Annotated in this window: 78 protein-coding genes and 2 pseudogenes; 45 read left to right on the top strand and 35 right to left on the bottom strand. The window is 37.2% G+C overall.

Going from position 1 to position 112,069, the window contains the following annotated elements; all coding sequences use genetic code 11:
- Positions 1 to 353 precede the first annotated feature (353 nt).
- The 4 genes from BC008_RS24040 (at position 354) to BC008_RS24025 (ending at position 5,156) form a co-directional block, all read left to right on the top strand.
- Positions 354 to 1,898 carry a PAS domain S-box protein gene (locus tag BC008_RS24040; protein WP_058183934.1) on the top strand — a complete coding sequence of 515 codons (1,545 nt, stop codon included), beginning with the start codon at positions 354 to 356 and terminating at the stop codon, positions 1,896 to 1,898.
- A 227-nt stretch (positions 1,899 to 2,125) separates the two neighbouring features.
- Positions 2,126 to 2,545: a response regulator gene (locus BC008_RS24035; RefSeq protein WP_235595924.1), complete on the top strand. Its 420-nt coding sequence runs from the start codon at positions 2,126 to 2,128 to the stop codon at positions 2,543 to 2,545.
- Between the two features lie 165 nt (positions 2,546 to 2,710).
- Entirely contained in the window at positions 2,711 to 3,916 is a 1,206-nt protein-coding gene (locus tag BC008_RS24030) for an ATP-binding response regulator (RefSeq protein WP_036265770.1), read from the top strand.
- Positions 3,917 to 4,055: 139 nt separating this feature from the next.
- Positions 4,056 to 5,156: a sensor histidine kinase gene (locus BC008_RS24025; protein WP_036265772.1), complete on the top strand. Its 1,101-nt coding sequence runs from the start codon at positions 4,056 to 4,058 to the stop codon at positions 5,154 to 5,156.
- Positions 5,157 to 5,641: 485 nt separating this feature from the next.
- On the opposite strand, the gene BC008_RS24020 is transcribed toward BC008_RS24025, so the two are convergent.
- On the bottom strand, positions 5,642 to 6,592 hold the full coding sequence (locus BC008_RS24020) for an S-layer homology domain-containing protein (protein ID WP_058183933.1): 951 nt from the start codon (positions 6,590 to 6,592) through the stop codon (positions 5,642 to 5,644).
- Positions 6,593 to 6,773: 181 nt separating this feature from the next.
- Positions 6,774 to 7,748 carry a DUF2382 domain-containing protein gene (locus BC008_RS24015; protein ID WP_027843851.1) on the bottom strand — a complete coding sequence of 325 codons (975 nt, stop codon included), beginning with the start codon at positions 7,746 to 7,748 and terminating at the stop codon, positions 6,774 to 6,776.
- A gap of 356 nt (positions 7,749 to 8,104) precedes the next feature.
- Here BC008_RS24015 and BC008_RS24010 point away from each other — a divergent pair, with 356 nt between their 5' ends.
- The 14 genes from BC008_RS24010 to BC008_RS23945 all read left to right on the top strand — a co-directional run bounded on the left by BC008_RS24010 (position 8,105) and on the right by BC008_RS23945 (position 27,651).
- Positions 8,105 to 8,713, top strand: coding sequence for a hypothetical protein (locus BC008_RS24010; RefSeq protein ID WP_027843852.1), 609 nt, complete (start codon positions 8,105 to 8,107; stop codon positions 8,711 to 8,713).
- 735 nt (positions 8,714 to 9,448) lie between these two features.
- Positions 9,449 to 10,273, top strand: coding sequence for a DUF2382 domain-containing protein (locus BC008_RS24005; protein ID WP_027843853.1), 825 nt, complete (start codon positions 9,449 to 9,451; stop codon positions 10,271 to 10,273).
- 219 nt (positions 10,274 to 10,492) lie between these two features.
- A complete protein-coding gene (locus tag BC008_RS24000; protein ID WP_027843854.1) occupies positions 10,493 to 11,314 on the top strand; it encodes a DUF2382 domain-containing protein in 822 nt (273 codons plus the stop codon).
- Between the two features lie 952 nt (positions 11,315 to 12,266).
- Positions 12,267 to 13,394, top strand: coding sequence for a mechanosensitive ion channel family protein (locus tag BC008_RS23995; protein ID WP_036265776.1), 1,128 nt, complete (start codon positions 12,267 to 12,269; stop codon positions 13,392 to 13,394).
- A gap of 38 nt (positions 13,395 to 13,432) precedes the next feature.
- Positions 13,433 to 14,560: a mechanosensitive ion channel domain-containing protein gene (locus BC008_RS23990; RefSeq protein WP_027843856.1), complete on the top strand. Its 1,128-nt coding sequence runs from the start codon at positions 13,433 to 13,435 to the stop codon at positions 14,558 to 14,560.
- A 500-nt stretch (positions 14,561 to 15,060) separates the two neighbouring features.
- Positions 15,061 to 15,543 carry a DUF2267 domain-containing protein gene (locus BC008_RS23985; RefSeq protein WP_027843857.1) on the top strand — a complete coding sequence of 161 codons (483 nt, stop codon included), beginning with the start codon at positions 15,061 to 15,063 and terminating at the stop codon, positions 15,541 to 15,543.
- Positions 15,544 to 15,664: 121 nt separating this feature from the next.
- Positions 15,665 to 17,104, top strand: a complete 1,440-nt coding sequence (locus tag BC008_RS23980) for a hypothetical protein (RefSeq protein WP_063800809.1) — start codon at positions 15,665 to 15,667, stop codon at positions 17,102 to 17,104.
- Positions 17,105 to 17,220: 116 nt separating this feature from the next.
- Complete coding sequence (locus BC008_RS23975) at positions 17,221 to 19,056, top strand: glycoside hydrolase family 15 protein (protein WP_027843859.1); 1,836 nt, start codon at positions 17,221 to 17,223, stop codon at positions 19,054 to 19,056.
- A gap of 199 nt (positions 19,057 to 19,255) precedes the next feature.
- Positions 19,256 to 19,735, top strand: a complete 480-nt coding sequence (locus BC008_RS23970; protein WP_058183939.1) for a phosphate-starvation-inducible PsiE family protein — start codon at positions 19,256 to 19,258, stop codon at positions 19,733 to 19,735.
- 307 nt (positions 19,736 to 20,042) lie between these two features.
- The gene (locus BC008_RS23965) at positions 20,043 to 20,771 is read left to right on the top strand and encodes a CAP domain-containing protein (protein ID WP_027846668.1); all 729 of its coding nucleotides are present in this window, start codon (positions 20,043 to 20,045) and stop codon (positions 20,769 to 20,771) included.
- Between the two features lie 165 nt (positions 20,772 to 20,936).
- On the top strand, positions 20,937 to 21,452 hold the full coding sequence (locus tag BC008_RS23960; RefSeq protein WP_036268750.1) for an AAA family ATPase: 516 nt from the start codon (positions 20,937 to 20,939) through the stop codon (positions 21,450 to 21,452).
- Positions 21,453 to 21,659: 207 nt separating this feature from the next.
- Positions 21,660 to 23,384 carry an NACHT domain-containing protein gene (locus BC008_RS51505; RefSeq protein ID WP_235595923.1) on the top strand — a complete coding sequence of 575 codons (1,725 nt, stop codon included), beginning with the start codon at positions 21,660 to 21,662 and terminating at the stop codon, positions 23,382 to 23,384.
- Entirely contained in the window at positions 23,381 to 26,512 is a 3,132-nt protein-coding gene (locus BC008_RS23950; protein ID WP_063800808.1) for a WD40 repeat domain-containing protein, read from the top strand. Before BC008_RS51505 ends, BC008_RS23950 begins: the two co-directional genes overlap by 4 nt.
- Positions 26,513 to 26,514: 2 nt before the next feature.
- A complete protein-coding gene (locus BC008_RS23945) occupies positions 26,515 to 27,651 on the top strand; it encodes an ATP-binding protein (RefSeq protein WP_027847030.1) in 1,137 nt (378 codons plus the stop codon).
- A gap of 333 nt (positions 27,652 to 27,984) precedes the next feature.
- Here the strand turns inward: BC008_RS23945 and BC008_RS23940 are convergent, their stop codons facing one another.
- Positions 27,985 to 28,869: a calcium-binding protein gene (locus BC008_RS23940; protein ID WP_058183932.1), complete on the bottom strand. Its 885-nt coding sequence runs from the start codon at positions 28,867 to 28,869 to the stop codon at positions 27,985 to 27,987.
- A gap of 123 nt (positions 28,870 to 28,992) precedes the next feature.
- On the opposite strand from BC008_RS23940, the gene BC008_RS23935 reads away from it, so the two are divergent.
- Positions 28,993 to 29,511, top strand: a complete 519-nt coding sequence (locus tag BC008_RS23935) for a P-loop NTPase family protein (protein WP_058183931.1) — start codon at positions 28,993 to 28,995, stop codon at positions 29,509 to 29,511.
- Positions 29,512 to 29,571: 60 nt separating this feature from the next.
- On the opposite strand, the gene BC008_RS23930 is transcribed toward BC008_RS23935, so the two are convergent.
- From BC008_RS23930 to BC008_RS23905, 6 genes are all read right to left on the bottom strand, one after another.
- Complete coding sequence (locus BC008_RS23930; RefSeq protein WP_027844990.1) at positions 29,572 to 30,549, bottom strand: 2-dehydropantoate 2-reductase; 978 nt, start codon at positions 30,547 to 30,549, stop codon at positions 29,572 to 29,574.
- 252 nt (positions 30,550 to 30,801) lie between these two features.
- A complete protein-coding gene (locus tag BC008_RS23925) occupies positions 30,802 to 32,328 on the bottom strand; it encodes an acyl--CoA ligase (protein ID WP_027844989.1) in 1,527 nt (508 codons plus the stop codon).
- Between the two features lie 197 nt (positions 32,329 to 32,525).
- Positions 32,526 to 33,098, bottom strand: a complete 573-nt coding sequence (locus BC008_RS23920; protein ID WP_027844988.1) for a sugar O-acetyltransferase — start codon at positions 33,096 to 33,098, stop codon at positions 32,526 to 32,528.
- Between the two features lie 65 nt (positions 33,099 to 33,163).
- Positions 33,164 to 33,910: an SDR family oxidoreductase gene (locus tag BC008_RS23915; protein WP_027844987.1), complete on the bottom strand. Its 747-nt coding sequence runs from the start codon at positions 33,908 to 33,910 to the stop codon at positions 33,164 to 33,166.
- A 65-nt stretch (positions 33,911 to 33,975) separates the two neighbouring features.
- Complete coding sequence (locus tag BC008_RS23910) at positions 33,976 to 35,157, bottom strand: FAD binding domain-containing protein (RefSeq protein WP_235595922.1); 1,182 nt, start codon at positions 35,155 to 35,157, stop codon at positions 33,976 to 33,978.
- Positions 35,157 to 35,801, bottom strand: a complete 645-nt coding sequence (locus tag BC008_RS23905; protein ID WP_027844985.1) for a DsbA family oxidoreductase — start codon at positions 35,799 to 35,801, stop codon at positions 35,157 to 35,159. Before BC008_RS23905 ends, BC008_RS23910 begins: the two co-directional genes overlap by 1 nt.
- A 106-nt stretch (positions 35,802 to 35,907) precedes the next feature.
- On the opposite strand from BC008_RS23905, the gene BC008_RS23900 reads away from it, so the two are divergent.
- Positions 35,908 to 36,816 carry a LysR family transcriptional regulator gene (locus tag BC008_RS23900; RefSeq protein WP_027844984.1) on the top strand — a complete coding sequence of 303 codons (909 nt, stop codon included), beginning with the start codon at positions 35,908 to 35,910 and terminating at the stop codon, positions 36,814 to 36,816.
- Positions 36,817 to 37,148: 332 nt separating this feature from the next.
- On the opposite strand, the gene BC008_RS23895 is transcribed toward BC008_RS23900, so the two are convergent.
- Positions 37,149 to 38,033, bottom strand: coding sequence for a dienelactone hydrolase family protein (locus BC008_RS23895; protein ID WP_036266838.1), 885 nt, complete (start codon positions 38,031 to 38,033; stop codon positions 37,149 to 37,151).
- Between the two features lie 221 nt (positions 38,034 to 38,254).
- Between BC008_RS23895 and BC008_RS23890 the strand changes: the two genes are divergently transcribed.
- Positions 38,255 to 39,541 carry an ATP-binding protein gene (locus tag BC008_RS23890; protein WP_027844982.1) on the top strand — a complete coding sequence of 429 codons (1,287 nt, stop codon included), beginning with the start codon at positions 38,255 to 38,257 and terminating at the stop codon, positions 39,539 to 39,541.
- A gap of 133 nt (positions 39,542 to 39,674) precedes the next feature.
- Positions 39,675 to 41,594 (top strand): tetratricopeptide repeat protein, encoded by a 1,920-nt coding sequence (locus BC008_RS23885; RefSeq protein WP_063800807.1) that lies wholly within the window; start codon positions 39,675 to 39,677, stop codon positions 41,592 to 41,594.
- A 165-nt stretch (positions 41,595 to 41,759) separates the two neighbouring features.
- On the opposite strand, the gene BC008_RS23880 is transcribed toward BC008_RS23885, so the two are convergent.
- Positions 41,760 to 43,280 (bottom strand): phenylacetate--CoA ligase family protein, encoded by a 1,521-nt coding sequence (locus BC008_RS23880; RefSeq protein ID WP_027844820.1) that lies wholly within the window; start codon positions 43,278 to 43,280, stop codon positions 41,760 to 41,762.
- A 214-nt stretch (positions 43,281 to 43,494) separates the two neighbouring features.
- On the opposite strand from BC008_RS23880, the gene BC008_RS23875 reads away from it, so the two are divergent.
- Positions 43,495 to 45,201 carry a serine/threonine-protein kinase gene (locus tag BC008_RS23875; RefSeq protein ID WP_027844821.1) on the top strand — a complete coding sequence of 569 codons (1,707 nt, stop codon included), beginning with the start codon at positions 43,495 to 43,497 and terminating at the stop codon, positions 45,199 to 45,201.
- A gap of 193 nt (positions 45,202 to 45,394) precedes the next feature.
- On the top strand, positions 45,395 to 47,641 hold the full coding sequence (locus tag BC008_RS23870) for a serine/threonine-protein kinase (RefSeq protein WP_027844822.1): 2,247 nt from the start codon (positions 45,395 to 45,397) through the stop codon (positions 47,639 to 47,641).
- Positions 47,642 to 47,672: 31 nt separating this feature from the next.
- On the opposite strand, the gene BC008_RS23865 is transcribed toward BC008_RS23870, so the two are convergent.
- The 4 genes from BC008_RS23865 to BC008_RS23855 all read right to left on the bottom strand — a co-directional run bounded on the left by BC008_RS23865 (position 47,673) and on the right by BC008_RS23855 (position 58,444).
- The gene (locus BC008_RS23865) at positions 47,673 to 50,156 is read right to left on the bottom strand and encodes a GAF domain-containing sensor histidine kinase (protein ID WP_036266655.1); all 2,484 of its coding nucleotides are present in this window, start codon (positions 50,154 to 50,156) and stop codon (positions 47,673 to 47,675) included.
- A 942-nt stretch (positions 50,157 to 51,098) separates the two neighbouring features.
- Positions 51,099 to 51,260, bottom strand: a complete 162-nt coding sequence (locus BC008_RS49665; RefSeq protein WP_161938152.1) for a hypothetical protein — start codon at positions 51,258 to 51,260, stop codon at positions 51,099 to 51,101.
- A 428-nt stretch (positions 51,261 to 51,688) separates the two neighbouring features.
- Positions 51,689 to 54,511, bottom strand: coding sequence for a GAF domain-containing sensor histidine kinase (locus BC008_RS23860; RefSeq protein WP_027844823.1), 2,823 nt, complete (start codon positions 54,509 to 54,511; stop codon positions 51,689 to 51,691).
- Between the two features lie 909 nt (positions 54,512 to 55,420).
- Positions 55,421 to 58,444, bottom strand: coding sequence for a GAF domain-containing sensor histidine kinase (locus BC008_RS23855; protein WP_027844381.1), 3,024 nt, complete (start codon positions 58,442 to 58,444; stop codon positions 55,421 to 55,423).
- A 1,365-nt stretch (positions 58,445 to 59,809) separates the two neighbouring features.
- Here BC008_RS23855 and speD point away from each other — a divergent pair.
- A complete protein-coding gene (gene speD, locus BC008_RS23850; protein WP_027844382.1) occupies positions 59,810 to 60,244 on the top strand; it encodes an adenosylmethionine decarboxylase in 435 nt (144 codons plus the stop codon).
- A gap of 209 nt (positions 60,245 to 60,453) precedes the next feature.
- A complete protein-coding gene (gene gloA2, locus BC008_RS23845; protein ID WP_027844383.1) occupies positions 60,454 to 60,840 on the top strand; it encodes an SMU1112c/YaeR family gloxylase I-like metalloprotein in 387 nt (128 codons plus the stop codon).
- Between the two features lie 220 nt (positions 60,841 to 61,060).
- Here gloA2 and BC008_RS23840 read toward each other — a convergent pair whose 3' ends face one another.
- Entirely contained in the window at positions 61,061 to 62,137 is a 1,077-nt protein-coding gene (locus BC008_RS23840) for a PIN/TRAM domain-containing protein (protein ID WP_027844384.1), read from the bottom strand.
- Positions 62,138 to 62,403: 266 nt separating this feature from the next.
- On the opposite strand from BC008_RS23840, the gene hemW reads away from it, so the two are divergent.
- Positions 62,404 to 63,585: a radical SAM family heme chaperone HemW gene (hemW, locus tag BC008_RS23835; protein ID WP_027844385.1), complete on the top strand. Its 1,182-nt coding sequence runs from the start codon at positions 62,404 to 62,406 to the stop codon at positions 63,583 to 63,585.
- Positions 63,586 to 63,741: 156 nt separating this feature from the next.
- Here hemW and BC008_RS23830 read toward each other — a convergent pair whose 3' ends face one another.
- The gene (locus BC008_RS23830) at positions 63,742 to 65,460 is read right to left on the bottom strand and encodes an alpha/beta hydrolase (protein WP_082650615.1); all 1,719 of its coding nucleotides are present in this window, start codon (positions 65,458 to 65,460) and stop codon (positions 63,742 to 63,744) included.
- 755 nt (positions 65,461 to 66,215) lie between these two features.
- Between BC008_RS23830 and BC008_RS51500 the strand changes: the two are divergent.
- A pseudogene (locus BC008_RS51500) lies at positions 66,216 to 66,335 on the top strand (YihY/virulence factor BrkB family protein); the annotation flags it as partial.
- Between the two features lie 57 nt (positions 66,336 to 66,392).
- Here the strand turns inward: BC008_RS51500 and BC008_RS23825 are convergent.
- Complete coding sequence (locus BC008_RS23825; protein ID WP_058183930.1) at positions 66,393 to 66,881, bottom strand: hypothetical protein; 489 nt, start codon at positions 66,879 to 66,881, stop codon at positions 66,393 to 66,395.
- Positions 66,882 to 67,217: 336 nt separating this feature from the next.
- Between BC008_RS23825 and BC008_RS23820 the strand changes: the two genes are divergently transcribed.
- From BC008_RS23820 to BC008_RS23805, 5 genes are all read left to right on the top strand, one after another.
- A complete protein-coding gene (locus BC008_RS23820; RefSeq protein WP_027844386.1) occupies positions 67,218 to 69,140 on the top strand; it encodes an alpha-amylase family glycosyl hydrolase in 1,923 nt (640 codons plus the stop codon).
- 116 nt (positions 69,141 to 69,256) lie between these two features.
- Entirely contained in the window at positions 69,257 to 72,295 is a 3,039-nt protein-coding gene (locus BC008_RS23815) for a tetratricopeptide repeat protein (RefSeq protein ID WP_072207760.1), read from the top strand.
- Positions 72,296 to 72,481: 186 nt separating this feature from the next.
- Positions 72,482 to 72,745 carry an element excision factor XisH family protein gene (locus BC008_RS23810; protein WP_082650614.1) on the top strand — a complete coding sequence of 88 codons (264 nt, stop codon included), beginning with the start codon at positions 72,482 to 72,484 and terminating at the stop codon, positions 72,743 to 72,745.
- A 98-nt stretch (positions 72,746 to 72,843) separates the two neighbouring features.
- Positions 72,844 to 73,059: an element excision factor XisH family protein gene (locus BC008_RS52795; RefSeq protein ID WP_407657076.1), complete on the top strand. Its 216-nt coding sequence runs from the start codon at positions 72,844 to 72,846 to the stop codon at positions 73,057 to 73,059.
- Complete coding sequence (locus tag BC008_RS23805) at positions 73,035 to 73,382, top strand: XisI protein (RefSeq protein ID WP_027846160.1); 348 nt, start codon at positions 73,035 to 73,037, stop codon at positions 73,380 to 73,382. Before BC008_RS52795 ends, BC008_RS23805 begins: the two co-directional genes overlap by 25 nt.
- A 46-nt stretch (positions 73,383 to 73,428) precedes the next feature.
- Here the strand turns inward: BC008_RS23805 and BC008_RS50725 are convergent, their stop codons facing one another.
- Positions 73,429 to 73,617 carry a hypothetical protein gene (locus tag BC008_RS50725; RefSeq protein WP_058183929.1) on the bottom strand — a complete coding sequence of 63 codons (189 nt, stop codon included), beginning with the start codon at positions 73,615 to 73,617 and terminating at the stop codon, positions 73,429 to 73,431.
- A gap of 4 nt (positions 73,618 to 73,621) precedes the next feature.
- On the opposite strand from BC008_RS50725, the gene BC008_RS23795 reads away from it, so the two are divergent.
- Both BC008_RS23795 and BC008_RS23790 read left to right on the top strand, forming a co-directional pair.
- Positions 73,622 to 74,038 (top strand): XisH family protein, encoded by a 417-nt coding sequence (locus BC008_RS23795; RefSeq protein WP_027846161.1) that lies wholly within the window; start codon positions 73,622 to 73,624, stop codon positions 74,036 to 74,038.
- Positions 74,026 to 74,367: a XisI protein gene (locus BC008_RS23790; protein WP_027846162.1), complete on the top strand. Its 342-nt coding sequence runs from the start codon at positions 74,026 to 74,028 to the stop codon at positions 74,365 to 74,367. The genes BC008_RS23795 and BC008_RS23790 overlap by 13 nt, the downstream gene beginning before the upstream one ends.
- Before the next feature lie 67 nt (positions 74,368 to 74,434).
- Here BC008_RS23790 and BC008_RS23785 read toward each other — a convergent pair whose 3' ends face one another.
- The 3 genes from BC008_RS23785 to acsF all read right to left on the bottom strand — a co-directional run bounded on the left by BC008_RS23785 (position 74,435) and on the right by acsF (position 77,170).
- The gene (locus BC008_RS23785) at positions 74,435 to 75,154 is read right to left on the bottom strand and encodes a hypothetical protein (protein WP_058183928.1); all 720 of its coding nucleotides are present in this window, start codon (positions 75,152 to 75,154) and stop codon (positions 74,435 to 74,437) included.
- Positions 75,155 to 75,377: 223 nt separating this feature from the next.
- Positions 75,378 to 75,653: a hypothetical protein gene (locus tag BC008_RS23780; RefSeq protein ID WP_153009653.1), complete on the bottom strand. Its 276-nt coding sequence runs from the start codon at positions 75,651 to 75,653 to the stop codon at positions 75,378 to 75,380.
- Between the two features lie 440 nt (positions 75,654 to 76,093).
- The gene (gene acsF / locus BC008_RS23775) at positions 76,094 to 77,170 is read right to left on the bottom strand and encodes a magnesium-protoporphyrin IX monomethyl ester (oxidative) cyclase (protein WP_027846164.1); all 1,077 of its coding nucleotides are present in this window, start codon (positions 77,168 to 77,170) and stop codon (positions 76,094 to 76,096) included.
- Positions 77,171 to 78,014: 844 nt separating this feature from the next.
- Between acsF and BC008_RS23770 the strand changes: the two genes are divergently transcribed.
- A complete protein-coding gene (locus BC008_RS23770) occupies positions 78,015 to 78,548 on the top strand; it encodes a TM2 domain-containing protein (RefSeq protein WP_027846165.1) in 534 nt (177 codons plus the stop codon).
- Positions 78,549 to 78,553: 5 nt separating this feature from the next.
- Here BC008_RS23770 and BC008_RS23765 read toward each other — a convergent pair whose 3' ends face one another.
- Positions 78,554 to 79,090, bottom strand: coding sequence for a DUF2996 domain-containing protein (locus tag BC008_RS23765; protein ID WP_027846166.1), 537 nt, complete (start codon positions 79,088 to 79,090; stop codon positions 78,554 to 78,556).
- Positions 79,091 to 79,241: 151 nt separating this feature from the next.
- Between BC008_RS23765 and BC008_RS50720 the strand changes: the two genes are divergently transcribed.
- The 4 genes from BC008_RS50720 (at position 79,242) to BC008_RS23750 (ending at position 83,352) form a co-directional block, all read left to right on the top strand.
- A complete protein-coding gene (locus BC008_RS50720; protein WP_201026166.1) occupies positions 79,242 to 79,382 on the top strand; it encodes an alpha/beta hydrolase in 141 nt (46 codons plus the stop codon).
- A 54-nt stretch (positions 79,383 to 79,436) separates the two neighbouring features.
- Positions 79,437 to 81,692 carry an S-layer homology domain-containing protein gene (locus BC008_RS23760; protein WP_235595921.1) on the top strand — a complete coding sequence of 752 codons (2,256 nt, stop codon included), beginning with the start codon at positions 79,437 to 79,439 and terminating at the stop codon, positions 81,690 to 81,692.
- A gap of 255 nt (positions 81,693 to 81,947) precedes the next feature.
- On the top strand, positions 81,948 to 82,589 hold the full coding sequence (locus BC008_RS23755) for a hypothetical protein (RefSeq protein WP_027846925.1): 642 nt from the start codon (positions 81,948 to 81,950) through the stop codon (positions 82,587 to 82,589).
- A gap of 10 nt (positions 82,590 to 82,599) precedes the next feature.
- Complete coding sequence (locus tag BC008_RS23750) at positions 82,600 to 83,352, top strand: pentapeptide repeat-containing protein (protein ID WP_058183926.1); 753 nt, start codon at positions 82,600 to 82,602, stop codon at positions 83,350 to 83,352.
- Positions 83,353 to 83,648: 296 nt separating this feature from the next.
- Here the strand turns inward: BC008_RS23750 and BC008_RS23745 are convergent, their stop codons facing one another.
- Both BC008_RS23745 and selD read right to left on the bottom strand, forming a co-directional pair.
- The gene (locus tag BC008_RS23745) at positions 83,649 to 84,446 is read right to left on the bottom strand and encodes a prohibitin family protein (protein ID WP_268768244.1); all 798 of its coding nucleotides are present in this window, start codon (positions 84,444 to 84,446) and stop codon (positions 83,649 to 83,651) included.
- Positions 84,447 to 85,004: 558 nt separating this feature from the next.
- Complete coding sequence (selD, locus tag BC008_RS23740; RefSeq protein ID WP_027845247.1) at positions 85,005 to 87,443, bottom strand: selenide, water dikinase SelD; 2,439 nt, start codon at positions 87,441 to 87,443, stop codon at positions 85,005 to 85,007.
- Between the two features lie 1,201 nt (positions 87,444 to 88,644).
- Between selD and BC008_RS23735 the strand changes: the two genes are divergently transcribed.
- On the top strand, positions 88,645 to 89,982 hold the full coding sequence (locus tag BC008_RS23735; protein WP_036267121.1) for a pentapeptide repeat-containing protein: 1,338 nt from the start codon (positions 88,645 to 88,647) through the stop codon (positions 89,980 to 89,982).
- 314 nt (positions 89,983 to 90,296) lie between these two features.
- Here the strand turns inward: BC008_RS23735 and BC008_RS23730 are convergent, their stop codons facing one another.
- Positions 90,297 to 91,700, bottom strand: coding sequence for an NCS2 family permease (locus BC008_RS23730; protein ID WP_058183924.1), 1,404 nt, complete (start codon positions 91,698 to 91,700; stop codon positions 90,297 to 90,299).
- Positions 91,701 to 92,277: 577 nt separating this feature from the next.
- Positions 92,278 to 94,023, bottom strand: a complete 1,746-nt coding sequence (locus BC008_RS23725) for a choline/carnitine O-acyltransferase (RefSeq protein WP_027845245.1) — start codon at positions 94,021 to 94,023, stop codon at positions 92,278 to 92,280.
- Between the two features lie 182 nt (positions 94,024 to 94,205).
- On the opposite strand from BC008_RS23725, the gene BC008_RS23720 reads away from it, so the two are divergent.
- Entirely contained in the window at positions 94,206 to 95,048 is an 843-nt protein-coding gene (locus BC008_RS23720) for a HalD/BesD family halogenase (protein WP_058183935.1), read from the top strand.
- Positions 95,049 to 95,388: 340 nt separating this feature from the next.
- Complete coding sequence (locus tag BC008_RS23715; protein ID WP_036267114.1) at positions 95,389 to 96,666, top strand: DJ-1/PfpI family protein; 1,278 nt, start codon at positions 95,389 to 95,391, stop codon at positions 96,664 to 96,666.
- Between the two features lie 321 nt (positions 96,667 to 96,987).
- Here the strand turns inward: BC008_RS23715 and BC008_RS23710 are convergent, their stop codons facing one another.
- The gene (locus tag BC008_RS23710) at positions 96,988 to 98,259 is read right to left on the bottom strand and encodes an aspartate aminotransferase family protein (protein ID WP_027846845.1); all 1,272 of its coding nucleotides are present in this window, start codon (positions 98,257 to 98,259) and stop codon (positions 96,988 to 96,990) included.
- A gap of 150 nt (positions 98,260 to 98,409) precedes the next feature.
- Between BC008_RS23710 and BC008_RS23705 the strand changes: the two genes are divergently transcribed.
- On the top strand, positions 98,410 to 99,480 hold the full coding sequence (locus tag BC008_RS23705; RefSeq protein WP_027846844.1) for a potassium channel family protein: 1,071 nt from the start codon (positions 98,410 to 98,412) through the stop codon (positions 99,478 to 99,480).
- Positions 99,481 to 99,718: 238 nt separating this feature from the next.
- Here the strand turns inward: BC008_RS23705 and BC008_RS23700 are convergent, their stop codons facing one another.
- The 4 genes from BC008_RS23700 to BC008_RS23685 all read right to left on the bottom strand — a co-directional run bounded on the left by BC008_RS23700 (position 99,719) and on the right by BC008_RS23685 (position 106,333).
- A complete protein-coding gene (locus tag BC008_RS23700) occupies positions 99,719 to 100,270 on the bottom strand; it encodes a methylmalonic aciduria and homocystinuria type D protein (protein ID WP_027846901.1) in 552 nt (183 codons plus the stop codon).
- 882 nt (positions 100,271 to 101,152) lie between these two features.
- Positions 101,153 to 101,356, bottom strand: a complete 204-nt coding sequence (locus BC008_RS23695) for a hypothetical protein (RefSeq protein WP_027846900.1) — start codon at positions 101,354 to 101,356, stop codon at positions 101,153 to 101,155.
- 209 nt (positions 101,357 to 101,565) lie between these two features.
- Entirely contained in the window at positions 101,566 to 101,970 is a 405-nt protein-coding gene (locus BC008_RS23690; RefSeq protein WP_027846899.1) for an ExbD/TolR family protein, read from the bottom strand.
- Positions 101,971 to 102,217: 247 nt separating this feature from the next.
- Positions 102,218 to 106,333: a chemotaxis protein CheB gene (locus BC008_RS23685; RefSeq protein WP_201026165.1), complete on the bottom strand. Its 4,116-nt coding sequence runs from the start codon at positions 106,331 to 106,333 to the stop codon at positions 102,218 to 102,220.
- A 439-nt stretch (positions 106,334 to 106,772) separates the two neighbouring features.
- Between BC008_RS23685 and BC008_RS23680 the strand changes: the two genes are divergently transcribed.
- Positions 106,773 to 106,979: a hypothetical protein gene (locus tag BC008_RS23680; protein ID WP_058183922.1), complete on the top strand. Its 207-nt coding sequence runs from the start codon at positions 106,773 to 106,775 to the stop codon at positions 106,977 to 106,979.
- Positions 106,980 to 107,014: 35 nt separating this feature from the next.
- Here the strand turns inward: BC008_RS23680 and BC008_RS47595 are convergent.
- The 3 genes and pseudogenes from BC008_RS47595 to BC008_RS23660 form a co-directional block, all read right to left on the bottom strand.
- A pseudogene (locus tag BC008_RS47595) lies at positions 107,015 to 108,527 on the bottom strand (tetratricopeptide repeat protein).
- The gene (locus tag BC008_RS23665; protein WP_235595920.1) at positions 108,512 to 110,503 is read right to left on the bottom strand and encodes an Hsp70 family protein; all 1,992 of its coding nucleotides are present in this window, start codon (positions 110,501 to 110,503) and stop codon (positions 108,512 to 108,514) included. The pseudogene BC008_RS47595 and the gene BC008_RS23665 overlap by 16 nt, the downstream one beginning before the upstream one ends.
- 41 nt (positions 110,504 to 110,544) lie before the next feature.
- The gene (locus BC008_RS23660; RefSeq protein WP_027846695.1) at positions 110,545 to 111,603 is read right to left on the bottom strand and encodes a hypothetical protein; all 1,059 of its coding nucleotides are present in this window, start codon (positions 111,601 to 111,603) and stop codon (positions 110,545 to 110,547) included.
- Between the last annotated feature and the right edge of the window lie 466 nt (positions 111,604 to 112,069).

Genomic DNA, 112,069 nt, shown 5'->3' with positions numbered 1-112,069 from the left:
ATAGACATTTTTAATCAAAATGGTAGAGTACTAATTTTCCTTTCTACCATTTTTTTGTACCTATATTAATATTTTGGACGGGTCTAATATATAGAAATTTTAATTTATGACTGCAGAATCTCATACAGATAAAGTTATGCAGATAAAATGATGCAGATAAACCTACCAGTGGTTCACCGCAGAGATTTTGACAGGTAATTTCTCAATCTATAGTTGGGATTTAGCCATATTTTATATATGTTTCAACTATAAACCTATCAAAATCAATATGATGAAGTACTAGGTGAAACTTAACATTTAAGCTAGCTAATACCAGTAATCCACAGGAAAACTCATAGAGTCATAAATCGCAAATGACAAACTTAGATTATACAGCTTTCAATTTAGTTTCTCATCTTATTTGCGTTGTAGATGTAGATGGCTCAATTAAACATGTGAATCGATGCTGGTTAGAAATCACCAGATTAAAATATCAAGAAATACTAGGGAATAAATTGTTCGATTTAGTTTCTTCCGAAGAACGGGAAAATTTTTCTCTAATTTGGCAAGAATCTGTAGCCAAATCCCAACTTTTTGAAACTAAGTTACATATCCACCTTTTACCTAATGAAAATCCTATCTGGTTTTTAGTCTCCGGTCAACCTCATTTTAATACCCAGGGGGAAGTATTTGAATGGGTAGTAACTTACACAAACATTCAGAAATATAAACAAGCAGAAGCAAAGGTTACTAGATTAAATACGGAATTAGAAGCAAGGGTTAAGCAACGAACTCAAGAATTACTAGAAGGTGAAGAAAAATTTCGTGCAACTTTTGAACAAGTAGCTGTAGGATTTGCTCATGTTGCATTGGATGGAAGATGGCTACTGGTCAATCAAAAATTATGTGAAATTGTTGGTTATTCCTATGAAGAAATTATCAATTTAACTTTTCAAGACATTACCCATCCTGATGATTTAGAAACAGATTTAAACTATGTTCGTCAATTACTTGTGGGGAAAATTGAATATTATTCTATGGAGAAACGTTATATCCGTAAAGATGGTTCGATAGTATGGGTAGAAATAACTCCAAGCTTAATACGAAATTCCAGTAATAATGAACCAATGTATTTTATTGCAGTAGTCGAAGAAATTGAAGACCGCAAACAACGACAATTGCAACTGAAACAGAAAATAGAAGAACTGGCGCAAACTAACATAATTTTGACAAAAACTACAGCAGAGTTACACAAGCGCAATCAAGAATTGGACCAATTTGCTTATTTCGCATCTCATGACCTTAAAGCACCGTTACGGGCGATCGCGAACCTTTCCCAGTGGTTAGAAGATGATTTATCCGGAAATCTACCCCCGGAAAACCAACGTCAACTGGAATTATTGCGGGGACGGGTTAATCGCATGGAAAACTTAATTAATGGATTATTGGAATATTCGCGAGTTGGTAGGGTCGAAGCAGGAATATCAACTGTCAATGTTGACATTTTACTCAAAGAAATTGTTGATTCCCTTGCTCCACCATCTGAATTTACAATCGAAATCGAATCCGGAATGCCAATTTTCCGTACTAAAAAAGTACCCCTACAGCAAGTATTCGCTAACTTAATTAGCAATGCAATCGAACATCATCCTGCTAAAGATGGACAGGTCAATATTTCAGTTGATGAAATCGAAAATTTTTATAAATTTACTGTCTGTGATGATGGTACTGGAATTCCTCCAGAATTTCATCAAAAAATCTTTACTATTTTTCAAACCCTAGAAGCTCGCGATACAAAGGAAAGTACTGGTGTTGGCTTGGCAATTGTCAGGAAAATTATAGATAGTGTAGGAGGTGCAATTGCAGTAGAATCTCAGTTAAAGGAAGGAGCTAAATTTATTTTCACGTGGCCGAAATAAATTAACTTAAATAAATATAAAAAAAACATAAAAAAAATATATAGAATTTGTCTATTCCCCAAGGATTATATGATGTGGTAAGAATTAACTACTAACGATGATGTTAATTATAAAAATAGCAATTTACAATGATGTCTATAATCAAATCAGCAGTAATTTTTATTTGTCTGGTGAATTATTTTAACTGATTTCAAGTATTAAAGATGGTAAATAAAAATAATCGTCCAATGAATATTTTATTAGTAGAAGACGATGAAGTGGATATTATGAATGTTCGACGTGCGTTCAAAAAAGGTAATATCCTTAATCCCTTATTCATTGCCAGGAATGGTTTAGAAGCCTTGAATATGCTAAGAGCTACAGAGGAAGAATCAGCGGTTGTTCCTCATGAAAGGCGGTTAATTTTACTTGACCTGAATATGCCTAAAATGGGAGGAATTGAATTTCTACAGCATTTGCGTCGTGACGAGAGTCTAAAATCAATTCCAGTAGTTGTGTTAACTACATCTAATCAAGACCGAGATTTAGTGGAGGCTTACAACTTGAATGTTGCTGGTTATTTAGTAAAGCCAGTTAAATTTGCCGATTTCGTAGACTTGATGAAAACTTTAAATAAGTATTGGTCATTTTCAGAAATACCTAACTAACTTTACTAAGAAATAGTAAAAAATTAAATATATTTCAAACTTTAATATCAAAATTATAGTCAAATTTGAATCTAGTTATTGGCGACAGTTTAAATGCTAGATAACAGCATTTATTTGAATTCAAAGGAGTGATTTTTAGTTATTACTTTTTAATTCAAGAACCTAATGAAAAAAGAATTAAGTATTTTGGTGATAGATGATGATGAAGTTGATAGAATATCAGTTTGTCGTGCTCTGAACAAGATAGAATTTGCTGTCAAAATATCAGAGGCTTCTAACTATAATGAAGCAGTTAAGTATTTAGAAAGAAATAAATTTGATTGTATATTCCTTGACTATGCTTTACCTGGGAAAGATGGTTTAGCCGTAGTTAGAGAATTACGTGATTCTGGGAATAAAATACCTTTAGTTATCTTAACCGGACAAGGAGACGAACAAATTGCTGTAGAAATTATGAAAGCTGGAGCATCTGATTATATTGGTAAATCCAGAATCAGTCCTCAATTACTGGGTAAAACTTTGCAGCATGTAGTGCGAATTCATGAAGCAGAAAGACAAATTGAGTTATTTCATCAACAACTATTTGAAAGTAACGAGCAACTTAAACGTAAAAATCAGGAACTGGAGGAAAAGCAGCAGCAAATTCATCAACAAAATCTTAAGTTACTAGAAGCAGCAGAATTAAAGTCGCGTTTTTTAGCAACGATGTCCCATGAGTTACGAACTCCTCTCAACGCAATAATGGTTTTTTCACAAATGGTTTTGCGAAAAACCAAGGGAAAGCTATCTGATTCAGAAGCAGATATGGTAGAGCGGATTTTGAATAACGGGAAAAATTTATTAGAACTAATTAATGATATTCTTGACTTATCAAAAATTGAAGCTGGTGGATTGCGGCTAGCTCCAGAAGAATTTGATATTGCTGGACTAATCCAAATTTCTGTGGATGAATTGCGTATCTTAGCAGAACGTAAAAGCTTAACTATAAATACTTGTATAAACTTACAAAATCCAGTAGTCTTCAATGATCGCACTAGAGTTAGACAGGTAATAGTTAACTTACTTTCTAATGCGATCAAGTTCACCGATACCGGTTATGTAGATGTGACTGTGAACGAAATTTCTGAGCAATGGTTGATAGTTTCTGTTTGCGATACAGGGATTGGAATCGAATCAGAAAAGTTAAAACACATATTTGAACCATTTAGACAAGGAAATCAAACTAACTCAAGACGATATCAAGGGACGGGACTAGGTTTAGCCATCACAGATTCGTTAATGAAAATGATGAAAGGTACCATCGGGGTAGAAAGTGAGTTAGGGAAAGGTTCAAAATTTAGTTTAAAATTACCACGTTGCTTAAGCCAGTAAATAAGTCAGTAAGAAAAGTAATTTATATATACAAGTCATTTATATATTTGCCATTGATTTCTATTAATATTTCCTTATTAATAATTCCTTACTCCCCTCCCCAACAAAATGTGAAATTAAATTCGCCTGAGTACTTATTATGATTTCTAATGTAGCAAATAAACAAGATAAAATTCTGGTTGTTGATGACGTATACGACAATTTACTTGTAGTTGAAGCTATTTTAGAAGAAGAAGGATATGAAATTATCTTAGAAGAAGATAGTACAAAAGCTTTAACTTTAGTAGAAGAATCTCTGCCAGATTTACTATTATTAGATGTGATGATGCCAGAAGTTGATGGCTACGAGTTAACTCGACAAATTCGCAATCACTCTACATTACCATTTATTCCCATCCTACTTGTAACAGCCCATGATGAGTCAAATGTAGTTGAAGGACTTGACGCTGGTGCGGATGATTTTATTCGCAAACCAGTTAACCCTGACGAACTACAAGCACGGGTACGTTCTTTACTACGACTAAAGCATAGTATTGACGAACGAGATCGCATGGCGAAATTGAGGGAAGATTTTGTTTCGCGGTTTGCTCACGATTTAAAAATTCCCCTAGCTGCATCGAATCGAATTTTGCAGTTAATGCTTAAGGGACAATTTTTTCCTGTTACGCCCGATTTGTATTCAATCGTCAATGATATGATTGGTAGCAATAGAGACTTACTAGCAATGGTACAGAATATGCTAGAAGTTTATAAGTTTGAGGCTGGATGTAAAAATTTTAATTTTATTAGTTGCGATCTAAACGATCTTATAGGGAGTGTGGTAAGGGAATTAACTCCGTTAGTTGAGGAGAAAGGAATATCCTTAAAACTGGGACTAGCTGAAGAAAAACCTGTAAAGGTGTGGGGCGATCGCATAGAATTAAAGCGAGTTTTAACTAATATTATTGGTAACGGGATTAAGTTTACTGATGCAGGTTCGATTCTGGTACATTTAAAACTAGCTGATGGTGATGTGTTAATTGAAATAGAAGATACTGGTCCAGGAATTTCCCAAGAAGAACAAGCGCGATTATTTGAAAGATTTCGTCAAGGTAAAAACAAGCGCTCTAATAGTGGTTTGGGTCTATATTTATCCCGGTGTATCATTGAATCACATCAAGGAAGTATAGGTGTTTCGTCTGAGTTGGGTAAAGGTAGTTTATTCACAATTAGGTTGCCAGTTCATGGCGTTGCTTCTTAAACGATGCTTATAAAGTCAAACTCTTTACTAAGATATCTTGGATTCCCCTAAATCCACCTTGGGAAGGGGACCTTTACCTCATTTGAAATGGGGTTGGAGTAATATTACGTCCGGCTAAACAGTTATTGGGGGCGAAGTAATAAGTAATAAGTAATAAGTAATAAGTAATAAGTGACAAGTAATGAGTGACAAGTAATGAGGAATAGGGTTATTAGGTAATAAATGCCATCTTTTCAATAGAGTTATATAGTAAATAATTAAGCGGAATTGATATAAATCATAGTTGTAAATTTTGTAGTCAAAGATAACATCGACGGTTATAAATTCTTAAATTTGAATATAAAGCTTAGAGACGTTCCAGAACTTACTTTGGTTTTGCTTCTGGAATGTCTCTACAAAACTATTTTTTGTGAATAACTATTTTTGTGAATAATATGACGTCCGGCTAAACGCTTTTCCTCAAGAAACACGTAACGCTATAGTTATTACTTTTGATTCTTCACGGAAGGATTTTTGATAATATATTTTGCACTTCCAACATCAGAATCAAGTGGTTGCAACTTACCGCGATATACTAAAGCTTGATGAATCAAAGCAGTAGCTGCGCCACGGGTTATTGGTTGATTTGGTCTGAGTAATGTTTGTTGGGGATAGTTAACTACTATATTTGCTTTAGTAGCTGCTGCAATATTATCTATAGCTTCTGGAGGGATTTTTTCTGCGTCTTGATAATAAGAATTAACTAGTTCCCTCGCGCTGGGACCGACAACTACATTTTTTCCGGTAGCTGTGTTTGTTGTCCCGGGAGCAGAAGCAACGTTAGCAGGTTGATTTTGATTCAGCAAATTCATTTGGTAAAAAGGCTGCATCAATGTAGTAGCTGCCAGGGGGAATAACAAACGATTTTTTGACTGACCTCTTTTAGCTTGTTTCCTTGCTGGTGACGGAGTAACCGCTTGATTAGTGCTTTTTGAAGGCTGATAGCTCAAATCTAAACCTCTAGTAAGTGCAACCAATGCATCAGTCCTAGAGAAATCTTTTTTGGGATGAAACCTATTATTGGGATAAGCCTTCATAAAATCAGATTCGTAGGCTTCTTCAATTGGCGTCGAAGCCCAATAATTTTTAGGAACATCTTTGAAGACGCTACCACTCTCGATATTTCTGACTTTTTCTTCATCAAAAGCTTGACGCACCATTGCTGCAAATTCATCGCGGTCTAAATTTTTCTTTGGTCTGAAAGTACCATCTGGGTAGCCGGTGACAATATCTTTTGAAGCTAAAGCTCGAATAAATGGACTAGCCCAATAGTTACGGTCGACATCAGGAAAATTCTCTTCAGCAACGCTGACTTCAATTGAAGCGACCGCTAAACCAGCAGCACTGAATACTCCCAGCATTCCTAGCATGAGAAAATCTATCGATTCGCGCTTCACTTTTTATAACCTCCTATTTTAATTAAAAAAGAACAGGGAACAGAAAAATCTTCTTATACCAATTTTCTAAACTAAAGCTACAGATAATGCATCAAGCAAAAATCATATTGTTGAATTAAATTTCATCAGTGCAGCCCAACTACATGAAATTGGTATTAAAGTTGCGGTAAATCCTAACTCCTTATTGCTCGACTACGGGGTTACCTTCAACATTCACATCTAACTCTTGACGACGAAGGGTTTCCTGAGCTTCTACGGTATCTTTTTCTACTTCTTTACGGATGCTAACTTCCTCACGGACGAAAGCTTGTTTTTTAATATCAGCAGTTTCCTCGTATACTTTCATCCGGGCTATTTCTCCCTCTTGGAAATCAGTATTCGTAGGATTAACTATTCTGGAACTAGTAGGCGTTTTACGCTCAATTACGATTCGTTCTCTCTCTACCGGTACGGAAGCTGTTGCAACTTCTGTTTCTAAGCGTTTTCCTACAGTAACTTCCCCAGTCATTTGACGGTTTTTACGAGCAACTAGCTTCTCCTCATAAAGCTTTAACTTTTGATGCTCTCGTTCATCCATCTGGTACATTTCAGGTTCTCGATCATATGTATAAGTGCTGCGATCGTACTTAGGAGCCCCTGGAGAAGCGGAATCGGGAGTAGGAGTAATAATAGGTTCTGGAGTTGGAGCAGAATTGGATAACTCAGTAGACGTATATAATCTATCGGATACAGCAGACACTCCAGATGCTCCGACGGGAGGTGTCATTTCTACAGGAGCAGAGTTTTCAACGCTGGGAGTGCGGTAAATATTGCGAACTCTTTCTTCATACTCGTAATCTACCGTCATAGCTTCACTATATTCGGGTAGTTCTTCTGCCTGATCTTTACTGAATAGATTTTTAGCGTAAATTCGTTCTTTATTTGGATCTACATAGCAACGACCCACTGGTAATAGAACTTTTTTTCCAAAAATCCAAAAACCTGTATCCAATACCAAATAACGAAAACGTCCAGTTTCGTCAACTAAAATGTCATCAATAGAACCAATCTTGTCATTTGTCCTAGCAGAGTAAACATCAAGACCTTTGACATCATCACCATCAAAAGCCTCTTCTCGGTAGTTAGGATTAAAATCTGCAATTTTAAATAAAGCCATTTTAGATTTACCTTTTTTGAACAAACTTAATTTTTGTTGTAAATATACTTACCTATACTTTATATATAAGTGGAGCAAATTTCTTCCAACTAAGGTCTCATAGTCCCTCACTGACAAAATATTTATTTTTGCGTCTCCAGATAATCGAATGTTATGCCTACTGGAAGAATAAATAGTAATTTGTTTCGCTTTACTATGTTTACAACAGGACTATCTAATTATTTGCAAAAGTATTTTTGCGAGAATGCAGAGATTATCTGAGTGGCATGATTCGAGATAAAAATCAAAATAAAAAAATTTGCAACAGATAATTAGTAATTTTGGGGAGGAACATCGAAGTGTCTTATTCAGAACCAATGGGTGTAGAACCGATAGGCGATCGGGTAATTGAGAGAGCAGTTGTCAATCCAGTAGTTGATTATCATGACCGCGTGCGCTGGGGTCCAATTATTGCAGGGATTGTAATTTCGATTGCCGCCCAGTTATTGTTAAGTGCTCTTGGCGCTGCAATTGGCTTAACAGCAGGTGCGACAGGAGCAGAAGCAGGAACTGTTGGTATTGGTGTGGGTATTTGGGCGATTATTAGCTTATTTATTTCCTTGTTCCTAGGTGGTTGGATTTGCGCTAATAGTTGCGGTCCAATGAACAAAAACACAGCATTACTACATGGATTAATTCTTTGGGCTACTACTATTGCTGTTAGTTCTTGGTTGCTTGCTAGTGGTGTATCAGGTACTTTCGGAGTTGTAGCTGCTAATGCAGGTGAAGTGGTAAATCAAGCTCAGCAATCAGGAGGAGTATCTTTACCAAATCAAGTTCCTAACGTTAGTCCTACTGATGCTCAAAATATCGCAGAAAATTCTGCCAAAATAGCTTGGTCGTTTCTCTTTGGTTCTCTCTTAGGCTTGGTTGCGTCAATGGTTGGAGCTTCTGTTGGAGCAAGAAAACCTCGGGTTCGAGTCTAAACTTGAGACGTCATTAATAATTAAATAATTAAATTCAAATAATTATATTCAATACTTACACGAGCTTGCTTTTAATAAGACTTTAGGTGACGATAAGAAGAATCATTTACAGTCTTAATATTTAGTTTAGTTTGCGTAAGTATATATTTATTGTGGAGATAACTGAAAAGTCTAATATAAATAATAAGACTTAGGAAAATCTATTTACATCCAACTAATTAATTTATAAGTTATCTGATTTAATTTATGCATATATTTACTCAATTTAATAAATAGATTTTTATATAAATAGATATAATTTATATGATGAAGAATGGCTTATTTCAGAGACTGAAATAAACAATTTACTAACTGCAATTGCTACCAGTAATATTTAAACTAATCCTGTCGATATATAGATTATAAAACAATCTGAATAGAATATTATCTCTAGAGAAATAAGACGAAAGGTTTATAGATTTATATTTTTTTCGCTTCCATCTACTTCATAAGTGAGATTTCTTATGGATTAAAATAGCTTACATTAGTACTGGATGAGCTAATCAAGTTAAATAAATTGATATTCTTTTTTTAAGACTTACGTAAAAATGGCGTTGTAGAAAATTTATATGCCGTATAGATCTCCAAGTGAAACAGGTTTACGCAAGTTTTAATTAATTTAAATACTTCGATCGATTTATTTTGAGGAATCTTGAATAGCTATTTTTGTACAGATATAAATAAGGAGAAATTTCAATGGCTTTATACAAAATTGCAGATTTATACCCCAACTACAAAGAAGATATTTTCGCAGGTAGCGATATTAAAGATTTTTCTGTTTACAGCGAGACTGATGAAAAAGTCGGTTCTGTCCATGATGTAATAGTTGATGGAACAGGACGTTTTCGTTACTTCATTATCGATACCGGTTTCTGGATTTTTGGTAAGAAAGTCTTGCTACCAGTAGGTAGAGCAACAATTGATTACTCCGACAAAAGAGTATATGCTGTGGGTCTGAAAAAAGATGCAGCTGATCGACTACCAGAATATAACGACGATATGGTTATAGATTTTGACTACGAAGAAAGAGTCAGATCAGCTTATAGAGGTACAACTGGTAGTGCTTTACCTGCCTACGATAGCACCAATTATGAATATGACTCCGAACCCGAACTTTACCGGACTGACGAGAAAAACCATCAAAATTTAAAGCTTTACGAAGAGCGTTTAGTTGCAAGTAAAGATCGTTTCCGTACAGGTGCGGTAACTGTAGGTAAGAAAATAGAAACTGAAACTGCTGAAGTTGTCGTTCCTATCGAAAAAGAGCGAGTAATTATCGAACGCACTGGTGTAAGTGAAGTTGAAGCTGTTGCACCAGGAAGTGTCAATTTTAAAGAAGGGGAAGTTGCTCGCGTCGAAGTATACGAAGAATCAGCAAATATTGAGAAACAAGCCTTTGTACGGGAAGAAGTTTCGGTTAGAAAAGAAGTTGAAAAAGACACTGTAGAAGCAAAAGAAAAACTCCGTCGGGAAGAGTTAGAGGTTGACGTAGACGGTAATCCAAACGTCAAGCGTAGATAATATTGAGATCTACTTTATTTGCAAATATTTTCTCGTGGAGATTTTACTCAAGGATTTTGAATTTTAATCTAGTTCGGGATTGCTATAAATAGATTTCTGAATTAAAGTCATCCATAGCGGAATAAATCGGTGGAGAGTGCTTACAGGTAGAGTAGAGAATTAATCTAGCTCTCTTTACCTGTAATTTTACTCTTTAAGTAAAAAGTGGAGAATTGGAAAATGAATTCATACGATGACGCTATCATTACTGATAAATCTAAAATCAAATCAACATTTATTCGGTTAGATAAACAAGTTATATCCTTTCATGTCGTTAACTTGAGGGGAACTATTATTGCATCAGTGAAAGATACTTATACCGATCAAAAAAATAATCTCCATCTTTTAATTTCTCCACTAAATAATCCCAACGAACATCAACAATACTTAATGGATAGCGATTGGGTACAACAAATCGGGACTACCCAAAAGATACTAGTAGTGAATTTAAGTGAATCAGATATTACCAAATTACCTGTAATAAATCAGGCTAATATACACGGAGAAAGTTTAACGCCAGAAACTAATACCTCGTCCCCATCAAAATTAGCAGAAACTTCCACAAATGAAATCCTCCACTCATCTGAGTCAAGGGAAGTAACAGTTCCTTTGCTTGAAGAACGTTTACTGGTAAAACGTGATAAGCACAAACTCGGAGAAGTTATAATCAGAAAGAAGGTAGAAACTCATTTAGTACAGGTTCCCGTACGAAGAGAAATATTAATTATTGAACAACTAGGTTCCCCAAACAAACAGCTAACAGAAATAGATTTAGCAGAATCACAGGTACCTGGAGTTACAATAAATACTAACGAGAATAAAGATGTTAATTTTATCGTTAGAGGTGAATTAATGTCTCCTCAAGTTGCTAGTGAAATTTTAAGAGAGATTTCACTTCAACAACAGAATTCCTGTAAGAAGATTTCCCTCGAAATTGAAGTTGAGAATCACGAGCAGCAAGTAAAATACCAAGAAATAATCAACCGTTGGATGACAAGTTAAGTTCATTTTTTGTATTAACTCACCGGGAAATTAAAGTTGTTGATAAATTCAAGCAAAATCTAAGAATCGACAGTTAAATAAAATTTAAAGGATATTTGAAAAGTACTGTAGCCAATATTAAAACTTTCCAAATCTAAATTTCCCTCTGAGCAAATAAAGGTGGTAAAACTCTTATCCCTACAGTAGAGAAGCTTTAGATGTATTTTTGCCTTATAAAAGTATTATTTGCTACCTTATTAACCATGCTTTTGACAAACTGGAAAAACTTTACGCCCCTGTACTAAAGGTATTGGGGATATTTATGTTTACCACTTAATTCTCCGACCTTTTGGGATTACATGACAATAAAACAGGTGCTGATTCCGAGCTTAGATAAAGAAGTTGTTTCGTGACCGCTAGAAAATTTATTGAAATACTATACGCTATATTTATTTTGCTCTATCTAGAGATATAAATAACTCGTTCAAATAAATTATCCTCAGGATGATATTGAATTAATTCAATCTATAGAAGTATTACGATTAGTTTTACATATATACTTAAGATATACATCAAAAATAATCAGTTAAGTAATAGTTTTATCTTTAATACCTCAGTAAATATTTATAAATACTTAAATTTATTAGTTTATTTGTTAATTTATTTTGCAAACGACTTAATCATATTTGCTATTTCGTAAATATATACGAATGTAATTACACTCTTGCAAAGTAGACGTGTATCATAAATTTGGCACTACGAGTCTAAGAATATTAGCGAGAAGTAGTTTTTATTTATTCTGTAATTGCATCTCAATACATTGTCTTTAAATTTTAATAACCTAGTAATTTATATTAACTGTTTGCGAGAGTATTCACTTTAAGATAAATTACCTCTAAATGTGTATTTTTATACGCTTGATTAAAATTTGAGAAATAAACCTGAAAGAGTATCACACAAGGGGGATTAATTTATGCTCGTAAATTTGTCCGAGACGTCATTTTTAGATTTATCGGAAACATCAACACTAAATTCCAAAATATTAACATTTCTAATTATACTTACAGCAGGGGCAATTATAGGATTCATCTTGAATAACTTTTTAAGTCGCATATTTTACACAGCTTTACGCTCGTTTGTTACACCCGAGCTTGGAGATGTAGTTCGGAAATTAATAGAACCCTACAAAAAGCTAATCAGAGCAATTATAGCTTTAAGTATTTTAGAAGTCATAGCTGTAGTTTCGCCTTTAAAGCAATACTTCCCGTTAATAGAGGTAGTGCTCAGTTTAACTTTAACAGTAACAATTGCTTGGTTATTATTTCGGCTAGTCGGTCAATTTCTTGATATTTATCTTTTAGAGGTCGCAACAAAAAATGACCGAAAAGTTAATGGCGAACTAATTATTTCTGCTAAAGTAATTTCTAACATATTAATTGTTGTTATTGCTTTTATTGTATTTGCCCAAACTCATCAGATTAATGTTTTTGGCTTGTTAGCTAGTTTAGGAATTGGGGGATTAGCAGTTGCATTTGCAGCTCAAAAAACTTTAGAACAATTTTTAGGTAGCGTTGTTATATATTTAGACCGTCCGTTTATTATTGATGATTATATAGGTTTATCAGACGGTACTTTTGGCAGAGTAGAATCTATAGGTTGGCGTTCTACTAAAATTCGTACTTCTGGTAAGGGTACGGTTGTAATTATACCTAATAATTCTCTGACTCAGATGAATATAGAAAACTTTTCTGGTGCGAAGAAAGTCATGTCAATTCTGCGTCTAGATTTCGACCGAGAAGTTGAACTTAAGGAACAAGCGCTTATTAAACAGGTAATACTAGCGAGTACGACAGATATTTTTGGACTGGACTCACGAAGCACAGATATTACATTTACGAGTACTGCTAATGGGGATGGTACAGCTCACAACCAGGCTCAAGTTACCTTCTTTATTTTGGGTTCTGGTGAAGTCTCAATGGAACTACGTCGTCAGTTATTAGATATTGCTCGACAGAATATAACTGCAAAACTACTAGAATACGGAATTGGTTTTGATATCGACGAACCTACTATATATGTGGATGCACCAATTACAGTTTAGGCTAGTAAATTACGTATTAAGATAAAATCGAATAAAATATGGATATAAATATAAATATGGACGTTGTAAATCAAGTTTTAGAGTTTTTACAACGTAAAGATATCCGCGACTTAGAAATATTTTTTGTTTGTATTGTCGCTTCATTAGTTATTGGTAGGTATACCCCTTCAATTCTGAAGCTAATTATCCGTCGGTTCTTTCCTAAGAGAGTAAAAGAAATTTACGATGAAGTAATCTATCCTGTTAATAATTTACTAAGACTGACTGCAACTATAATTCTAATTTCTTCATCATTAGAAATAATTAAAAACTATGGTCCAATATACAATATATTACGGGGCTTAGCAGATATTGCCGCAATTTTCAGTTTCGCTTGGTTAGCTTCTCGCTTTTGTCGACAACTACTTCGAGTTTATGGCATAGAAATCATTCGTAAATTAGGTTATAGTGCCGACGATTTACTATTAGTACTAGAAACTATTATCAATGTATCAATTGGTTTCATTGCCGTTCTAGCTTACGCTAAAGATAGATTTGATTTAGTTGGTTTATTTACCGGATTAGGAATTGGTGGTATTGCTCTTGGTTTAGCTGCAACAAAGACTTTAGAGCAACTTATAGGGACCTTAGTATTATACTTAGATCGACCATTTATTCCTGGAGAGTATATTCGTTTACCTCCGTCTTCCGAATTTTTAGAAGAAATATACGGTCGGGTTGAGTCAATTGGATTGCGTTCTACAAAAATTCGTACTGCGGCTAAAAGTACTTTATTTATTATACCTAATTCTATTTTAGCACGGTTAGAAATTGAGAATATTACCCGTGGTAAAAAAGTAATGGTATTACTCTATCTCGACTTTGATAAAAAGTTGGGAGAAAAGGAAGAAGCTTTGGTAGAACAAATAATTGCAGAAAGTACAAATTCACTTTTCGGTATAGATCCTGGAAGTACAAATATTGCAATAATTGAACATGCAAAAACTCTAAATAGTAGAGCTAGAATTACATTTTTTATCCTGGGTTCCAGTGAAAGTTCTATTCAGTTGAGAAAGCGTCTTCTAGAATTAGCAAATGAAAAAGTTTCTCGTAAACTCACAAATTATGGAATTGCGTTTGACTTGCAAGAACCTAACATCTATGTTGAATCTCCTGTGACTATTTAATTAAGAGAACAGGGAATATGAGCCGGGAATAAACCGGGAGTAAGTAGCAGGGAATAGAAAATAAAATTGTTCTATTCTCATTTACCACTGTGATATTACCTCCGGCTAAACAGTTATCACATCTGTGGGGGCGAAGTAATAAGTAATAAGTAATAAGTAATGAGTAAAAGGATTATTAGGTAATAACTGCCTTCTTTTCAATAGGGTTATATAGTAACTAATTAAGCGGACTTGATATGAATTAGCGTTATGTAGAGACGGGTTAGCGAAGCGTAACCGCTAGGTTAATATGTCGCGTCTCCGGAGAATATTTATCTTAAAATTTATTTAATACATTAATCATTTGGTGCAAAGAAAATCTGTCTTTAGGATGAGTGCTAAACTTTTCTGGCGAAAGATTTGAGTATTAATGCAAACCATATAAGTTTAGTAATTAGGTGTTTAAATACAAAGCACTTATTTTTTTATTTCCCAAATTTTAAAGTTTTATAGAGGGACATATGTCTGCATCCGATATCGCTCAAGATAGTATACCTTTCTTAGAAAAAGTCATGCGTGCTGGAAATCTGCAAGATATCTACGAAGCAAGAGACTTGAGCGAAGTTGTTTACCGTACAATGCGTGATTTAATGCCCAAAGATACGATCGAGCGTGTTGGTTCGGAATTAAATAAACCTACGATATCTACTGAAGATAAAACTCTGCAAGAAGATATTTCAGACCTTTGGAAAGATAGAAATCCTATAGTTTCCTGGTTAAGTAAGGTTCGTCCTCCTTTCGATAGTTCTGGTCCCTGGGGAATTGACGAACAACGATTTATAGCTAGAATCGAACAAGAAGGTGGAATGCCAAAAAATACCAAAGGTGAGACTGTAGTTAAAGCTGTTTTTAGTGCAACAAAAGAGGAAATATCTCCTGAAAGAGTACAAGAAATTGCTGGATTTCTACCAGGTAAAATCAAAGAATTATGGAATGAAGCTTAAGTTTTTATAGCAAGCATAAATCAGGAGTCAGGATCGATAATGTAGAGACGTAACATATTACGTCTCTACAAAAATTTCAGGTCAAATGTATTGAATTTATGGAGATTTATATTTAATTTTTATGAGTAACATTAATGATAATATTCTAGAAGAAGAATTTCAAAAACAAGAACTGCAAAAATATAATACCTCATATTCATCTTTTTCTCAGACTTGGTGGAATAAGTTAGTTGCAATCATTGCTTTAATTAATTTGTTATTAGTATTGTTTAATTTAAGTTATCTTCCCTTAAGGGATGTTTATTTACGTAATTCGCCTTTCTTAGTAAGTTTCTATGACCCAGTTAAAAGTATTGAACCCCACCCTTATACAGAACGCTACATACACACAGTAGATTTATTGGAGCAGCAAATACCAAAAATAGAAACAGAAGCAGCCTTAAAGACTAAATTATTAGAAAACCTCCGCGAACAAAGTACTAACTTATTAATTGAAGACCCTTTCCTTGCAGCGAATAAGTTTGGGACTTTTGCTAAATTGAAGCGACGAATGCAATATCACATGGATACTTTATCAGCAAAACAAGCATTCGATCGATTTTGGAGCATAGAATATTTACAAAATGCAGGTTTCGATTCCGAGCTATCTTTTTTCGAACGCAAAATTAAGCCTTTATTAGCAGCTAACTATTATCGTAATGTCGATGAAAATGGTCTATTTATCGATAATTTTTGGCGAATTGATATTTATTTTATTATATTTTTTGTTTGTGAATTTTTAATCCGGACTTTTTCCATCGCTCGCAAGCGAAATGATGTCAGTTGGTGGGATATTATTTTAAGAAATTGGTACGAAGGGTTTTTATTTCTACCTTTTTGGCGTTGGTTACGAATAGTTCCGGCTTCAGTAAAGCTGCATAAATCGGGTTTAGTTGATCTAGAACAAACCCTAGCGCAAGTTACTCACGAACCAGCTGCTTACCTAGCTCATCGAGCATCCATGTTTATAATGGTGCAATTAATTAATCAAACTCAGGATGCGATCGCAAGTGGGGAGGTTACTCGGGCTTTATTCAAAAAAGACCGCATTGAGGTTAACGAAGTTGATGAGTTAGATGTCATCATTGACCGGGTATTGCAACTATCGATATATAAAGTTTTACCCAAAGTTCAACCAAATTTAGAGGACTTATTACGTCACAGTTTAAGAAAAACTCTAAAAAGTTCCAACTTTTATCAAGCATTACCAGAAGGATTAGGAATCAAAATGATTCCGATGGAGCTGACCGAGCAAATTGCTGACTCTCTAACTCAAACGGTTTATGAAGTTTTGGCTGCTTCTTACGCTGATACCGAAGCTCGAAAACTTGTTGACGAGTCGATTAAAAATTTTCAGAGAGCATTACGTAAAGAGCTACAAAGTGAAAAAATTCAGTCAGAACTTTTACCTTTATTAGTAGACCTTTTAGAGGAATTGAAGCTTAATTATGTCCAACGTTCAGTCAAACAAGATCCGACATCGACCCTTGCTGAAGCAGAAGAAATTCGTCAGAATTCGTGATTGAGAATTGGCGTTAGCGACATAGACATTGGGGGAAATAGTACTCAAAATTACTGACTTAATTACTAACTACTCCTTACTTCTTCTTCTTACTCATTACTCCTTAATTTTTACTTATGGGATACCAAGCAATCGAAAACTACGGCATCATTGGTAACATGTATACCACTGCTTTGGTGGGGGTAAACGGCTCAATTGACTGGTTTTGTTTTCCCCACCATGATTCTCCTAGCGTATTTGGGGCTATCCTTGATGAAAAAAAAGGAGGATATTTTAAAATTGAGCCAATAGCATGTAATTTTACTCATAAGCAATTTTACTGGCCAGAAACTAATGTCTTAGTATCTCGTTTCTTGTCTGACTGTGGTGTAGGGGAAGTTATTGATTTTATGCCAGTCGGTTTGTCTGAAAAAGAACGAGGATATCATTGGTTAGTACGGAAAGTTAGTGCAGTGCGGCGTAGTATTACCTTCCGACTTGAATGCTATCCAGCATTTAACTATGCTCGAGACAAACATAAGGTTATTCCTAATGGAAGTGGAGTATGTTTTGATTCACCTAATCTAAAATTAGGTTTAATGACAGATATTCCTCTCAAACACGATGATAAAGGTGTTTGTACTGAATTTACCTTAGAAGCAGGTGAAACAGCAGTTTTTGTTATAAGAGAGCTAGATCCAGAACGAGAATATAGTTCATCTGGGTTATCTTATGAAGCAAAAGATTTATTCGATTGCACAGTGTCTTACTGGCGACGTTGGATTTCCCAGTGTAATTATAGAGGTCGGTGGCGGGAAACAGTAGAACGTTCGGCACTGGTTCTAAAATTACTTACTTTTGAACCTACTGGAGCAATTGTGGCAGCTCCTACTTGTAGTCTGCCAGAAAAACTCGGTGGTAAACTCAATTGGGACTATCGTTACGCTTGGATTCGTGATGCTGCATTTATTATTTATGCTTTGCTGCGAATTGGTTTTACAGAAGAAGCCGGTAGATTTATCAATTGGATAGATTCATTATGTCATCAATGTGCGGATAACGGGGTTCTACAAATAGTTTACGGAATTGATGGACGTAGTGACCTTGAAGAAGAAGTCCTCGAACACTTGGAAGGATATAAGGGTTCCGCTCCAGTTCGAATTGGTAATGGTGCTTACGATCAATTACAACTCGATATCTACGGTGAATTGATGGATGCGGTATATCTTTTCAATAAGTATGGTACGCCGATTTCTTACGATTTATGGACTCGTTTGCGTTACTACCTCAACTGGGTATGCGATAACTGGGATAGAAAAGACCACGGGATTTGGGAAACCAGAGATGAACGTCGAGATTTCGTTTATTCTAAGTTAATGTGTTGGGTTGCACTGGACCGAGGACTGCGTTTAGCACAAAAACGCTCTTTCCCCGGAGATTTAGAACGATGGCTAAAAGTACGCAACCAAATTTACGAAGAATTGATGTCTGAAGGATGGAGTGAAGAAAGACAAGCTTTTGTCCAAGCTTATGGGACCAATGTACTTGATGCTGGTAATTTGATTATGCCATTAGTGTTCTTCATGTCTCCCAACGACCCCCGGATGTTAAAGACTCTGGATACGATTATGCGATCGCCCCAAGAAGGAGGATTAACATCTAATAGTTTGGTATATCGTTATGACCCTTCCAATGGTGGTAAGGAACCCGATCCGCAGGAAGGAACTTTTAATCTTTGTACTTTTTGGTTAGTAGAAGCTTTGACTAGAGCGGGAAGAACTGACCAAACTCGACTCGACCAAGCTAGACTGATGTTTGAAGAAATGCTCAGCTATGCTAACCATCTGGGACTTTATGCTGAAGAAACTGGGTCATCCGGAGAAGCATTGGGTAACTTTCCCCAAGGTTTTACTCATTTAGCCCTAATTAGTGCTGCATACAATTTAAATCGGGCTATTGAGGGTAATTCTTGAAAAGTAAAAAAATATTAGTATTTATACTGGACAAATCATTGGAAGAGATCGCTTAATTACAAATATCAAGCATATAATACCGAACCATTCTTGATTTATTTTAAGTAATATTAAATAAATCAGCATTCTCTAGTAATAGCCCAAAACCCATCGAGATAAAAGTGGTTATTGCTGGAGTAAGTACATGGTGTTAAAAAATATGCTAAACAATCTAAAAGTGAGACTAAATAATTTATTTAAGAAAGATACAGTAATTCATAATCTGGAGCTTGTTCAGGATTTTATTGTCATATCCCTTTGTATTGGTTTGTTTTCTGTAATGTTGCTGAGATTGGGAGATATGTTTTTTTCCCTGATGCATTTACATAAATCTCAGCAGATTATTTCTGATATTTTGTTTATTTTGATAATGGTGGAATTATTCCGCTTGTTAGTGGTTTATTTGCGAGAGCATCGAATTTCCTTTGGGTCTGCAGTAGAAGTTGCGATTGTTTCTGCTTTACGTGAGGTTATTTTGTATGGAATTCTCGAGATTCAACTAAAACAGATTATTGGTGTATGTAGCTTTTTAATTGTATTGGGAGTCCTTTTATTAATACGTCTGGTAATATCCCGTCTCAGTAAAACAGATTCAAGTGAGAATGATCCTAAATCTTCTATGGAAGAAGTAATTCTTTGATAAGTAATGGGTAATAGGTATTTGGTAATTGGTAATGGGTAATGGGTAATGGGTAATGGGTGATTGGTAATAGTTAGTATATTTTTGTAGTTGGAATTGCTTGATGAGTATTAATTAGTTATTTAAATATTAAGTAGTGATACTCTTTACAGAAACTTTTTGTAGAAGTTACAACATATCAAGCATCACCATTCTACATTTTTGTGCTGGATGGTAATAGTTATAACTAAATGTGTGTGTTCAAAAAGCAGGTGATGCATCTCAAAATGACTCAAATCACCCTAACCGATTAACTGTGAGGTAATTAATGCGTCACGTTCAATTTTGGACATTTTCCCTAATGGCTTTAGTGTTCAGTAGTGTTTCTCAATTATTTTTTTCTAGTTCTTCATTCGCAAACTCTACACCCATAACCTATTCAGCTTCAGCGATCGCACTTTCAAGCAAAAATCCCCAGTTACTCGCTAAAGCAAGTTATTTATCTCCCATTGAACAGCAAATAATGAGGGAGATGAATAAAGTACGAACCAATCCTAAGTCTTATCTACCCATCCTAGAAAACTACAAAAAACGTTTTCAAGGTAAACGAGTCAGAATGTCAAATGGAGTTTATTTACAAACCCAAGAAGGAGTCAAAGCCGTTGACGAGGCTATACGTTTTCTCAAAAAAGCCCGTCCTGTTGGTCGTTTAAAAACTTCAAGGGGCTTATCTTTGGCTGCTGAAGACCATATTGATGATCAAGGTCCTAGAGGTGGTGTGGGTCATTCCGGTAGTGATGGAAGCACTCCTTTTAGCAGGATGAACCGTTATGGCTCTTGGAAAAAGACTGCTGCAGAAAATATTAGTTATGGTCCTACAACAGCCCAAGATGTTATTATGCAGTTAATAATTGATGATGGTGTACCATCTCGGGGTCATCGCAAAAATATTTTCAATCCTAATTTTAAAGTTGCTGGTGTAGCATATGGTTCCCACAGCAGATATGGAAGTATATGCGTCATTGATTATGCAGGTGGATATCAGGAAAATTCGTAATTCGTAATCTGTAATTTGTAATTACTTCTGACTCCAAATCTGATTTTTTCTTACCTGTAGGGGCGCACCGATGTGCGCCCTAACGAGTATTATATTTTTATTGGAAGTTTCTTTCTCTACTAGTCAAGTTAAAAGCACAACTGTAGAATCACAAAATTATTTCCCATGCGGATTTCTGTAATTGGTACTAGCGGTTCGGGGAAAACGACTTTAGCAAGAAACATTTCCCAGCGTCTTGCTATTCCTCACATAGAGTTAGATTACTTGTACTGGGAACCGAATTGGGTAGAAGTGTCAGACGAAATTTTTCACCAGCGCGTTACAGATGCTTTGAAAGGTGAAAGTTGGTTAGTTGATGGTAACTATAGCAAAGTCAGAGACACTATCTGGAGTCAGGCTGATACTTTAGTATGGCTTGATTATTCGTTTTTTACAGTGATGAATAGAGTTACCAAAAGAGCAATTAATCGAATTGTTACTCAACAAGAAGTCTGCAATGGTAATTATGAAACTTGGGGAAAATTATTCAGTCACGAATCGATTATTTTGTGGTCGCTGCAAACTTACCATAGAAGACGTCGGGAATATCCAGTTTTATTCAAGCAGCCTGAGTACTCTCATTTAAATATAGTTCATTTACGTACACCAAAGGCTGCGCGAGATTGGTTTTTAGGTTTGTAGAAAGAGATGTTTTGCAACGGATAGATTCATTATTTTCATTCAAAGCGAACTGGAACGGATGAGTAAGAAAATGTCTTAATGTCTTTGGCGAGATCGCTATACTTTTCTTAGGATTGTTATATTTAGCTCACTCCAGCAACTTGATTGACAAATCGTTATGATGGGAAAAGTAAAAAGTGACAGTTATATATCTAATTTTATTTGAAAATGAACTTTTTTTCATTTCTTGCTCCTGGATTGGGTAAGTTTGTTACTCCTCATTTGATTGAAAAAATCAAGGGGGATCCAACACTTGTTGCATTATTTAAAGATTGCGGTATTGATTTAACCAAAAAACCTGATAATCGTTTTGATACTATTTATGCCTGTACGCTATTGCATTGTTATCGCGATCGCAAGCAAGCAGATGGAGTAGATGCTGAAAATCTAGATGAAGAAACAGCTAAGTATCTAGATGAAAAAAAATATGCACTGATGAAAGTGTTTACTCGAAAGGAGATTAAAGAAGCTTTTCAAATAGCTTTTAATAATAATGATTATGATACTGTTTCTTCTAAAATAAAAAATATTATCAACGACTATGATGATTGGAATCATCTAGGTGAAGAATTACGGAAATCAGGTATAGATATATCTCGAGAATTAGAAGATTTTCATAAAAAGTTTGATTATTTTATCGACCTCAGCCAAAATCCATCTGAAAGACGCGATACTCAAAAGTTAGATGAAGTTTTAGCTACTGTTAATTCTATTAGTTCTAAGTTGAACCCATCAGAAAGCACAAAACCAAATTTAACACCTTATCCTGATGAGTTCAAAGCAACTATTGAGGAAAAAATAAAATCATTTTGCGGGCGTGAGTTTGTGTTTAACGCCTTTGAAGAGTTTTGCAGAAAGAATGTAAATGGTTACTTTACTGTCATTGGAGATGCAGGAATGGGTAAGAGTGCTATTGCTGCAAAATATGTTTACAAGCATCATTTACCTTGCTATTTCAATATTATTGCTGAGGGACGCAATCGACCCGAGCAGTTTCTAACCAGTATTCGTCAGCAATTAATTACTCGTTATAGTTTAGTTGACCAGAATGCACAAGATGCTGATTTGTCTGGTTTGCTAGTCAAAGTCAGTCAAAAACTGCCAAAAGATGAATCTTTAGTAATTGTAGTTGATGCACTGGATGAAGTGGAACAAGAACCGGGTGCAGGAAATATTTTCTTTTTACCAGAAACTCTTCCAGAAGGAGTTTATTTCTTTTTAACTAGACGACCTTATACTCCCGAGAAAAAACGTTTACGCATATCTGTTCCATCCCAGGAGTTAGATTTAAGGAAGGTGGAATATGAGACATTGAATGCAAAGGATATTAAAGGTTATATTCGCTTATTTATCAACCACGATGAAGAACATAAAGATAATCTGGGAAAGTGGATCAAGGAGCGTGATATCAGTGCTGATAATTTTATTGAGCAGGTAGCAGCGAAAAGTGACAATAACTTTATGTACCTGCGTTATATTTTACCAGCGATCACAAATGGTTTCTATAATGACCTTAGTTTACAGCAGTTACCTTCAGGACTTCAGGACTATTATCGAATCCATTGGGTGCGGATGGGAATGGATGATAAACCTCAAGATTTGAGGGTGATTATCCTATTCATTTTAGTTGAAATTGCTACGGCGATTCCTTGTGAAATGATTGCTGAAATTGCAAATCAAGATGAATATAATGTGCAATCATTTTTGGATGAATGGGTTGAGTATCTTAAAAAACGAGTAATTAAAGAAGAAACTTGTTATAGCATTTATCATGCAAGTTTTTTGGATTTTCTTAAGGGTAAACGAGAGTTAAAGAAAAATCGGAAAATTTTTCAGCAGGTGAATCAATACATTTCTGATTATTTAGAGGTGGAAGGAGATAATATTGGATGACAACTGCTGTTAAACGAGTAAATAGTCCTGCTTTCCAACGCGCCCGATTAAATAGTCTACCTTATAGTTTTGTCAGATCGGGTAATTTAGAAAAATATTACAAACTCCTAGCTGATTTCAAGTTCATTTCTCAAAAAATTAACCATCCTAGCTTTGGGGTGCAAGCCCTAATTGAAGATTATGATTTAATTGATAACCCAGAATTACTAAATGATTTAGAACTATTAAATCATCCTGAATATGATTTGGAAAAAATCAAAACACTAAAACTTATTCAAGGTGCATTAAGAGTTTCGGCACATATTCTAAATCAAGATAAAACCCAGTTAACAGAGCAGTTATTGGGACGCCTACAGTCCTTTGAAGTTAAGAAACCTGAGATTCGTCAGCTTTTAAAACAAGCAATCAATAGCAAAACTTCTCCCTGGTTAAGACCTTTGATACCTAGCTTAACCCCTCCTGGTGGGGGATTAATACGCACTTTTGAAGGTCATAGTGGCTTGGTTAGTGCAGTAGCCTACGCACCAGATTGTCAACGGGCGATTTCTGCTTCTGGGGACAATACTCTCAAGCTATGGAACTTAGAAACAGGGGAAGAAATCCATACTTTTACTGGTCATAGTGACTGGGTTAATGCAGTAGCAATCGCACCAGATGGTCAACGGGCAATTTCTGCTTCTGGGGACAATACTCTCAAGCTATGGAACTTAGAAACAGGGGAAGAAATCCATACGTTTACTGGTCATAGTCGCTTGGTTAATACAGTAGCAATTGCACCAGATGGTCAACGGGCRATTTCTGCTTCCCGTGACAACACTCTCAAGCTATGGAACTTAAAAACATGGGAAGAAATCCATACTTTTACTGGTCATAGTGACTGGGTTAGTGCAGTAGCAATCGCACCAGATGGTCAACGGGCGATTTCTGCCTCCGATGACAATACTCTCAAGCTGTGGAACTTAAAAACAGGGGAAGAAATCCATACTTTTGAAGGTCATAGTGGCTTGGTTAGTGCAGTAGCCTACGCACCAGGTGGTCAACGGGCGATTTCTGCTTCTGGAGACAATACTCTCAAACTATGGAACTTAAAAACAGGGGAAGAAATCCATACTTTTACTGGTCATAGTGACTGGGTTAGCGCAGTAGCAATTGCACCAGGTGGTCAACGGGCGATTTCTGCTTCTGGAGACAACACTCTCAAGCTATGGAACTTAGAAACAGAGGAAGAAATCCATACTTTTACTGGTCATAGTGACTGGGTCAGTGCAGCAGCAATTGCACCAGATGGTCAACGGACGATTTCTGCCTCCGATGACAAAACTCTCAAGCTATGGAACTTAGAAACAGGGGAAGAAATCCATACTTTTACTGGTCATAGTGACTGGGTTAGTGCAGTAGCAATCGCACCAGATGGTCAACGGGCGATTTCTGCCTCCGATGACAATACTCTCAAGCTGTGGAACTTAAAAACAGGGGAAGAAATCCATACTTTTGAAGGTCATAGTGGCTTGGTTAGTGCAGTAGCCTACGCACCAGGTGGTCAACGGGCGATTTCTGCTTCTGGAGACAATACTCTCAAACTATGGAACTTAAAAACAGGGGAAGAAATCCATACTTTTACTGGTCATAGTGACTGGGTTAGCGCAGTAGCAATTGCACCAGGTGGTCAACGGGCGATTTCTGCTTCTGGAGACAACACTCTCAAGCTATGGAACTTAGAAACAGAGGAAGAAATCCATACTTTTACTGGTCATAGTGACTGGGTCAGTGCAGCAGCAATTGCACCAGATGGTCAACGGACGATTTCTGCCTCCGATGACAAAACTCTCAAGCTATGGAACTTAGAAACAGGGGAAGAAATCCATACTTTTACTGGTCATAGTGACTGGGTTAGTGCAGTAGCAATCGCACCAGATGGTCAACGGGCGATTTCTGCCTCCGATGACAATACTCTCAAGCTGTGGAACTTAAAAACAGGGGAAGAAATCCATACTTTTGAAGGTCATAGTGGCTTGGTTAGTGCAGTAGCCTACGCACCAGGTGGTCAACGGGCGATTTCTGCTTCTGGAGACAATACTCTCAAACTATGGAACTTAAAAACAGGGGAAGAAATCCATACTTTTACTGGTCATAGTGACTGGGTTAGCGCAGTAGCAATTGCACCAGGTGGTCAACGGGCGATTTCTGCTTCTGGAGACAACACTCTCAAGCTATGGAACTTAGAAACAGAGGAAGAAATCCATACTTTTACTGGTCATAGTGACTGGGTCAGTGCAGCAGCAATTGCACCAGATGGTCAACGGACGATTTCTGCCTCCGATGACAAAACTCTCAAGCTATGGAACTTAGAAACAGGGGAAGAAATCCATACTTTTACTGGTCATAGTGACTGGGTTAGTGCAGTAGCAATCGCACCAGATGGTCAACGGGCGATTTCTGCTTCTGGAGACAATACTCTCAAGCTATGGAACTTAAAAACAGGGGAAGAAATCCATACTTTTACTGGTCATAGTGATTCGGTTAGCGCAGTAGCAATCGCACCAGATGGTCAACGGGCGATTTCTGCTTCTGGAGACAATACTCTCAAGCTATGGAACTTAGAAACAGGGGAAGAAATCCATACTTTTACTGGTCATAGTGATTCGGTTAGCGCAGTAGCAATCGCACCAGATGGTCAATGGGCGATTTCTGCCTCCGATGACAAAACTCTCAAGCTATGGAACTTAAAAACAAGGGAAGAAATCCATACTTTTACTGGTCATAGTGACTGGGTTAATGCAGTAACAATCTCACCAAATGGTCAACAGGCGATTTCTGCTTCTGGTGACAAAACTCTCAAACTATGGAACTTAAAAACAAGGGAAGAAATCCATACTTTTACTGGTCATAATGACTCGGTTATTGCAGTAGCAGTCGCACCAGATGGTCAACGGGCGTTTTCTGCTTCCCATGACAATACTCTCAAGCTATGGAATTTAGAAACAAGGGAGGTAATTGCAACTTTTAGTGGTGATAGTAGAATGAGTTGCTGTGCGATTTCACCAGATGGTGTAACAATTGTGGCGGGAGAAGCATCTGGACGGTTGCATTTTCTCCGTTTGGAAGGAGTAATGGATAATCTTGAATAACTATGAATTCCCAACCGCTACCCATTACAACCAATAACAGAATCATCCCAGCAGAATTTCAACAAACTCTCCAAGAAAAAAGCCTTAATTTCGTGGGTAGAGAATTCATCTTCACTGCAATTGACAACTTTCTCAACCGTTATGACAGGGGTTATTTTACAATTGTCGGCGCACCGGGTAGTGGTAAAAGTGCAATTCTCGCCAAATATGTGAGGGAAAATTCCCATGTTTTTTACTACAACGCCCAAGTCGCAGGTAAAAATCGTGCTGAAGAATTCCTAAAAACCATTAGCACCCAGGTAGAAGCTGCAAGTGGAACTTCTTTACAACTCATTCTCCAACATATTAGCGATCAATTAGCACCCAAGCAAAGATTTGTCATTGCAATTGATAGCTTAGATGCAATAGACTACAATAGCCAGTCCATTGGTTCAAATTTGTTTTACCTTCCCAGATATTTACCAAAAGGGATATATTTTCTCCTCGCTCATCGTCCTTTTGTAAGAGAAACATCTGGTTTATTAATAGAAGCACCTTTTCGGTTTCTCAATTTAAAAGATTATCCCGAAGAAAATCGTCAAGATATACAAGCTTATATTCAAAAATCTATTCAACAATACATACAAAAAGGTTTACATTTATCTGCTGCTAACAAACAAAAATTTGGAGCAAATAAACGGGAATTTATCCAGCAGTTAACAAATAAAAGTGGCAACAACTTTATGTATGTCAATCAAATCTTAACTGCGTTAGAGACAGACTTATACCCAGCAAATTCCTCCCTTACAGAAATCTTAGATGGAACATATTTTCCTCCTGCTTTAGAAACATATTACCAACAGCATTTACAGAAAATGTTTCCAGCAGAAGAAGCAGATCCAATTGCTCAAGCCGTTTTGAATACACTAGTACAAAATTCATTAGCGCAAAATCAATCACCACTATTGCAACCCAGGGGACAAACAGTAGAAGAGATTTCCCAAATCATTGATGCTGATGAATATGATGTTGAAGAAGTCTTAGAAAACTGGATTGAGTTTCTTACTGTGCATCAAGTTGATGAGAATAACAAGTATGGTTTATATCATGGTAATTTTGGTAAATGGCTTAGTGCACATCCGCAATCAAAATATTTGTAGAGATGTTGCAGAGCCTGCGGTGTCCGCGTTAGCCTCTGTAACGTCTCTACCAACTGACTTAAGTAGGTTAGTAAGGTTAGTAAGAAAAATTATAACTTGTTTGTAATAGCGCTTTAGCGCTAAAGCGCTACTACGAGCAAAATACGAGTATTTTATATTTCTTTACATRGTTTACTTTTTTCTTGCCTACTTACTTAGTCTTATATAGTAAGGAATGAGAATTTAATAACCTATTATTCTGAAATTTGGAATGGTGCGTTACGCGATGCTAACAGCACCCTACTTTTGTACTTTATTTAATCCACATTCCTAACTAATTACCTGTACTTGATTTTATACGGTAAAAATTTGATCTTGATTATTGCTAAAAGTACTTGCAGACTCAAAAGAAACCAGTGCTAACAAATCATCTCCTTGGAAAATTTGTGCACCCCTAGCACTATCGACAAAGCGAAGATTGCTTGTACTTTCCACTTGAAAAGTTGTTGCACCTAGTTCAAATCCACCGATGGTGTCGAAACCTTCACCACTATCAAGAATCACAGTTGATTGACCATCACCTAAGGAAATTCGATCTAAACCATTACCGGAATCGATAACATCATTACCACCCCTGGCGAAGATAATATCATCTCCATTACCAGCTAAAATTGTATCAGCTTGCTGACCGCCGAAAATTATATCATTTCCTTCACCAGCAATAATAGTATCTTCACCTCCTCGACCAAAGATGATGTCATTTCCTTCAAAACCAAGGATAAATTCTGCAGCTTTTGTACCAAATAAGGTATCTCTTTCGGGAGTTCCATTAATAACTTCTTTTTCGGTAACCGTAGAAGTTATAGTTGCTGAAGCCGTGTCAACAGAATAATTTTCGTCATCCAGAAGGGTCAAGGTATAAGTCTCATCTCCTTCAACCTGGTTATCTTGACCAGTTGCTACACCAAAATTAGCTTCTGTTGCTCCTGCAGAAATTGTAAATTCAAGAATTGGCGTACCATTTTCTACAACTAATTGGAGATTATCAATATTATTGAAAAGCTCTTGGGGTAAACCCGCATCTGCTGGATCACCATCTGGATCGTCGAACTGCAGTCTCACCGTTAACCCACCGCTTGGTGCTGGTTCGCTAAGCTTAAAATTAAAAATTTGTGGTTCTCCACCTTCAGCAACAACAGTTCGATCTACACTGAAGGAAACAACGGGTAAATTTGTCATAACAAACTAAGACTATTTATTATTTTCAGGGTTGATTGTATAACCCATTCCCTGCCAAAATATATAAACTGCTATAAGCTATACATTTGCTTTATATAAAATTTAAAATCAGTCATTATTTCCATGCGAATTTCTATAATTGGTGGTGTTGGTTCGGGGAAAACAACTTTAGCGAAACAAATTTCCCAAAGTCTGACAATTCCACACATAGAATTAGACTATTTGTGCTGGGAATCCAATTGGGTAAAAGTACCAAAAGAAGTTTTTCGTGAACGCGTTGCAGATTCTTTAACGGAAGAAAGCTGGGTTGTTGATGGTCAATACAGTAAAGTGAGAGATATTATTTGGAGTCGGGCTGATACTGTAGTGTGGTTGGACTATTCTTTGGTAACAGTTATGAGTCGAATTACCAAAAGATCCCTTACTCGAATAATTACCAAGCAAGAAGTCTGCAATGGTAACTATGAAACCTGGAGAAAGTTGTTCAGCAATAAGTCAATCATTTTACACTCTTTTAAGAGTTATCACAAACGGCGTAAAAAGTATCCAGTTTTATTCCAGAAACCCGAACACAGTCATTTACATATAGTTCGCTTGCGCTCGCCAAAGGCTACACAAGATTGGTTGCTAAATTTAGTGTAAGTTACTTAAATTAATAACAAAAGTCAATGTTTATACTTTTTTCTGCAAGTATCTCATAAATTAGATACCTTTTTCTAGTAATTTCACACTGGCATAAATAGAATTTAAATGTGGTGTTGGAGTACCAGTCAATTTTCCTAATTCAATTACTGCTCCTAATAAAGCATCTATTTCTGTTGGACGACCCGCTTCTATATCTTGAAGCATAGATGTTTTATGAGCGCCGACTGATGATGCTCCTTCAATTCTTTGTTCTAGAGAAATACTAAATTTTACTCCTAATTTTTCAGCGATCGCCTGCCCTTCGAGCATCATATTCCGGGCTAGTTCTCTGGTCAATGAATATTTACAAATATCTTCTAAAGTTGCTCTTGTAATTGCACTGATGGGATTAAAAGCTAAATTTCCCCAAAGTTTAAGCCATAACTCATTACGGATTTGGTTGCGGACTGGGGCTTTCAGACCTGCTTGACGTAGAACTTGAGCTAATTTTTTGATGCGATCGCTTTTGCTTCCATCCAATTCACCGAGGGTAAAGCGATCACCCTCAATATGCTTAACTACTCCAGGAGCGATTAATTCTGTTGCGGGGTAAACTATGCAACTAATTACTCGGTCAATGGGAATATTTGCTTCTACGATTCCATCGGGATCTACTGCTAGAATTTTGCGGTTTTCGTATTGGGTACCGCTTTTGCGAAAATACCACCAGGGAATACCATTTTGTGCTGTAACTACCATAGTTTCCGAATCACATAAAGCTGGTAGAGAAGGTGCTAATTTAGGTACGCTCTGAGCTTTGACCGTGACAAAAATTGCATCCTGCGGTCCAACAGTATCAACATCAGCAGCTGCAACAAAATTATGGGTGGTTTCTTTGACACCATTTTCTTCTAGTTGTAGTCCTTGGGTTTGTAGCGCTTCAAGTTGTTTCCCCCGAGCTATTAAAGTAACTTTTACATCTGACGGTGGTAATTTAGCTAATTTCGCTCCTAAATAACTACCAATTGCACCAGCACCAAAAATGCAAATCTTCATGCGATCGCTCCTCATATTTACCAATTTCCTTTAATATTGCTACATTTTGTTTATAGAAGGGAACGGGGAACAGGGAACGGGGAACAAATTCAAAAAATTGATATGTAGCAGTGTTTTTTTGACATTGGTATTACATAAATTGTTAATTTGGATTCCCCTAACCCCCTTGGAAAGGGGGAAAAGTTCAAGCTATAAAAACAGTAATTTTGAATTATGTCCTACGGACACGCTATGCTAATGACTTTTTACTTTTTACTTTTCTGCGGTAATTTTGAGTAATTCAGCCATTTTCAGTCGCTGAGGTTTTCCTGTCGCACCTCGGGGTAGGGATTCCAAAAAGTGAAACTTGCGGGGAACTTTGAAATCTGCAAGATACTGCAAGCAATATTTTCTTAATTCTTTTTCATCAATGTTTTCTTTTAAAACAACTGCTGCGTGAACATCTTCACCCAGGGTTTTATGAGGTGCTGCAAAACTGAGAACTTCCTCCACTGCGGGATGACGCAAAATTACATTATCTACCTCTAAAGGAGAAATCTTTTCCCCACCACGATTAATTAATTCTTTTAAACGTCCCGTCAGGGATAAATAACCCGACTCGTCAATTACCCCTTGGTCCCCAGTGCGAAACCAACCATTAGTAAATGCTTTAGCGTTAGCTTCAGGATTATTTTCGTAACCATCAACTACATTCGGAGCTTTCACCACAACTTCCCCTAACTCACCTTGGGGAAGAAGATTTCCTGCTTCGTCCATAATATTGATTTCGACCCCAAAACCATAACCAACGGTTCCAGGTTTATGTTCTGCGGGGGGTAAAGGATTGGAAGTCATTTGGTGTGATGCTTCAGTCATACTGTACGCTTCCAATACCGGAGCATTGAAAGTTGTTTCTAGTTTTTCTAAGACTACAGTGGGTAAAGAAGAACTACTTGAGCGCAGGAATCTCAACTTACTTTTGGCGATCGCTTCTGGATTGCGACTGGCTCTAGCTAGTAACATTTGATGCATAGTTGGTACGGCTGAATACCATGTCGGCTGAAATTCTGCAAACCACTTCCAAAATTCTAAGGCGTTGAAACCACCAACCGGAACGATCACCGTTCCCCCAGAAGATAGGGTTGAAAGCATGGAAGCAACTAAACCATGGACATGAAATAAAGGCATTACGCATAATGCCCGGTCTTCTGCTGTTAAATTATAAGTACCGATGATATTTCCTGCAGAAGCGGCTAAATTTCGGTGTTTGATGGGAACTCGCTTCGGTCTGCTAGTCGTACCACTAGTGTGCAAAATCATGGCGATATCTTCTGATTGAGCTAACTCAGTCGATCGCTCATCTTTTTTTGTATCACCTTGCAGATGAAAAGATAATCCCTCAGGTTGCAACTTTGCTTGAATTAGCAACATATTATCTGTGAGAGCTGCTTTCGCTGCAGGGATACCCTCATCTAAAATAATTAATGCACTAGCATTGAGATCCTCATAATAAAAGGCAAACTCAGCCTGAGAATATTTGGGATTGAGAGGAGCAGCAGTACCGCACATCGCTGTAGCTAAAAAAGTTACAACCATTTCTGGTCCATTAGTCATAGCAATCGCAATGCGATCGCCGCAACCAATTCCGAATTTATTAAGTTGGGCTGCAAGATCGATAATTTGCTGTTTTAGTTGTTTGTATTTTAAAGTCGGTCGTTCTGGAGCAACTAAAGCAGGATGTTCGTCATCTCCGATTAAGAGATCCAATAAAGTTTTATTCTTGCGATCGCTTGAAATCATTATTTGTTCTGAAAAGACACTTATAAATCAAAAATAAATAAACCAAAAATAAATAAATAAAAAATAAAATTATCGTAGGCTGTGTTAGCCGTGTATAGAGAATATTTTCTTTTTAGGTCACCTTTGCGATCGCGCCGTAACGCACCGCCATAAGATTTATTTGCACATCAAATCGGATTATAGTAGGTCAATTACTATTAAACATCTAATTCCTTGATAATCCTACAGGGATTTCCCGCAGCAAACACATTATCTGGTATATCTCTGGTAACCACACTACCCGCACCAATGGTTGTATTTGACCCTATTGATATTCCTTGACAAATAATTGCTCCTCCACCAATCCAAACATTATCACCAATCTTAATCGGTGCAGCCATTTCTCGACCGGATAATCTCTCCTGAGGAGATAAAGGATGATACGCTGTATAAATTTGGACTTTTGGTCCTAGTAAAACGTTATTGCCTAAATGTACTGTATTGCAATCAAGGATTACGCAATCATAGTTAACGTAAAGATTATCACCAGCAAAAATATGACAACCATAATCACAGTAGAAGGGAGGACGAATTTCACAGTTAGAACCGATCGCACCAAATAATTTAGAAATGATTTCCTGGCGTTTTTGTATTTCTTGTGGTGAGGAAAAGTTAAAACTATGAAGTAGCTGACGTGCTTCCATATGCATCTTGCTCAGTTGTGCATCAGTCGCAAGATATGGCTCATCAGCGAGCATTTTTTCCCTTTCTGTTTTTGGTTTTTGGTTCATAAACAAATGTAATTTTTCATTATTTACTTACAAGGGCGCACATCGCTAGCGCCCCTACTGTTATCTTATTGAGCCGACACACCACCATCTACCGGGAGTGTGTGTCCTGTGACGAAGGAAGCTGAATCTGAACTTAGCCAAAGAACTGCATTGGCAATTTCTTCGGGTTGACCAATTCGACCCATTGGCACAAATCCTGAATAGGAATGGGGATTCCCTCCGGTACCGACTTCGAGTAAGGGTGTTTCAATCGGTCCTGGTCCGACTGCATTGATACGAATTCCTTGCTGGGCATATTCAAGAGCTGCTGCTTTTGTCATGCCTGTAACAGCATGCTTAGTAGCAGTATAAACAGACCAGGTGGGATAACCATTCAAACCAAAGATAGAACTGTTGTTGACAATCGCTCCACCGCCGTTCTGCAGCATTTGGGCAATTTCATACTTCATGGACAACCAGACCCCTTTTACATTCACATCCAGTAGATCGGTTACATCTTTTTCTGACTGTTGTGCCAGTGGTAAGTGCGAACCATCAATTCCAGCATTATTGAAGGCAATATCTAAACGTCCAAACTCTTTGACAGTAAGGTTAACGAGAGCTTCGACATCTTCAGATTGGGTAACATCAGTTTTCACAAAGATTGCTTTACCGCCATTTGAGCGGATAAATTGGGCTACTTCTTCCCCTTTCTCGACATTACGGTTAGCAATAACTACACCAGCACCAGCTTTGCCAAAGGCGATTGCTGTTGCCCGACCAATACCAGAACCACCACCTGTAATAATTGCAACTTTACCATTGAGTTCCATAGAAATATTCTCCCTAATTTGAGTAGAATTTAAGTCAAAAATATTTATTCAAATCGTTCATTGCCTCAAGCCGCACCTGATGTCGAAATATCGTCGAATCGTTTCTTGCCATACATAAACTGAGAACGCTCGCCCAAATCCTCTCCTGCTTTCCACAAATGCATTCCCAATCTCAGTTGGTCATTTTCCCACTCATCTAAGGCTTTCTTGACATCGTGATTCTGGGTTACTAAAGCATCGGCAAGAGCGATGGCATTTGCAGCAGCTTTTGAGACACCTGCTGCTGTGTGGGGACGGGGAATAAAGGCTGCATCCCCAACTAGAATAGTGGAATTAAATGCCATTTGCGGTACACCCAAATCTAAAATGGCTTGGACAAATGGTTCTTTGGTAGCAGCAACGAGCCGTTGAAAGGGTGGTGCAAGGACTCGATCTGCATACGATCGCATCTGCTCCTCAATCTGTGAAGCAATCTTTCCAGGTGGAATGGAATAGTCACGACGTTTACCATCTCTATCGGTGAGAATGGACGTTAATTCCGTCGCCTCGTCGTAATTGACATACCAGACCCAGTTAAAGCGACGCTCTCCCGGTACAAAGGACTCATCCTCTCCTGGAACTACGTATTGGAGAATATGGGAGTTGGGAAATTGGTAAAAGACGAAGCGTTCTGTAAATATAGCAGCCGTCTTTTTGTCAAGTTCTCTTTCGTTAACCAATCCGCGATAGGCAACATAGCCTGCATAGTGAGGTTCATAACTGGGGAGAAGTAGTTGTCGGACGGTAGAATTTGCACCATCAGCGCCAATTAATAAATCTCCTGTATCAGAAGTGCCGTCGGCAAAAATAGCTGTAACCTGTTCATCATCCTGCCTTAGAGCTTTCAGAGTTTTTCCTTGGTGGTAGCACTCTGCAGGAAAATGTCGCCCCATGGTGCCATATAAGAAGTTCCAGGATGTTAAAGTCTGACGCATCGGCATAACAGTAGCAATACTGCCATCTTGTTTCAAATAAAATCGCTCGCGCGCCACTACACCAAGGGGTGCTTCATAAGCAACACCTGCCCGCTCAAATGCTTCCACGATCTCTGGTTGGAGTACTATTCCACCACCGCGACTATCAAGATTATGAGGCGATCGCTCGTAAATATTCACCTCCCAACCAATCGATCGCAACAAGATTCCTGTAAATAACCCGCCCAATGATCCGCCGATGACAATAGCACGTTTACCTGTTTTATTCATCATTAAACCTCTGTTAACTCATGCACAGCTTTTTGCAGCGTAGTTAAGAACACCTCAACAGGTTGGGCTCCAGATAAAATTTCTTCGCCAATGCAGATACTAGGAACGCCACGAATACCCCTTGAGACTGCTTGACGCTCTAACTCACGTACTTCTTGACTACCTGCATTACTATGGAGAAATTGCTTAACAATGTCTCTGTCAATACCGATGTCTCCCGCCAAATTGGTTAAGGTATCAATGTTACTAATATTTTGTCCTTCCGTGAAATATGCCGTCAATATACCTTCAGCCATTTCAGTAGCTTTACCCTGTTGTGCTGCAAACCAGGTGAGGCGATGTGCTTTGTGTGTATTGGGTGTAACCTCCATCAAGTCATAACGAAACTTAATGTCATCCTCTTGTGTTGCTAAGATGGTTTTCGCATCTAACTGTTGGGAATATTCCCAGCTACCAAATTTTTGACTGCGGTAAGTTTTGCGTTCCATGCCCATTTCCGGCATATCAGGATTTAACTCAAAGGGATACCAAATGCGCTGGATATTGACTGAAGTATTTAGTTGAGCAATTGCTTTGTTGAGTCGCTTTTCTGCTACCAAACACCAAGGACAAATAAAATCCGAAGTGATTTCAATCGTTAAGGTCATGTTTGTCTCCTTTTCTTGGTGACATCTTTAACCTTAACCTCATTCATTTAAGATGTTAATATAGCTTTTGCACCAAATACTTTTGCGTAAAACGCAAAAATTGATAATGGATCAATTTGCTGCGATGCAAGCCTTTATGAAGGTAGTTGACACGGGTAGTTTTTCTGAAGCTTCTCGGCGATTGGGGGTTGCTGTTTCTTCTGTTACTCGTCAGGTAAATGCCCTTGAAGCAATGCTGCATACCCAATTGCTCAATCGTTCTACCCGTAGCATTACCCTAACCCCACAAGGTCGAAAATACTATGACAAAGTGGTGCAAATCCTTCAAGACGTGGAAGCGGCTAATCTTTCAGTGGCAGAAGATTCGGAAGTTCCACGGGGCTTACTGCGGGTAAGTCTTCCCGTTGCTTTTGGACGACTTTACATTGCACCGTTGATTCGAGATTTTTTAGTGAAATATCCCGAGATGCAATTGGATTTAACCTTGAGTGATGCACTCGCTAATCCAGTGGAACAGGAACTAGATTTAGTCATCCGTTTTGGTAACCTCCACCGTTCCGGTGCTAATTGGATTGTCCGCAAATTTGCATCTTATACGCGCTGTGTTTGTGGCAGTCCAGCTTATTTTCAGCAGCATAGAAAACCAGAACATCCCGACGATTTAACTCACCATAATTGCTTGTGTTTTAGCTACTCCGCAGGGTATGAAATTTGGCGTTTTAAGCGAGAAAAAGAAGTGTGTGAGGTTAAGGTCAAAGGCTCGCTCATTGCCAATAATTCTGAAGTTCTCCTAAAAGCCTGCTTAGATGGTCTAGGATTGATTCTCATGCCCACTTGGTTAGTTGGAGAAGACATCCGTGCAGGTAGGCTTTGTGTTGTGCTGCCTGATTTTCAGTTCCATCCCCACACGGATATGGATACAGGGGTTTACGCGCTTTATCTGCCGAATCGCCGACATGCGCTTCGAGTTCAAACGTTTGTTGATTTTCTCACTCAACAGCTAAGGGTTAATTAACGGGCAAAAATTTCATTAGACGTCTCCGAAAAAGAATATAAAAGCCTTGTGTAGTCAGGGGTGATATCTCATTTCTGGAGATGTCTATTATTTACTTAAAGGGCGCATAACATCATGTCCGGTAAAACACTTGCGATAAGGTTCGTAGTAGCGCTTGAGCGCCAATATCTTTACTATGGCGCTCAAGCGCTACTACAAACAAATTTTTTCATAAGTAATTAAGCAGACATAATATAATGTGTAACGCCCCTACTGTTGAATATAGCTAGTAGCTATTTTTTGGAAATCCTTTTTCCTGGAAATTTCTGAAACCTCAAAAACCTTTTTCTTTATTACTTAGCTTCTAAATATTGTTGAAAAAACTGAGTTGTTTCAGTCCAAGCTTTCTGTGCAGCTTCGGCAACGTAATTTTTTCCGCTAGGATTAGCAAAGGCATGTCCAGCATTTTCATAAATTTGAATATCTGCTTGTTTACCCAATTCCTTGAGGGTCTTTTCAAATTTACGTACAGTACTAACTGGAATCGAAGCATCTTCAGCCCCAAAAATTCCTAAAATTGGCATTTGCAATGTTTTCAGTTGCTCCGGTGTTGCATCGCCAATTTGTCCACCATAATAAATCACCGTAGCATCTATATCCTTTGGTAATAAAATTGCAGTCTGTAAAGACCAACTACCACCAAAACACCAACCAATTACCCCAACTTTAGAAGCTTTGTTTTGATTGACTAAATACTCATAAGCTTGCTTGAGATTATCTTTAGCTGGGTCGGGATTTTTTGATACTGCTTGGAGTAACTTGAGAGCTTCTTGTGGAGATTCAGTTACTTTACCGTTGTATAAATCTACAGCTAAAACTTGATAACCTTCACCCGCTAATCGTCGCGTTACAGATTCAATATTTTCGTTTAGTCCCCACCATTCATGAATTGTAATAATTCCTGGTAAGGGTTTAGTTGTGGATTTTGGTTGAGCGAAGTAACCTGTGATTTTTTCGCCATTCACAGTAGCATAATTAACTTTTTCGGCTGTAACTTCAACTTTGGGTTTTGCTAAAGCAATTTCTGTTGCTACCGGTTGGTCGTTGTGATGTGCGATCGCGAGGGATTGGCTTGTATCCTGGCTAAAATTAAAGTTATGCAACCCGAGGTTAAATAGTAAAGTTGCAATTAAAAGTACAGAATAAATAATTATCCACCTGTAGTTTTTTTTATTCATAACCGAATTTGACCATGGAAATAACGCTTTGAATATAGCCAAAATGTAGCATGAAGGCGATCGATCTGTAATTGAATCAATTTACTCAATCTTCACTACAATTGAATAAACTATAAAAACGCCAAATCCCTTCACAAATAAGCATTTCTTGAAAATAAACTAAGCTAGATGCTATAAAAAACCTGTTCCATCTACCTTATTCCACCATATTTTAAAAATTTATGTCCCAAGAATTATTACAAGAGTTTAGGTCAGCATATGCAAACCTGGAATTGTTTCCATTGCTGAATCAAAAGGAAATGGAACGCTTTAAGGTCGAATATCAGGAAGATACTATTGATGAACTACAACAATTAGTTGAAGATGACCCAGAAAGTGATGGGAAGATTGTTTTCACTGGACACCGGGGATGTGGTAAGTCTACCTTACTTGCAGGACTAAGACAAAAATTAGAAAAAGATTACTTTGTTGTTTTCTTTTCTATTGCTGATGCGATTGAAATGTCTGCAGTGAATCATGTCAATATTTTAATGGCGATCGCGATTAATTTAATGTCTGAGGCTGAAGCTAAAAAAGTTTCCATCAACCCCACCATCAAAAAGGGAGTTGAAAATTGGTTTACAAGTCGTACTCGGGTCATAGAAAAGAATGCTCAAGGTGAGGTTGAGGTTGGATTTGATATTTTCAGTGTCCTCAAAGCTAAGTTAAAAACTGATGCGACAGTACGAGATGAGATAAAAAAGGAGTTTGAACGTAAAATTTCCGATTTAGTCGCCCAAATCAATTTAATTGCAGCCGAAATTCAGGGAACTATTAAGAAACCAATTTTAGTAATTATTGATGATTTAGATAAATTAGATTTAGCACGGGTAAATGAAATCTATCGCGATAATATTAAGGCTTTATTATTACCTAATTTATCTATAATTTATACTATTCCCATTGCGATTATTCGCGATACTTTTCTGCAAAGTTTGATTGATACAGAAACCGATGGTCAAAGAGTAGTAATGCCGGTTGTAAAGATTTTTTCTAAGGGTGATAGTCGTTTAGAAAATGCCCATCCTCGAGCTAAAGCAAAGACGATTTTATGTGATATTTTAACAAAAAGAATACCTCCAGAACTAATTGAACCTGAAACTATTGACAAAATAGTGATTCAAAGTGGTGGTGTATTACGGGAAATGATTCGGATTGCTCGTGAATGCTGTCGTATTTGTTTGCGAAATATCCGCCGCAATCCCACAGAAAAAATTATCATTGATGAAAAAGTTTTTATTCAAGCAATCAATAAACTGCGGAATGATTTTACAATTAGTTTAGGGAAAGTTGAATTAGAGATTTTACAAACAACATATCAAGACTTTATACCAGATGATCCCAAACAACAGGAATTCTTAGATTTACTACATGGTTTGTTTGTATTGGAATATCGTAATTATGATACTTGGTATGATATTCATCCAATTCTGGTTGAAACTCTGAAAAATAAAGGCTTGATTGGATGAGTAATTAGTAATGAGTAATTAGTAATGAGTAATGAGTAATGAGTTGTAGAGACGCGTTAGCGAAGCGTGACCGCTAGGTTAACATGTCGCGTCTGTATGGGAGTAATAAGTAATGGGTAATGAGTAATAGATAATGAGCATAATTGGTTGGGATGAAGCAAATCAAGACGCCTATGATGATTTAATTGTTTCTATTGAAGCAGGAGTAGGAAAATTAAGTTTACTCATTGCTGTCTGTGATGATAGTAGTTTTCGCCAGCAGATTATTACTCAATATGAAAATGAATTAAAGTCTGATTTTGCAACTTATCAAGTTACATTAGCACGGGAAGAACCAAGCTTAAAACGTGCAATTAATCAATTAGTTTCAAGAGAAGAGCATTTACAAAAACATCAACCCGCAGTTATTACAGTTACGGGGACAGAACAACTATTTTTCCTCAAATTTAATGCAGAACAATCAGAGCAAGATAAATTTTTTGGTTATTTGCAATGGACAAGGGAAGGAATGCGCGAATTTCCCTTTGCAATTATTATTTGGGTGACTAATAACTTACTACAAAATATTCAAAAGAAAGCACCTGATTTTTGGAGTTGGCGTGCAGGTGTATTTCGTTTCAATTGTACAACTAAAAATACGGTAGCACCACGAGATTTAGAACCATTTCGTAGTTTTATTCGCGATCGCCGTTTGGAAACAGCTGATGATGATAATGAGTATTTTTTACCTTTAGAGGATTTACAAAGATTAATTCGAGAAATTGAAAGTCAACCTGAAACAAATGAAACAACCTTAGCTAGTTTATATGCTCAGTTAGGTAAAATTTACAATCGCAGGTTGGATAGTGGTGAATTTGAGAGTTATCAAAAAGAGTTAGACTTAGCAATTAAATATTTCCAGAAAGCGATTAAATTACAAGAAAAACTTGGTTTAGAGTTAGAACTAGCAAGTAGCTTAAACAATTTAGCAGGACTATATGAGTTCCAAGGGAAGTACGAGCAAGCAGAACCCCTTTATATTCAAGTTTTAGAGTTATGCAAACAGCGATTAGGAGAAAATCATCCCGACACCGCTTCTATATTAAACAATTTAGCAGGACTATATGAGTTCCAAGGGAAGTACGAGCAAGCAGAACCCCTTTATATTCAAGCTTTAGAATTAAGAAAACAGCTATTAGGAGAAAATCATCCCGACACCGCTTCTATATTAAACAATTTAGCAGGACTATATAACTCCCAAGAAAAGTACGAGCAAGCAGAACCCCTTTGTATTCAAGCTTTAGAATTAAGAAAACAGCTATTAGGAGAAAATCATCCCTACACCGCTACTAGCTTAAACAATTTAGCAGTACTATATGAGTCCCAAGGGAGGTATGAGCAAGCAGAACCCCTTTGTATTCAAGCTTTAGAATTAACAAAACGGTTATTAGGAGAAAATCATCCCTACACCGCTACTAGCTTAAACAATTTAGCTTTACTATATTACTTCCAAGGGAAGTACGAGCAAGCAGAACCCCTTTATATTCAAGCTTTAGAATTAACAAAACGGTTATTAGGAGAAAATCATCCCGACACCGCTACTAGTTTAAACAATTTAGCTTTACTATATTACTCCCAAGGGAAGTACGAGCAAGCAGAACCCCTTTATATTCAAGCTTTAGAATTAACAAAACAGCTATTAGGAGAAAATCATCCCGACACCGCTACTAGCTTAAACAATTTAGCTTTACTATATTACTCCCAAGAGAAGTACGAGCAAGCAAAACCCCTTTATATTCAAGCTTTAGAATTAAGAAAAAATTTATTAGGAGAAAATCATCCCGACACCGCTACTAGCTTAAACAATTTAGCTTTACTATATTACTCCCAAGGAAAGTACGAGCAAGCAGAACCCCCTTATATTCAAGCTTTAGAAATTGCAGAGCAGATTTTGGGATCCCAACATCCCAACACAGTAACTATTCGGGAAAATTTGGAATATTTACGCACACAGCAACAAGAAAGCGAAAACGATTCTTGGCTAGGAAGATTAAAAAAGCGGTTTTTTGGATGATGAATAAATTATTTTTGTTATTCCATCATCTTGTTTTAAGGCTCAGCCTTGGAACCCATATCAAGAGACTCTGCATCTTACATTATACCGGAGGCGGAGCCTCCAGTAAGGTGTTCCTTGCCAGAGACAAGCAGCGAGTAACAAATAGAATAGCAGTTGAAAAAGTCACTTTCTTGTGTACCGATGCTTAACCCCAGCAGGGAAGTAATCCCGATCGCCTGTGGGAAGTAATGTAATTTGCGGTGTTTGATATTCCACAGGAACATAGTTCGCAAATTCACTATTAAGACGTTTGAGTTGGGTCAAGATAGAAGATGCAATGGTTGTTTTCTTATCTTCACTTGCTTCTACACCCGGAGCTAATTCCACCGCAATAAATAAAAACCGGTTTTTATCTGCATCTTCTCGTACTTGCATGACAAATTTACCAGTTACCCATTCTCTAATTACCGGTTGTTCCAAACCAACGGTGACATTTTCCGGGTAGATATTAGCCCCAAAATAGGAAACTGTAAAATTGGAACGTCCAAAGACATAGACGAAAGGTAAATGACGAATTCCCCTCGCATCGGGGTCTTTACTAATATCCTTTAACTCTGCTATGGGGTCAAAATTCCATTGAGCTAAAAATTCCAGCATCTCTTCATAACTAATTATGCCGCCAGTATCCAAAATGTTGTAACGAATCAAAGGAATTCCATTGTCCCCAGAAAATAATAGGGTTCTATCTTCAACCTCAAAAAAGCGACTGCTGGGATCGTACTGTACCAAAGTTGGTAAACGAGATTCGCCAAACAAAGCCTTAGCAGCATCGGGATTATTAGCTAAAAAGCGGCGAATACAAATACTTAACGGGGTTTCATTACCCAAAACACCAGCATCAGCCGTACCGTAAAGAGATGCACTGTCGTAACAGATATTATCATTACCCAGGCGATCGCCAATTAAACTCCGCCATTCTTCACTAAATACTTCCCCAGCCATGACCAATTTTATTTGATATTGCTGCCAGTTAATACCCTCACTAATACCTGTATCAATTACATTTTTGAGAAATGGTGGATATCCCAGTAACACAACCTGTTCGAACTGTGGACCGAGTTCTTTTACCACCCGTAGAATTTCCTGTTTGTTGCTACCAGGGGTAATTACAGTAATTGGATAACCCTTACTCGCAAGATAGCGACAGCAACTAGCACTATACATACCTCCAACCCAAGTACCCAAAGCAAAGCAAACAACAGCTAAGGTGCGTTTGGTATCTGCGTAAAAACTGTCGTTGAATATTTGCTCAAACCGGACAGCTATTTCTAGTTCATCTGCAAAAAATCGTCCCCAAAAAGTTGGTTGTCCTGTGGAACCAGAAGAAACCGCGATCGTGTCGCAGCTTTCTAGTTTTCCATCGCGACATAATTGAGCTAAAGGGTAACGACGCAAGTAATTTTGTTTTGTTAAGAGGGGTAAGTTTTGAAAATCTTCAATACTTTGGATCGTTGCGGGATCGATCCCATGTTCCCTTAATAATTCTTTGTAAGCAGGAACACTTGCAACTACATTATGAAATAAATCTAAAATTATCCTATTTGTATTATTTTGGGAATAACCTGCAAGCAATTTTTCTAAAGGAGATTGTAAAAAATTGGTCAATGCTCCAATAGCGCGCTGCTGTTTGTTTTCGTAACTCATAACTCTTGTGACGGTAAGAAATTCCGATTACTATCCTGATGTAGAATCATTCACCATTTATATATACGTTTTATAAATTAACCAATGACCAATTAACAGTTAATAATTACCCATTACCAATTACCCATCACCCATTACCAATTTACATCCAAATTACGTAATCATAGCTTTAGCTCGTGTAGCAAATAATAAAAACCATTAATACTTTAACGCCATGCACGTATACTGCAGCAAACAACATCCAAATCAGAAAAATCATCGCTTTTGCACTACGTGCGGTGAACCTTTACCATTAAATTCAGGCGAAATTCTCGTTAATCGTTACCGGATTATCTCACAATTGGGTCAAGGTGGTTTTGGACGTACTTACCTTGCTGAAGATTTAATGCAGTCCCATCAAAAGTGTGTGGTTAAAGAATTTGCTCCCCAAGTAGAACAACTAGAAGAATTAGAAAAAGCTAAAGAACTATTTGACAGAGAAGCAGATGTTCTCCGACAACTCAAACATCCACAAATTCCCGGTTTTCACTCTTCATTACAACCAAAGCTGGGAACTAAAGATTTTTTCTTTCTGGTTCAAGATTATGTAGATGGTGAAACTTATTTCGACCTTTCAGTCAATAAGCAAGAACGGGGAGGAAAATTTACTGAAGCAGAAATTATTGAATTATTAAAAAAGATTTTACCTGTTCTTTCTTATATTCATGCTAAAGATGTGATTCACCGCGATATCTCTCCCGATAACTTGATGTTGCGACGCAGTGATAATTTACCAGTACTGATTGATTTTGGTGCTGTCAAGCAATTACCAGCATCAAAAGGTTTTTGGTTTACCCAATTAGCTGCAAACCGCACGATTTTGGGTAAGAAAGGTTATGCACCAGAAGAACAGTTGCGTCAAGGTAAAGTTTTTCCTTCCAGTGACTTATATTCTTTAGCGGTGACAGCTTTGGTCTTAGTAACAGGTAAGGAACCACAAAAGCTGTATGACAGTTATCAGGGTAATTGGCGTTGGGGAGAAATCAAAATTAGCCCCCAATTTGCATCCATCCTCAAGAAGATGCTTTCCTATAAACCTAGCGATCGCTATCCATTAGCTGAGCAAGTACTTAAAGATTTAGAAGTAGCTGCAAACACCAAAGTTACCAATCCTCAAATTAGTAAGATTAGAACAATGGTTGCAGCTCCCCACCGGAAAAAAGTTAGTGCAATTGCAACTCAGTTTAATAATAAAACCCAAGCCGTAGTCCAAGCTTTACCTTTACCCATATGGTTGCGTCCTTTTGCTATTAGTTTAATTACAACTACCGCCATTCTCTTGGTTTTTGCTGGTGTTTGGGCTGCAGTCACCGGCGTAATTAATGCAGTAACTTCAATTTCTTTACCTTCAATTTCACTTCCAAGTTTAGAGTTACCCAAACTACCAGGTGCAGGGAGTTCATCAGATCAGGGGTCGAAGAATCAAAATACATCCCTAGTTAATCGAGTTCTCAGTCGTCGCGAACAATTAGAAATTCCAGATGGCTTTTTCTATACAACCGTCAATCAGATTTTTTATACAGAAAATCCAGAAGCGGAAGGACGCAGCTTAACTTCTTCTGCAGAAGATGCTAAATTGCGTGAAAAATGGTTTGAGAGCGCCCAAGAGTTGTTACAAAAACTTGAACAAGCTGACTTGAGTGTCGCCAACCGTCGTAAACTAGGGAACTATAGCGGCAGAGATTACGAAAATTGGAGGAGACAAATTGAAACAGGTAGATTAGGTAACTATACGACTAACAGACTGGATCGGGATACCAATAACAAGTTTTATCAGTTATTTCCCAATCAATCACGCGAACGACTCGACCAAAAAACATTTGGTCAAATTTGGTACGCAATTGCTGCAGATAAAATTAGTCAACTGGAATCTGGAAACTAAAATCTGGAAACTAAAATCTAATAATTTAGATAGTTAAAATCTATAAATTAAAATTATTAGTCACTTGTCAACGCTAGCTAGTTAAAAAGTATACAAGCAATACAAGTCTTGGGAACTTACATTAGATGTTGTGTGTGCTTACAATGCACATGACGAATGACAAATGACACAATATTAATTATTACCTTAGTAAATGAACCCTAAATATTGCTCTAAAGGACATGGAAACCCCTCTGAAAGCCACTTTTGTCTCCAGTGTGGCGAATCATTGACAAATACACCGGTAAATCAAAGTATCCAGTCAGGACAAACTTTAGATGGTCGCTATTTAATAGTCCGTCAATTGGGTCAGGGTGGGTTTGGTAAAACTTACTTAGCTGAGAATATCAACCGCTTTCACGAAGCATGCGTACTCAAAGAATTTTCTCCTCAAATCCAAACTGACTATGTGATTCAAAAAGCTGAAGAGTTATTTCAAAGGGAAGCGAGTGTTCTCTACAAGCTAGAACATCCCCAAATCCCCAGATTTCGTGAACTTTTACGTACTAATTCTAATGGTAAAAAATATTTATTTTTAGTCCAGGACTACGTAGAGGGAAAAACTTATAATTCTTTATTACAGACAAAATTACAGCAAGGATTGTGCTTTTCCGAAGCAGAAACAATTCAACTTTTACAACAAATATTACCAGTATTAAATTATATACATTCTCTAGGTGTTATCCACCGCGATATTTCTCCAGACAACTTAATTTTACGCTCGAGAGACCAATTACCAGTCTTAATTGACTTTGGTGGAGTAAAACAAGTTGCAGCAGAAGTTGCGTCCCAATACTATCAACCAGGTGCGGGAGTATCTTTACCCCAACCGACTGTTTTGGGTAAAGCTGGATATGCTCCCCCAGAACAAATGCAGACTGGTTTAGTCGCACCCCACAGCGATCTATATGCTTTAGCTGCAACAGTACTTGCGTTACTAACAGGTAAGCAGCCAACATCGCTAATCGATACATATACTTTAAATTGGCAGTGGCGACAAGAAGTGACTATAAGCTCTGCTTTAGGGCATATTTTAGATCGAATGCTCCTTACTTCGCCGACACAACGTTACCAAAGCGCGACGGAAGTACTGCAAGCATTAAATAATTTAAACTTACCAAGTATCGATCCAACTCAAGCACCAAACATTACACCGCAAACAACGCCCACGGAAGCAACAGTAGCTGTATCTCCTGCAGTTAATTCTCCAGTGAAGAAGTCTCCGGCAAATTCGACTTCTCCTCCTCCTAATTTCCCTCCACCTCCATCAAATCCCAGTAAGGGAGTATCACTAGGCATATTAGGAAAAATAATACCTGTTATAGTTATAATCAGTGCGGTGGGTATAGGTGTTTGGGCCGCAAATAGTTTTTCCAGTGGTGATAATATTGTCACACCAACAGAGGAAGAACAAAGAAAAGAACAATTAGATACACGTCGCAATCAACTTGGAATTGATGCAAATTTCTTCACAGCCCTTGTTGAACAAGAATTTAAACGTGAAAATCCCAACTTCCAAGGGGAGAATCTCAACAACATAGAAGATTCCAGTCTGAGAGCAAAAAGAGATAAAATTGCCAGTGAACTATTAGATAAACTATCCACACTGAGCTCCGATGCTCGGCGCAGACTTGGTTTTTATCGCAAAGCAGATCGCGATCGCTGGAAAGTGAGGGTCAATAATATTAATGTTGGTAGCCGTTCCTTATATGATCTAGGAGATGCAGCATTTTTTCAAAAATTTAAATACTTTCCCGAACAACAAGGAAACAGTTTTATAGAAACTCCTATGGGACAAGTATGGCACGGATTTGTTGCTGACAAACTTAATGCGATCCTCGCCCGTAGTGCGTATCAAAAAATTACCTTTGATGTTAATGCTACAAGTAAAACTGTAAGTGGTAATTTTAGACCGGGACAAGGTAAGGTTTTTATTGCTGACTTGCGAAGAGAACAATTAATGAATCTGAAGCTTGATGCGAGTTCGCCTATCTTGCTATCAGTTTATTCGCCTTCTGGCAAAATTAAGTTTTTACAAGATTCTACTCGACGTAACTTATCACTAAAACTTCCAGAAAACGGTTTTTACGAATTTGTCCTTGCTTCTACATCCTCAGAATCCCAAGACTATCAACTCCGCTTAAGCGTAGAGACACCTCCACAACCAACTCCAGACCCCACACCAATAGAAACACCAACACCCAAACCCACACCAACAGAAACACCAACACCCAAACCCACACCAACAGAAACACCAACACCCAAACCCACCCCAACCCCAACAGAAACACCAACCCCAGACCCCACACCAACAGAAACACCAACACCCAAACCCACCCCAACCCCAACTCCAACAAAAACAGTCAACCCCGATCCCCAATTACCAATTACTAATCCTTAATATCTAATCCTTAATATCTAATCCGTAATTCTCAAACCCTATGTTTTATTGGGATTTGAATGAGAAATTCTGTTCCTTGTCCCAATTGAGATTTAAATTGGATTTGACCTTTGTGCTTCTCCACAACAATTTGATGGGAAATCGATAGTCCTAACCCTGCTCCTTGACCCACATCTTTGGTAGTAAAAAAAGGTTCAAAAACACGTTTACTGACAAATTCTGGCATTCCTAAACCATTATCGGTAATTTTGACTAAAACACTGTCATCAATAACTTGGGTAACAATGCAGATCGATAGAGGAATTTCCGGACATTCAGTACCAGCATTCAAATGCTTTTGCTTAATGTTGGCAAACTTTTGTTCTAGAGTATCGATGCTGTTTGCAAGGATATTCATAAAAACTTGATTGAGTTGGGCGATATAGCATTCAACCAATGGTAAGCGATCATATTTTCTGACTACCTCAATTCCTGGATATTTACCATTAGCTTTTAACCGGTGCCCTAAAATCAGTAAAGTATTATCCAATCCTTCGTGGATATTTACTGCTTTTAACTTGGATTCATCTGCACGAGCAAAGTTTCGCAGTGAAAGCATAATCTGATTGATACGTTTTGCTCCAATTTCCATGGAATAGAGCATTTTTGGTAAGTCTTCATTAATGAAGTCCAAACCAAGTCCTTCCACTTGTTCCTGAATGCTAGACAATGTATCGGGAGAATTTGCGCGGTAAATATTTATTGTTTGTAATAACTGTTGGGCGTATCTCCTCATATGAGTAAGATTACCAAGAATAAAATTAACAGGATTATTAATTTCATAGGCAATACCTGCAAGTAATTCTCCTAAACTTGCCATTTTTTCACCCTGAATTAAATAATCTTGGGTTTGTTTGATTTCTTTTAAAGCTTCTGCAAGTTGTGTGGCTTGATCTTTGGTCTGCTGGAGTAATTCTCCTTGTTGAATCGCAACTCCTAACTGCACCCCGACTTGAGCAAGTAAATCCACCTCTTCATCTTTCCAAACCCGTGGATGGGAAGTTTGATAAGCGACTAATAAACCCCACAATTTATCACCTTGAGATATGGGAACAAAAGTTTCGTTACGTGGTAGATTATTATCATCCGTATCCGACATCGCCGGCATCATTAGTGGTTGCACAGTGGCTGAAGGTTCCCAACCATGTTTAAATGAATCTGCAACAAATTTCCCCCTCCAATTGGAATCAAAGCGATAGATTGCAACTCGATCAACTTTAAGTAACTCTCTTACTGCTTCGGTCGTAGTCTTAAAAATTGTTTTAATATCAAGTGACTGACGGATTTTATCTACAGTTACAGCTAACAATTTTTGTCGTTCCATCGCCTTAGTGCGTTCTTTAACTTGTGCTAGCTCGACTGCTTGGACTTGGACTTGCTGTAAATATATATCTTGTTTTAAGGCTACCCCCAATTGTTCGGCAATTTGATAAGCAAATTCAATTTCGGAAGGTTCCCATTCGCGAGGTCCGCTACATTGATGGATGCACAATAACCCCCATAATTCACCCTCTTTAAGTAAAGGTGCAACAATATTTGCACGAACTTGGAATCTTTCCAAGATTTGTATATAACAACTTTTAAACTCATGCTGATAAATATCAGCGATCGCATTTACCCGACCTTGGCGATAAAGAGGAGCAAAATTTTCACTGAAACAATGATCGTAAACTTTATCTCTGATTGCGGAATTAAAGCCTAAAGCTACATCCTCGTATATAAATTCTCCTTCCCAATTATTTTTAGGATCGAAACGGAAAATTCCCACCCGGTCTGCTTTGAGTAACTGACGAACTTCCACAACAGTAGTGTGAAAAATAGTATCTAATTTCAAAGACTCCCGAATTCGGCTAATTACACCGGTCAATGCTTTTTGCTGCTCGGTTTGATATCGAGCTTGATTTAAATGCTCAGCTTGTTGAATTGCAACTGTTAAATGATCAGCAATTATTTTGACGAATTCGATTTCAGAATTTTTCCAGTCACGGGTTTCGCTACATTGGTGAATGCACAATAATCCCCATAATTGCTTATTCTTAAGCAAAGGGAGCACTAAATTCGCTCTGACTTGAAATTTAGCTAAAATGTCCGCGTGACAAGGACTCAGCCCTGCTGCATAAATATCAGCAATAGCTTGTATCCGACCTTGCGAATAATGAATGGCGAATTGTTCTCCAAAACAGTGGTCGTAGACTTTTTGTTCTATTGCTGAACCCCAACCTTCTGCAACATCTTCAGAAACAAATTCTCCTTCCCAATCTTTTTCTGGATAAAACCGGAAAACTCCGACCCGGTCAGCATTTAGCAATCGGCGTACTTCTGTCGCAGTGGTTTGGAAGATGGTATCCAAATCCAATGACTCTCGAATTCGCTTAATCAATCCCGCTAAAGCTTTTTGTTGTTCAATGTGGTCTTGAAATTGAGCTATGGAAAAATCTAGTTGTTCTTCAGCTTCTATTATGAAATAAGGTTGCATAAGTAGTGATAATTAGTGTTTTGCAAGGTTTTCTAAACGAGCTTCGTTCAATTCAGCCAAATTGTTAATCAGCTAATTTATTAAATTAAACGCACCTGCAGACAGTTTCTTAGTAATAGTTATGCGAGCAATGTAAACCTTAGATATGTAAACCTTAGAAAAATTAGGATTTAAACCTATATCTGTATATGCTAGCTTGTGATTACGTAGCATAACCGAACGGTGCAGCAGTGTAGCTAAATGAAGTATAAACACCACAGACTCTAATTTTTTCAATAATTTTGTACTGCAAGATGTCAAGAAATACGAATAATTAAATATGCACAATTTGAACGAAAATTTCTTCGATGTGGTTCATAGATAATATTAATGTGCTAATTTAAATCATTTAATACTTAGAGTTCTTATAAATATCTATTTTCAAGGGATAAATTGCTTATCTTTTTTATAAGATGAATGCTTTTTAATGCCGATCAAAAAGTCGAAAATATACATATGCTGAACCAAAATGGGAACTATAAATAGCCTTGAGAGTCAAATTTTTAGATTTAAATATACATCAAGCTTTCTTGCCAAATGTAATTATTGGTTTGCTATTCTATTGCCTTTCAATAGCAAAAAACAGTAATCGCTCTAAAAAAACAAAATAATTTGTTATATAAAATCATTAAAATATTTTTAATGAATGTGCAAAAAAACTGCTTTTAAAAGTGTATCTTTTATTTTACTAAAAAAATAATATTTTTTTAAGATTTATTACCATTTCTTGAAGTAGTTTGGTTTTTATTTATTTTGTCATAATTAAGTATCCTCCCTGAATCTATTAATCATTTAATGTATAAACAATTTAATACACAAGAACTATGAAAGCTAGACGCACGTAAGTGAAATTACTTGCAATGTTAGCATTGATTTGATGGTTTAAACAAATTAAGAATAGTTTCAAAATTCTTCTCTTTGATAATTATTAATTGTCCCTGTTTTTAACTTAAAAGCCAACTTTCGTAGTGAATTTTTATGTAATTCTTGCTGTTGAACTGGAGCAGTAAAAGTAATTACTAATTCTGACAAACCGCATCTACCAATCGATTTACCTATGTCCAAAAACAATCATTTATTATTATGATAAATATTTAAAAAACTAATTTAATTCTGTAGAGGTAAAGCATAAAAAGTGCCCAGGCTCTTTCTAAAACCCAGGCAGATATAAGAAAACATAATAATTAATTATGCAACTGCTGATAAATATAATGCCTTCTCAGGTAAGAAGGATGATTGTCAGTATATTTAATTACAATTGAACTTGCTAGTAATAATTACTCATTAACGTGGGCAATACCTAAGGTATGCTTACGCACTTGTACGCGCGGCGCGCCCCATCCCCAATACCTACGGCTAGAGCCTAGCCCGCAGCGTCGTCGGAAAAGAGAGGCTCTAGCTATAGCTGTGTACCTACGGAGGATCCAGAGCCGCGCAGCTCCTATGGGTCGGCTCCGGTACGTTTTCCTCAGTCCGCTAACATTACTTATTGCTCAACTACTACCAGCCTGTTTGACAGGAATTTCAACCATAAACTCTGTTCCTTGTCTTGGTTTGGAAGAGCATGTCATTTGACCATTATGCTTTTCGTTGATAATTTGATGAGAAATTGGTAACCCCTTTTCTATATTTCGAGTATCTGATTCGCTATTTAATGAAGAATCAAAAATATATTCACGTAAGGATTCAGCAATTCCAAGACCATTATCAGTAATTTCGATTCTAATTTTGTCGTCTTTCTCTTGAGTTTTAATCCAAATGTATAGGGGAATTTGGGGACAATCTGTTGATAGATTTTGATATTTCTGTTGAATTGCTTTAAACTTCTTCTCTAAAGAATCAACATTATTGTTAAATATACTCATGAATACTTGATTAAGTTGGCTAGAATAGCCTTCAATTAATGGTAGTTGAGCATATTTTTTGATAACTTTAATGCCTGGGAAATCCTCACTCCTTTTCAATCGATGTTCTAAAGTTAACAACGTATTATCCAATGATTGATGAATGTCTACTGATGTTAATTCAGCTTGATTCGGACGACAAAAATTTCGTAACGACATCATTATTTGGCTAATACGATCCACCTCGTTTTCCATCGAGTCGAGGGTCTTTGGTAAATTGTCATTGATGAAGTCCAAATTGGACTGGACTTTCTTTAAATAAGCATCATGTTTGAATGTTACCGTCAATTGATCTGCAATTTGACTAACGAATTCAATTTCAAAAAATTCCCATTCTCGGGGTCCACTACATTCATGAATGCAAAGTAAACCCCATAATTCACCTTCTTTGAGTAAAGGAGCAACAATATTTGCTCGTACTTGAAATCGTTCTAAAATTTGTATGTAGCAATCTTTAAAGTCTTGTTGGTAGATATCGGCGATCGCATTTACTCGACCTTGACGATAAAGAGGTGCAAAATTTTCACTGAAACAGTGGTCGTAAACCTTTTCAGCAACCGCTGAACTCAAACCTTCAGCAACATCTTCGTAAATAAATTCTCCTTCCCAGTTATTGTCAGCATCAAAACGGAATATTCCTGCTCGATCGGCTTTAAGTAGTTGACGTACTTCTTTGACTGTAGTTTTAAAAATGCTATCCAAATCTAAATACTGGCGAATTTGAACGATCGCGCTAGTTAAATCCTTCTGCTGCTGTGCTTGATTCTGAGCTTCTACTAGAAGTTCATTATGTTGCAAAGCAACTGCTAGATTATCTGCAATTTGTTTGACAGATTCAACTTCTTCTGATTCCCAATCCCGTGTATTGGTACATTGATGAATGCATAACAAACCCCATAATTTACCCTGCTTAAAGAGAGGAACAAGCAAACTTGCTTTAACTTGAAGTTTAGCTAAAATTTGAGCGTAGCGTTGTTCTTTGAGGTTGACTTTCTCAATATCTACAAAGGATTCAATTTCGCCTGTATGATGGGATTCTTCAAAACAATAGTTGTAGTACTTTTCCGTAAAAACAGAATTAAAACCCTCAGCGACATTTTCATAAATAAATTTTCCTTGATAATCCTTTTGGGGATCGAAGCGAAAGATTGCAACTCGATCAGCTTTCAACATCTGTCTAACTTCCGCTACAGTCACTTGAAAAATTGTATCTAAATCCAGAGACTTACGAATACGGATGAGTGCATTAGTTAAGACTTTTTGTTGTTCTACTTGATGTCGAGTTCGAGTTAATAGCTCGTGATGTCGTAGTGCTACACCAATTTGTGTTCCCACTCGTGCGAGTAGATCGATCTCATACTGCAACCATAATCTTGAAGAGGTATTTTGATAAGCTGCAATTATTCCCCAAAGTTTATCTCCCTGAAAAATCGGAGCAGTGGAAAAGGCTTTAGCACCAAACTGTTCCAACAAAGTAATATGACAATCAGTTAATCCTGCTTGATATATGTCATCAACAGAGAATGTTTGATTGCGAACATAGCGTCCCCCTTGGGTTTTTTGTAAATAAGTATCATGGACGGTTGGTTGGACGCCAACTAAAGCATTAAAACCTCGAGCAAATGACTCAGAAACAAAATCCCCACTCCAGTCGGGATTAAACTGAAATATAGCTACGCGATCGGCTTGTAATAACTCCCGTACATCCTGAGTTGTAGTTTGAAAAATTGAATCAATGTCAAGTGACAGACGAATTTTTTCAATAATCTGCGCTATCACTTCATCTCTTTGAGCTCCCTGAACTAGTTTTGTTCCCTGGGATTTTACCTTGTTCAAATGCTCAGCTTGTTGAATTGCAACAGTTAAGTGTTCGGAAATTAGTTTAACAAATTCAACTTCAGATTTTTTCCACTCGCGAGTATCGCTACATTGATGAACGCATAACAGTCCCCATAATTCATTTTCTCGGAGTAGAGGAACTACCAAATTTGCTCTCACCTGAAATCTGGCTAAAATTTCTGCGTGACATTTACTTAATCCTGCTGAGTAAATATCTGCAACAGCTTGACATCTACCTTGGAAGTAATGCGCTGCAAATTGTTCTCCAAAGCAGTGGTCCTGGACTTTCGCTTCGATAACTGAATCCCAACCACTTGCAACACTTTCAGAAACAAATTCTCCCTCCCAATTGTTTTGGGGGTAAAACCTAAAGACAGCAGTTCTATCACAATCCAGTAAATTGCGTACTTCCTTAACAGTGGTTTGAAAGATAGTATCCAAGTCGAGCGATTTTCTAATTCGCTGAATTACTCTTGCTAATGCTTTTTGCTGTTCTAGTTGTTCTTTAAGTTGAGCGACGGAAAAATTTAGGTTTTTTTCTACTTTTGTTGAGTTGTTGGGGTAGGCTTGCATAGGGTTTAAAAGGAGAAAATTTTTCTATATTGAGTTTCTTAGAGATCGGTTAATAGGTATTGAGTCAAACAATTATTTCGCTGTCATTACAGCGAAATAATTGTTATTACTTTTCTATAGAAATTAAGTTAGCATCACTCATACCAAAAAATAAAATTTTTCTCCTCTTGCTGACCTTTACGGTCTTGAATAAGGAGTAACCGTTGATAGGGTAAATATTCTAAAATTCTTTATTTCCCTTATTGAGACCCAAGTCTTACAATTTCTAATTTTTTAAATTATTTTGTGGTGTAATACGTCAAATAACATACTTATACCAATTTGGAAAAATAATGAGACAGATAGATTTTGTAGAGACGTTGCAGAGCCTGCGGCGTCGGCGTTAGCCTCTGCAACGTCTCTACCGGAGAATCTGTTGCAATGATTTATTGAATTGGTATTACCTCAGGCAAACTATCGATAAATCATTTGTTTTTATATACAAGCTTTCTATTAACAGTATAGCTGCACCATACACTATGTTTTACATCGTATAAATAGTAATTTCATGTATTTGAGTGCGCTCATGTACATGAAGACATACTAGGGTAACTTGAGTTACTATTTGTTGCGAATAAATGTATTTTAAATATACATTAACATTATAATTCAGTATAAAAATTAACTTTTAAATATGTTATTTTTAAGCAATTTTTATATAAAACCCTACGCTGATAATAGGCTTATTAGTTATATTTATTACTTGTTGAAATTATGTTCAGCTTTATTTTACTTGAAGTCAATCCCTTGATTTTTATTGTTAATAAAGGAAAAACTATAACTTTTTTGTGAAAAGCGAACTAACATCATAGATCCAATTAAAATCAAGAAAGTAAAATAATTATCAACACTTATTCCAAAATAATTACTTTATGAATGATGCTTAATGGGGATTTCAATTAGAAATTCTGTTCCCTGTCCCAGTTCAGAAGAGCATTTAATTTGACCTTTGTGTTTTTCAACCACTATTTGATGGGAGATAGACAATCCTAATCCTGTTACTTGACCTAATTCTTTGGTGGTGAAAAGGGGTTCAAAAATCCGTTGGCGTACAAATTCGGGCATCCCCAAACCATTATCGGTAATTTTAATCGTAACTTTGTCACTAATCAATTGAGTGATAATGCAGATAGATAGAGGAAGATCGGGATTTTCTGTATCAGATTTTGGGTATTTTTGTTTTGTGCTTATAAACTTCTGATCCAAAGCATCAATGCTATTTGCCAAGATATTCATGAACACTAAGTTTAATTGGGCACAATAGCATTCAACTAAAGGTAATTTGCCATAGAGTTTAATAACCTTAATTCCTGGATAGCGTTCATTTTTTTTCAAACGATGTCCTAAAATCAGTAAAGTATTATCTAATCCTTCATGGATGTTGACTGTTTTTAATTCAGCTTCATCTGTTCGATAAAAGTTTCGTAATGAAATTACGATCTGATTGATGCGTTTTGCTCCAAGTTCCATAGAGTAAAGCATCTTCGGTAGATCTTCTGTTATGAAATTTAAATTAAGCTCTTCTACTTGCCCTTGAATATTTAATAATTTATCTGGAGAATGTTCGCGGTACCTATTTACCATCTGTAGTAGGTGTTGGGCATATTTCCTCATGTGAGTGAGGTTGCTGAGAATAAAATTAATTGGGTTATTAATTTCGTGGGCGACACCAGCAAATAATTCCCACAAACTTGCCATCTTTTCACCCTGGATTAAATAATCCTGAGCTTGTTTGATTTCCTGCAAAGCATTAGTAAGTTGTGCAGCTTGATCTTTGGTCTGCTGGAGTAATTCTCCCTGCTGAATTGCAATTCCTAACTGCACTCCAACCTGGGCTAGTAAATCGACTTCTTCATTTTTCCAAACACGTGGTTGGGAAGTTTGATTAGCGACTAGCAAACCCCATAACTTCTCACCCTGAGATATGGGAACAAAAATTTCGTTACGTGGAAGATTTTCATTATCCACGTCTAAAAAAGTTGGCATCATTAATGATTGCGAGTTTGATGGGGGTTGCCAACCATCCTGAAAAGAATCTGCAACAAATTTTCCCCTCCAATTCGAATCAAAACGATAGATTGCAACTCTCTCTACTTTGAGTAATTCTCTTACTGCTTGGGTCGTAGCTTTAAAAATAGTTTCAATGTCAAGTGACTGACGGATTTTATCCACAGTCGTAGCTAACAACTTCTGTCTTTCCATCGCTTTGTCACGTTCTTTAGCTTCTGCTAGCTGAACAGCTTGTGCTTTGACTTTTTTCAAGTAAGAATCTTGTTTTAAGGCAACTCCCAATTGTTCGGCAATTTGATATACAAATTCAATTTCGCTATTTTTCCATTCTCTGGGTTTACTACATTGATGAATGCACAGGAGTCCCCATAACTCACCTTCTTTAAGTAGAGGTGCAACAATGTTTGCACGAACTTGAAATCTTTCCAGGATTTTTATGTAGCACTCTTTGAAATCATGTTGATAAATGTCAGCGATCACGTTCACTCGACCTTGGCGATAAAGTGGTGCAAAGTTTTCACTAAAACAGCGATCGTAAACTTTCTCCGTAATTGCCGAGCTAAAACCTAAGCCCACATCTTCATGGATGATTTCTCCTTCCCAATCATTTTCTGGGTCGAAACGAAAGATAGCTACCCTATCTACCTGAAGCAATTGACGTACTTCCACAACAGTAGTTCGAAAAATAGTGTTGAACTTAAGAGATTCCCGAATACGAGTAATTACTGCGGTCAATGCTTTCTGTTGCTCTGTTTGGTACTCGGCTTTTGCTAGTAACTCATGATGGCTTAAAGCAACACCCAACTGAGAACCAACCTGGGCTAGTAAATCAACTTCATCAGCTTGCCATGTTCTAGGACTAGAATTTTGATATGCGCCAATAATTCCCCACAGTTTATCGCCTTGCAATATTGGAGCAGTAGTAAATGCTTGAGCTTGAAATTGTTCTAACAAGGCTATATGACACTCATTAAGCCCGGCTTCATATATATTATCAACTGTTAAAATCTGATTATTGGCGTAGCGCCCTCCCTTTGTCTCCTGTAGATAGGTGTCATTTATTACTGGATATGCTCCAATTAAGGATATCCAATGTTCATCAAATGATTCTGCAACAAACTTACCACTCCAATCAAAGTTAAAACGGAATATAGCAACGCGATCAACTTGGAGAATATGTCTTACTTCTTGTGTGGTTGTTGAAAAAATAACATCTATGTCAAGTGACTGACGAATTTTTTCAACTATTTTAGATATTACTTTCTGGTGTTGAGCAGCCTGAGCAAGCTTTACTGTCTGTAACTCTACTTGTTGGAGATACTCAGCTTGTTCGATTGCAAGAGTTAAATTATTGCAAATTGATTTAGCAAATTTAACCTCGGAATTTTTCCACTCGCGGGTATTATTACATTGATGAATACATAATAGTCCCCATGCTTTATCATTTTTGACTATGGGAACTACTAAATTAGCTCTTACTTGAAATCTACCCAGAATTTCTACATGAGAATCGCTTAACCCCGCAGCGTAAATATCTCTAATTGCTTGCGTCTCTATTTCAAAATGGTGAAGGGCAAATTGTTCTCCAAAGTTGCGATCATAAAGTTTTTCTGCTATTACTGAACTCCAACCTACCGCAACATCTTCACAAATAAATTCTCCTTCCCAAGTTTTCTCAAGATAAAACTGAAATACTGCGACTCTGTCAGCATTTAATAATTGTCGTACTTGAGTAGTAGTAGTTTGGAGTGTAGTACTTAAATCGAGGGGTCTTCGAATTTTCCCAATCGCGTCCATCAGAACTTTTTGCTGTTCTAACTCCTCTTGAAGTTGAGCAATGAAAGTATCTTGCTGTTTTTCTATTTCGCTTGAATATGACTGCATAGTTTCTAACATTAGATTTTTCTACAATAGTTTTGAAAAGCAAGCGTTTTTGATTTAATATTAGATGCGGTTAAATTGAATTGTAGATAAATTATTAGGTTTATATTATTGAGTTTTTTAATCTAGCTGTTTAAATTAATAATGATTAGCTTCCATGTTTTATAGATTTTCAACTCTAGGAAGAAGTAAATAAATCATATATTTATAATTAATGAAGGTATAAATATATTTGTATTATCATGCATTAATAAATATTATTACTTGTCTAAAATTATTGCCTGTCCGATTGATGAAATTAGATAAAGTTATTTTTCTGCATACATGCTATCTTCTCGGTAAATAGGTACAAAAAAACCTCCTTAGCAATAACTAACATTTATGTAAAATTATCTTAATAACTACACTTAGCTACGAGGTAATTTGAAAATAGAATTGGCTTCAAGATAAATTAAATTAATGAACTTTCATAATTTACTAGGATTAAAATTATGACTTTTTCAAATTTAGAATGTTAATTATGTTTGCTATTTTACCTTTTTTGTAATTTATGATAGTTCAATCTTCTCATACATAATAATATTCTTTTTCTGAAATGTCATCTAAATACAGTTCAAATATTTCAGGAATATCATAATATGTATGATGAAAATACATACAAAACCTTAATGATATCAGCATAAAAAACTCGACAAAAAGTATCTCAAAACACAAAAAAAAATAACGTTAAATAATTACAGTCAAAAGTTATGAAAAAAGTATTTTAAACTACAAAAAAAATACAAACAATGCATAATTAGATGAGAAAGTAAATACATCCAATTAAATGATTTTTTTGGTAAAGAAATATGTAATTACAAACTTGCACATTAAAATCAAATAATGTTTGCATTTGTCTTTGCTACTTTGACAAAGAGTAAATATATTTTGACTGATCTATTTTCTTTTTACGAGCACAAGTGAAGCATTGCGATCGCGTTTATTTGTTTTTTATAACAAATAATTATCAGTTGAGTTTTATTACCGATAGGGTCAAGTCAAGAAAAGTAGCTTTTAGAACCCAACTAAAATAGCAAAAAATATTTAACCAAAACTTCAAGAATATTTGTCAAGCATCCACATCAATAAAGTTTATAGATTTCCTAAGCTTGTAAATATCTCAATGTATGTTGATCGTTTATCTAGCAGGCAAATAAAAAAATATACATAAATTAGCAAAAATAATGTCATAATAGTTATTCTGTGTACTTGCAAACCACAGAATTTCAAGTAAAAGAACGAACTTGAAAGCAAAGAAATAGCCATAGTGCATTTGATGCCGAAGGTTCATACAAGCCAGGTTATTGCAATCTAAAGGTGAACTAAAAATTGAACAATCCATCTAACGCGCCAAATAATCAGCCTTTGGTTCCTGTTGGTAGCCACTGCATCCTCGAACTTTACGAATGTCCAAATCATTTGCTCAATGATTTTGAGTTTATTAGTCAAGCATTAGTAGCAGCAGTCAAAGAAGCCAAATCTACACTCCTTAAGGAAGTAACACATCAGTTTGAGCCTTATGGAATAACGGCTTTAGCACTTTTAGCGGAATCTCATATTTCCGTGCATACATGGCCCGAAATTGGTTATGTGGCGATAGATATGTTTACCTGTGGCGAACATGCACAGCCAGAAAAAGCTTGTAATTATCTGACTAAAGCTTTTCAAGCAAATAAGCATGTATTGTTGACTCTTCCAAGGGGTAGAATCTCACCAGAAATTCAACAACGTTTGGAAGAAAGCTTGGTGGTGACACAAGTTTAATTGGATACTTACCGTACCAATACTAGGCGATCAAGATAATGTGGGAGTAAAAATAGAAAAATTTTTTCTAGCTATTGAGATTTTTCTGAGTTCCCCCATAGATAATAAACTGTCCCACGTCGCCTTTTCTCACAGCTTTGAAAAAAGAATTTTCCAGAGGTTTTACGATATCATAGGCTGTGCTTTTGGGAGGTTAATTAACAGTAATTATGAAAACCACAAGGATTCACCACGTAGCAATTATTTGTTCTGATTACAAACGTTCCAAGAAGTTTTATACCGAAATTTTAGGTTTTCAGATAATTAACGAAATTTTTCGTTCCGAAAGAAATTCATATAAACTTGATTTACAGGTGGGCGATAATAGCCAAATAGAATTATTTTCTTTTCCAAATCCTCCCCACAGAGTAGATCGACCAGAAGCTTGTGGTTTGAGGCATTTAGCTTTTGAGGTTGATAATATTGATGAAGCTGTAAGGGAATTAAAGTCTCAGGGTGTTGAAGTGGAAAAGATTCGTGTTGATGAAATTACAGGCAAAAAATTTACTTTTTTTCAAGATCCCGATCGCTTACCGTTAGAAATTTATCAGAAGTAGGGATTGGCGACTAGCTATTAGAGGTTGAGCTTATCTTTTTTTCTTAGCTTTCCATGTACCCCCATACAAATAAAAGGGGTTATTGGAACTTACCAGGTTCCAGCATTCAGAACAAACAAATGCCCAGTCCCCATTTTCTTCGTACTTTACTCGATATAAAATCGGTGCAGACTGACTGCACCGACTACAAAATTTAGTTCTAAGCTGACGTCCCATACTCTCATGTCAGCGCAGATGCTTGGGGTTTAGCAAAAATCATCCTTCCTGCAGAAGTTTGTAATGCACTGGTAACCACTACTCGAAGTTCTCCACCCACGTAACTGCTTCCTTCTTCAACTACGACCATTGTTCCATCTTCCAAGTAACCAATACCTTGGGACGGTTCCTTACCTTCTTTGAGTATTTTGATGTCAATGTTATCACCAGGTAAATATGTGGGACGAACCGCATTTACCAAGTCATTAACATTTAAAACTGGAATTTTTTGCAGGCTGGCAACTTTAGAAAGATTATAATCGTTGGTTAAAAGCGTACCACTGATTTCTTGAGCAAATTTGATTAGTTTTGCATCTACTGTGGCAATATCTGCATAGTTGACAGGATTAATCACAATCCGTTCGGGATAATCTGTTTTAACCCGGTTAAGAATTTCTAATCCTCGTCTTCCCCGCACTCGTTTTTGGTCTTTGCTAGCATCAGCAACTTGCTGCAGTTCTTGCAAAATAAACTGAGGTACGATGATTTGACCTTCTAAAAATCCAGTTTCTAGCAGTGTTTCAATACGACCATCGATAATACAGCTTGTGTCAAGCACTTTAGTGGAAGCAGGTTTTAAAGTTCCTTCTACAACCATGCTTTCCAACGTGTTGGGATTGATTAATCGTAGTAAACCCCTACCATGGGTGTCAGCCAGGTTCATTCCGGTATATGCCAGAATAATTGAGCCAACAACAGCTATTAATGGTTTAATAAAACTAAAATCATTGGGGATCGGAATTAAAAACAAAGGAGCTAGCATTAAGTTTGCTAGTAACAGCCCAATTACTAAACCAATTGCCCGAGTCAGAATAGCTTCCAGGGGCATTTCTCGGACTTGTGACTCCAAACGACGGTAGCCTGTCTGAAATCTCAGCCCTACAGCACCCCCGATAATAGCCGCAAAAGTAGCGACCACTAAACGTAAAGCGTCTAAATTTGTTACTCCGTCTAAAGAACCGTCAGGCAGTAAGTCAGTACTGTAGAATCCTACACCTGCTGCTGCCAGGATAAATGAAAAAATGATAATGGCGTCAAGCATAAATTATATTGCTTTGTTACAGCGCTGTTACCCGACAAAGTGAGGTATTTTTTGTATCATCTAATTAGATGTTATTTAAGAATATTTACACTCTGAATTCGGGTGACTTTAACAGTCTCTGCAATTATTATAACCTTCATAGTTTTATGCTTTATACTTCTCTTCTATTTATGTAAAAAGGATAGAAAAGGATAAAAAACACCAAATTATAAATATTTTCTTGCTTATTCTCTCAAACAAAAAGATGTTTGAATTTTTTTTTCAAAATGAATCAAAAAGTAACTTTTTCTCAGCAAATACCAACTTCTGTTTACGTACACATTCCTTTTTGTCGGCGGCGTTGTTTTTATTGTGACTTCCCAATTTTTGTCATAGGCGATAAATTACGTGGTGAAAAATCAGGTACTATCTCCCAATATGTGGAAGTATTGTGTCAAGAAATTACTGTTGCAAGGACTTTTGAGCGACCAATAGAAACTATTTTTTTTGGTGGTGGGACTCCATCTTTATTATCTAGTAAACAGTTACAAAAAATACTTAACATTATTCAGGAAAGATTTGGGATTGCTACAAATGCTGAAATTTCTATGGAAATAGATCCAGGAACTTTTGATTTATTACATTTGCAAGGCTATCGTGATGCTGGAATCAATCGAGTAAGCTTGGGAGTACAAAGTTTCACTGAGAATTTATTACAAGCTTGTGGTCGTTCCCATTCTGTAAAGGATATTTTTGCTGCGGTTGATTTGATTCGTCAGGTGGAGATCCCAGAATTTAGTATGGATTTAATTTCGGGTTTACCACATCAAACATTGGATATATGGCGCGAATCTTTAGAAAAAGCGATCGCAATTGCACCAACCCACATATCGATATATGACCTAACAATTGAACCCCAAACAGCTTTTGGTCGTTATTATCAACCTGGTAATAAACCTTTACCGGAAGATGAAATAACTGTAAAAATGTACCGCATGGCACAAAATACTTTAACTGATGCGGGATACGAGCATTACGAAATTTCTAATTATGCCCGTTCGGGACACCAATGTCGGCATAATCGAGTTTATTGGGAAAATCGCCCTTACTATGCTTTTGGGATGGGAGCAGCTAGTTATGTTGAGGGTAAACGTTTCACTCGTCCCCGTAAAACGAAAGAATATTATGCTTGGGTGGAAAATGGCTGTGTTGTGGATTGTCAAGAAACTCCCACAGATGAAGTTTTGCTGGAAACTTTAATGTTGGGTTTACGTTTGGCTGAAGGGGTAAGTATTGCAAGTATCAAAAAACAGTTTGGACAAAATAAGGTGGATAAGATCGATCAAATTTTGCAACCTTATGTTGAGAAAAGTTGGGTAGAAGTTGTCAAAGGAAGATTGCGCTTGACCGATCCGGAAGGTTTTTTATTTTCAAATGTGATTTTGGCAAAGTTATTTGAAAAGTTATAGCACTACGCGAAAGTCGATTACTTCTCATTAAATGCGTAGGGGAAGGGAAAGCAAGATTAATTACCGATATATAGACAGCCATATATTGTTTATATTGCTTTAAAAACCTGCAGGATAAATCTATTTCGGATTGATTTAATTATCTTAGAATACAAATTATTTTTTCTTGCGATCGAGATCGAGCGATCGCACAATACTGAGTGGAAGAGCTTCTCGGCTGATAGTATTGATATAACCATTATCTAGGTAGCGACGATAATTAGCATTAGAATTTACGTAGGCTTGAAAAAAGGTATTACTTAATACTTGAATATAATTTTGTGCCAGTTCTGGTGAAACACCAATTACATTTGATGGTAAAGGAACTGTTGCATCAGGCGATTCTGCAATTGTAGAAAAGTGAGTTCCACCATCAATTAAAGCTAAATATTTATTCTGTGTTTGTAACCAGGTAAAAGGTTTAATTTGTTCTGGAAGAGCAGGAGCAATTTTATCGAGACTACTAGAAATAATCATTACTGGAATCCGAATTTGGTTAAATCCATCTCGACCAAAAACGCTACTAGTAATCGGATTAATTGCAATTGCAACTTTGACCCTTGGGTCAAATAAATTATATTCGGATTGATTTAGATTATATGCCAAACATTGTAGTAATAAGGAAACATTGAGGGAATCATCCAAAGAAGAGCAAGTTTTATTCATTTGCTCCACATTAATTTGGGCTCCTGCTAACGCTAAAGCAGTGTAACCACCAAAAGATTGTCCAACTACACCCACTTGTTGTGTATTTAATTTTCCTTTAAATAAAGGGTCTGTACGAGATAGAGAAGTAAGTTTATCTAGTAAATACTTAATATCTAAGGGTCGATCAATAAATTCTTCCGGACTGGTGATTTTGTCCGTATTGGCAGATAATAGTGCTTCTAATTGTTCGGCATTACTTCCGGGATGTTCCGGTACTGCAACAACAAAACCATGGGATGCAAGGTACTGTGCAAGATAAACAAAACTTGTGCGATCGGAACCGAGCCCGTGGGAAATCACAATTACCGGACTTTCTCGATCGACTTTTGGTAAATACACATCAGCACTAAAGTTACGAGAGCGATTGGGATCGACAAGAGAAATAGTGCTTTTTTGCCAGCTATAATTGCCTGATTTGCGTAAATTTGCAGCTAAAATTTCAGATATGTCTGTAGCAATATTTGTATTGACTTCTTCTTGAGATTCTTTGTTAATCAGCTTAATAGCTTTACGTGTCTGATTAATTAGAGATCTGACTTCTAAAGCTATTTCCAAGCTACGGGCTAAATCAATTGATATTTTATTGGAAGGAAATTTTTCTAGAATATCTAAAATTGTAAATTCCTTGGAGTCAGATGCAGCTAAAATTAGTGCGGCTCGCATTGCGTAGAAACCAGCACTACGGGAAGTACCTCTAATTTTTACTCCTCTAGATTCTCCCTGAATAATATTTTCTAACTTTTCCAACAAGTTTTCTCCAATCGGCGTGTAAAGAAATTGGGAAATTTCTACATTCGTTAGAGGGATCGGAGTTATGAGAACCTGTCTCAATTCGGTTAATTTTTCTTTAGGGGCATATTGAAAATATGTTTTCAATTCATTATTTAGCTTGCCAGTACGTGCATAAAACGCTAAAGATTCAATCGAAATAGATCGCTGAATAATCCCAAAGGAAAGACTCAGTCTTTTTGCTGCTAAGGTCTGAGAATTTAGAGATACAAGTAAAACTATTAAATTTAAAGTACATAATACCCATTTTTGCGATAATGAAAATTTAGGTCTAGAACGTGAATTAAAAAAAGAACGCTTGATAGAAATTAACAATGAACTAAAAAATAAGTAATTCATACAATAATTTTGAATCTTTAGTATTGAAAGTTTAACTTTGAAAATTTAAGCTTGGGACTTGATTTCAGAAAGTTTATTTCACGAGGATTTGTATAATTTTTCCAAAATACTAATGATATGAATCAAATTCTTTAGTTACTCCTTAGCAGCTTGGTGTATGACCATCCGAACTAATTAATGAAAATTAATTTTGGATAAAAAATTAATCTTGGATAAATTTCTAAATGCGGTTGTGGGTAACAGCGTAATGAAGAAGTCTTATACTCACAAATCAAACGCGATCGCTATCAAATATAAATCATAATTTTTAATGGGCTTGAGCATATTCAGTTTATTCTACACTTGAAAAACTCAATATATCTAACGAAAAATCTATATTAGAAATATTTTATGGATCTCTAGCCTTACATACCTTTAATCAAAGATAACTGCAAAACAATATAGCTAAATAATTGAAATTTTTATTTATATATTGAGCTAAAGTCATTGAGCTAAAGTATACGTATTCTTCGATATTAGTTTATTCAAAATTGGTTTATTTGAGATTAGCTTGCAATTTTAATAGTGAAAGAATAATACCAGTAATTAATAATTTAAATATCTAATCTAGTTTATAGTTATTTTTGTTTATAGCAAAATGACTAAATTAAGCCATCAAGCATTTCTTCACGGATTGAAAATAGATAATGAAACAACGTGTTAAAGTTTCCTGTGCTATGATCTATAATTAATTTAGTTTCTTTAAATCTGCAAAAGTGATTCGACTAATTAAAGAAGCTATTCAGGAGTGACAAAAAGATAAAGCATCAAGTTTAGCAGCGTCTCTAGCATACTACACTATATTTTCTATTGCTCCATTATTAATTATTTCAATTAATTTATATTTATTAACGGCGTGTATTTTAAAAAATTAGCCTTCCACGAAGTCTCTGCTAGTATGAATAGTATTGTTGAACAACAAAATTACAGTTAAAGTTTTTCCAAAAATTCATTACACGAAGTTTATTTCTAGGAGGAGAACCAAGAACTTCCTCCCTTGCTCCTATTGCTGCTTGAGAGCTACTGATTCCTAACTGTGCTGCGACTAAACACATTTCATAGCGATCGTTAGGTGGTGTGGATAACCAAGTATAGATATTAGGAACGCCCCAGCATTGTTCTTCTTCCCAAATTCTTGCTGAATAAGTATTGGAGGGTGGGGGTGCGATAACATAACCTTGATCGTTAATTCGATCAGCAGCAACTGAGTATCCTAAATTTTGAAAATGAACTAATTGTGATGCTGCGCGACAGCGGTTAAATTTAACTTTATTAGTACCTATTTGCGCTTGGACAGATTGTTGTGTGCTGTAGGTGAGAGTTGAGATTGCACCAATAGTAACTAGTGTAGAAAATCTAGGAAGTAAACGATTTATTAACATAAAAAGTGATGTTCCTGAAAAACTATGATTTCTGATAGAAATCTGAAACATTTATTGGAGATTGCTCTAAAATCGATGATTTTTAGTCGTTAAGAGTACTTAAGTTAAATATATTTCTCTATAATTATTTGTTTGACAGTGTAAATACTCGATTTTCCTTTGCTAAATCATTTACCTGCAGAAACTTTACATTTTGGTGTTTTTGTGAATAAAGTTTATTGCTCGGGAAATAAAATTATGTAAGATGTACAATACTTATTTCTTATGGATTTATACTAAGTATAAATTACTATTTTTTTAGTGAAGTTTATTCATTAACAAGCAATTCAATAACATATGGTTTCTCAACCTTCCCAAACTTCTTCGGCTCAATACGCGGTAAGTAACACTGATAAGGAAAAGCTTAATCCGTCTGTAGAAAATCCCTCAGAAGAAGTTGATTTAGAGTTTCTTTACACCAGGGATATGGAATTTCGTCAAGAAACTATTTATTTTATTGTTGTAGATAGGTTTTGTGATGGCGATCCAGATAATAGTGAGGGTCCAAATGCAGAGCTTTACGATCCCGCGATGGAAGATTGGGGAAAATATTGGGGTGGAGACCTTCAAGGTTTAATAGATAAGCTTGATTATTTAAAAAATATGGGAGTAACAGCTATTTGGTTAACTCCCTTGTTTGAGCAGGTAGAAGGTTTATTTATTGAAAGTGCAGCTATTCACGGTTATTGGACGCGAGACTTTAAACGGATAAATCCCCGTTTTATTGGTAAAGATGAAGAACCTTCCCTAAACAAGACTCAGGAAACCCGCGACACGACTTTTGACTGTTTAATTGCAGAGTTGCACAAGCGGAATATGAAGTTAGTTTTAGATATTGTCTGCAACCACAGCAACCCGGATATTGATGGGGTGAAAGGTGAACTTTATGATGACGGGGTAAAAATTGCTGACTTCAATGATGATAAAGACAATTGGTACCATCATTATGGGGAAGTGAATGATTGGGAAAATGAATGGCAAGTTCAAAACTGTGAACTATCGGGATTAGCTACATTCAACGAAAATAATATTTTATATCGCCAATATATCAAGTCAGCGATCGAGCAATGGTTAGACCGGGGTGTTGATGCATTGCGCGTAGATACAGTAAAACATATGCCAATTTGGTTTTGGCAGGAATTTAACGCAGATATCCGCCATCGCAAGCCAGATGTTTTTATCTTCGGCGAATGGATTTTTTCCCATCCTTTAGATGAGCGTTCTGTAGAATTTGCTAATCATTCCGGAATGTCCATCCTTGATTTTGGCTTGTGTAGTGCAATTCGTTCTGCTCTTGCTGAAGGTGCAGAAGAAGGATTTCATTTAATTCAAGATATTTTTAAGGAAGACTATCGCTACAATGGGGCGACGGAGCTTGTCACTTTTATTGACAATCATGATATGCCCCGGTTTCAATCCTTAAATCCCGATCCTGATATACTACGGTTAGCGATCGCTTTAATTATGACTTCTCGGGGAATTCCTTGTATTTACTACGGTACGGAGCAATATCTCCACGATGATACAGATGGAGGAGACGACCCTTACAACCGCCCCATGATGGAAAAATGGGATAGAGATACGGAACTTTACCGTTGTATTCGTTTGCTTTCTGGTTTGCGTCGTCTTAACCCTGCGGTATCCTTGGGTAGTCAATGGCAAAAATATGTTACGCCGGATGTTTATTGCTATATTCGCAGTTACGGTAATTGCATGTGTTTTGTAGCTATGAACAGAGGAGAAGTCATAACTTTTGATGCTATTACCTGCGACCTTCCCGATGGAGAACATACCTGTATTTTGACTCGACGCAAGTTTCAAGTTACTGATGGAACTATTGAGGATTTAGAACTCGATAGTCAAGAAGCAATTGTAATTAGCTATATTGGCGAAAGAGTTAAAGGACAAACTTTAGTTCGTGCTCAGTTGAATGGAGTATATACTCAACCTGGGGAAAGAATAGTAGTAACCGGAAATTGTCCGGAATTAGGTAATTGGGATATTGTTAAGGCTTATCCTTTAGAATACATTAATCAAAATACTTGGTTTGCCGAAATTCCCTTCAATGAAAGTGCTGGTAAACTAATTACTTACAAGTATGTGATGTTGCGTGAAGATAAGTCCCCTTTGAGAGAAAATCTTGTTTCTCGTCATTGGGTTTTAGCCAAGGAAGGAATGGTTAAATGGCGTGATATTTGGGCTTCTGGACGAGAAGCTTAATAAAATGTGAGTGTCTCCGGAATTGTACAGTTACGAACTGTTTATTTAATGAGGTTGGTTAAATAAATGACCCGTAAATAATTCTGTAAATAAAAATCCTGTCAATAAAAAGCGCAATGAAAAAAATCTTGATTCTTGCAGCTAATCCCACAGACACAAACAAACTACGCTTGGATGAAGAGGTGCGAGAAATCCAAAGCGCTCACAGACAAGCTAAAAATCGCGAAGGAATTGAAATTACTAGTCAGTGGGCGTTGCGGGTCGATGATTTGCGTAGGGAAATACTATACCACACACCAAACATTGTTCACTTTTGCGGTCATGGCGTAGGGGATGATGGTTTGGTGCTAGAAAATGAATACGGACAAAAGCAACTTGTAAGTAGTGAGTCTTTAGCGGGGTTGTTTAAGTTATTTCACAAGGATGTTGAATGTGTAGTGCTTAATGCTTGTTATAGCGAAGTTCAAGCAGAAGCTATTCACCAACATATTAATTGTGTTATCGGGATGAGTTACGCAATTGGGGATAAAGCTGCAATTAAGTTTGCTACTGGTTTTTATGATGCTTTAAGTTCTGGAAGAAATTATCAAGATAGTTTTGAGTTTGGTTGTAATGCGATAGATCTAACAAATATTCCCGAATCCCAAATACCACAAATCAAGATAAAAGATATTTCTAAAAGTTTACTCGACCCAGATTCAAACACTAAATCAAGTCAAAATGACAATACAGGAACTGGTAGACCCAACCCTTCTTCAGAAAAAACTTTTAAACCCATCAAATACATACCCAAACTTGGTAGCAAGAACTTTGTGGGACGACAAGATGAACTAGCTAAGATTCACCAGAAATTTGATGCACAAAACAACAAACTAGTCATCTCTGCTGTGTCGGGAATGGGTGGTGTAGGTAAAACCGAGTTAGCAGTACAATACGCAAAAACATACGAAAACGATTATCCTGGGGGTATTTGCTGGTTAAATGTCAGAGATAAGAATTTAGCTAAACAAATAATTCAATTTATCCAATTGCAGATGGGCTTAGAAGTTCCCCAAAAAGACCCCCAAGGAGATCTGCTGACTTTGAAGGAACAAGTAACTTGGTGCTGGACAAATTGGAAACCACCATCAGGTTTGGTATTAGTAATACTAGATGATGTGACTCAATTAGAGGATTTTTCTCAGTTACTACCGACAAATAAACGCTTCCGAGTTGTGATTACAACTAGGTTACGAGACATCGACACCAATGTTGAGGAAATAGCCTTAAATGTGTTGTCACCAGATGAAGCTTTAGAATTATTCACAAAAACAGTCGGAAAAACCAAGGTAAATAAAGAATTAGAAACTGCGAAAAAAATATGTGAATGGTTGGGATATCTACCCTTAGGAATAGAATTAGTAGGAAGGTATATCAAGCAAAAACCTCCCCACTTTAAATTAGCAAAGATGCTCGAGCAGTTGAAACAACAACGACTGCATAATCAAGCAATAAAAAATCCCCAACAAAAAAGCTTAAGTACAGCACAACGTGGAGTTTTAGAAGCATTTGAATTAAGTTGGGTAGAACTGGATTCACAAACACAGCAGCTTGCTGCATTGATAGGTTTATTTGTCCCAGAAATTTTCCTTTGGGAATGGGTAGAGTCCATAACTAAATCTCTCAATTGGGATGAATCTAGTGTTGAAAATGGGATTGAGGAACTTTACCATCGCCATTTGGTACAGTGTTTAGAACAGAAAGATGAGTATTATTACAAAACTCATCCTTTGATTAGAGAGTTTCTGCAAGCCAAACTTAATCAGTCAGAACATAAAGGTGACTACATACAAAGTTTCTCTGCTAAATTCATCGAAATTGGTAAAACAATTCCTCACACAACAACCTCAGAGATTATCAATTCTGTCAAAAACGCTATACCCCATTTAACAGAAGTCGCAGAAAATCATCTTGATGCAGTCAGGGATGAAAATTTATGTTCTGTTTTTCTTGGTTTAGGGAGATTTTACCGAGGACAAGGTTTATATGCATTAGCACAACCTTGGTATGAGCAATGTGTATCAGAAGTAAAATCCCGTTTGGGAGAAAATCATCTCGATTATGCAAAGAGTTTGAACAATCTAGCTGGTCTCTACTGGAATCAAGGAAAGTACCTTGAAGCAAAAACCCTTTGTATTCAAGAATTGGAGATCACAAAACAGCAACTCGGAGAAAATCATCTCGATTATGCAAAGAGTTTGAACAATCTAGCTTTACTCTACTGGGACCAAGGAAAGTACGTAGAAGCAGAACCCCTTTATATCCAAGCATTGGAAATCAGAAAAATGCAACTCGGAGTAAATCATCCCGATACCGCAGACAGTTTGGAATGTTTAGCTTCACTCTACGACAAGCAAGGAAAGTACGTAGAAGCAGAACCCCTTTATATCCAAGCATTGGAAATCTATAAACACCAACTCGGAGTAAATCATCCCAGAACAGCATTAGGTTTGAACAATTTAGCTAATTTCTACTCCGACCAAGGAAAGTACGTAGAAGCAGAACCCCTTTATATCCAAGCATTGGAAATCTACAAACACCAACTCGGAGTAAATCATCCCTGTACCGCAAGGACTTTGAGCAATTTAGGTGAACTTTACACAGAGCAAGGAAAGTACGAAGAAGCAGAACTTCTTTTAACCCAAGCATTGGAAATCAAAAAACAGCAACTGGGAGAAAATCATTTCGAAATCGCAGACACTTTGAACAATTTAGCTATTCTCTACCACTCCCAAGGAAAGTACGTAGAAGCAGAACCCCTTTATATCCAAGCATTGAAAATCTACAAACACCAACTTGGAGAAAATCATCCCAGAACAGCATTTGGTTTGAACAATTTAGGTGAATTTTACACAGACCAAGAAAAGTACAATGAAGCAGAACTTCTTTTAACCCAAGCATTGGACATCAAAAAACAGCAACTGGGAATAAATCATCCCCGCTATGCAGACAGTTTGAACGCTTTAGGTTTAATCTATAGCTATCAAGGAAAGCACAGTGAAGCAGAAAACCTTTTAACCCAAGCATTGGCGATCGCACAACGGGTCTTGGGGTCAGATCATCCTGATACGGTGAAGTATCGGGGAAATTTGGAAAAATTACACCTTTACGAGTAGTGAGTAATGAGTAATAAGTAATGAGTAATAAGTAATGTTAGCGCAGCGGGGCGCGTAAGCGCACAGTAATGAGTTTTGTCCGTTCGCTGTTAAGTGCGTCTAAGCGACGAGGAACCAGGAAGCAATCTCACCTACTTGTTTATATTAGAATAAATTTAAAATTGACCCGAAAAACAATGTTCTTTGATGCCTGCTAAAGACCTTTATCATGATACTGTCATAGCTTCACTGATAAAAGATAGTTGGACAATTACTGACGATCCACTAATCCTCAAAATCGGTACCCGCAATGCTCTAGTCGATTTAGGTGCAGAAAAACTGATTGCTGCACAACGAGATTCCATAAAAATAGCTGTTGAAGTGAAAACTTTTATCAGTCCTTCTCTTATGAGCGATCTTGAAAAAGCATGGGGACAGTTTTTTCTATATAGTAAGTTGTTACGCATCTAATTTGTATATTATTCAATTCGATAGCGAAGCCTCAAACTTTCTTCAATTATGTCCTACGGACACGCTACGCTAATGACTTTTGAATTTTTACTTTTGACTTGCTGTTGTGCATTTTTAATGCACGACAGCTTAGGGTACTCAAGAAACGAGATCCTAATCGTAAAATGTATCTAGCAGTCGAACGCAACATTTTTGAAACATTTTTTGAAGAGGAAGCTGGACTGCTCCTATTGGAAGAACCTGGTTTTCACCTACTTGTTTTTGATGCAAAAATTGAGGAGATTATCCAATGGAAACCGCAAATCAACCTTTAAATCGATGGTATGAAATACTAGAAAAGATTTTTCAATACTACGCTGACCTTCCTTATCGCTATGGTGATGTGACAAACCATATAGTGATTAGTCGTGACTGCAATCATTTTATGCTACTCCATGAAGGCTGGGAAAATCATCGCCGTGTATACGGTACGATTATCCATGTTGAAATTCGCGACGGTAAAATCTGGATTCACTACGACGGAATCGAAGATGGTATCACAGACGAACTCGTTGCTGCTGGAGTACCGAAAGACCGTATTGTCCTTGCTTTTCATCCTCCCGAAATTCGTCAACATACCGGGTATGCGGTTGCTTAGTGCTACGCGCTATTCAGAATTTTATTGTGCTGGTCTAATTTGAAGTTTATAACTCAACTTTTAACCAGGAATCATAAATCTCGGCGATTTTCTTAATAAACTCAAGTTCATCAACCTCAAGATTATTGAACAAACTTTTATATTTCCAACCACGCTCATAACAACTGAGAATTTCTTCTGGGGTTTTTGGGGCGATAAAATATTGATGGATAATAGTCCAAGAAATTGTACACAAATTAATGGCTGCTAAAGACTTATTCCATAATGCTGTAAAACAAGGACTCTTGAAAGAGAATTGGGTAATTACAGCAGATCCATTAAAAATTAAGATTGAAGGTGTCAAGTTTGAAATAGATTTAGCAGCAGAAAAAGTTTTAGCTGCTCAAAAAGCAGGACAAAAGATAGCAGTTGAAATAAAAAGTTTCCTTAATACTTCAGCAATTACAGACTTTCATGCTGCATTAGGTCAGTTTTTGAACTATCGTCTAGCACTGAAAATGGTTGAATCAGATAGAATACTTTATCTAGCAGTTCCTATTGATACATTTGAATCATTCTTTCAGGAAAAATTTACTCAAGAAGCAGTCAATCTTTATCAAGTAAAATTGATAATCTACGATCCTGTTGAGGAGGTAGTCATCAAATGGAAAAATTAGAACAATACCGATTATTCATCCGACAATTATTAAACAATCATACCAAGTTAGAAGCAAATAACTCAGATTCAGAGATTGAGTGTCAACTTATATTTGATACAGAACATGACCATTATCAACTTTTAGATATTGGCTGGGATGGACTCAAAAGAGTTTATAACTGTTTCATCCATTTAGATATCAAAGATGGTAAAGTTTGGATTCAACGAAACATGACAGAAGCAGACTTAGCACAAGATTTGCTAGAAATGGGTATACCAAAAGAGGATATTATTATCGGTTTGCATCCAAGTTATAAACGTCCTTATACTGGCTATGGAGTAGCTTAGCTATTTTGGTTGTGGAGTTAGAGATATTGGGATTGTTTCAAGTAAACCTCATGTATTCGTAAGTTCTCTAAGGTATAAACTCCAAACTTACACCTATTCGACGATCTTTATCTACCGGAGAGTTTTGTTGCTGTAAATCAGTAGATAGGCGAATTTTACGTGTAAGAGCATAAGCAAATGAAATACTAGTTAAACCTACTTCTTCACTACTACCAGGAGCTACCCAACTTTGGGAGAGAGAAATATCTGCTGCACCACTACGGGATAAAACCAATAATAACTTTACTCCTATATTTACTCCTGAGGTGCGATCGCTATTTATTTCCACATTGCGATAACCCACTACAGGAGCAATATTTACATAATTTCCTAAAGGACGAAGATAATATCGTAAATCTGCACCGTATGCTTGTCGCTTACCGTTAAAAGTTCTTTGATATTCACCACTGAAAGTTAAACCGGTAGAGTCAAGAAATATATCCTCAACTCCCAAATTGATTCCTCCAAATTGTTCTCCAGGATAGAGTGAATAACCTGCTCTAAATCTAGTTACAAAACTGGGATCGTTTCTAATATCTTCGAGTACATTTGGTATTTTTTTTCGCCAACGTTGTAAAACAGGACTGTTTTTTATAACTTCTGGACTTAAATCTAATTCTTGATTTGGAGGTGTTTCACCCAAAGCGGGAATTGCTCTCGAAATAAAACTAATAGTTAAAAAACTAATGGTCAACCCCAAGCCGAAAACTGAATTTATAAGAGCATTTTTTGGAGGTTGTTGGATCATGTAATGTTTATTCAAGTAATTATCATACCTATGGGGTTTGGTAATTGATAATTGGTAATTGGTGTGAGCTTTTCTTCGCTGAGTAGTTAATAACAGATAGAAATTAAGATGTAGAGACATGACGTGTCACGTCTCTAGAGTTACTGTTCTATTTGGCAAAATAAATGCAGTTAATAGAGTGCTTTTTAACGTGGCGCACTTATTTTATACCATTTGCCAGGTTTTATCTTACTTTTCTTACTCGTCCGTTTTCACATCTGTATTCTTGACCGTTAACAGTGGTAGTTGATGTTGTACCTTCCGAAGAACCAGAACAATCAATGTCAACTTTACCGTTCCTTACACTTACTGATTGTCTGTTTACTTGTCTGTTACTGTCTCTGTTACTGTCTGTTTGGTCGTAACTGTCACCTCCTCCACAGGCTGCAGCTACCACCATTAAAGATAAAATTAAACTAAATTGGGCAAATTTCTTCACTAAGTTCTTAGTAGGTTTCATTGTAGATTTCATGTTTATCCGTAAATTTAGTAATTTGACTTTTAATTTTGATTGGTGAGCTTTAATTGGTTACTTTTATCCGCAGCAAATCATTAACAGTTAGTCCTCAACTGTTAACTACAAGGGATAAAGGTATTTTTCCAAACTCGATGGGGTTGATGGGATTATAATTTTTCAGTTTACAGATTCTCAGTTTACAGATTCTCAGGTTAGAGATTTTGAGTCCAGGAGAATCTTGTTTACAGAATCTTACTTATCAAATATCAGTAGGGATTTACTTTCGTTTTAACAATTTGATTTTAACAAATTAAATTTTTGTTGGAGGGAAAAGAAAACGAGAAATAGAATAATAAAAAAGTAAAGACGCGACATGTCGCGTCTTTACATATTGGTCAAACTATTATGTTGACTGAATTCTGAAGTTGCTTGAAGGAATCCGTTTAACGTACGCTACCTTCATAAGCCTTAGCATCCAAAGGCTTCATGAAATATAATTTCAAGAATTGCACGCCATTGGAAATATAAAGAGGTAATTTTTGGAATAATTGCAGGAATTTTGGAGTCTTAGAATTAACAATAGCTCTGAGCTTATCGTTATTCTTGACACAAGTATCTAAGAATTGATAAAATTTAGGATTTTTAACATCTAACATTACAGGGAAGACTCGTCCCGCGGTTTCGTTGGTCTTCTCAATTACGTGGATGTCATATTCCCGCGCATCCAACCCAATAGCAGCGTAAAAGTCTTTACGTTGGATGTCGTTGAGATACATGGTCGCAAAAACTGATAAGAGGAAGAAGCGACACCATAGACGCGCTTTCCAATCATTGAGCATTTGCGGTTGAGATTTCATGATCGCATCGAAGAAATCTCCATGACGGTTTTCATCCTGACACCAGTTTTCAAAGAAACGGAAAATTGGATAAATCCGATCTTCTGGATGTGCTTCTAAATGACGATAAATGGTGATATAACGCCAGTAACCAATCTTTTCGGAAAGATAAGTGGCGTAAAAGATGAATTTTGGCTTAAAGAAAGTGTATTTGCGACTCTTAGTTAAAAATCCCAAGTCTAATGACAGATTAAAATCTGACATTGCTTTGTTAAGGAAACCTGCGTGACGAGCTTCATCTCGGGACATCAAGTTGAAGCACTCCGCTAATACCGGGCTTTTACCTTTCAAGCGACGACCGAGTTCTTTATAGAGCAAGAAACCGGAAAATTCAGCCGTACAGGAGCGTTCTAGAAATTCTACGAACAATTGGCGAGTTTCCCCATCGATATGCTCCCAAGATTGCTCGAATTCGGCGTCCCGAACAAAATGATGGCGGTTATAGTCAGCACGAAATTCTTCCAAGATGGCTCTCAATTCGTCTTCGTTGACGGAGATGTCCATCTTTTCCATCTCATCAAAGTCGGTGGTGTAAAACCGTGGAGTTAATAAGGTTTCTTTTGCCGGGATTTTTACCCCGGGGCGCATTTCTTCAAAGCTTGGTTTTTTTAGGGAATCTACCATATTGCGATCGCTTGTGTTCCTTTTGTTTTGTGCGGATGCCCCTCAAAGCTAAAGAATATGCTTTCGCAGGGTCTAAAATTAAGTAATAAACAATAGTCTACCAACCCTAAGGACTAGAACCGATAATTTAAACGTTAAGAGTTGCAACAATTACAAAAATATTAATCGTGCAAATTTACGCAAAATTTCTGGAATTTGCCGTTTGTGATTGGTAGTTAATCCGGTATGACCAGACTAGTTTAACTTTAAACGACCGAATTAGAATTCAATGAATTAGAGTTCAATATTTAACTTCAGAAAAACAATTCTTTGTAGCCATATCTCCGAACACGGAACCTTTCTGGGTTTTAAGCTTGGAAAGAAGCACTATGGGATATCCAAAATATAAAGCAATTACACATATCAATTTCTATTTGCACTCAGCAGTGTGAAACAAATAATTGCTTGGGATTGTTTTCCCATAACTGTTTTGAAATACGAGTCTCTAAATGTCAGTTCTAAATGTCAGCGATAGGAAATTTCTATAACCAATCTTTATAGATTAGTCATTTTCTTCAACCAGAACAAAGTGCAGAAATCAACACCTATGAAGTTTAACTAACAGTGCCAACCCCAGATTGAAACAATTACAATTAAATATATATCTAAATTTTTAGTGACTTTAAATACCAACCATTCTTGGATATTTCTGTACGCTTTCCCACTTTATATTTACCAGGTCTGAATCGCACTGTCGATCACCAGACAAATTAACATCTATCGTCATTTTGAAAGTTCGCTAAAAAGTCCCCCGACCGAAGAAATTATTTTAATAAATCAACTAAATGAAGAGGTTGAAATTCAGATGAAGGCAAAAAGTGACGTTAATGACAGCAAAAAAACTCAATCGCATCAAGAGCGCTTGCTTGCATCCTATATTTTAACTGCCGCACACTTTTTTGGTTTGAGCGGTTTACACCGTTTATATAACGGTAAGATAGGTACTGGCTTATTATGGCTATTTACTTGGGGTATTCTTGGTGTTGGGCAGTTTGTAGACTTGTTTTTAATACCTGATATGGTTGATGAAGCTGAAGCCAGACTTAAGCTTAAAGCAGGAGTTTCTCGCTTTGGTGTTCCTTTAGACGTTCCAGTAACCACATCTCAAGTTTACGAATCTCCCAAAAAAGAAGAAACAAAGCCACTAAATTTGAGATTATTGAAAGCTGCGGAAAAAAATGGCGGTAAGATATCCGTAACTAAGGGCGTTTTGGAAACAGAAGCGACCTTTGAAGAAGTTGAAACAACCTTAAAAGAAATGATGAAGTCGGGTTATGTAAGTATAGATAACGACCCACATAACGGAGCCGTTATCTACAATTTTCATGAGTTGAGTTAGTTGAGTTAGTTGATTCCCAACCACTTTTGACCATTTAAACGCTGCATCAACCCAAATACCATTAGATCCAGGGTGATTCTACGTTCGTCAATCAAAAAAGATTCCATAGTACTTGGTTTTTTACCTTCATTACAGGAGAATCCTTTTTTACCCTTAATATCTTCATCAGGGAAATATAAGTTGAACTGACGTTGACCATCATACCAACGACCTTCAACTTGCCAGCATTCTCCAGCACTTTCAAAACCAACAATGGGAACTTTTTGTTTCGCAAAAGATAACTGTAAATCTTCTACCCCCTTACCAGTCATTGCTTTTTCTACGGCTGGAACATAAATTTTTTCCATAAACTCCGCAAATGGCTTATCTTCCAGCGCTGGGGGCTTTTCTTTTTTAGGTTTTTTGGCTGCTGCAGGAGGTTTCTCGCTTTTAGCTGCTGCAGGTTTGGCTGCTGCGGGTTTTGCTTCAGCTTCAGCAGGCTTAGATTTGGAAGCTTCCGCATCTGAAGAAGCAGGTTTGTTTTGCTTGTTTTCTTCTGCCATTAGTTGAGTTAATCCTTTATCTCACTAAGATAGCAATTCTCCGGTTTAGAAGAAGCTACCTTTGAGTTTATCGATCATTCTCATTTTGGCATAGGGGAAGGATTGAGTAATGAGTAATGAGTAATAAGTAATAAGTAATGAGTAATAAGTAATGAGTCAGGAGTCAGAAGTCAGAAGTCAGAAGTCAGAAGTCAGAAGTCAGAAGTCATGCATTACCCATTACCAATTACCCATGACCAATTACCAATTACCCATTACCAATTACCAATTACCAATTACCAATTCACGATAGCATGAAAAAATAGTTATTAAACCAATAAAATATACAAAATTATTGGGAGGGGTTATGGTATCTTCCACTAGTTTTCCAGATGTTCAAAACCATTGGGCGCGTCCATTCATTGAGGCTTTAGCGCAACGAGGAATTGTCAATGGTTATCCCAATGGTAGATTTCTTCCGGATAACTCAGTAACCAGAGCTGAGTTTGCTGCTATTGTTACTACAGCTTTTTACCAAATTCCTCGTAGACGCGAACATATACCTTTTGTTGATGTTCCTACAAATCATTGGGCATTTTCGGCGATCCAAAAGTCTTACGAAACTGCTTTCATTAGCGGATTCCCGAATCATCAGTTTCGCCCTTCAACTCGAATCATGCGGGTCAATGCTCTAATTTCTATTATTAGTGGTCTGGGATTAACTGACACTATTAATAGTGAATTGGAAAGCAAATTACCGCAAATTTATCAGGATTACGAACAAATTCCAGATTATGCCAAAGTGGGGATCGCAATTGCTACTAAGGTGAGAGTAGTTGCAAGTTACCCGAACATTAAGTTACTCAATCCAAGTTTAGTGGCGACTCGCGCAGATATTGCTGTATTTGTTTATCAAGCTCTGGTTCATTTAGGAGAAGCAAGTAAAATTGATTCTGAATATTTAGTATCAGCAACGGCTTCTTCCATTGCAACCTCTCCAGCAACAACTTCTCCAATAACAACTTCTCCAATAACAAGCCCAAACCCAGAAAATAATATTGTTCGAGAATATGACATTATCTGTTTTGGTGATGAGGTTCCTGGTGTTTTAAGTTTGGTGTGTGCGGGGCGAGAATACTATCGTCGCATGGGCAAATATCCCCGCAGTTTATTACTATTTAAGGGAAATTCTCAACTTGGAATTGGTGGTCATTTAATCCGGGGAGCTTTATCTTATTTGGATCGTTCTGCTGTTCCTTCTTCTATTCGTTCCCAATATGATTTGGATATTTTCGGTGATTCACCGGCGATCTATCAAGAATTTCTCAGACGCTCCGGAGTTTATCAAATAGCTTTAGACCCCGAAGATGGGAGCACTGCTTTACGTCAAATGTTGCAAGAGGTCAGAGCCGATATTCTTGATAATATCGAAATCGAATCGGTAATTAAGATAGATGACGGTCGAATAACTGGGATTAAGTTAACTAAGGGTGAAACTTACACCGCAACACAATTTATTGATAGTACGGTCAACGCTGAATTAGCTCAGTTTGCTGGTGTGAAAAAACTTAAAGGCTTTGAGACTTTTGGTTTACCAAATTCAGAATTATCAGTAACTTTAACTTTTCAAACAAAAGGTTTAAGTGTAGATAGAATTAAGAACGTTGAAAGTCAATACCTAAAACGTTTCACTAATCTTTCAGACACCCAAGCCCAAAGCTGGATTAATATTGCTGCTGGTAATAAATCTGAATTTGCTGATAACCTCAGAAATAGCCTGACTGATGAGAATGGCAATTTGAAAACCATGTATGCCGGTAGAGACTATATCGATGTTCGTTCCAGAGCTTTATCGATCGCATATCATGGTTTTCGAGGAACTACATTATCTTTAGAAAGCAGTGGGAGTATTCTTGATAATGGCAATGTGGCAATTTTAAATCCCAGTACTCTGTCTTGGAATGCTCTACTTTTTGATGTTGACGCTGACCAAGCCGAAAACTTAGCCAGACAAAAAGCAATACCCACATCTAACATGCAGCAGGAGATGTATTTTGTCGGTCAATGGTTTAAGAGTCTAGGTGCGGTAGAAGCGATTCCAGCGCATGAATTATACATCCGTCATGCTGGTAATATTACTGGAGTAGTGAGACCTCTAACAGGAGCAGATATGCTTTCTGGTGGAGTACCTATGGAAGAAGCTTTGGGCTCTTTTAGCTATCATTTCGATATTCGTGGAGGTATAAAAGGTTTAGGCGATCGGGCACTTGAAAAGGGATTTGAAACGGAGGCTCTTTTACATCCCCAAAAACCACTATTTAATTTTGGGATTCAACACGCTTTAGTAAAAAATGTACCTAACCTTGCAGTTGTCAGCCCTGCTTCTGGATTTGAAGGTTATGCTTCCTCTGCTGGGAGAATTGTCGAGTTTAACTGCGGTGTGGGACAAGGGATTGGAATTGCTTGTGCGATCGCGCTATCTAACAGAGGTAAACTTGCAGATATTTCCAACGGTGAGGTGCGAGAAGTTTTACTTCAAACCCAACGTTTACCAAAAATATATGGCATGAATTACCTCGCACAAGCTCAGCAGTTGGGTATTTTTGAAAATCAAATGGCTTAAATGGGTAATTGGTAATTGGTAATGGGTAATGGGTAATTGGTAATTGGTGGTGAGTAACTCCTGCTTGTCCGCAAAGAAACGGTCTGTTTTAACTCCTTACTCCTGTAGAGACGTAGCATGCTACGTCTCTACGACTCCTGACTCCTGACTCCTGACTTCTGACTTCTCCCTTCCTCTGGCTCCCAAATCAAAGGTATGATAGGTATTCAAGCAAACATAAGATTATCAGTCTTCATACTACGGAGAGAAACAACCTTGGGAGTAGAACTGCGAAGTTTCGTATACCTCGATAACTTGCAACCTCAACATGCAGCATATATGGGAACTGTAGCCCAAGGTTTTTTACCATTACCAGGAGATACGTCACTTTGGATTGAAATTTCTCCTGGAATTGAAATTAATCGAATTACAGATGTAGCCCTTAAGTCAGCTTCTGTTCGTCCGGGAGCTTTGGTTGTGGAACGACTTTATGGTCTGTTGGAAGTACATTCAAGTTCCCAAGGGGAAACTAGAACCGCAGGTCAAGCAATTTTGGCGGCTTTGGGAGTTGAGAAAGGTGACTCTCTCAAACCACAAGTTGTTTCCAGCCAAATTATTCGCAATATTGATGCTTATCAAACACAGCTTATAAATAGAAATCGACGGGGACAGATGCTACTTGCTGGACAAACGCTGTACATATTAGAAGTTCAACCAGCTGCGTATGCTGCACTTGCTGCAAATGAAGCGGAAAAAGCAGCTGCAATTAATATTCTTTCAGTCCAACCTGTGGGAAGTTTTGGAAGATTGTACTTGGGTGGACAAGAACAAGACATTCTCGCTGGTGCGCAGGGAGCATTAGCGGCGATTGAAAATGTTGCTGGTAGAGGGACAAAATCCCTTGTGGGACAGGAGTAAAGGAGAATAAATGGCTAATCGAGAGCATCTGGCTTTGCTTAATTTCGGCAAATTTAAATGGGTTGAGTGGAGAAAAAACAATCCCCAAGTCGAGTTGGATTTTGTAAGTGCTAATCTTGCTCAAATTCAACTGATTGGAGAAAATCTCAGCGGAGTTAATTTTAGTTTGGCAGATTTGAGGGGTGCTAAACTAATGCGGGCGAATCTTTCAGGAGCTAATTTGATTGGTGCTAATTTGAGTGAAGCTAATCTCAAAGGTGCTGCGATCGCAAATGCAAATCTGATCGGAACTGATTTGCAAGGGGCTAATTTGAAAGATACGGATTTTAATTTAGCAAAGTTGAGCCGAAGTAATCTTTGTTTTGCAAATCTGATGGAAGCTCATTTGAATAATGCTGACTTGAGTCAAGCAAACCTATACGAAGTGGAAGCAATGGGATCTTATTTCTATGAGGCTAATTTTTCTAAAGCTAAGTTAAATCAAGCTCATTTATTAAGTGCATATTTGTTTGGAGCAAATCTACAGGAAGCCGATCTAACCAAAGCTGATTTGAAATGGACTAACCTTAGGGGAGCAAGTTTCACAGGAGCAAATCTCCAAGAAACAAAGTTGATAGGGGCGAATCTCAAAGGAGCAAACTTTGTGGGGGCTGAGAATTTATCTGTGGAGCAAATTCAGTCCACGCGAAATTGGGAAGATGCTCAATATGATGAGGATTTCCGGGAAAGTTTAGGTTTATATCAAGGAATTAGAACATGTTAGTTGACCAATTTTACTAAAGCTTCTGATTTAAATCTAATTACACCTGAATTTGAATAGCGATAATTATCACCAAGAAATACTAGCAGTACAATAATGCTACTTGGATCGGGATTAGAGATGCGTTTTACCGTACATAGCTGTTTCTTATGTAGACAGTAATGCGATTGCCAATCTTAATATTTAAAGCTTGAATTTTCATAAAAATCGCTTAAAATTTACCAGAAAAACTCGGTTTAAAGCCCCGTCCTTATGGAACTGAGGAGTGTCAATCTAAGGATTCTAAGCAGCCATTAAAGTTATCGCTGAATATCGTCAAGATTCAGTAGAAAAGGAACCGATGTTTGATCTTCTCCTCCCATTACTAACACTTTGGGCATTTGAGAACCACCTTCTCTCCAAGCTTGAATGGCTTCTTTTTGGAGCACTAATTGACCACCTTGGGCTTTTAAAGTTTCAGCTAACAACCTTTGAGCCTCTGCTTTACCTTTTGCACGGTTGACATCAGCCTGTGCTTCTTGCTCTGCTTCTTGAGCAACGTAAATAGCTCTTTTGGCTCTCTGCTCAGCAATTTGTTTTTCTTCCACTGCTTTAGCAAATTCTGGGGAAAAATCTAAATCTACAACACTGGTATCCAGGACAAAAATTCCATACTTTTCAAGCCTTTCACTTAAAGCATCATCAAAATCTCGCTTGAGTTCATTTCTTTTAGTGATGGCTTCTTCTACTGTTCTCCTCGCAGCAGCAATTTTAAAAGATTCTTGGGTTTGGGGAGCAATAATTTTAGAAACAATATTTGCCAAAGTCCCTTGAGTCCTACGTATCTCTACAACTGACAGGGGATCGAGGCGAAAGTTAATCGCAAAACGAGCTGATAAATCTTGAAGGTCTTTAGTTGAGCTTTGTGCTGGGACTTCAAATTTTTGCACGGTCAAGTCGTAGATATCTACAACAGAAACCAAAGGCGGCTTAAAATGAATTCCCTCTAGTAAAACTCCATCTCTAGCTTTCCCTAAAATACTCATAACCCCCGCTTGACCGGGATTGAGAATAACAAAACTATTAAATCCAATCAAAAAGAGCAATACTACCAAGATGGCAGATGCTAAGAGCTTTCCACTGAAAGAAGATTGTTTATTCAAGTTTTACTTTCCAAGATATGAATTTAGAACATTATATTTTGGTTTAAAGGGAATGGGGAACAAAAAAGTTCTAAAAATTATGGCGACTGTTATAACTACTGCGAAGTAAGTAGGCGAGAAAAAAGTAAACTGTGCAAATAAATATAAAATATCTGTATTTGGCTAGTAGTAGCGCTTTAGCGCTAAAGCGCTRTTACGAACAAGTTATGATTTTTCTTACTCAGGACTTACGCAAAATGAACGTAACTACGTCATTACGTTAGCGCTTAGCGGAAGCGTACCGTAGGTATTGCGTTTCCTTTAGGAAAAGCGACAGCGACGTATATGTCCTGCGGACACGCTATAGCTGCGCTACCTTGCGGATCCGCGAACGCCAAAATCTATGAGATTGCTATCTCCTAAACGGAGACGCTACGCTAACCCTACACTGCGTTTCGGTCGCAATGACAAATCTATGTCCTACGGACACGCTGCGCTATCGTTGCGTAAGTCCTGTTACTAACGTACTTATAGTTAACTAATTATTCTAACTGCCTTGTTCTCCTCGGTTTGTGGAGTTACCGAACCAATGATACAACTATCTTTATATCCTAGAGTCTGAAGCCCATTGAGACAGCTATTTGCCTGTTCTTTAGGTACGGAAGCTAATAAACCACCGGAAGTTTGGGGATCAAATAGTAAGGGGTAATAAGGATGATTTTCTAGTTCTTGGATTTGCGAATTCTGGGATTGTAAATTCTGGGATTGTAAATTCTGGGATTGTAAATTCTGAATCTGACTAGCAGCATCTAAATTTTCCGTGTGGAGCGAACTAATAATTCCTGCAGCGATTGTTTGTTGTGCGCCAGCCAAAATTGGAATAGCATCAATTTGTAATTCTATACTTATCTGGGAAGCTTTGACCATTTCCACTAAATGTCCCAGCAAGCCAAAACCCGTGATATCGGTACAAGCAGTTGCACCATTTTCCAGAAAACAAGTAGCTGCAGCTTGATTGGACAATAACATTGATTCTATTGCCCCATCAATCCAACGACCTTTTGCTTGGTGACGCATATTTGCTGCAAATAGGGTTCCTGTTCCCACAGCTTTTGTTAAGATTAGTACTTGTCCTGGTTCCATTCCACTTTTACACAGTAACTGCTCTGAAACTCCTAAACCATTGCAAGATAAGCCAAATCCTAATTCTGCACCTCCTGTGGTATGTCCGCCAATCAATGGTGCTTGGGCTTGATTTAATACTTTAACTGCACCTGATAAAAGTTGGTACAAGGTTTCTTCAATTTTTGCAGTTGCACCGTAGGGAACTGTAGCGATCGCTAAAGCACTTTGGGGTTTTGCACCCATTGCAAAAATATCACTCAAACAGTGATTGCCAGCAATTTGTCCGAAAATATAGGGGTCGTCAATTAAACTACGAAAATAATCAATACTTTGCACCATCGCCTTTCTACTTGCTATTTGTATTACTGCAGCATCATCAGGTGCATCCAAACCAATAATAATATCGTCTCGTTTTTCTTGATAGGGCTGTTCTACTCGAATGCGATGCAAGACTTTTTCTAGAACTTTACCACCAATTTTGGAACCGCATCCCGCACAATGCATGGTGGGGTTGGAGTTCAACTTGGAAGATGGGAAAGGGTTTATTACCGATTTTTGATTTTCCATCCTCATTTCTGGAAGCTTATTGAAGCGATCCATAAATTTGCGATCAATATAATCTTTCCATCGCCACAACAATTTATGTGGTGGTAAAGTCAAAAAGCCACGTGTTGCAATCGCTCTTTCGTCTCCGGTACCGATCAAACTTAAATACTGCTGTTGTGGTTGAAACAGTTTGAGAGATTGACCTAGTAAAAAGCGTTGTAAATTTTCAAATAAAGGTCTACCTTGACGAACTGCAAAAACTCCTGCTTTGGGACGGGGATGATTTATCATTGTGGCAATATCTCCCGCTGCAAAGATTTGGGGATGAGTTAAAGATTGTAAATAATCATTGACTAAAATAAAACCTTGCTCATCAGTTTTTAGTCCTGCAGCTTTTAACCATTGGGGTGCGGAAGCTTGAGTAACCCAAAAAACGCGATCGCATTCTATTGTCAAACCAGATTCACAGATGATATTAAATTTTTCTATTTCTGTGTTTGTTACTTCCTGCTCATTTTTTTTTGTAGAAGTTTTAGTTTGTAAGTTGTGGGGTTTTACTTGACAAACATTTTCACCCAAATGTAGTTGAATACCTTTACGACGCAAAATTTTTTCCACCAGACGACGCACTGATGGGTGATGATTAGGCATTAATTCTGGACTACGCTGGAAGAGATGGATGTTTTGGAGATAGGGGATTTGCAACTGATTAAAGTAACCGTGCATCGATAGTGCTAATTCTACGCCACCTGCACCACCACCGATAATACTGATATTTGTGCTTTTTTTATTTATGTCTGTTTGGTTTGTTCTACTTTGATTTTTCTCTATTCCATCTGTATTAGATCCAACCTCTAATTCTTGACACATTTTCCACCAGTGTTCTAATAATTGCGGAACTGGCTTCGCAGGAATAGCATATTCAGTAGCTCCTGGTACAGAAATTGTGGCGGGGGTACTACCAATATCAATTGATAATACATCGAAACTCACACTTGGACGGTTCGCACATAAAATTTGCTGATTTTCCAAGTCCAAACCAATTACTCGGTCAACATATAGCTGCGCTCCTGCAAATTCAGCTAAAGGACGTAGGTCGATGTGACACTCATCGTAACTATAAAACCCTGCGATATGTCCGGGTAACATCCCCGAATATGGGGTGTAACTACTTTCTGTAATTAAGGTCAGACGTACTCCTGGTAACTTGTTCATCGCAAACATCCTCATTGCTATGACATGAGAATGTCCACCACCAATTAACACTAAGTCCTTAATTATCGGTTGTAAGTTCTGCAGCATTTAGGGAAAATCACAAATATTTTACTTGTACACCGTTATTTCCAGACTAACGAAAATAGATTTGATGGGATTTTTTCAATTAATGTCACAGATTTTGCATGAAATTTTATCTCTGAAAAACCTACAAAGTGAAGAGTCTAACCCTATTCCTGTTCCCGTAGTACGTTCAATGAATTGAGGAAAATAGTCAAAGTCGCCCTTGAAAAGGTGAATTTAGGGGGATTTCGTGATGTTTTGCTTATAAATAGCAACTTATGCTAATAATTTAGATTTTAGCGATCGCATAACTTACTTGACACAGGAATTAAGTGATACAGGTCACATTAACCCATGTTACTCAAACCCAACCATGCAAACAGTAATATTTATTACTACATTCTAAATACATCTATTTTACAATACATAGATTTACAAAACATTTTAAATCAATTAATTGCTTAATTTGATTGTAGTTTTTTATTTTAAAATATATTAATCTTAGCCAAATTATTCATAGATTTTTTATCTATATAAAACAAAATATATCTTTTAGATAAGGGTTATAAACAGCAAATTTTAATAACTAATAATTTAAGGTATTAAGTCTCAATAAAATACTGATAATATTTACTATTTTGAATATTTTATATATTTTAAATTATTTATGTATAGTTATCTATTTTTTCATATATGCATTAACAAAAGTAGATTTTATTACTAATAATAAGATGAAGTAAAACAGTTAAAAATCATTTTTTAATGCAATAAGCTTACAAAATATGGAAATGAAAGCTGATAACCATAAAATACGCTGTTTTTTGTAAAGCAGATATGATGCAATTTAGATAGATGTGAATTTAGAATGAGCAAAGTATTAAGTAGCTAAATTATGTTATACAAATTTATCTATGATGAATTGGAGGAGTTAGAAATTTTAATGAATAATCTTATTAGACAATATTTAATAATATTCATATTTTTTGCTGCTACAGGGGCTAGTCACAATATCACAATTTAAGTAAATAATTAATCTCCAAAAATTATTTGCTTACAATTACGTAGACAGATAATATAGGAACACAATATATGTGGGGTATGGTTAGTAACAAATATATTTATTCCGGAAATTAGGTCAGTAACGATTCAATTTACTGAGACAAATGTTATACTCCACACAAAGCACCTACCGTAAAAATTCTATGTCGTGAGGAATACTTTTGATATGTCTGCCCATAAGACAGACGCACTCAAAAAAAAGTTAGTAGCCATATCAGTTATATCTGCTTTCTTTTATACTCTACTCTGTCTTGCTGTTGCAGGAAATGAGGAATTATCCCACCGGGAAAAAATCGAGTATGGGATGCAAGGACTGACTACAACTGGAATTATTTTTCTTGGATTCGGTGCGATCGTGAATGTCTACTATGTAGCAAAACGGTCAGACGCAACTGAGAAAAATGCCATAGCTACTGAAAAAGCTAATGAAATTGAAATCAAAAATGTTTATCTAGCTCGAGAGCAATCCATCGCCGAACGATTAATGACAGCAATTACCCAGTTGGGTCACGAAAAAGTGGCGACGCGCACTGGTGCAATTTACATTTTAGAAAGAGTTGCTCGAGATTCTCGGAAAGAATATTGGACTGTTATGGAGATTATTTCAGCTTTTATTCGGGAAAATTCCCCTAAAAGCCAAGATTATAGCGAAAATGCTCGCAAGACAGCCAAAATTCCTACTGATATTCAAGCTGCTTTAACAGTAATTGGTAGACGAGATTTCCATAAAGACCGCAAAAACCAAAACCTGGATTTACGTAACACGGATCTGAGATGGGCTGATTTACAAGGAGCAAATTTACAAAATTTAGACTTGCGTGGGGCTAACATGCAAGGAGCAAACTTGAAAGATGCAGATCTTTGTGCTTCTAATCTGGAGTCAGTTCAGTTGTCAGGGGCGATTTTGTGTGATGCAAAATTGCGATTTTGTAATTTACTCGAAGCTAATCTATGCGGTGCAAATCTAAATCGGGCTATATTTTGTCAGGCTAACTTGCGTTCAGCTAATCTTTCTGGGGCTAGCTTACTGGAGGCGAATTTTGCAGGTGCTAATTTGTATAAGGCGAATTTGCAGCTAGCAAACCTTAAAGTAGCTAATTTTAATGGCGCAAAGTTGTTTTTAGCTAACTTACAAGGGGCAAAGATTGACAAAGCAAAGCTGCAGAAAACTGGTTTAATTGGTGCAAATTTGCAGCAAGCAAGTTTGAATGGAGCAAATCTTAATGGTGCAAATCTCAATGCTGCGAAGCTTCGATATACAGAAGTATTTTTTGCAAATTTAACTGAGGCTAGTTTGAGAGAAGCAGATTTACATGGAGCAAACTTAATGGGAGCAAACCTGAATAATGCAATTCTATGTGAAGCTAATCTGAGTGCAGCTAATTTGATCGGTGCAGATTTAAATTGCACGAATCTCGATCAAGTCAGACTTGATGGGACAATTTTGGAAGGGGCAAAAAATTTAACATCACAACAAGTCAAAGTTGCTAATGGTGGGGTTTAAATCCCAATAAACCATGGCGCATCTACCATACCTCAGTTGTCAGTTATCAGTTAATGCGCTGTCGCGCACGCTATAGCTGCGCTACCTACGGATCCGCTAACAGTTATTAGTTATATAGCCTTGCGTATTCAAGTTGGGATATTGATGAATCCTGAAGCCTATAAATGATATACTTTTTACCTTTGTCGTACTTACGCTCCACAATACCTATAGCTAGAGGCTATAACTACTTTACCTGCGGTGATGCCGACGCCACCATAAAAGCTCTAGCTGCGCTAAGCACTAAGGTAATGAGTGCGTAAATTCTAACAACTTCAGGTCTTTTGAATTGTAATCAATACAAAATATAGTAGGGAAAAGGTCGATATCAACACGAGAGGAAGCTTTAGTTCTTTTGCTTTACCCTGAAAAGCTTTAATTAAAGGATAGAAAATAAAGCCTACGGCTAGTCCATCTGCAAGTGAAAAGGTGATTGGCATCATCAGAATTACTAAAAATGCCGAAATCGCATCTGCTTGAGCATCCCAATTAATGGCTCGTACGCTTTTCCCAAACATTAATACACCTACCAAAATCAGTACAGGTGCGATCGCAAAGCTAGGGACAGCTGAAAGCAGAGGAATAAACAAAATCGAAAGTAACATCAGTACAGCTACAACTAGGGAAGAGAATCCACTCCGCCCTCCTTCAGATATTCCCGCAGCAGACTCTAGATAGGGTGCAACTGGAGAAATTCCTACTAGTGAGCCAATGATTGTACCAACTGCGAGTGCAAATATTGTTCTACCAGAACGAGGTAATTCCCCGTCTCCCTCGGTAATCCCTGCCTGTTGTCCTAATCCCACCATTGCCCCAATACTGTCAAATAAAGTGACAAATAATAGGATAAATATTGCGGCAATAAAATTTCCAATCTGCTTTGGTGTGAAATACTTGAATCCAGTGAGTGCCTGACAAAATAAATCCACTGGCCAATTAGGCAAAGCGATTATTCCCTGCGGCCATCGAGCAACCCCAAGAATCCATCCCAGCAAGGCTGTTAATAGAACTCCCCATAGCATTCCTCCCTTAATGCGGCGCACCGTCAGAGCTATTGTCAGTATGACTCCAAATATTGCCGTCAGTGTAACCGGGTGTTTCAAAGATCCTAAAGCTGTTTTCGTTGCTTCACTCGAAACGATCAGTCCCGCTCCTAATATAGGTGGTTCTGGATTACCAGATACCGCAATATAGGCAATAAATAGACCAATTCCAGCCACAGTTGCATGTTTGAGAGAAACAGGAATTGCTTCAATTAAATAGTTTCGAAAGTTACTCAAACTTAAAACAATTAATAGTAATCCCTGGATGAAAACGGCTAATAAAGCTAGACGCCAGTCCAGCCTTAAATCTAAGACTATAGAAAAAGCAAATAGAGAATTAAGGCCCATACCAGGAGCTAGTGCAAATGGATAGTTTGCCAAACAACCGACAAAAATAGTAGAAATGCATGAAACAATTGCTGTAGCAAACACTAGTTGTTCAAACAAATCACCAGGTTGAGATAAAAAGATGGCATGGGATAGAATATTAGGCGTAACGACTAGGGTATATGCTAGCGTTATAAACGTTGTTATACCAGCCAATATTTCTGTTGGGTAATTTGTTCCTAAATCTTCAAATTTAAAAAAGATTTTAATGTTTCTAACTTGAAATCTTAGGTAATTAAAATTTTTCATTATCCTGAAATAATTGGTGACAAATTAAGTTGGTACACTATTTGTCAAGAAGTGATAATGCTTAATATTTTCCTTTATTTATATATTCACTAAATACAATTATCGGCATATATTATACGAATTGCTTAAGTGTAAATACTATATTTACAGTGTCGGAGTAGAAAGCCCACTCCTTATAGGATCCAGAATGTTATGACTAACGTCACGCTGTAGCTAGAGCCTGCGGCGACGGCAGYTCGGAACGTGACGTTAGTCATAGCCTCTAGCTGCGCTACCTATAGCTGCGCTACCTACGGATCGGATCGATCCGGAGCCGCTACCTACGGATCCGCTAAGGGAGGAGTACAAGCTTTGAGTGCATCTACGATGAACGTATCCATTCATAAAACCTTCTTCCCTCTTCCTTCTTCCTTCCCTGTGACTTGCACATAGCGCTGTACAAATCTAAAACATACAAAAAATACTTTGTAGAGACGTACCATAGTACCCCTCTACAGATTCTAGAAAATAAATGAGGCAACAAAAAAGACGGTGAGGATATATCTGCTTTAACTTTAAGCTTTATTTTGAGTTTAATTTATCCTGCAAACTCAACCATCAATTCTTTTAGATCGCAGAAAGTCTGCCTTAATAATTCAATATATTCTCCTGTCTGCTGATATTTGCTGACAACATTTACAATAATGCTTTCCGGATTAATAATGTAACCCAAACCGTAACCATTATCTACTACCTGACCAAAACAAAATAAATCTATACCCATACCTGCAGCTAAACTACTGGTACAAATTACTGATTCAATCAATACTGTATAAGCTTTATCTTGGAATAATTTTGGTGTTATTCCTTGAGCGCGTGCTAATCGTAAAAGTGCGGCAAAATGACGATCTACACCGTATCCTTGCTGACAATCTTTCTGGCGAGAGACATGGGCGTTAACAGCATTTTTTAGGGCTGTATATTTTGCTTTTCCAGAATCACCCTCAATAAAAGTACGAATCAGTTCCATAGATTCGGGGGTAACGGAACGCATTGCTTCAGTGCGTCCATAATGGAATCGTCGAGTATGTACGGATTCATAAACACAAGCAATTTTATTGTGCAGGCGAAAATAAGCAATTTGCATTGCTAATTGCACCACACCATCTGGACTCAGACGATTATTTTTAATAAAGTTGCGCCCAAAATCCTGGAAATCCAATACTTTGGTCTCATGTTGAGCAACGAAATCTTTAATTTCTGTTGTAGTTTGATTAATTTCTCCAAGAAGTTCTGGATTCAATTCCCACAGTAATTTTGTGGGTACTTCGAATGGAGTAGAAGCATCACCATCATTATTAGCTTCTCCCTTATTTTCCTTACGTTCCTTATTTACCTCATACAAATAACGCAGAATAACAAAACCATCAATCCCAACGTGCTCGACATTGAGTCCAGAATAACCATTTTCCGTAAAAATTAACTGTAAAGGTTTATCGAACCAACGGTTACATCCGTCCCCATGCAACATATTTTGGGAAGCTGTTTCCCAATCTGTTGGTGCAGTATCATCTAAACAGATTACAAATAAAGCACTATCCAGTAATCCCAAAGATTGGGCATTTTTGTCTGCAGAAGCTGCAATACCTTGACGGACAACAGCCCAAGGGGTTCTGTTCATTGCTGTCATCCCACCGATCGCAGGTTCTCCTGGTTTGGTATTTTCGAGAATCCAGTTAAGTTGAGCTTCTATTTCCGCGACGCTTTTGATTTTATCTCCTTCTAGTGGTTGTATGGAATAAAATGCATTGTGACGCATCACCACCACATTTTCCCGTTCTGGACTGTGAAGCATGCGATCGCGTTTTACACCAGGAATTCGATCCCAAGCAAACAAATTATCATACTGAATCATGCACATTGGCTGATTACCGTTGCGCGGAGAATCCCTATCTACTTCCAATTCGCGGTGTTTAATTTTTAAATAAAATTTCAGAGTATCAACGATCCAAGTTGCAGCTAAACGAGCTTGGGGTAATTCTGGCTTGGAAACCGGTGTCAGTACACCACCAAAATTCTTGTTAATCATTAGAGGTCCGCGATATTCCGCAAAACTTTCTTCTCGGTAATCGTGAACGTAACTAGTATCGGTAGAACGGGCGATGATTTCTAGTTGTTTTTGTAATTTTTGACCGCTTCCCTGTTGAAATTCTTCCACAGCTTTGCGAGTTTGCTCCAATTCTTGCTCGCTTAAAAGTGGCGCAACTATCTCAAGATAGAGTTTACATGTCGCATCTAGTGTAGGTAAAGGAAGTTTGGGAAGGGAATCTTGGAATTGGTACATTATCAACGGTTAAACAGTACCTTCAAACATTAGCAATATTTTTTCCATAATTTCTAGTACTAAAAAATCTTTCACTATCCGGTGATTTTATGATTTCTGTCTGCTATGATTATCGTTGCTTTATGGACTAGCAAATAGTCATTGTGGGCAATCCAGTAAAATGTCAAAATAGTAGAGCTTTAATGATTAGCAATAAAGTCACCTTCCCTCCACTAAAGATTGAAGAAATCATTAATTTTTCCGACTATCCCATTACAGATTTATCTCAGAAAAAGTCTATAGATTTAATCAATAATTGTCGCCAACAGTTACAAGAACAAGGATGTTGTATCCTAAGTAACTTTTTAACTACTCAAGGGTTATTTAATGCTCAAGAAGAATCAAAAAAATTAGCCCCTGCTGCCTATTATGCAAAACGACGTACCAATGCATTTAAAACAGATGACAACCCTTCTTTACCATTAGACCACCCAGTAAGGTTTTTCATGGAAAGAACAAATGCTTTTGTTCCTCAGAATAAATTTGCGCCAGATTCTTTATTTTTAAATCTGTATCATGCAAAGATTTTTCAACAATTTATTGCTACTTGTTTGAAAACAAAAGTAATTTATGAATACGATGACCCATTAGCAGGAATGGTCCTCAATATTTTACCTCCAGGTTGTCAGCACCCGTGGCATTACGATGAAAATGATTTCAGTATTGTTTTAATGATACAACCAGCTTTAGATGGTGGAATTTTTGAGTATGCACGCAATATTAGAACGCCTAACAATGAGAATTTTCCCTTGGTTAGTAAAGTATTAAGTGAAACTTATGAAGGGACAAAAAAAGTTAATTTACAACCAGGTGACTTACAAATATTTTATGGTAAGTCTTCGTTACATCGCGTAACTAAAACTATTGGCGATCGCCAACGTCATACAGCTATATTTTCTTATACTAGAAAAAATAATGTAATTGGAAAAATTACAGATACAAAATTACTATTTGGTCAAACAACTTCAGAGCATGAGCAAAAATAATATTTAGAAATTATCTATAATTTAAAGAGATAGTAGACAGGAGAAATAAAAATTATAATAATCGAATTATAATGATCGCAAATATGGAAACAGTTGACCCTATATTATGCGACATTCTCCTGTTATCTATTTCCTAAATGAGGGAAGTTATTATATCGAGTGAAGTAATTAGATTGACTATTTATTTTGTTAATTGTTTGCATAGACTAAGCAAATTTAATTTAGAATAAAAATGAATATTAAGTCATTTATTTTCAAAATAATTTCTTATATCCTAGCTTTTATCTTAATACCCTTAATAATAGGTTTTTCAGGGCTCTTAATTTCATTTTCTGATTTGATGCATGGAAATCCGGAATACTTTCCACTTGATGGGATTAACTCTCCGGACTACGACCCAAATAAGCAAACTGCTGTTATCTTAGTCTCCAATGGAGGTACAGAAACAACAGATTTACTAGTACCATATGAAATATTTTCAGCTTCTAATAAATTTAATGTTTATACTGTAGCACCAAAACATCAAATATCTGCCTTAACTAATGGTGGTGGAATAGATATTATTCCTGATTTTTCTTTGGCGGAGTTTGAGAAAACTATAGGACAGAATCCTGACTTAATTGTTATCCCTGCAGTTCATAATTCACAAGATGCAGAATTAATTAAATGGATTAATCAGCATAATGATGAAAAAACTACTATTCTTTCAATCTGTGAAGGAGTGCGCCTTTTAGCTGCTACTGGATTACTAGAAAATCGCCAAGCTACAACCCATTGGTTAGCGTTAGGCTCTTTGAAAAAACAGTATCCCAATACTAACTGGGTTAAAGATGTTAAATATTTAGAAGATGGGAATGTTGTTACTAGTCCTGGAGTAATTACAGGAGCAATTAATGGTTCCCTACATACCTTAGAAAAACTATCCGGAAAAGATGTTGCAAGGGAAGTTGCTCAAAATTTAAATTACCCATTTCCAGATTCAGCAACATTTGAGTCACCCAGTCTTAAATTCAAGGATATTGCTTTATTATTAACTGGTGCTTATGGATGGCATAAACAAAATATCGGAGTTTTTCTTGATGATGGTATTGGTGAGATTGACCTGACTGCTGTTTTAGATACCTATCCTCGTTCTCTTGCTGCTAGAACTATACCAATTACATCCGAAAGAAAGATAATTAATTCTCAGTATGGACTCAAATTAGTTCCTCGTTTTGATTTTACTACTGCAGCTAGGTTAGATCGCATTCTAGTATTAGATAACCAATCTGATTTAGATTTGGAAACCCATTTGAATCTAGAAAGCCATTTGAAGTTAGAAAATTGGGCTAAAAATACATATAATTTGGAATCGGAGTATTTGAGTGATTTCTCAAAAGATTCTAGTAAATTTGTCTTCGATAATGTTTTACAAGATTTAGCCCAACAGGAAAACAAACTTTTGGCTGAGATTGTCGCTAAAACTGTGGAATACCCGTTGGATTCTATCAACCTTGAAGGTAAAAATTTTCCTATCTCATTAATTCTAATAAAACCGTTATCAATTGGCTTGCTTAGTTTAGCTGTAATTTGGGCTATATCTCGATTCAGAAGACAAACAACGGTAATGGGTGAGTGAATTGGTAATTGGTAATTGGTAATTGGTAATTGGTAATTGGTAATTGGTAATTGGTAATTGGTAATTGGTAATTGGTAATATCATGTCCGCTTAATTACTTATGAAAAAATATGTTTGTAGTAGCGCTTTAGCGCCATAGTAAAGATATTGGTGCTCAAGCGCTACTACGAACCTTATCGTAAGTGTTTTACCGGACATGATATTACTGGTAATAGTTGATCGTACATAAAAAAGAACGTAGAGATGTAATGTAGTTCATCTCTACGCATTTATGCATATCATTGATTTTTATGATGTAAGCTGACTCGAGCACAGTAAGTCTCAGCAATCCTCCATCACCGATGCCATTACTTGAGATAGTATTTGTAATGCCCGATCTACATCTGCCTCTGTAACAATCAAAGGTGGTACAAATCTAACTACTTTGCTTCCTGCTGGTACCAATAATAAACCTTCCTCCATTGCAGCTTTCACAATATCAATCGCATTCAAGGTAATATCCGGAGATAGTTCCATCCCATTAATTAAACCCCAACCCCGTACATCGATAATTTGTTGGGGATATTTGGCTGCGATCGCTTGTAAACCACTGCGTAATTGTTCGCCCCTAGCAGTAACATTTGATAATAGATTTTCTCGTTCAATTGTTTGACAAACCGCCATTGCAACCCCACAAACAAATGGGTTACCACCAAAGGTACTAGCATGCTCTCCCGGTTGGAGTACATCGCAAAACTTTTTACTCATCATTGCACCGATGGGAATCCCCCCACCCAAACCTTTAGCGCTGGTAAACACATCCGGTTCCACGCCGAGATTTTCATAACCCCAGAGTTTACCGGTACGTCCCATACCTACTTGAACTTCATCAAAAATTAGTAGAATTCCAATCTCATCACAAATTTGTCTTACCCTTTGGAAATATGCTCGGTTTCCTGGATTAACTCCCCCCTCACCCTGTAATGGTTCTAACATAATTGCACCAACTCGATAATCCCCTTCATCAAGTTCGCCAATTGCTGCTTCCAAAGCCTCAATATCGTTATAAGGTATGTAGTGGAATCCAGGTACTAAAGGATTAAAATTTTTCTGATATTTAGGTTGTCCTGTGGCTGTGATTGTGGCTAAAGTACGTCCGTGAAAACTTGCATTAGCAGTAAGAATTATTGGTTTTTCAATTTCTAATACTGTATGGGAGTACTTTCTAGCCAATTTTATTGCAGCTTCGTTTGCTTCAGCCCCAGAATTACAAAAGAATGCTCGGTCAGCACAGGAATGTTCTACTAACCAACGTGCCAGTTCTCCTTGTTCCGGAATGTAGTATAAATTGGAGACGTGATGAAGCTTTTGAATTTGCTTTGTGACCGCAGTAATTAAAGATGGGTGAGCATGTCCTAAAGTACAGGTTGCAATTCCAGCAACAAAATCAAGATATTCTTTCCCTTGGGTGTCCCAAACTTGGGAACCACTACCCCGCTCTAAAGCAATGGGAAAACGCCCATAGGTTGACATTACATTTTGGTCGAAGCTATCTTTATCAAACGTGGAAGCTGAATTTATTTGAGTTTGTTCTGGCAGAGTTTCAATACTCACAGCCTGACTCCTAAAATCCTCTACTATATAACTATTTTCCAACCGAAATAAGTAATTGCAAAATTTCTTTTCAATTTGCACCATAATTTACTTTCTTTGAGACTATAAATCAGACTATTCTCAAACGAGTATCTGTTACAGAAAAAACTCGTGTATTCTACCCTCGGAAGAAAGTATCGTCGCATACAAAGAGAATTAACTGCGGGAAGTATTGCCTTAGTGGGCGTATTCTTCACTGGTACTCTTTGGTATAGGTTTGTAGAACGCTGGAGTTGGGAAGATTCTATTTACATGACGGTTATTACTTTATCTACCGTCGGCTTTAGCGAAACACAACCCTTGGGACATCGGGGGCGATTATTTACCATTGCCTTGATTTTAATGGGAATTATTACTATTGGTTATATTGTTAATCGATTTACCGAGGCTTTAATTCAAGGTTATTTTCAAGAAGGAATTAAACTACAAAGACAGAGGCGCTTGATGGAATCCCTTTCAGGACATTACATTCTATGTGGGTACAGCCGCACCGGTCGTCAGATTGCGAAAGAATTTATGGCTGAAGGTGTAGCGTTTGTTGTGATCGACTCAGACCCAGAATCAGTACAGTTAGCTCAGAAACGAGGTTACTGTATTTATCAAGGTGATGCAACTTTAGATGAGACCCTATTGCAAGTTGGTATCGAAAAAGCTGCTTGTATTGTAGCCGCACTACCCTCAGATGCAGAAAATTTATACATAGTATTATCAGCAAAAACACTCACTCCTCGAATTAGAGCGATCGCTCGTGCTAGTACAGAAGAAGCTGTGCAAAAATTACAGCGCGGTGGTGCAGATGTAGTAATTTCTCCTTATATTAGCGGTGGTAGAAGAATGGCTGCAGCGGCTTTACGACCACAAGTTATGGACTTTGTTGACGGTATTATTTCTGGAACTGACCGAGAACTTTACATGGAAGAATTTTTAGTCGATCCTGCTGTGTGTCCCTTTGTTGGTCAAACCTTGTATAAAGCTAGATTAAGAACGCAGACAGGGGCTTTGGTCCTTGCGATTCGTCGAGTAAGTGGAACTTTAATTGGTGGACCCACAGGTGATACAGTTTTAATGCCAGGAGATTTATTAATTTGCATGGGTACAGCCGAACAGTTGCGTGCTCTCAATCAACTGCTTGGACCTATTGGTTCTCGTAGGTTACGCAAACCGAGGAAGGGTAATGAGTAATAAATAACAAGTAATAAGTAATGAGTAATGAGTAATGAGTAATGAGTAATGAGTAATGAGTAATGAGTAATGAGTAATGAGTAACTGTAGCCCGTAGGGCGTGGGTGGCGTTAGCCATAAACTGTTAGCAAAGCGTGCGCGGTCTAGCGGGACACAAGTGTACACAGCGCACAGTAATGAGTAACTGTAGCCCGTAGGGCGTGGCGTTAGTCATAAACTGTTAACTGTTAACTGATAACTAAATTTCTTCCCATCCGTGCATGGGTGCGATACTTTTAATTGACCATTCCATAATTACTGGCGGTGCTTGGGAGATTAAGACACTAGGATACACAGCTGTTCGCCACTTGGGATGAATTATCACCCTACACTTATTTTTTATTACATCATAACCAAGCAAAGCTTGTACTGCTGCTGTATCGTCATGAGGGATTCTTCCCGGACGGGAAAACAGTGGATAACCAGTACGCGGATCGATTAAATCTGTCACATAACTGCGATCGCGCAAGTTAAACGCAAGGTCAAACCCAAAACGCATAAACTTTTCTCTGAGACGTTCTTTCTCAGCTTCTATCTCCGTTGTTGTTTTAAATAACTGACAGCGAGAATTTTGCAATACGAGAACTACCCAAAAGCAAAATTTGTTTTTCCATTCCGGTAATATCCGCTCGCGATTAACACAGATATACGAGCTAGGAGCATGAATAGAAATTTCGATTCCTTTTCCAGTTTGGTCAACTAGATTAATAGGATAGTTCCCTGAAGATGTGTAAGCAGTAGAGTAAGTCACTAATAATTTATTATATTTTTCAAGTGTTTTAATATCATCTCTGCTATTGATGATAACTCTTAAACTTTAATTAAACTCATCAATTTTCAAGAAAAAAATTAAGCTTCACTTAATTGAATATTAAATCATTGTTAAAAAGCTAGTAATTTAATTTTTTTTTAAGAAATCTATTGTTATTACTAGCAAAATTTATCTTTTAGTTAGTGTAAATAAGAGATGTAGAGAAGAGAGAAATGGAACTCGGTTATTTGTATTAAAACTGTATTACCTTTAGTTGATAAGAGATTTCTTATCTTACTAGTTCAAGGTTTTGCCTGAAAATTATTACTATTAAATGTTACAGCAGTCTTACATTACTGTAAATAATAAAACTTCTTTATGTTAGATAAATGGAACAAGATATAGCACTAGGCACAAATCATTAGCGGATCCGTAAGCAGCAGGTGGGGCTAGACGCTAGAGGTTCCTCCACCGGTGTCGTGGGCTCTAGCTTACCCTGACCCGTTGGTAGGGCAGAGCTATAGATATTGTGGCGCTTAAGCACAGCAAAAGTCGAAATAGCTTTGCTAGCAAAACTTAAAAGTAGAAATATAACCTGTGGCGATGCTCAAACACTGCTACAAGGAAGGTCAACAAAGATTTACTAATGATTTATATACCCCAGCGTTCGTCAACCTACTAACCTAATTACGTAGCATTGTATCTGTTACAAATGATCGCAGTTATGGTTTATTTTTGTTTTAAAAAAACAGCTACTTGCTGTCAGTTGTAACATCAAATTTTTGATATAAAAGCGCGAGCATAATTAATAATTATTGGCTAAAGTATACTACAAAATACTCGCGCCCTTCGCAATATTAGTTTACTTTTCAAAGTGGTAAATTAGCTCAATTTTAAAGCATTCACAGGTACGTCATCCCAAGATTCAACAGTTCTGATTCTGGCTATCCAACCGGCGTGTTTTTGTGTATCAGTTAGATTTTGCTTGAAAGATTCATGGCAATCTTTTGCCTGAGACTCGTTATAGCAAGCAATACAAGCATGAATCATACCGGATGGATCTATTTGTTCGTTAACCCAAATCATTACCCAATACCTCCAAAAAAATCATAGTTCTTCAAATTCACATTTCTTCAAATTCACAATTATTCGAATTCACAGTTATTCGAACTAGCTTGAACTATCTATAATTTACACAATACTACGAAAGCCATAAGCTGAAGGACTTTAGTATTTGGTAAAAGTTAAGATTTATTATTAACTAATTTTTTATCATTTAATTTATTAAATCGCCACTAATTTGGACGTTCAGTTGCAATTGCTAATTTGACTCCTTTAATTTGACGTAATCGATCCATAATTGCTATGACTCTACCGTGACTCACTTTTTCATCTGCGTTTACAACTACTAGTTGTTCTCCATTTGCAAGTGCAAGTTGGCGCATTTGTTGTGTTAGCTCATCAAGGTTAGTTGATTTACGATTTAAGCTGATATTACCTTTAGGATCTACAGTTATTGTTAAAGGTTCGGCTGTTTGTTTTTCCGCTGTCCCTGCTTTTGGTAAGTTAACTGGTATTCCTTCCAGGCGAGTTAAAAATAGAGAAGATAAAATAAAGAATGTGAGAATTGCAAAGATGACGTCTATCATCGGCACAATATTGATTTGTGGCGGTAAATCTGGCTCTTCTGGTAACCGCATTTACTATGTCTCCTTTTTATCATTTGACTTACCAGAGTTTATTTTATAGCAGAAGTCAGGAGACAGAAGTCGGGAGATAGAAGTGGGGAGATATGAGTTAGGAGACAGGACTGTGCGCAGTAGCGTACCGCTTTGCTAACAGGAGACAGAAGCAATGAGTCAAGAGAAGAGTAAATCGGGGAAGGGAAAATTTTTAAACCCATTACCAATTACCCATTACCCATTACCCATTACCCATCACCAATAACTATCCACCAGACACCGCAGACCATTTCTTTAACATCCGATCTAAGTCTTCTATAGTCACAGGTTTACTTAGGTAGTCATCCATACCTGCAGCTAAACATTTGTCTCTGTCTTCAGACATCGCATTAGCTGTCAAGCCAATCACTATGGTATGACAATCTTGCTCCGCTTCTCTTTGACGTAAAAGCTGAGTGGCTTCATAACCATCCATGATTGGCATTTGGCAATCCATGAAAACAATACCATAGTCCAGTTGTTCCAATCTTTCTAGTGCTTGTTGACCGTTTTCGACTGCATCAACTTCATAACCTAAATCTTGCAACATGAATACAACAACATCACGGTTGTCTTCATAATCTTCTACCACAAGTATTCTCAAACCTTTTTCTGCAACGGGAGGTTTATCTGTTAGTGAAAGATTTTGTTCCGGGCTAGGAAATTCTTGCTGTTTATAATTAAACGTAACTGTAAACCAAAAAGTAGAACCCTCACCCAGTTTGCTTTCAAATCCTATTTTTCCTTGCATTAGCTCTATGATCCGCCTGGAAATGGTTAAACCTAAACCAGTACCTCCATATCTGCGCGTTGTAGAACCATCAACTTGGGTAAACGGTCGAAACAGGTTTTCTTGCTGGTCTGAAGGAATACCAATTCCTGTATCTTGGACGCTGAAGCGTAATTTAACTGAAGATTGAGGTGGATTTTCCGAGGAATAATTAGACTCCCCTTCCGGCGAGATTGTAATTGCAATTTGTCCCGTTTCAGTAAATTTAATTGCGTTTCCAAGCAAATTACTCAAAACCTGCTGGAGTCGAAAATCATCGCCAATTAGTTTGCGTGGAACATTGGATGAGATTTCACTTATTAACTTTAATCCCTTTTCCTCTGCTTGAGTGAGGAACATATTAATTAAGTTTTCTACCAAAATATCTAAATCAAATTCCTCGGATTTTAGTCGTAGTTCTCTGGCTTCAATTTTCGATAAATCGAGAATATCACTAATTATTGCTAGTAATTTTTCTCCGTTGACTCTAAGTCTTCCTAGTAGATGACGTTGTCTGGAATCTAATTCGGTACGCAGCAATAACTGACTCACACCCAAAATTGCATTCATCGGGGTGCGGATTTCATGACTTATATTTGCCAAAAATTCACTTTTGGCTTGGTTTGCTGAGTCTGCTGCTTGAGCAACTGCGATCGCATCTTCTAAGGCTTGATTTTTACGTAGGAGTTCTTCTTGAATCCGCTTGCGTTCGGTAATATCGGTTACTACTGTTCCAACTCCCCGATCACCATTAACTAAGTTTACTGGATAATAACTAGCTGTCCAACATCTTCCCACATCCGGTTTATCTGGAGTTGTACCTTCGATTTCAACATCGCAAATCGCTTTGCCATTTCTAATTACTTCGCGCAGACTGGATTCTATACTCTGGGCTAAATCAGATAATGTATCTATGACGGTTTTGCCGATATGTTCTTCGATAGATAAACCATTAATATCCGCTAAGGCTTTGTTTACGCGCAAATATTTCAGGTTTTGGTCGTGCAAACTCAAACCTACGGGACTAGTTGCATATAAATTTTCTAACAGGGCATTTGCTTGATGAAGTTCTTCCTGTACCTTCTTGAGTTCATCAATATTTACAAATGTCAGTACAACCCCATCGTTACTACTATTATCCCGTAAGTAGAGGTTAACTCGCATTAATAACTTCTCTCCGGTTGAGGGAATACTGACTTCTGTTTCAATTGCTTGTTCTGTATCGAGTACTTCTTGAAGAACTTCAACTAGATTTGAGCGATCTAGGTTATGGGTGAAGTGAGCGAGGGGACGATTAATATCAGAAGTTCTAATGTTAATGGCGCGGGTCGCAGCAGGTGTAAATTTGCGAATATTAAGGTTGCGATCAAGAAACACTACGCCGATATCAGTACTGCGAAGTAAATTATCGATGTCGTTATTGAGCTGGGTTAGCTCTTGAATTTTTGATTGATACTCGGCGTTGACCGTGTATAATTCTTCATTAACTGACTGAAGTTCTTCGTTCGTACTTTGCAGTTCTTCGTTGGAAGCGAGAAGTTCTTCGTTGGTTGCTTGCTGTTCTTCGTTAGTTGTTTCTAGTTCTTCGATTGTTACTTGCAGATTTTCTCGGGTTTGTTGCAGTTCGTATTCGAGTTCTGTAATTTGTTGGGCTGCTTCTGCATCTACTTCAAAGCGTAAAGCGGCTACGTTGGGTGTGGATGATTGGGTTTCAACTTCCAACACTACGATCAGGTAATCTTCTACTACGCGACCGTTCATATCGTGTCCTACTTTTAACGTAACATTTTCTTCGTTCCCATCTCGATTGAGTTTTATACCAGTATAAAGGACCGGTTCTTGATCCCGTTTTGCCCGATTTAAGGCTGTAGATAAGGGTAATTTTAAATTTGGATGAATTATTTCTGTAACATCTAATACGGCTTCACCGACTGGATACTCTAGTAAATTTGCATTATTATAAAATACTCTTATCAGTTGATTATCTCGATTAACCAGCAAGCAACTTAGTTCTCGTTCTCCCAAGCAGTACCTGAACACATCCCCCAAGACTCTGTCGAATTGATTTTTTCTTGCTTTCGAGCGGATAGTAGAATGAATTGGAGTCACTAGTGTCTGACGGGTGATCGGCGCTTGAGATAAGGGAATATCCCGACGTTTACGATAAATTTTCCACTTCGGTTCTGAACCTACAAACTCTTCTTTGAGATCTCCTAGTGTTTCGGAACTTCCTAAGAATAAAACTCCTTGGGGAGCCAGAGCGAAATGCAGTAGCCGCAAAACCTGTTGTTGGAGATGAGGTTGCATATAAATTAGCACATTTCGGCAACTGACCAAGTGCATCTTCGAAAAACCAGCATTTTTTGTCAGGTCGTGGGGTGCAATAATTAACATTTCTCGCAAAAAGCGTTTGACCTGAAAATGCTCCGTATTAAAAGTAAAATATTTTTCTAAAATTTCTGGGGATATATCGTTAACAATAGTATCGGGGTAAACACCTCTAGCGGCTACTTCCAAAGCATTGGTATCCAAATCGGTAGCAAAAATTTTCACTTGGATGGATTTCTTACTTTTCTCAATCGCCTCATTAACAAGTATTGCCATTGTGTAAGCTTCTTCCCCGGTTGCGCAAGCCGATACCCAAATTCTTAATTGTTGCTGTGGTTCCAGATCGGCTATTAGTTGGGGTAGTACTCGTTTTTCAATATGCTCCCAGGCTTGGCGATCGCGAAAGAAGCAAGTAGCACCGATAAGTAGATCCTGACGCAAGAGTTTTTGTTCTTCTTCTGATTCTTCAAGGCGACGAATATAGTTTTCTAAGCTTTCACTGCGAGTTAAGGAACTACGATGATTAATGCGACGGGCAAGGGTATTAACCTTATAATGGGAGAAATCTATTTCCTCCTTTTCTGCAAGAATGTCTAAAATGCGCTGTAACTGTTCTGGGTCAATTAAACTAGCGTCTTGAAAAGAATAAGAAGGATTATTTTCCGAAAAACGAACTAGATCGTAAACAGTTTGAGCCAGTTGTTCGGGGGAAAGAATTTCATCTACTAATCCAGAAGGAATAGCGCTATTAGGCATACTAGTAAATTGGGCTGTCTCTGGTGACTGTACCAGAGCTATACCTCCAACTTGACTGATTGCTTTTAGTCCTTCTGTTCCATCACTTCCGGTTCCGGATAGTACAATTACGACTGTATGTTCTCCCCATTCCTGAGCGATAGATTTAAAAAACTTATCTATTGGATAATCAAAAGAATTTGTTCTTTCTTGGAGACGTAATCGACCATTTTCAGCGACTAAAAGTTTTCCTGGTGGTAGCACATAAACCTTACTCGGCTCGACACTAATCCCATCTTTAATCTGATAGACAGGCATTTTGGTTTGTCGTTGAATAATTTCTGTCATCATACTTCTGAAGTTGGGAGACAGGTGTTGTACCACCACAAAAGCAGCGCCAGGTTTATCGGGTAAGCTACGAAAAAATGCCTCTAATGCTTGTACTCCACCGGCAGAAGCACCGATACCGATAATATAGAAAGTATTAGAATCTGAAGATGGTTGAGTCATCGGACTTATTCTTTAATTTTGTGTGTGAGAACCTCCTGGGCAGAAAAATGCACAAATATATAATATATTCATGCTTAATGTCCGCCTTATGAAGCCGTATCTCTTTTGAGATAAAGCTGTCAAAGTTAGCGTACTGGATGGACGAAAGAATAATTTTTTGAAAGCAAGCCCTCACTATTTAGGATTACTTATATAATATTTAGTTAATAATACTTTTTATTTCATCCCAGCGAATAGTTAATAAGCTATCAAAAGACGCAAGCTTGAGGGGAAAAATTTGGGGGTAATTAGAAAAGTTTAAAAGTTTTTGTTTGCAACCACTAGTTTAGGCTAATGGCTTAGAAGGTGTTTATAAATTCAATATTTAACCTCCCTTCATCCCTCCTGTAGAGTAACGGGATGTTCAGCAGTTTAGATAAACTAACAAGATATATCAAAAATGAACCAATCTTCCAATAGAAAATCCACAATGAGAAAGGCGAATATCTTTATCGCATTGATATTTGTTGTTTTTGCAACTACCCGAATCGTGCGCATGTTGGGACTTCGTGTGGTGAGGAGTGAAAATGGAATTGAAGTTCGTTTACATCCACACTTCCACGGAACTGGAGATACTTCCCCCCTGGAAATAAAAAATAAGGATTAATTAATAGGTGCAGTCTGGTTTAACTACAAAATTCTTCATTCACCCATTTCACTAAGCATTTCAAGATTATTCCGAACAGTAATAGTATATGGGTGTTCCGTTTCTAAACATCGTTCAAAAATCTCAAGGGCTTGTTGATAGATAGGTTCGGCTTCTGTGTACCTTCCTTGGCTTTTGTACAGTGCTGCTAAATTGTTCAAGCTTAGTGCCACATCCGGATGGTCGCCGTCAAACAGCCGCTTTGTCATCTCAAGGGCTTGTTGATAGATAGGTTCGGCTTCTGTGTACTTTCCTTGGCTTTCGTACAGGTATGCTAAATTGTTCAAGCTTAGTGCCACATCCGGATGGTCACCCTCAAACAGCCGCTTTCTCATCTCAAGGGCTTGTTGATAGATAGGTTCGGCTTCTGTGTACCTTCCTTGGCTATCGTACAGTGCTGCTAAATTGTTCAAGCCAGTTGCCACATTGGGATGGTCGCTCTCAAACAGCCGCTTTGTCATCTCAAGGGCTTGTTGATAGATGGGTTCGGCTTCTGTGTATCTTCCTTGGCTATCGTACAGGAGTGCTAAATTGTTCAAGCTAGTTGCATAGTTGGGATGGTCCCCCTCAAGCAGCCGCTTTGTCATCTCAAGGGCTTGTTGATAGATATGTTCGGCTTCTGTGTACCTTCCTTGGCTTTTATACAGGAGTGCTAAATTGTTCAGGCTAGTTGCCACATTGGGATGGTCCCCCTCAAACAGCCGCTTTGTCATCTCAAGGGCTTGTTGATAGATAGGTTCGGCTTCTGTGTACCTTCCTTGGCTATCGTACAGTGCTGCTAAATTGTTCAAGCTTTGTGCCACATCCGGATGATCGCCGTCAAACAGCCGCTTTCTCATCTCAAGGGCTTGTTGATAGATGGGTTCGGCTTCTGTGTACCTTCCTTGGCTATCGTACAGGAATGCTAAATTGTTCAAGCTAGTTGCATAGTTGGGATGATTTTTCCCTGAACGGAATTCTAATACTTCTACGCATTGCTTATTCCAAAGTTCTGCTAATGTATATAAGCCTTGTCCTTCGTAAAATCTACTTAAACTAACAAAAACCCAAATTAAATTTTTGTCGTCGACTGCATCAAGATGTTTTTCTGCTATTTCTGTCAGTTGGGGAATAGGATTCTTGAATAATTTTATATCTGAGCTAGTGACATAAACGTCGCTGACGAGTTGTGATTAATAACTTAAAACGTTCATTATTAGTTCTTGGTAATAGTTGTTTTATATCTTTGTATTCGGTAACATCATCTAATATTACTAACACTGAACCTTCTGGTGGTCTCCAATTCAGCCAACACCAAGCAACTTGTTGCTCCAAAGTCAGTGGTTTTTCTCGAGCATCTTGTTGGGGAACTTCTAATCCCATCTGCTCTTGGATAAATTGAATAATTTCCGTCGCTACATTTCCGTCCCTAACATTTAACCAGCAAATACCCCCAGGATAATAATTTTCATATCGGTTTGCGTACTGTATTGCTAACTCGGTTTTACCAATTTTTAGGTAATCAACAATCTTGCTTTATCTGCTTGTTCTTGAACGGTTTCTTTCAACCACTCGCTAATTGAATTAGCTAACTTAATAGAAATTGTTGGGTCTTTAATTAAAGTTTCTTGGATTTTCTGTTGTAATTCCGGCTGTTTTTGACGAGCCATATCTTCAATTCTTTTATCAGAAACTAACTTACGCACCCAAGCAGGAATATCTTGTTCTTTGACAACAGATTCACCAACAAAGTACATAATTATCCCAACAATTGGCGCAATAATTCCCGCAAACAGCAGAATATGGAATAATCCGGCTAAAACAACCCCAACAATCAAAGCTACTAAATGTCCCATAAACACAGAAAGTCCACTGAGATCCTCAAATGATATTGATGTGGGAATTTTTTCCGTGCGATCGCCAAAATCAATACTTTTTTCCCCTAAAGTTCCCAAAGGTAAACCGTATTTAGTAGAAATTCCATCTGTTTTTAAACGTACTTCTTCTTGAACCGTTGATAACCAATCAACCAAGCAACTAGCAATTTTACTATTTGCATCACTTCCCGTTAACCAAGCTTTTGCTTTGCGCTCAATTTTTGACTCCAGTGCTTTAAGAGTAAAAATTTCGCGATCGCGCCATAATTTTACTGTTGGTTTGATAACTTCTTCCACCAACTCATTAGCTAATTCTGCGGCTAATTGATCTACAAACTCAGGAATGCAATCTCCCACAATCCCAGATAGCTCGTTATCTAAAAATTGACTGATTTCCTCCATAAAATAAGAGGTGCGAAGATATACCCTTCCCCAGCGCGAAAGTCCCCGAGCAATACATAATTCCGGTTCTCCGTCCCGCTTACAAGGTAAGTCAGGGAATATTTTTCCACACATTTCCCCGACAAACGCCATCTTGGAAGCACTTCCAGTGAGCAAAATAGCACTCGGTTGAATGTTTTGTTCCTCTAACTTTTGTTTGACAACCTCTAATTGATCGCCAAAATCCCGACGCCAACTTTTATGATCTAACTCAGGTAAAGGTTGGTTGAGAATAGCATCAATAATTTTTCCATTTACTAGAGGGACAAATTTAAATTTCCTTTGAATATCTTCGGTCCCAACATTAACGATATTATGCTCGTAAGCATCCTCATAGGTAAAATATTCTTCTTTCGCTTTACGACAGCGGAGTTCACAACGATTTTTGTATAATGGACTTTGCTGAAAAATCTTTTCTAGCTTTTCAATTTCTTCTAAATGCCAAATTTCCTCTTCACTTAGATAATTTTCCAATTGAATAATTTCTTCACATCCTTGGCGATATTGTCTATGACATTCCAAAGTTTTTTTGAGGATTTCCTTCTCAATTAAAGATGCACCCAAATCATGTCCAAAATCTATTGGGGTATCTGACATCCCCTTAACCAAGGTATAATCGGTAGTAGAAGAACCAATATCTATGACCAATACAGACTTTTCTAATTCCTGAATAGTAAAAATCCCGCTTTCCTTCGCATGCATTAAAGCCGCACGGGACTCTTTAACAACTGTAGAATTCGGCAAACATGAAGAGAGAATTTGTTGATAAGTTGAAATTTCTTCCTTCCACCAACCAGAAGGACAGCCAATAAAAAAGTAATTCTTTTCCTTTAATTGAATTTGATTTGTCTCCTGCAAATGTTGATAGATTGCATTGACAAAATCCTTAATATTTTTTTGATAGTCGAAATTATCAAAACGTCTATTCTTAAAAGCAATTTCAAAAACACTCGCATCAGAAATCTGATACGCCATATCCCCAATAATAATTCCACGTTGGGGATGATTTGCGATCGCAGTAATTTGACTTTTGCGATTATTAATTAGCAAACTGTGGGGAGTATTTTCTTGATTATCTGCACGTACCCAAGTAAGTCCAGTTTCTCCGTGCCCTAAATCGAACCCGATAATTTTGGTATTGTGATAATCGTGCATGACGTTGTCGCTATCTTTTTTATTAAGTTTCATTAAACAAGTTTATTTACAAACGAGCCACAATAACATTTAATTTACGATAATCCATTGGATACAGGTTCAATCACACATCCCGGTAACAACACTCGACCATCTTTAATTAGGGCATGCTTGAGTGTAATATATTCTTTAACTTCTGGATCTATGCTGGGTTCAAAATAAAACATTAAATCGTCTACTCTATCCCCATGTAATTCCCCTGTGTGTTGATAAACCAAAGCTTCTATGCCATGATGTCTCAAAATCGTTGTTGCTTGTTCGATTCTGCGACGCACGCTTATGGGAAGTTGAATATCTTCATCCAAGCAATCCGCCATTAATTCCTGTAAATACTCCAACAAATCAAGATTATTTTCTAACCCGGGTAAAGATACTTTCTCTTCCTTACTCCTGTTTGCATAAGCCGCAACACTTAAGTCTATCGACTGAAAAGCTTGATATAGCTGGGAAAGTAACGAATTAATATCTACTTCTAATTTTGGTTCAGCAATTGCACTGGGAAGACTTGGGGTATTGGACTTAGAAAAATCCTCTGCTTCCTCAGAAGATGATTGTTTCCCCACAACTTTTCCAAACATTCCTCCGGTTATTCCACCTATAATTGCTCCAAGTAACCCCCAAGATAAACCACCTTCCAACGTTCCAGCTAAACCAGCTGCTACTAAGCTACTAGCTACTACACGGTTAGTTCGTAGCGGTTGTAGTAATGCCTGCTTATAGTAATCTGGTGATGTCAAATTGTTGAAATTTTTTTGTGTTTCAGCAATTTTTTTTAGAGGAGATAAACTATTGGATGCTATTTGACCCAAATCGACTCCAGAAAAAGTTTTTTTTGCAATATCCTTTGATGGGGCGGAATTTTGTAGCTTGACCGCTCGCAACATACCAATATTCTCATACAAGGACCTTAGCATTGTTTTTGCCAGGCGTGCCTGTGGCGGAGTTAATCCTTTAATATATTCACTGTTAAAATCTGTCAGAGAATTAATTTCACTTTGAGTAACTTTAACTATTTCCTCAATCGTATCCGCTGCTTCCAACCGAGACTTAAGTTTTTCCTTCGTATCTTGGTAATGTGATATGAGAGTTCTCATAACAAAAAATCAAATTATCCCACTATTTCAGGCAATATTACACCAGCCTATATCTGACCTTAGCAGTTTTTTTAATTTAGTTTTTAAATTTAGTTTTTAAATTTAGCTTTTTTATTTGATCTGGAACTTTATCTCAAAAGTACATTTTAGCTAGGCTTATTTAAATTTTACGGAATCGGAAGGTTTAAAATCACACCAACGGGAAACAAATATGATAATCGGGTAATATCAGTTAATGATTCGATACTTTGAGCAAAAATTGTATAAATTCCTATCGTTAAACTATTACTTTTTTCTGAAATTTTTATACTTGTAGTTCCAGATACATAAGTTTTTCTACCATTACGATGAGAATGTATCTCAAAGTAAGTTTTCCCAATAAATGAACTACGCGTTGCCGCCTACGGCTGTTCACGCATTAGCGTGCGGGCAAGCAACACGTTTCTGACGCTTCATTTGAGCGACT

This window comes from Mastigocoleus testarum BC008 (genome assembly GCF_001456025.1).
Classification (GTDB): domain Bacteria; phylum Cyanobacteriota; class Cyanobacteriia; order Cyanobacteriales; family Nostocaceae; genus Mastigocoleus; species Mastigocoleus testarum.
Note: the sequence above shows the minus strand (reverse complement) of the source record. Positions and strands in the feature narration are given on the sequence as shown.

Bases quoted from the DNA above. Each gene is read 5' to 3' on its own strand.
- BC008_RS24040 (WP_058183934.1), top strand. From the start codon at position 354: ATGACAAACTTAGATTATACAGCTTTCAATTTAGTTTCTCATCTTATT.
- BC008_RS24035 (WP_235595924.1), top strand. From the start codon at position 2,126: ATGAATATTTTATTAGTAGAAGACGATGAAGTGGATATTATGAATGTT.
- BC008_RS24030 (WP_036265770.1), top strand. From the start codon at position 2,711: ATGAAAAAAGAATTAAGTATTTTGGTGATAGATGATGATGAAGTTGAT.
- BC008_RS24025 (WP_036265772.1), top strand. From the start codon at position 4,056: ATGATTTCTAATGTAGCAAATAAACAAGATAAAATTCTGGTTGTTGAT.
- BC008_RS24015 (WP_027843851.1), bottom strand. From the start codon at position 7,748: ATGGCTTTATTTAAAATTGCAGATTTTAATCCTAACTACCGAGAAGAG.
- BC008_RS24010 (WP_027843852.1), top strand. From the start codon at position 8,105: ATGGGTGTAGAACCGATAGGCGATCGGGTAATTGAGAGAGCAGTTGTC.
- BC008_RS24005 (WP_027843853.1), top strand. From the start codon at position 9,449: ATGGCTTTATACAAAATTGCAGATTTATACCCCAACTACAAAGAAGAT.
- BC008_RS24000 (WP_027843854.1), top strand. From the start codon at position 10,493: ATGAATTCATACGATGACGCTATCATTACTGATAAATCTAAAATCAAA.
- BC008_RS23995 (WP_036265776.1), top strand. From the start codon at position 12,267: ATGCTCGTAAATTTGTCCGAGACGTCATTTTTAGATTTATCGGAAACA.
- BC008_RS23990 (WP_027843856.1), top strand. From the start codon at position 13,433: ATGGATATAAATATAAATATGGACGTTGTAAATCAAGTTTTAGAGTTT.
- BC008_RS23985 (WP_027843857.1), top strand. From the start codon at position 15,061: ATGTCTGCATCCGATATCGCTCAAGATAGTATACCTTTCTTAGAAAAA.
- BC008_RS23980 (WP_063800809.1), top strand. From the start codon at position 15,665: ATGAGTAACATTAATGATAATATTCTAGAAGAAGAATTTCAAAAACAA.
- BC008_RS23975 (WP_027843859.1), top strand. From the start codon at position 17,221: ATGGGATACCAAGCAATCGAAAACTACGGCATCATTGGTAACATGTAT.
- BC008_RS23970 (WP_058183939.1), top strand. From the start codon at position 19,256: ATGCTAAACAATCTAAAAGTGAGACTAAATAATTTATTTAAGAAAGAT.
- BC008_RS23965 (WP_027846668.1), top strand. From the start codon at position 20,043: ATGCGTCACGTTCAATTTTGGACATTTTCCCTAATGGCTTTAGTGTTC.
- BC008_RS23960 (WP_036268750.1), top strand. From the start codon at position 20,937: ATGCGGATTTCTGTAATTGGTACTAGCGGTTCGGGGAAAACGACTTTA.
- BC008_RS51505 (WP_235595923.1), top strand. From the start codon at position 21,660: ATGAACTTTTTTTCATTTCTTGCTCCTGGATTGGGTAAGTTTGTTACT.
- BC008_RS23945 (WP_027847030.1), top strand. From the start codon at position 26,515: ATGAATTCCCAACCGCTACCCATTACAACCAATAACAGAATCATCCCA.
- BC008_RS23940 (WP_058183932.1), bottom strand. From the start codon at position 28,869: ATGACAAATTTACCCGTTGTTTCCTTCAGTGTAGATCGAACTGTTGTT.
- BC008_RS23935 (WP_058183931.1), top strand. From the start codon at position 28,993: ATGCGAATTTCTATAATTGGTGGTGTTGGTTCGGGGAAAACAACTTTA.
- BC008_RS23930 (WP_027844990.1), bottom strand. From the start codon at position 30,549: ATGAAGATTTGCATTTTTGGTGCTGGTGCAATTGGTAGTTATTTAGGA.
- BC008_RS23925 (WP_027844989.1), bottom strand. From the start codon at position 32,328: ATGATTTCAAGCGATCGCAAGAATAAAACTTTATTGGATCTCTTAATC.
- BC008_RS23920 (WP_027844988.1), bottom strand. From the start codon at position 33,098: ATGAACCAAAAACCAAAAACAGAAAGGGAAAAAATGCTCGCTGATGAG.
- BC008_RS23915 (WP_027844987.1), bottom strand. From the start codon at position 33,910: ATGGAACTCAATGGTAAAGTTGCAATTATTACAGGTGGTGGTTCTGGT.
- BC008_RS23910 (WP_235595922.1), bottom strand. From the start codon at position 35,157: ATGATGAATAAAACAGGTAAACGTGCTATTGTCATCGGCGGATCATTG.
- BC008_RS23905 (WP_027844985.1), bottom strand. From the start codon at position 35,801: ATGACCTTAACGATTGAAATCACTTCGGATTTTATTTGTCCTTGGTGT.
- BC008_RS23900 (WP_027844984.1), top strand. From the start codon at position 35,908: ATGGATCAATTTGCTGCGATGCAAGCCTTTATGAAGGTAGTTGACACG.
- BC008_RS23895 (WP_036266838.1), bottom strand. From the start codon at position 38,033: ATGAATAAAAAAAACTACAGGTGGATAATTATTTATTCTGTACTTTTA.
- BC008_RS23890 (WP_027844982.1), top strand. From the start codon at position 38,255: ATGTCCCAAGAATTATTACAAGAGTTTAGGTCAGCATATGCAAACCTG.
- BC008_RS23885 (WP_063800807.1), top strand. From the start codon at position 39,675: ATGAGCATAATTGGTTGGGATGAAGCAAATCAAGACGCCTATGATGAT.
- BC008_RS23880 (WP_027844820.1), bottom strand. From the start codon at position 43,280: ATGAGTTACGAAAACAAACAGCAGCGCGCTATTGGAGCATTGACCAAT.
- BC008_RS23875 (WP_027844821.1), top strand. From the start codon at position 43,495: ATGCACGTATACTGCAGCAAACAACATCCAAATCAGAAAAATCATCGC.
- BC008_RS23870 (WP_027844822.1), top strand. From the start codon at position 45,395: ATGAACCCTAAATATTGCTCTAAAGGACATGGAAACCCCTCTGAAAGC.
- BC008_RS23865 (WP_036266655.1), bottom strand. From the start codon at position 50,156: ATGCAACCTTATTTCATAATAGAAGCTGAAGAACAACTAGATTTTTCC.
- BC008_RS23860 (WP_027844823.1), bottom strand. From the start codon at position 54,511: ATGCAAGCCTACCCCAACAACTCAACAAAAGTAGAAAAAAACCTAAAT.
- BC008_RS23855 (WP_027844381.1), bottom strand. From the start codon at position 58,444: ATGCAGTCATATTCAAGCGAAATAGAAAAACAGCAAGATACTTTCATT.
- gloA2 (WP_027844383.1), top strand. From the start codon at position 60,454: ATGAAAACCACAAGGATTCACCACGTAGCAATTATTTGTTCTGATTAC.
- BC008_RS23840 (WP_027844384.1), bottom strand. From the start codon at position 62,137: ATGCTTGACGCCATTATCATTTTTTCATTTATCCTGGCAGCAGCAGGT.
- hemW (WP_027844385.1), top strand. From the start codon at position 62,404: ATGAATCAAAAAGTAACTTTTTCTCAGCAAATACCAACTTCTGTTTAC.
- BC008_RS23830 (WP_082650615.1), bottom strand. From the start codon at position 65,460: ATGAATTACTTATTTTTTAGTTCATTGTTAATTTCTATCAAGCGTTCT.
- BC008_RS23825 (WP_058183930.1), bottom strand. From the start codon at position 66,881: ATGTTAATAAATCGTTTACTTCCTAGATTTTCTACACTAGTTACTATT.
- BC008_RS23820 (WP_027844386.1), top strand. From the start codon at position 67,218: ATGGTTTCTCAACCTTCCCAAACTTCTTCGGCTCAATACGCGGTAAGT.
- BC008_RS23815 (WP_072207760.1), top strand. From the start codon at position 69,257: ATGAAAAAAATCTTGATTCTTGCAGCTAATCCCACAGACACAAACAAA.
- BC008_RS23810 (WP_082650614.1), top strand. From the start codon at position 72,482: ATGCCTGCTAAAGACCTTTATCATGATACTGTCATAGCTTCACTGATA.
- BC008_RS23805 (WP_027846160.1), top strand. From the start codon at position 73,035: ATGGAAACCGCAAATCAACCTTTAAATCGATGGTATGAAATACTAGAA.
- BC008_RS23795 (WP_027846161.1), top strand. From the start codon at position 73,622: ATGGCTGCTAAAGACTTATTCCATAATGCTGTAAAACAAGGACTCTTG.
- BC008_RS23790 (WP_027846162.1), top strand. From the start codon at position 74,026: ATGGAAAAATTAGAACAATACCGATTATTCATCCGACAATTATTAAAC.
- BC008_RS23785 (WP_058183928.1), bottom strand. From the start codon at position 75,154: ATGATCCAACAACCTCCAAAAAATGCTCTTATAAATTCAGTTTTCGGC.
- BC008_RS23780 (WP_153009653.1), bottom strand. From the start codon at position 75,653: ATGAAACCTACTAAGAACTTAGTGAAGAAATTTGCCCAATTTAGTTTA.
- acsF (WP_027846164.1), bottom strand. From the start codon at position 77,170: ATGGTAGATTCCCTAAAAAAACCAAGCTTTGAAGAAATGCGCCCCGGG.
- BC008_RS23770 (WP_027846165.1), top strand. From the start codon at position 78,015: ATGAAGGCAAAAAGTGACGTTAATGACAGCAAAAAAACTCAATCGCAT.
- BC008_RS23765 (WP_027846166.1), bottom strand. From the start codon at position 79,090: ATGGCAGAAGAAAACAAGCAAAACAAACCTGCTTCTTCAGATGCGGAA.
- BC008_RS50720 (WP_201026166.1), top strand. From the start codon at position 79,242: ATGAGTCAGGAGTCAGAAGTCAGAAGTCAGAAGTCAGAAGTCAGAAGT.
- BC008_RS23760 (WP_235595921.1), top strand. From the start codon at position 79,437: ATGGTATCTTCCACTAGTTTTCCAGATGTTCAAAACCATTGGGCGCGT.
- BC008_RS23750 (WP_058183926.1), top strand. From the start codon at position 82,600: ATGGCTAATCGAGAGCATCTGGCTTTGCTTAATTTCGGCAAATTTAAA.
- selD (WP_027845247.1), bottom strand. From the start codon at position 87,443: ATGCTGCAGAACTTACAACCGATAATTAAGGACTTAGTGTTAATTGGT.
- BC008_RS23735 (WP_036267121.1), top strand. From the start codon at position 88,645: ATGTCTGCCCATAAGACAGACGCACTCAAAAAAAAGTTAGTAGCCATA.
- BC008_RS23730 (WP_058183924.1), bottom strand. From the start codon at position 91,700: ATGAAAAATTTTAATTACCTAAGATTTCAAGTTAGAAACATTAAAATC.
- BC008_RS23725 (WP_027845245.1), bottom strand. From the start codon at position 94,023: ATGTACCAATTCCAAGATTCCCTTCCCAAACTTCCTTTACCTACACTA.
- BC008_RS23720 (WP_058183935.1), top strand. From the start codon at position 94,206: ATGATTAGCAATAAAGTCACCTTCCCTCCACTAAAGATTGAAGAAATC.
- BC008_RS23715 (WP_036267114.1), top strand. From the start codon at position 95,389: ATGCATGGAAATCCGGAATACTTTCCACTTGATGGGATTAACTCTCCG.
- BC008_RS23695 (WP_027846900.1), bottom strand. From the start codon at position 101,356: ATGATTTGGGTTAACGAACAAATAGATCCATCCGGTATGATTCATGCT.
- BC008_RS23690 (WP_027846899.1), bottom strand. From the start codon at position 101,970: ATGCGGTTACCAGAAGAGCCAGATTTACCGCCACAAATCAATATTGTG.
- BC008_RS23685 (WP_201026165.1), bottom strand. From the start codon at position 106,333: ATGACTCAACCATCTTCAGATTCTAATACTTTCTATATTATCGGTATC.
- BC008_RS23680 (WP_058183922.1), top strand. From the start codon at position 106,773: ATGAACCAATCTTCCAATAGAAAATCCACAATGAGAAAGGCGAATATC.
- BC008_RS23665 (WP_235595920.1), bottom strand. From the start codon at position 110,503: ATGAAACTTAATAAAAAAGATAGCGACAACGTCATGCACGATTATCAC.
- BC008_RS23660 (WP_027846695.1), bottom strand. From the start codon at position 111,603: ATGAGAACTCTCATATCACATTACCAAGATACGAAGGAAAAACTTAAG.